Consider the following 115,343-nt stretch of genomic DNA (forward strand, 5'->3'; position numbering starts at 1 on the left):
TGTTGTCGATTTTTAAGTTCGACACAAAGGTAAAAGAGATTAGAGGTTGGGACAAGAGCCATACAGTGAGTGCTTACTATTTTATAGATGGATGACGCTTTTATAGGTAGATGATGCTCTGGTGATTTATCTTTCAATCCAGAGATTCAATTCATTATTCAAATTCCAAAGTACCGAAGAAATCAGGACGGTGAAAATCCGGCTGTTGAATCTCTATCGGATTCCATGAAAGGAAATGAGGAGTCTGCAATTCATCTCCACACTTATAGAAATTAGCTTTTATCTCCTTTTCATCAAGCGAATCGATCTGATGCTTAAAGAACACAGAATACGGAATAATAAGAGCCACTTCCCAATCCGTTTCACCGATACGTTCTGCAAAAGGCTGATTACCCAAACTAGACCAGCGTTGTACAAGAGCAGTCACTTCTTTCGGTGCATGTTCCCGGTTGTTACGGACAGGACCTGCACCCACCAAGATCGTTCCGATGCAATTGCATTCTATATTATAATAGATCCCGTCACCTGCTGGTATAGAAAAGAATTCCACGCAGGAGTCAGTCCATACAGAACCATTATCCTCCCCGTACTTGGCACGCACACTCTCCTCTTTCACTTTAAAATGTAGTAAAATTGAGTTCTGTGTGTGAGCAATTCGAAAATTCACTTTAGGTTTGTAAGGATATTCAGCCCAATTGACACACTGGATCGGCTGAAAATCTATTTTCTCTTCATCGAATAATTTAGGAAGCGAACAAGCCTCCACGTTAGCCGCACTAATTTTCTTTACTTTCATATATCTTTCGTTTGAATGATACAAATATAGTTACTTTCTTTGGTTTACACCTTATTTCCATGTTATTTTTAAACTGCAAATTATCCTATCATATTGCAATTATTAGTTAAATATACATCAAATATTATATAATGAGATATTTTTTTATATATTTGCCGTCACTTAACCGATTAAACAAATACTATTTATGAAAACATCCCTTAAAGACATAGCAGAAACCTTAAAATTATCCAAGACTACAGTCTCTTGGGTACTTTCTGGTAAAGGGGATGAAAAAGGCATTAGTCTCGCTACACAGGAAAAAGTCTTTCAATGTGCCAAGCAACTGAATTACCAACCAAACTTATTGGCCAGAAGTCTGAATACAGGCATATCAGGCACTATCGGACTAATTATACCAGACATTACAGACTCTTTCTATTCCAAAGTTGCCCGTTCTATAGAAATGGAAGCAGAAGCACAAGGCTATTCATTAATGATTTGTAGTTCTGAATCAGAAATAGAAAGAGAAAACAGGATGATTCGATTGTTCAAAGCGAAACAAGTGGACGGGATTATAGTAGCCCCCACAAAAGTTTCCAAAATTGAAATACAGAATCTAGTCAAAGAAGGCTATCCTCTAGTCTTATTCGACCGCTACTTTCCCGAAATGCAGACAAACTATATCATTATTGACAACGAAGGAAGCAGCTACGAACTGGTTAAAAGAATGATTGACAATGGAGCATCCAAGATAGCTATTATCACGACTAATCCCCATCTCCGCACAATGAATATGAGGCGAGAAGGATATGCCAGAGCTTTAATCGAGGCCAATCTACCCGTTGATCCTGATTTATACGGAGAAGTGACTTTTGTGGATTATGAAGAGAATGTTTTCAAGGCACTGGATCAGATCTTCGGCAAAGTACCTGATGTAGATGGTTTCTTTTTCACAACACACATTCTAGCTTTGGAAGCATTCCGCTACTTTTATGAAAAAGGAATCAATATAAATAATGGATATGAACTAGCTTGTATTCATGGAGTATCCGCATTCCGTGTCTTAGCCCCCAATATGAACATTGCAAGGATGCCAATAGAAGAGATTGGGAAAAATGCAGTAAGGATTCTACTTGGCGATATTAAGTATCGCCTTGAAAATTCCAATGGCAAGAAAGAAGTAGAAACACTTGTCCTGCCGTGTTCATTACCTTAATCGTCATTTTATATTTTTTCCCTGATTACTTAACCGGTTTAGTGAAAATAAATAATGATATTAAATTAACAGATGTAACAAAAGAGAAAAACACTCCTTGATTATTAACAAAAAGAAACAGGATTATGAAGTTCCAAACTAAAAATGAAAAATACATGCTGGCTTTATTAGGACTACTAGTATGGGCATGTAACAGCAACAATATTGATATTGAAAATATGCGATGTGAATACCAAGTCGCTCCGCTCGGTATTGATTCACCAGCCCCGCGTTTTACCTGGAATTACACAACCAATAATAAAAATGGAAAAGAGTTTTCTCAAGACAGTTATCAGCTATATATAGCCACTCGGGAACAAGACTTGGGAAAAACATCCGATAATAGCTGGCAATCTGACACAATTTACTCTAATACTCCTCATGCGATCTATCAAGGATCAGAAAAACTAAAAACCAGAACTCGTTATTATTGGCAAGTAATAGCATGGGATAAAACAAAGAGACATAAGATTACCTCTCCGATATCCAGTTTTGAAACAGCTCAACTCAATCAAAGTGACTGGACAGGAGCATGGATTACTGATAATCATGATAAAGATTATATGCCAGCACCCATGTTGCGCAAGTCATTTATCGCTCAAGATGAGATACAGCAAGCAAGATTATATGTAAGTGCCGCTGCATACTATAAAATGACATTGAATGGTGAATCAGTAACATCTTCACATCTCAATCCGGGTTTCACTCATTATGATAAAAGAAATCTGTATAACACATACGATGTAACTCCCCTACTGCTTAAAGGAGAAAACGTACTATCTGCAGTGCTTGGAAACGGATTTTATAATGAAGCAGCTCCTGTAGCAACATGGAGCTATGAGCAAGCCCGCTGGCGTAACCGCTCAAGAATGATCTGCGAAATGGAGATATTATATAAAAATGGAGAAAAGCAAACTATCCACTCAGATTCTACTTGGAAAGCGACTACCGGTCCTTATATACAAAACAATATTTATAGTGGCGATACGTATGATGCGCGTCTTGCAATTGCCGGATGGAATAAACCGGGTTTTGATGACTCTAAATGGACAAATGCAATTCAGGTAGCTGCCCCTTCTCCCCTACTAGTATCACAAAACATGCCTGCCATTGAAACGGAACAATTTATCACTCCAATCAATATGCGTTCTTTTGGTGATACAGTCTATGTATACGATTTTGGAGTTAATATGTCAGGCGTCTGTACTCTTTCTGTTAATGGCGAGAAAGGCACTAAAGTCAGTATGCAACACGGCGAATTGCTAAAAAATAACGGACGCTTGGAAATGCGCAACTTAGATATTTACTACAAACCACTACCTGGCCTCGCTTTTCAAACAGACACTTATATATTGGACGGAAAACAAGGTACATTCACTCCAGATTTTACATACCATGGATTTCAATATGTAGAAGTTCGTTCAGACCGTCCTGTGAAACTTACCAAAGAGAGCTTAACCGCACAATTCATACATACGGCTGTTCCTCCTGTTGGCAAATTCAGTTGTTCAAATGAACTATTAAATAAAATATGGAAAGCTGCTAATCAATCATACTTATCAAATCTGATGAGTATCCCGACTGACTGTCCCCAACGAGAGAAAAATGGATGGACTGCCGATGCACACATAACAATGGATTTAGGATTATTAAACTTCGATGGCATTACTTTCTATGAAAAATGGCTGGATGATATGATTGATAATCAAAATGAAGAAGGACGTATATCGGGAATCATTCCGAGTTCCGGATGGGGCTATGACGACTGGATAGGTCCTGTATGGGATGCTGCCATGTTTATCGTACCTATGGCAATTTACCACTATTATGGAGATACAAGAAGCATCGAGAAACTATGGCCTGTATGTACTAAATACCTTAATTACCTTGCAGGACGCGAAGATGTGGAAGGAACTGTAACTTACGGAATTGGTGACTGGGTATTCCATAAGACACAAACCCCTACAGAATTCACCACTACCTGTTATTATTATTTAGACAATCTGTATATGGCTAAATTTGCAGAGCTCATAGGAAAAGATGGCAGTAGTTATACAAAGAAAGCAGAAGAATTGAAATTGCTTATCAATCACAAATACTTCGATACATCCAAAGCTATTTATGCCAATGGATCGCAAGCGGCACAAGGAGTCGCCTTATACCTTGGAATCGTTCCTAAAGAATACGAACAGCAGGTTGCAGATAATCTTTCTACAATGATAAAAGCCAATAATAATCTGCTCGATTTTGGAGTTTTAGGCAGTAAAACAGTCCTGCGGATGCTTTCCAAATATGGATATGCTGACTTAGCATACCAGATGGCCACACAAGAAGAAGCTCCATCTTGGGGTAACTGGATAAAACAAGGTTTCACTACACTGGCAGAAACATGGATACTTTCACCGGAGTTTAGAGACGCCTCTGTAAATCACATGTTTCTTGGAGACATTAATGCATGGATGTACAATGTATTGGCAGGCATTAATTATGATGAACAGGAACCCGGATTCAAACATATTCTTATCCAACCTCATTTCGTAAAAGGTCTTGACTGGGTAAAAGCCGAATATAAATCTGTAAATGGAATCATCCGTTCTGAATGGGAACGTAAAGAAGAACAGGTGATTCTCAAAGTCACGATCCCAGTCAATACGAATGCAACAATAGAATGTAATGGTAGAAAGATAGATTTAGGGTCAGGAGAACATCAACTCACGTTTTAATGGAAATAAAAGAAAGGAGGTTTTAATACAGATATACACAAAGAAGTAAAAATGAGACCGTTATGTAATACTATAAAAATACAGCACTAGTTACTTTGTCACACCATCAATTAAATCTATTAACAATGAATAAAATCAGTACACTACTATTTTTGATATTTCTCACTTGTACAAGTGGTGTTTTTGCCGATTCCGGTAATTCCATCTCCTTAAATGGAACATGGGAACTCTCTTATTGGATGCAACCTGAAGAACCTATAACTTCGCCCAAGGACATGCAACTCGCTGAAGTAAAGCATCTACCAGCCCAAGTCCCCGGTAATGTAGAACTGGACCTAATGGCTGCCAACTTAATCAAAGATCCGATGATTGGCAGTAATGTAAATGAATTACGCAAATGGGAAGGCTATCAATGGTGTTATTCCAAATCATTCGTAGCGCCACAACTAAAATCAGGGCAACAATATCAACTCTTTTTTGCCGGAATAGACTGTCTGGCCGATATATGGCTGAATGGAAAGCACATTGGCAAAGCAGAAAATATGATGATTGAACATGCTTTTGATGTAACTAAGGAAATAAAAGCAGGAGAAAGTAATCAACTCCAAGTGATACTCCGTTCATCTGTTATCGAAGGACAAAAACATCTGTTAGGGACATTCAGTATTGGAAACTTCCCGTCTGAAGAATCCGTATTCATCAGAAAAGCTCCCCACACCTATGGATGGGACATTCTGCCACGATTAGTCAGTGCAGGTTTGTGGAGAGATGTAGAATTACGCGTATTGAATTCGGCACGTCTCACAGATGTTCACTATATGGTCGCCAATGTAGACACTGCTACCAGAAATGTACGCTTATATACTGATGTACAAGTAAAACTACCTTTCGAAAAGTTCGACAAAGTGAAAGCCGTATATACATTAAGTCGCCATGGGAAAGAAATATATAAAGGAAGCTCTGTTGTCGTTTCCCCAGCATTCCGATATATAATGGAAATCAAGAATGCTGATTTATGGTGGCCAAGAGGATATGGAGAACCGGCTTTATATGATGCAAAAGTAGAGTTAGTAGATTCTGACGGCACTATTTTATCAACAGATAATAAACAGGTAGGTCTCCGCACGATTCAACTAGAGATTACAGACATCAACCTCCCACCGGATCATCCGGGTAAGTTCTGTTTCATTGTCAATGGAGAACCTATTTTTATCCACGGAACCAATTGGGTGCCCATGGATGCACTCCATAGCCGGGATCATTCTTTCGTAGACGAATCTATCCGCATGGCTGTAGAATTAAACTGCAATATGATACGTTGTTGGGGTGGCAACGTGTATGAAGATCATCATTTCTTTGATTTATGCGATGAAAACGGCATTATGGTATGGCAGGATTTTACAATGGGATGCACTTTCTATCCTCAACGCAGCTCATTTACACAAGCATTGGAAAAAGAAGCCATTTCCGTTGTGTGCAAATTACGCAATCATCCATCACTCGTCTTATGGTCAGGAAATAATGAAGACGATTGTGCACTGCGCTGGTCTTTGCAACCATTTAATATTAATCCGAATCTGGATGTAGTGAGCCGTAAGGTCCTTCCGGCAGTTATTTATGAGTTTGATCCTACCCGCCCTTATCTTCCTAGCTCTCCTTACTACAGCCAAGCGGTATATGAAAGAGGAAGTGCTGACCAATATTTACCGGAAAACCATTTATGGGGTCCCAGAGGATATTACAAAGACAAATTCTATACGGATGCTACCTGCTGCTTTGTCAGTGAAATCGGCTATCACGGCTGCCCTAATTTAGAAAGTCTCCAGAAAATGATGACGAAAGATGCCGTATATCCCTGGACAAAAAATCATGAATGGAATGATGAATGGGTTACCAAATCTGTTCGTAGATTCCCAGAATGGGGAAAGACATTCGATCGCAATAATCTTATGATTAATCAGGTACGTTTACTTTTTGGTGAAGTTCCCTCCAAACTGGATGATTTTATATTCGCTTCTCAATCCGTACAGGCAGAAGCTATGAAATATTTTATAGAAATGTGGCGTGGAAAGAAGTTTGAGGACAAGACTGGTATTATCTGGTGGAACCTGCGGGATGGATGGCCGGTGATCTCTGATGCGATTGTTGACTACTACAATTCAAAGAAGATGGCATATTATTTCATCAAGAATGTTCAACAGGATGTTTGCGTACTAATCAATGATGCGGAAGGCGGAAATTACCCACTGATAGGAACGAATGACACACGCAACGTACAAAGTGGTAATGTAACGGTAACAGATGCATCCTCGGGACGTAAAATCTATGAGAGCACTTTCCGTATTCCAGCCAATCAAAAGGTCAGAATAGCCTCACTACCGGAAGAAAGCGGTCAGGGAATCTATCTGATCCAATACCAGATCGGTAATCAGAAATTCATGAATCATTACCTATACGGCAAGGCACCTTTCAACCTGAAAGAATACAAGCGACTGTTACAAAAAACCGGATTATACGCTAAAAAATAATATTTATGAAAGAGAACTTGTTAGGAATTGACGTAGGAGGCACCAAATGCGCCATCATCTACGGTATCAAAGAAAACGACGAGCTACATATCATCGACAAAAAGAAATTTGATACGACCACAGTCGACGAAACAATAGCCAGAATTCTCTGTGAAACCGAAAAGATGATGAACCTTCACCAGCTAACCCCTACTAACACAAAAGCGATTGGAATCTGTTGCGGAGGTCCTCTCAACAGTGAAACAGGCATTGTGATGTCTCCCCCTAACCTACCGGGATGGGACAACATCCCCATTGTGGCAATGGTGAAAAAAAAGACGGGCATTAAAACCAGTCTACACAATGATGCCAATGCCTGTGCTTTGGCCGAATGGAAGTTCGGGGCAGGAAAAGGAACTAAGAATATGGTCTTTCTCACATTCGGTACGGGACTGGGAGCAGGATTAATATTAAATGGCAAACTGTATACAGGCACCAATGACAATGCCGGAGAACTGGGACACATCCGCCTGTCGGATTTCGGTCCGGTAGGTTACGGTAAAAAGGGCTCTTTTGAGGGATTTGCCAGCGGTGGAGGTATTGCTCAACTCTCCAAAATGTATGTGATGGAGAAATTGCAGACCGGACAGAAAGTTGAATGGTGTACCTTACAGGAACTAGATCAGCTTACTGCCCGAAAAGTGGCTGAAGAAGCTGCCAAAGGTGATAAATTAGCCCAAAGCATATATGAGACGTCTGCCATTTATCTGGGAAAAGGATTATCCATAGTAATCGACATCTTGAATCCGGAAGTCATTGTGATAGGTGGCATCTATACTCGGAATAAAAATATGATGGAACCCATCATGCAAAAGATAATCGATCAGGAGGCATTATCCTGTGCAAACAGAGTATGTAAAGTGAAACCAGCCGCTTTGGGAGAGCAGATAGGAGATTATGCAGCTCTTTCTGTAGCCGCGAACTTAACCGATTAACTATTATGAAAGAGCTTATTGAAACAACACTGGAAGAGGCTCGGCAAACGTTGGAGAGCTTTCTTGAGGAAACAACAACAGTCGGGGTTATTTCACAGGCAGCCTCTACCTGCGCCGAAGCATTAAAAGCCGGAAATAAGATTATCAGCTGCGGTAATGGAGGTTCCTTATGTGACGCCACCCACTTTGCAGAAGAACTAACCGGACGTTACCGCAACAACCGCATCCCGCTACCGGCAATTGCAATCAATGACCCGGCTTACATGACCTGTGTGGGAAATGATTTTTCGTTCAACGAGATCTTCTCCCGCTATATAGAAGCTATGGGATGTAAGGGAGATGTATTATTGGCCATCAGCACAAGCGGGCATTCCAAGAACATACTGAAAGCTGCCGTACAAGCACACAACAATGGAATGAAAGTGATAGCGCTGACTTCAAAAGGAGAGAATGAACTGTCACGACTAGCAGACATTGCAGTCTGCGCCCCACGAGCAGCACATTCTGACAGAATACAAGAAATTCACATCAAAGTTATCCACATTCTGATTCAGGCAATTGAGGCAGAATTAGGCTTTGAATAATAACCTACTAAATTTAATCAATATGGCAATGAAAATGACACATATCAGTAAAACTCTATTGAGCATTGTTTGCACACTTTGGGGAATGTCCGCCTGCTCGGATGATTATAACAAATATGACGATTGTCCGGCTTGCAACTATTATCCTGTTGCAGTAGGGAATTCAACAGGAACTCCGGTTCATGCTATCGGTGTCGAGATGGATCCGCACTTCTTCTCACAAAACATCACCCGCAATGATGGTTCAAAGGCTGAAGATTGGGAAAATATAGTTGTACAACGGGTAAAGAAAATGAAAGTACAGCAATTCCGAATCATGATGCAGCCACAATGGTGGGAACCCTCCAATGACAACAACGATCCTAATGTCGCGGATATGAGCAAATTCACTTTTGATTCGGAAGAAATGCAGTCTGTATATAAAGTATTGGATCTGGCCCAGGAGAATAATATCGGAGTGACATTAGTCGTATGGGGAGCCATTACCAATATCGACTTACTATCAGGCATTAACAATGGTCAAAAGCATTTCTTGTGTGATGCACGAAGTTATAACGTTAATCCGGGTTGGATTGCCGGTATAGATAACTATGAAGAATTTGCAGAAAACTTCTCCACAATGGTGAAATACCTGATTGAAGAAAAGCATTATACCTGTATCAATCAAATTACCCCATTCAACGAGCCTGACAGTCATATACCAGGTTACGGCCGCATCATGTGGCAAGGTGATTTTGAAACCATGGGTTGGCAGGACACCTACGCCCCCATGGTGAAAGCACTGGATGCCAAGTTTAAAGCAGATGGAATACGCAGTAAGGTACACTTCAACCTTTCTGACAATACAGACGGTACACCCGGATATATCGCTGCCTGTGTTTCCGCTTTCACAAACGATGAAGCCGACCTGTATAACTCTCATGTATACAAGTTTGACTACAACACCCCTAATTCGACTCTCGTAAATTGGGAACGTCAAAATATAGCTTCTGCAGGAGGTAAAAGACATTTTGTTGGAGAATTCGGTTTCCCTGGATACGGAAGCGCCCGCCAATATGGTATAGACACATATACGCGAGGGGTACAGCTAATCCGCATTGCTCTGAACTACCTGAATGCCGGTGCTTGCGGAGTAAGCTACTGGAGTCTGATCGATCAATATTATAACCGCAATGCCTCCTATTCGGAAATGCAGCAACTCGGTTTATGGAAATATCTAAAATCCGCTTATACCGAAGATCCTGATGTATATGCCAAAATCAAGGAAGACTACGAGGTACGTCCTCAGTACTATGCATATAGTCTATTGACACGTTTTGTCCGTCAGGGCGACGAAGTATATCCATTGGATCTCGGCGACGAGTTGATAGTCGGAAGTGCTTTTCTCAACACAGAGGGAAAATGGACGTATGTACTTTCCAACGCTACAGACAAAGACAAGATGATACAGTTGGAAAATGATAAAGAAGGTGCCAATGGAGAATACAATGTCTACAAATATATGGAAGGACGCCTACCGGAAGGTGATAATCTTATAGAATCAACAGAAACGGTCAACACGCAAGAGAATAACCTAAAACTTAAATTATCTCGTTCATCAATCAGGGTATTAGTACAAAAATAGAAGTATATATACCCACCAACCAAGTAATTTATCATCAAAAGTACGCGAATGAAAAAAGAAATATCCATAGTAAAAATGCTCTCCGTCATGTTCGGATTCTTCGTTATGGGATTTGTTGACATTGTCGGAATAACCACGAGCTATGTGAAGAATGATTTCAGCCATCTCACCGATACGATGGTTAATCTCATCTCTCTATCCTGTTTCTTGTGGTTCCTGGTGCTTTCTATTCCCACCGGAATGTTAATGAATCGCATCGGACGCAAGAAAACCGTACTACTTAGCTTCGCATTCCATGTATTAGCCATGTGCCTTCCACTCGTTGCATACGACTTTACCGCCATATTAATCGCATTTGCCTTGATAGGTATCGGTAACACTCTATTGCAAGTTTCACTCAATCCATTAGTAACAGACGTCGTTGCAAACGATAAGTTGACAGGTACATTAACCCTAGGGCAATTTGTCAAAGCAGTCAGTTCATTCCTCGGTCCTATCCTGGCAGCTTGGGTGACTGGTAGTTTTTTCGGATGGAAAATGATATTCCCCATTTATGCCGGACTGTCACTGCTCGCTTTGATATGGCTATGGCTTACGCCTATACAAGAAAAACAACAGGAACGGAAGAACATTTCTTTCAAAGTCACTCTTGAATTATTCAAAGACAAATACATCCTTGCTTTCTTTATCGGTATTCTCGTGCTGGTAGGTGTAGACGTAGGTATCAATATGACTTTCCCTAAATTCCTGATGGAACGTTGCGATCTACCACTGACAGATGCAGGAATGGGAAATAGTGTGTATTTCTTCGCCCGCACTGTAGGAGCCTTTTTGGGTGGTCTCCTACTGATGAAATATTCAGAAAGTAAATTCTATATTTATAGCGTCTGGATAGCTCTCGCAGGATTGATACTGATGACCATTAGCACTAATCTCTGGTTTATCCTCGGATGTGTAGCAGTTTTCGGGATAGGATATGCCAATCTGTTTTCCATCATCTTCTCTCTGTCTTTGAAACGTGTTCCCGAGAAAGCGAACGAAGTATCTGCACTTCTTATCGTCGGTGTATCCGGCGGTGCCGTCCTCCCGCCTATTTTAGGAGTAATCACTGATTCATTCCACAGTCAGTTATCTGCAATTATAGTACTTGCCATTGTATGGTGCTATCTGATCGGAATAATGAGAAAAGTAAAAACCACATAAACCTATATTCTAATGAAACATTTCAAGAAAATCGAATCGAAATTCCTGTTCTCATTACTGATTATGAGTGTGTGGAGCATCATAGCCGTGGGTCAGACGACGGCTAAAATCTCCAAACACATTCCTGAAATCGAAAAATGGATTCAGAAACAATTCGCTAAAGGAAAGACACCTCCGTTCTCGTTTATATGTGACGGGAAACCTTCCGCAGAATTTATCCGCCAATGGGACTATTCCCAGCAAAAGATAGAATCCGAAGAAGCGGATGTGATAAAGTATCTCTTTACCTACTACAATCCTACCAACGGACTGAAAGTAGAATGTACCGTAAAAGGCTATCCCAGTTATCAGGCTGCCGAATGGGTATTGAACTTCACCAACAAAGGCACGAGCAACTCTCCCACTCTGGAACAAGTGAAAGTGGTGGACCTTGCCATGCAATACGCTTCTAAAGGAGAATTCAAGTTACACTATGCAGACGGAAACCATATCTCCAAATATGATTTCCATCCACGTTCAGTTACTCTGGCAACGGGTGAAACCAAACAGATGTCTCCACAAGGAGGACGCTCTTCAGAAGGGGACTATCTTCCTTTCTTCAACATTGAATCACCTGCCGGACAGGGAGTCATATTAGGAGTAGGCTGGTCGGGCACCTGGTATGCAGATGTATGCGCACAAGATAATCGTACAATATCCATGGCTTCGGGAATGAAAACCATGAAATTATACTTACGTCCACAGGAAACAATTCGTACCCCAAGTATCAGTCTGATGTTTTGGGAAAATATCGACCGGATGGCAGGACACAATAAATTCCGCCGTTTTGTCCTGGCACACAAGTCACGGAAAATCAACGGAAAATTTGCCGAATATCCTCTTTCCAGCGGATTCAACTATCGGGACCCCGCACCTTGTACGGAATACTCATGCCTGACAGCCGATTATGCCATTGCCATGGTGAAACGTTACATACAGTTCGGATTGAAGCCCGAAGTATTCTGGCTGGATGCTGGATGGAACACCGATGCTGCAGACTTCGAACATGGCAAGACCTGGGCCAACACAGCCGGTAACTGGACTGTAGATACATTGCGCTTCCCCAAAGGACTTCGTCCTGTAGCCGACGAAATACACAAAGTAGGAGCTAAATTCATGGTCTGGTTCGAACCCGAGCGTGTCATCCGTGGTACCCAATGGGCGGTAGAACATCCCGACTGGATGCTCGACATTCCCGAACACAACAATGACACCTACCTACTGTTCGATCTGGGAAATCCGGAAGCCTGCCGCTGGATGAGTAAATATATAGGCGATATGCTCGAAGAAAACGGCATAGACTATTACCGTCAGGATTTCAATATGCAGCCGGATATCTACTGGGCAGCCAACGATGAGCCCGGACGTACAGGAATGAAAGAGATACGCCATATCGAAGGACTATACTACTTCTGGGATTATCTGCTGAACCGATTCCCGAACCTGCTCATAGACAACTGTGCCAGTGGGGGACGACGTATTGACTGGGAAACAATCGGCCGAAGCGCACCACTATGGAGGAGTGATTATTATCATTACGACGATCCGGACGGCTACCAATGTCACACGTATGGCCTGAATTTCTTCCTGCCTTTACATGGAACAGGTAGTTTACAGACCGATCCGTATTCTTTCCGCTCAAGCATCAGCACTGCTTTGATTTATAACTGGAAAATAACCGATAAAAATGCCTCCGTTTACGAAATGCAACGTTGTCTGAAAGAATTCCACGAAATCAGACCTTACTATTACGAAGATTATTACCCACTGACGGGTACAGAAGACATGACGCGGGATGATATCTGGCTAGCCTATCAAATGCATCGTCCGTCGGACGACAGTGGTATTATCGTTGCTTTCCGCAGAACCGCCTCCAAAGATAAACAAATCACCGTCAGACTTTCAGGAGTGGATCCGGAAAAATACTATACAGTGACAGACATGGATAGCCGACAGAGCAAAATCTATCAGGGAAAAGAACTGACCAGTCAGTTGCCACTGATCCTCGAAAAGCCACATAGTTCCTTATTACTAAAATATAAAGTTACCAACGAAAAACCGAATAAAGAATGAAAAAAAGAATACTATATTATCTATTCATTCTGCTTCTGTTCCCTCATAATGGAACAGGACAGACGGTAACCCGCATGAGCGACCGCCCAGTAAACACCAGCCAATGGATAACCACCCACTTTGCCCGCGGTGTGGTCCCTCCTTTCTCTTTCGAATATGGAGGTAAACCTTCACAGGAATTTATCAAAAGCTGGTCTTATACGGCTACGCGTCAGAAAAGTGACGATCCTAAGGTTCTGAAATACCTTTATACTTATCGTGAACCATCCGGAGGATTAAAAGTAGAATGTGAAGTGAAAGGCTTTACCGACTTCAATACGGTGGAATGGGTACTCCGTTTCACCAACCAGGAAAAGAAAAATACGCCGGAGATTGCCAACGTAAAAGTGTCTGATATCACATTCCGCTACCAGCATCCGGGAGCATTCAACCTTCATCATTCCGAAGGCAGCCATGCATCCAAATCAGATTTCAGCCAGCAACTTACAATCTTGTCTCCGGGTGATAATCTTTATATGAGACCGGAAGGTGGACGCTCTTCACAAATGCGTATGCCATTCTTCAATATTGAATCTCCGGCCAATCAAGGAGTTATCGTAGCCATCGGATGGACAGGAACCTGGTTTGCCGATGTGCGTTGTGCAGACCAGCAAAGCGTAGCGCTTACCTCCGGAATTGAACGTTTGAAAACCTATCTGTATCCGGAAGAGAGCATCCGCACTTCCAGTGTATGCCTGTCATTCTGGAACGGTTCCGACCGAATGAAAGGACACAACCAGTTCCGCCGTTTCGTGCAAGCCCACCACACTTGGAAAGTAGATGGTAAACCGACCGTATATCCAATATCGACCAGTTTCAACTACGGTGATCCTACTCCCTGTAATGAATATACCTGCCTGACTACAGATTATGCCATTGCTATGGTGAAACGGTATGAACAATTCAAATTAGTACCCGAAGTATTCTGGCTGGATGCCGGATGGTACAATCACTCGGCAGATGTAGCCAATCATAAGAATTGGGCGAACACCGTAGGAAACTGGACCGTCGACTCTATTCGTTTCCCCGAAGGGTTACGCCCCATCGCCGACGAAGTACATAGAGTTGGTTCCAAGTTCATGGTATGGTTTGAACCGGAGCGTGTTATGAAAGGCTCAGCTTGGGCACTGCAACACCCTCAATGGATGTTGGATGCCAGAGGAAAAGCCAAACAGGAAGACTGGACAAAAGATGGTGAGCACGACTCTTATCTATTCAATCTCGGAAATCCGGAGGCATGTCGATGGATGAGTAAATATATCGGAGACTTCCTCGAGGAAAATGGCATAGACTACTACCGCCAGGATTTCAATATAGAGCCGGAGGGTTTCTGGGCTGCCAATGATGAACCTGGCAGACAAGGTATCTGCGAAATCCGATACATTGAAGGACTTTATTCTTTCTGGGAATATCTGCTGAACCGCTTTCCGGGCTTGCTGGTTGATAATTGTGCCAGTGGCGGACGCCGTATTGACCTCGAAAGTATCTCACGCAGTGCACCGATGTGGAGAACAGACTACAGTTATGGAGAACCAATCGGTTATCAATGTCATACCTACGGATTGAACTTATACCTTCCCCTGCATGGTACAGGAACTGTGAGTGCCGATAAATTCACTTTCCGTTCCAGCCTCGGAACCTCTATTATCTACAACTGGAAAATAACTGAAGCCGGACAATCCATCTATGATATGCGCGACCGCCAGGCAGAGTTCAAAGAACTCCGTCCCTATTTCTATGAAGATTACTATCCGTTGAGTGGAATAAACAACATTACCTCAGAAAATATCTGGCTAGCATACCAACTTTATCGCCCGTCGGATGACAGCGGATACATCGTAGCTTTCCGCCGCAAAGACAATCCGGACAAGAGCTATACTGTCAATTTATCAGGACTACACCCTGACCACACTTATATACTCACCAATAAAGATACAGGAGAGGCTATAAAGAAAACCGGTAAAGAACTGGCTAACGGCTTCACGCTGACACTGGATAACCCGCAAAGTAGTCTGATAATCAAATACCAAAGTTCAACAACTGCCATACAGAAACTTTCTGTAGGAAAGAAAACCGGTGTAAACCTCCGTGCTATAGGTGCAGAACTAGATCCCCACTTCCTCTCACAAAATGTGACCCGCAATGATGGAGCCAAAGCTGAAGACTGGGATCGCATCGTTGTGAAGCGTGTCAAAGAAATGGGACTGCAAAGCTTACGGGTGATGGTGATGCCACAATGGTATGAACCAAAGAATGACAATCCGGACGCATCCAAAATCGAGTGGCATAATTTCACATTCGACTCTTTAGAAATGCAATCACTCTACAAAGTATTGGATATGGCACAAGAACAGAAAATGGAAGTCACCCTTGTACTTTGGGGAGCCCCTCCGGGACATTTCCTGGCCGAAGGGAATTATGGTAACTGGGTAGTAGCCCCGACTAACTATGAAGAATGGAGCGAGAACTTTTCTGCACTTGTACAACACCTGCTCAACAACAAAAAATACACGTGCGTCAAAGAGATTACTCCGATCAACGAACCAGATTGGTCATATATCATCAAAGGTAAAGCTGCTCCCACCGCCGACTATATTGAAATGTGTAAAGTACTCGACAGACGTTTCAAAGAGGATGGAATACGAAATAAAGTACATTTCAGTCTTTCTGACAATTCGGACGGAGGTACAGGAACGCATAAATATCTGGCAGCCTGCACGAAAGGACTGGCGAACGTTGCTGACGTATTCAACTCCCACACCTATATCTTCGGCTACGAAACTCCGAACTCCACAATTCTGGATTGGGAAAAACAAAACTCTCAATTGGCCGCTTCAGTTGGAAAAGCCCATTTCATCGGTGAATTCGGAGGTAATCAATGCGTAGGTGCCACCAGACAAAAAGATATCGACTTGTATGAACGAGGAGTACTCATGACACGCATAGTCATCAATCTACTCAATGCAGGAGCAAGCGGTGTTAGTTATTGGAGCCTGATAGACCAATACTACGGTAAAGATGCAGACTACGGAGCAATGCAGCAACTGGGTTTATGGAAGTATGTAAAAAAGACATACGCTTCGGAGCCATACTACAACGATATCAAAAGTGATTACGAGGTACGCCCGCAGTACTATGCCTATTCTCTGTTGACACGTTTCATACGCCCGGGAGCTGAAATCTATCCGATAGCAACACCGGAGGAATGGTATGCAGGAACTGCCGTCCGGAACACAAACGGCAAATGGGTGTATGTCTTTGCTAACGGAATGGATCAGGAGAAAACAATAAGCCTCATCAACAAACATGCGCAAACCAATGGGAATTACAAGGTTTACCGGTATACCAAAGACAGTCTGCCTGTTACAGACCAAATGCTGCCTCCGGATGCCGAACCTCTAAAGGTAAAAGATGAAATTCAATGCTCTATACCACCTCATTCAGTGGTTGTCTTAAAACAAGAATAACGATGTACTCTATTTATTCATTAAACAAATAGTATTTATGAAAACACATTTCTACATTTTATTAATGCTTGGAATGGTATTCCTTTTGGGATGTGAAGACGAAAAGTTAGGCACAGACCTGGGAGTAACCAATGTAGTGCTTCCGGACATTTCGGAAGAATCCCTGGGCACAGAGATTACCATTCAGGGAAATGGCTTTATTGACTGTGATGTACTGGCACTTTCTCCTTTATCAGGAGGGACAGAACAGCCCATCTACATGGAAACCAGAGAAGTATCCTCCGACCATATTACGGTACTATACCCCTCTACTGCAAACAAAGATTCTTATGGACTTGTATTAGTACGTGGTAGTAAAATGCGAACATTGGGAGTCATCAACAGTACTGTAGGAGTAATGCCCGATGAGAACTTGCGCAATGCCCTCTCTGCTCTCTTCCCCGATATATTCAAAGGAGAGAAGATTTCTTCCAGTGCGAAGTATGTCACATTCACTGATGGCACACTGGATATCAGCGATAAGAATATCACTTCTTTGGAAGGACTCGAGTATTTCAGCAACATCCGTAAACTGATCTGCAACAACAATGATATAAGCGAAATTCCTGCTGAAGTTCTGTCCAGGCTGTCCGAATTGACTGCACAAAACACAGGATTGACTAAACTGGAACTGGCTACTGCAGAACATCCGAATAGCACATTGGTTTCTCTCAACATAGACGGAAGCATCCAACTAGAATCTATCGATCTGTATTACTGTTATACCATTGAAAGATTCTCTGCTCTAAACTGCAAACTGGTCTATTTGGATGTACGTAACTACCACAGCATCTATGGCGGATGTCTGAACTATAACAGTACAGACTTCAAATTTACTTTCAGTGACGATGCAAGCAAAGAACGACTTCTGAAAATGGAATCCTGGTGGATGGACTCATACTATAGCAATAGCGGTTCTATCGTAGATGCCATCAATAATGGAGTGACAGTGGAAGGGTACGATTGGATGCACGACTATCCGGATGGAAACAACAACTACTATTACAGTTACGGAAAATATCAGAAAACATTGAAAAAGTACGGGGAAATTCCTGATATAAACCTACGGAATGCCCTCAAAGCCTTGGTTCCGGATGTCTTCGAAGGGGATAAAGTTCTGACAGTGGCAGCTCTGAATACAGAATACTTCAAGAACAACACAACTCTTGATCTTAGCAACAAGGGAATCACCAATCTGGAAGGGTTGCAATACTTCTGCGGATATAAGAGCCTCATCTTGGACGGTAATAATCTGGGAGAGATCGACCTAAGTAAATATGCAATCAGCACCAGCTATACAGCAGGTCCGGTAGATGAGAAAGGCATTCAATCTTTCAGTGCTAAGAACGCAGGATTGACCAAGTTTATTTCCGGAGACCAGTATATGATAACCTCTATTGATGTAAGCAATAATCCGGGGCTGACATATCTGGATATAAACCGTTGCAAGTCCATCACAACATTAAATGCATCCGGTTGTCCGCTCGTTTATGTCGATCTGCGTAATTTGGCAGGCACTTATTCTGTTTTAGGTTATTCCGGAGGAACAATAGATCCTTCGAAAGTTCAGTTCTCATTTACTAACAACTCTTCAACTCAAAGAAAACTATTAGTAGAAGAGTGGTGGATGGATAGCTCATGGAATGGCACAAGTCCTTGTATTACCGCAAAAGACCAAGGTGTCCGGATAGAACGCTATGAATACATAGGATACGACAAGGACAAAATGTTGAGTTCATTTAATTAGACAGAAAATAATCTTAAACGTTATAGTTATGAAAAGAAGTTATTGGCTATACAAAATGTGCCTGTTGCTCGGGTTGGGAATCTGTATTCCCGTTACAGGAAATGCATCAGATATTGGAGATGCTACCCTGATACAGCAACAGTCCAAGATAACAGCCTCCGGAGTCGTCGTGGACGAGTCCGGTGAAAGCCTGATCGGAGCTTCCGTCATGGAAAAAGGAGCAGCAACGAATGGTACTATTACAGACATAGACGGTCGTTTCTCTTTATCGGTTGCTCCCAACGCAATACTGGAGATCAGTTATGTAGGTTATCAAAAACAAGATGTACCTGCAAAAAAAGACATGCGCATCATTATGCATCCGGACGTAGCGAATCTGGAAGAAGTTGTAGTAGTGGCTTACGGTACCCAGAAAAAAGTTTCTGTCATTGGCTCCGTTGCTTCCATCGACCGAAAAGAATTGATGAAGTCTTCATCGCCCAACTTAAGCTCTGCTTTATCCGGAAAGCTCCCCGGACTGACCACTATCCAGACTTCCGGTGAACCGGGACGTGACGAAGTGACCATGTTCCTTCGTGGTGCAGCCACCACAAACGGTACAAATCCATTAATCATGGTAGATGGAGTAGCTGTAGACGATATGCGTTCCATCGATCCGAACGAAATCGCTAATATTTCCGTATTGAAGGATGCTTCCGCAACGGCAGTATTCGGCGTACGAGGTGCCAATGGAGTTATAATGATCACCACCCGGAGAGGTGAAAAAGGAACTGCCCGTATCAGTGCCAATGTAGAATTCAGTATGCAGGAAATGGCCTTCAAACCCGAACGCCTGGACTCATGGGATTGGGTAAGACTTCGCAATGAAGCACTCACTAACGATGGGAACTCTGCCGAGTTCTTCGGACCGGACATCGACAAGTTCGACTCATGGAAAACAGGTAACCCCGTAGATCCTGATTTCTATCCGAATAATAACTGGCAAGATATCTTATTCAGAGATTATGCACCTATGACCAGAGCTAACATGAACGTTTCCGGAGGTTCGGACAAACTTCAGTATTTTGTAAGTGCAGGCTACCTGCATCAGGGAGGTATGTTCAACGTAGAACCTAAATCCAAGTTAGGTTACAATGCCCAGTCTTCATTAGACCGATACAACTTCCGTTCAAATATTGACTATAAAGTCAATAAGTCAGTGAAGATCAACTTAAATGCCTCCTCTTATCTGGAACGGATCAACGGGACTTCTGCAAGCATGACAAGTGTATTCAATAGTGCTCTGACTTCACGGCCTACTTCCATGTATCTGACTCCGGAAGGTGCATACGCCACCGACGCTATACGCACCTTCCCTATCGGAGCCGGATTATCTGTAGAAGATCCTGCCAACAATTCGTTGAGCGCATATCCTTTAATCAACCGTTCGGGTTATCAACTGGAGACCAGATCGGGAATCAATGTCATCGGAGGAGTGGAAATTGATTTGGGATTTATCACCAAAGGGCTCTCTGTCAAAGGACAAGTATCTTTCGACTCCAAAGGATTCGGCAAAACAATAGGAAAACGTTCCTACACCTGGTATACCTATCAGACGTTAGCTTCAGGAGAACATCTGTTTATCAACCGGCATCCTAGCCTGGAAGATGAAGATGGTCCAATCGAGCTGACCAAGTCTTCCGAGTCCTATTGGACAATGAACCTGCAAGCGCAAATCAACTACAACCGTAGTTTTGCTGAGAAACACAATATTACTGCCATGTTCCTGGCACAGCGGGATGTTAAAGAATCTAAAGAGACATCAGGTGATCTGCTACTGCCTTATAATGTAATCGGTATTGCAGGACGTGCAACCTATGATTATGACAGGCGTTATTTTGTAGAAGTAAATATGGGTTACAACGGTTCGGAGCAATTCTCTCCAGACAAACGATTCGGATTCTTCCCCGCCGCCTCTCTTGGTTGGTTAGTAACTAACGAAAGCTTTCTTCAGGATAATCCAGTCCTGACGAATCTGAAATTAAGAGCTTCTTGGGGAAAAGTAGGAAATGATGCATTTACAACCAGTGACGGAAAGCCTGCCCGCTTCCTTTATCTGGATAATATCAGTCAATATTCCGTAGTAACAGACAGTAAAGGAGACCACTGGTTATCTCCTAGTTTGGGATACGCTTCCAACGGTTCCGGCTGGGGACAAGGTTACAAAATCGCCGAAAACTACATAGGAAACAAAAGTATCACATGGGAAACAGCTGAAAAACAAAATTATGGTATAGACATATCTTTGTACCATGATCTTTCTTTCTCGTTCGACTACTTCGTTGAAAAAAGAAAGAACATCCTGATCATCCCTCAAACTACTCCTATGATTCAAGGTCTACCCTCCTCTGCCCTTCCATTGATGAACGATGGTGAAGTCAAGAACCAGGGATTTGAGATGGTACTCGGATATCAGAAGCAATTCAAGAACGGACTATCCGTTTCTGCCAATGCAAACTTCAGTTATGCCAGAAACAAAGTTTTGGAATATGACGAACCGCTATTAGGTAAGGATTATGCATACCGCACCCGCACCACCGGATTTTCATTAGGACAAAACTGGGGATATATTATCGACCACAGCTATGATCCCGAAAAAGGCCGTGACGGAACCGGTTTCTTCTACAGTGACGAAAGTATCGCCAAAAGCGGACTGACTTACGAAGGTGTAGGAACACCGGAACCCGGAGACTTTATTTATAAAGATCTCAACGGAGACGGTGTGATCAATGACCGTGACAAAGCTCCTATCGGCTATTCATCTCTGTTACCCCGCATCAACTACGGTTTCTCTTTATCTGCCAATTGGAAAGGATTCGACGTTTCCATCATGTTGCAAGGAGTAGGCCAATACAGCAAGACTTATTCGGGAGCCGGTATCTACGAAAGCAGTGGCAACTTTTACAAAATGCACATGGGACGTTGGAGCGAAGAACGCTATAATAATCATGAAAAGATTACGTATCCCCGTTTATCCAGCAGTGGCGGGCCAAGCTTACAGCCCAATGATTTCTTTATCATGGATGCCTCCTATATACGTCTGAAAAATGCAGAAGTAGGATATACATTACCGGAAAGCATCAGCAAGAAAATCGGTGCATCGAATGTACGTTTCTATTTAAGCGGTAACAATCTGTATACATGGACTCACCTCAAAACCGATAGCTTCGATCCGGAACAGAACGGTCCGGCAGCTTATCCGACAATGCGCACTTACAATGTAGGTTTAAATATTACATTTTAACGGCTAAAACAAACCCGATATGAAAAAAAGATTTATTTATATATGCATGTTTGCTTCTCTGCTCACATTCAGTTCTTGTAACGAAGCATTGGATGTAGCTCCTGACGGAAGATTATCGCTGGATGAAGTATTTCAGGATCCTGATCTGACCAAAGCTTATTTCAGCACTTGTTTTGACTACCTGCCCAAAAAGAGTTTGCGATATCACTTCTGGAGCAACTATCCTGTGGCACTTAGTGACGAAGCATGGGATTGCACAGATGGTTCCGGCGGTGGCTTTGCACATGCCGCATCAGGTAACTGTACTACTACAGACTTCTATCTTGATGTTCGTAGAGACATGGGTGATACCTACTCGGAAGGAGGATACTGGCAATTATACTGGGGACAAATCCGCACCATCAACACATTCCTCCAACGGGCAGCCACTGCTGCCATCCCGAGCGAAACAGATCGTGACCGCTGGGTAGCGGAAGCTCATGTACTCCGCGCTTATTTCTATATGGAACTGTTGAAATGGTATGGTCCTGTACCTATTGAAAAGGAGCCTTACGGGCTGGATTATGATTTTTCAACCTTATCACGCCCCAGCTTTGAGGACTGTGCCCGCTTCATTGTAGACGATTGCGAAACAGCCCTTAAATCAGCCAATCTTCCCTGGAGGCTGACAACGCTCAACGAAAAGATCAGAATGACCAAAGGCATCGCAATGGCTATCCGTTCCGAAGCATCTTTGTTTGCTGCCAGCACTTATAACAATGGTGGAAAGGATCTATGGGAATGGGCTTACACGATCAATAAAGACTGTTTGGAACAACTGAAAGCCAACGGCTACGAACTCTATACTAAATGTTCGGATACGGAAAAGTATTATAACAATGCTTATATGGAGTACTTCACGCTCAATAACTACATTGGAACAGATCCCAGTGACAAAGAAACAATCTGGCAAAGCACAGAAGGTTATTGGCCCGACCCGTATACAAATCCTTTGTATGATGTTATCGGAGCACCGGTATTAGGGAATGCCCAACTCACCATTGTGCCTTCTCAGGAGTTAGTAGACGCCTATGATATGTTAGCAACCGGAAAACCAATATTGAATTTGTCAAAACCTTATAATGATGAGAAGCATCTGTCTCCTAATTACAATCCCAATAGTGGTTATGATCCTGCAAATCCCTATAATGGACGCGATTTACGTTTACAGGCTACTGTTTTTTACAATAACAGTCCAGTTCTGTTAGGCAAAGAACCGGCAGTTGTAGAAACATATGTAGGAGGAAACAGCGAAATCCGTACCAGTGGAAATACCAACACACGTACCGGTTATTATTGGAGAAAGAGAATGGTGAACGGTAACTGTAAAGCAGCCGGAGTGGCTGGATATGACGGACGTTTCCGTTTCTACCGGTTAGGCAAAATCTATCTGAACGCAGCCGAAGCAGCCATTGAAAGCGGTCATCTCACCGAAGGTCTGGGATGGATCAATGAAATCCGCCATCGGGCAGGCTTTGATCCCTCGGTTGATTTGTCTACAAATGATAAGAACGAAGCACGCTTGTTAGTACGCCATGAACGTCAGGTAGAACTGGCTTGCGAAGAAGACAGATATTTCGACATCCGCCGCTGGACACCAGCAAATGAGAACATGGAAAACGAGAAGTTTACCACAGGTATGAAAATCACCAAGAATGGAAATTCATTCTCTTATGAAAGAATTATTTTAGGAACAGACGGCGGCAAGCCGAGTAAAATGAGTTACGAAAAGAAATGGCACGTATATCCTATCCCTGCCAGTGAAGCAGCCGTATTGGAAGGCACGACAGGACAGACGTGGCAAAATGCAGGATGGTAATCATAAAACAGAATGTATATGAAAAACAGAATAATCACACTTTTGTGCATCGTATGCCTGTTTGCGGGCAACGAAGTATGCCGGGCACAAGTGCAAGAAGTAATATCCGGTGTGGTGCGGAATGAGAGCAACAAACCCTTAGAGGGTGCAATCATTTCTGTTCCGGACAATCCCGAATACACCACAAGCAGTGACAAAGACGGAAAATTCATCATGGAGATTCCGTCGGGAGCCAGTATGGTCATTTGTAAGATTCCAGGATATCGGAACCAGACAATGAAATTCACTCTGAATAAACCGGTGGAGTTTCGTCTGATATCAGATATCGCCGGTCAGGATACATCTCTCGAAGTAGCCATGCTGCAAAAAGAGAGAAAAGGAGGTTATACAGGAGCAATCTCTACCGTTCAGGGAGAAGAGTTAGTTAAAACACCTAATAGCGGATTTTCAGCTACGCTGACCGGACGCTTGGCAGGATTGACTTCTATCCAATCCACCAGCACACCAGCCGATGATGCAACAACGATGTATATACGTGGTCTGAATTCCATAAATGGTAATTCACCTTTGGTTGTACTCGATGGAATTCCGGCTCCATTATTCGATATGAATACACTCGATGCCAACACTGTAGAATCTGTCAGTATTCTGAAAGATGCCGCAGCTAAAGCATTATATGGTCCGCGAGCTTCTTCCGGAGTAATTCTTATTACTACAAAAAGAGGCGAAATAGGACGTACTAAAGTAAATGTGAACATGGACTTCTCCATACAACAGGCTACCCAGCGTCCTAAAATAGTAAGTACCGGTGAATACGCACAAATGCGTAACCAGGCCTTACTCAATGACGGTGGCACTCCACTCTATTCTTTATATGAAATAGCCGGATTTACAGATGGAACTATGCCGGGACACGACTGGTATGACACTTTTATGAATGACGCAGCCAGTATGCAACGTTACAACGTCAATATCAGCGGAGGTAACAACCGGGTTAAATACCTTGTTAATGCCGGTTATCTTCACCAAAACAGCCTGATTGATGCAGAGAAGAATGATAATTATAATCCTGCACTCAAATTGCATCGCTTCAACATTTTAGCTAATGTGGACGTCACTCTGCATCGTTATCTAAACTGTTTCCTTAACACAAATGTCACTATCGACCGGATGAATCAAGGATACAACGGGACAGGAGATATCATGAATTCGATCTATCAGATGGCCCCCACCGTACCTGGACCTATCACCGAAGACGGAAAAGTGATTACTGCAGAATACAATGAATATCCCACTTACGGACTTATCAACCGTTCTGGATATAGCCATCAAACAGGTATCAATCTGAACGTCGCTTATGGAATGAATCTGGATCTGGGATTCCTGACTAAAGGATTGAGCGTAAAAGGAATAGTAGGTTATGAAGCAAACTATGACGGAACAATCTATGGTTCTACCGACTACGCACGTTATGCAGCCAATGGCAGCGGACTTTTCGGTACTCACACCACTCTTCCTCTAAGTTTAAGCAAGACCGCTAATATGCGCTACTTTATCAACTTCCAAGGATTCATCAACTATAATCGTATTTTTGGAGGCAGACATGAAGTAGATGCATTTGTCAGCTATTTCAATGAGAATATGATGAAAAACGGTGATCTCCCATACGATCGTTTGTCATTGATGGGACATGTGAAATACGGCTATAATTCACGATACTATATACAGGGAGACTTTACCTACGATGGTACAGAACAGTTCAGACCGGGTAACCGTTTTAAATTCTTCCCGACAGTATCTGCCGCTTGGGTGGTATCCAACGAAAGTTTCCTGAAAGACACAGATTGGCTGTCCTTCCTCAAAATACGCGCATCTGCCGGATGGCTGGGTAATGACCAGATATCTGACACCCGTTTCCTGTATGCTACGGATGTACGTTATAAAGATGCAGGTTACTTACTAAGCAACTACTATGGCTTTCACACTGTAGAAGGTATGCAAGGTAATCCATATATCCACTATGAAGAATCTTTCCAGCAAAATTATGGAATAGATGTTACCTTATTCAACTCACTAGGTATCACATTTGATTATTGGAACGTGAAACAGACCCAAATGGCTATCCAAGATAACAGTGTATCTTCTGCACAAGGTATCGCCAGTGAAAATCTGCCATTTGAAAATCTGGGTAAGATGAACAACAAAGGATTTGATATCGAATTATCTTATATCAAGAATCTGAAATGTGGATTAAGAATGACTATCAGAGGGAATATGGGATACAATAAAAATGAAGTAACTGACATAAAAGAGTTGAACCGTACCGCCAGCGGATATTACTATCCATATCGTAAAACCGGCTATTCTGCAGGACAACAGTTCGGATATCTGATTGACTATTCCAACGGAAACGGCTACTATAATAGCCAGGAGGAAATAGATAAAAGCGGTCTGCGATTCTCTGGTGCTTCTCCACGCCCAGGTGATTTCATTTACAAAGACTTAAATAACGACGGAAATATAGATGAGCGTGACCAGGCACCGATGGACAAAGCCCAGACACTACCTACACTTTCTTATGGTGGTTCTATTCAACTGGAATACAAAAACTTTGACTTGTATGTTCAGTTACAAGGTGTATCAGGTACAGCAGCCTATTACAGTGGATGCGGTACCTTCGATAATGCTTACCAAGGAGTGTACACAGACCTTCACCGTAATGCCTGGACAGCAGATCGCTATGCGGCAAATGAAAAAATCAGCTATCCGGCTTTGACCACAGGAAGCTCTTCAAGTCTCCAATCAAATGAATTCTTCTATTCCAAAAATAACTATATGAGATTGAAGAATGTAGTATTAGGTTATACACTTCCTAAACGTTGGAGCAGTAAGCTGAAACTGGAGAAAATGAGATTCTATATCAGCGGAGCCAATTTATTGACCACCTCATCTCTCAAGTTCGATAATCTGGACCCGGAACAATATTCCTACTCTGTATACCCCATTTACAGAACATTTAACATAGGACTTAACCTGAATTTCTAAAGACTGAAGTTATGAAAATAAATAAAATCATATCAGGAGTATTCTCCTTGCTCATATTATCCTCATTCATAGGATGTACTGAAATTGAAGATCATCCGGACGGCCGTACGGATTACAGCGATTTGTTTACCACGAACCGTAAAACGTATACTTATATGAATCAATGTTATGGATGGATTCTGAATTACGGAATGAACTATAACTATACCATGCTAGCTGGTTGTACGGATGAAGCCAAAGATTCCTGGGAACTACAGAACGGAGTTACCCGCAAATGGAATGAAGGACAATTATCTCCCTTCAGCAATCCGCTGGAGGGCATCGAAGGAAATCCGGAAAACTACAATTATTATTATCAAGGGATTCGTGCCTGCAACATCTTTCTTGCCAATATTCCTACTGCCAGTGTCTACTCAGAAGATATCCGTAACAGTTTCAAGGCACAGGTACTTACATTACGCGCTTTCTATTATCTTCAATTGGTGAAACGTTATGGAGGTGTTCCCATCATAACAACTCCCGACTACGATTATACCAAGGTTAAAAGAGGTACATTTGGCGAGTGCGCCCGCCAAATATTGGCTGATTGTCAGGCTGCTATTGATATTCCCACTGTTGAAGAATGGGGATGGCGTTCCTTAGATAAGGAGAACTACCGTCACGTTATGACAAAAGCCATCTGTGCAGCCATCCGTTCACAGATATCACTCTATGCAGCCAGTCCTCTGTACAATGACGGAACAATCACTTGGACAGAAGCCGCAGAAATTACTAAAAAGTCTCTGGATGACTGTCTGGCGAACAATTATGAACTTTATAAGAAACAGCCGAATGCTACAGCTGGTTATTCTCCTTATGATGTGTATTTCTATTCGCGCACTGACTTGCCGGTAGTTAATGACAAAGAAACCATTATGGAAGTTGGACAGATGTATATGTGGAATTATGCTGGCCTGCCAACTACCGACGGCCAGACAGATGCCGGTGCGTGTCCGTCGCAAGAGCTACTTGATGCCTATGAAGTTGTGAACGGTGACATGACAGAATCTTATCCTCTGCTCAATTTAGAGAGCCCTTATCTAGATGCCAATCATCTACAGCCTAACTTGAATTCGGCTGTTCAAGGTCTCTACAATCAAGCCAAACCGTATGAGAATCGTGATCCGCGTCTTAAAGCTTCTATTTATTATGATGGTTCCAAACTAAACCTGGAAACCGGTGCACTACTCTCAACCAAGACAGGAGGAAACTGTGCACTTGATCCCAGTAATGCACGTTACACCTGTACCGGCTATTATACACGTAAGTTCTCGCATTATAAATCTGGACGTTCCGGCAATCTGGATGGCTACTTCAAAGAGTTCCGCCTGGCTGAATTATATTTGAATTATGCAGAGGCAGCTAATGAAGCATCCACTACCGGAACTGTACCCAATGATGCGGTAGACGCAGTCAATGCAGTACGTTCCAGAGTAGGTATGCCAGGCATTCCTTACGGATTATCCTGTGATCAGTTTCGTCTGCGAATCAGGAACGAAAGACGCGTAGAACTTGCTTTTGAAGAACACCGCTTCTTTGATGTACGCCGTTGGAAGATACTGGATCAAACAGACAAAGTAATCACCGGAATGAAAGCAAACTCGGATGGAAGTTACTCCCGTTTTGTAGTAGATAATAACCGAAAAGCATATAGTGAAAAATTCCTATTATATCCAATACCGGGTGACGAAGCAATCCGGTTACAGAATGCTTCAGGAACTAACTGTCAGAATCCGGGCTGGTAATCAAATCTAAAAAATACAGATTATGCAAAAGTGGTTATTAACTATTATTATTGCCATACTTCCTGTTATCACTGCATGTTCCAAAACCGATACGGAAGTATCTGTACCGGAAGAAGAAACAGGAAAGAAAACAGAGATTAAGTTCCTTCAACTCAACTTATGGGTGGAGTGTACCAAGGTGGAGCATGCTCCGGAATATCTGATAGAACAGATTGCTGCCCTACAGCCAGACATTGCTACATTTTGCGAATTATATAAAGGTCCGCAAGACGATCCCGTGATGCCTAAACTAATGCAAGGGCTTAAAAATAAGGGACTCATCTATTACGATGCACGAATAGACGGAAGAGCGGTCATATCAAAATATCCGATCAAAGAGACAGAACGCATCAACAAATGGATGTTCAAAGCGATTCTGGATGTCAATGGGAAACGAGTGGCCGTTTACCCGGCACATTCGGAGTATCGTTACTACACCTGTTACTATCCCCGGGGATACAATGACGGTAGCGTTAATTGGGATAAACTTCCGGCTCCTATCACTGATGTAGACAAGATACTTGCTGTCTGCGAAGAATCAGACCGTATAGAATCCGCCCAAGCTTTTATCAACAACGCTGCCAAAGAGCTAGAGCAAGGAGCACTCGTGTTTTTTGCCGGAGATCTGAATGAGCCTTCTTATCTGGATTGGCAGGCCGATACAAAAGAACTATTCGATCATCGCGGATGTATCGTCAATTGGGGAACTTCCAAATTGTTGGTTCAACGGGGATATAAAGATGCCTACCGGGTAATTCATCCCGATCCGGTGAAATGTCCGGGATTCACTTTCCCTGCAGACAATAAATCTGTCATTCCAGAGAATCTCTCATGGGCACCGGAGGCAGATGAACGCGAACGAATTGATTTCGTTTACTATTATCCAAATAAAAATCTACAAATAAAAAATGCCCAGATAGTAGGTCCAACAGGCTCTATTGTACGCGGAAAAAGAATAGAAGAACAAACCAAAGATCCAATCATTCCGCCCGTAAACAATCAGTGGCCAAGCGATCATAAAGGAGTGCTGATTACGTTTTATATCAAAGAGTAATTACAATGATTAACAGGATGCAAAAGTGGATATACATCATTATACTCCTGACCGGATACTCAATAAAAAGTTATACACAGGAGACCATAAATCTCAATATTCCTGTTGAGCAAAACTGGATGTTCGATAACGAACATCCAGTACGCTTCATGCTGGAATTGACATCTGCACAGTCAGGTTTTTCGGATAGGATACGTATGGACATTGCAACAGATTTCGGCAATGCTGTATCGTCTACCTTTATAACCTACTCTTTCGGAACAGATTCGATAGCTCCCGGTGGAGGCTTTCGCAGTCGTGCATCAGTCACTCTCATGAATCTCACTCCCGGGTTTTACCAGGCTTGTTTCATTGCTGGCACCGACACTCTGAAACATTTCTTCTTTGGATACGAAGCCGAACAGATTTTATCCAAACCGGATGGTCTCCCTAACTTAAAAAGATTTTGGAATAAAACCATCACCGAACTTAAACGTGTACAACCTGCCTATAAAATGACACGTCTACCTGAATCTTCGAAGCCAGAGCGTGATGTTTACGAAGTAGAAATGTGCTCGCTTGAAGGAGAAATCTTACGAGGGTATTGGGCAGTCCCTACAGATGGTCAGAGTCATCCGGCCGTAGTGGTTTATCAAGGTTATGATGCCGTCACCTGGATTCCCGGTCCCGACGACTATCCCGGTTGGTGTATCTTGGTCATTCCACCCCGTGGACAAGGCCTCAACAAACCTTATAACCGCTTTGGTGAGTGGATTGCTTTCGGACTGGATTCACCCAAACATTATTATTACAGAGGTGCTTTTGCTGATACAGTCCGCAGTATTGATTTTATTTTTGCTCAGCCATGCTTTGACGGACAAAACCTTTTTGCTACAGGTATTTCGCAAGGTGGAGCGCTCACATTAGCAGCAGCGTCACTCGACCATCGTATTTCCGCAGCTGCGCCTATCGTACCCTTTCTGTCAGACTATCCCGATTATTTCCGTTTGGTTCACTGGCCTGCCAGCTTGGTATTCGAAGGAGCTGCCCGGCAGAATATTGACAAAGATAAAATATTCTCATTACTAACTTACTTTGACTTGAAAAATCTGACCGGATGGATCAAATGCCCAGTATTAATGGGATTCGGACTTCAGGACAACATTACACCACCACATACAAATTTTGCAGCATACAATCACATCCGTACACCTAAACGCTGGATATGTTACCCTACATCAGGACACTTTGCAGCTTATGAGAACATGGACTCATGGATTGCTGAAAGTACTCGTTTTTTCAATCAGTATGTAGTGTGGTAATAATCTGAACTGATAAAAACGAAACAGGCACAAACACTATAACAAGAGGTTAGTCAGGTTAGAAACCGGGAGAGTAATTCTGTTAAATAGGATTCTCTCCCGGTACTTTATAGTTACTTTCTTCTAATAAGGTTCACAGAAATCGAATAAAAACAATATATTTGCATAGATGTAAACACCTTAAAAAATAAATTAGTGAGAAAAGTAATTCTTTTATTTCTGCTATTTTTAAGCGTAGCTGGAGTCCGCACACAAGGTCAAAACATCACTTTTAGCCACTTGACCACGGACGACGGACTCTCCCAATTTTCTGTCAATAGCCTTTATATTGATGAACGGGGAATTATATGGATCGGCACGCGTGAAGGACTGAACCGGTATAACGGTAACGATATCAAAAGTTTCAAACTTAATAAAAACGATCCGAACAGCTTGTTCAGCAATACAGTGCTGCGCATCACCGGAAACAAAAACGGAAAGGTATACCTGCTCTGTACGGACGGAGTGGCAGAATTCGATCTGACCACACAAAGATTCAAAACGTTGCTGCAAGGCAATGTGGATGCTATTTATTTCAACGAGAAATTATATATCGGGAAAAGAGAAGAAGTATTTGTATATAATGAAAGTACGGGAAACTTCGATCTCTACTATCATCTTGCCGGAAAAGATATCACCCTCTCCTGCCTCCACCTGGACGAAAAGAAAAATCTGTGGATGGGAACTACCAGTAACGGACTTTACTGTTTATCGGGAGACAAGAAGATTTCCCAGCCTATCACAAGAGGTAATATCGCCAGTATTTACGAAAATTCGTCTAAAGAATTATGGATTTGTACTTGGGAAGAAGGACTCTACCGGATAAAAACAGACGGTACCATTGAGAACTTCCGTCATGATCCAAAAAATCCAAACAGTATTTGTGCCGACTTCGTAAGGAGTTGCTGTGAAGATAATGCAGGAAATCTGTGGATAGGAACCTTTCACGGGTTAAATCGCTATGAAAAGAGCACAGGCAAATTCCAACTTTACACTGCCAACGCGAACAAACCCGACGGTCTCACCCACTCCTCTATCTGGTGCATCGTCAAAGATGAACAAGGAACAATTTGGCTGGGCACTTATTTCGGAGGAGTCAACTATTTCAATCCGGAATATGAAATCTATACCCGCTACAAGACGGGAGATACAGAAAAAGAAGGTTTAAGTAGCCCGATTGTCGGCAGAATGACTGAGGACAAAGACGGAAACTTATGGATCTGTACAGAAGGCGGTGGCGTGAATGTGTACGACCGGAAAAATAATACCTATCGGTGGTATCGCCACGAAGAGGGCAAAAATAGTATTTCCCATAACAACGTCAAAGCAATCTATTACGACCGGACTAATGAAATTATGTGGATAGGTACACACTTGGGAGGATTGAACAAACTCGACCTGCGTACCAACCGTTTCACAGTCTACCGGATGAAAGCGGGAGACCCAACTTCGCTACCTTCGGATATTGTCCGAGACATTGTACCTTATAAGGACAAGCTGGTTGTCGCCACACAAAACGGTGTCTGTCTTTTCAATCCGGCAACAGGTGCTTGCCAACAACTCTTTAAAGAAACCAAAGAAGGAAGAGGCATTGGCATGGTAGCCAGTCTTTGCATCGACAAAGACGGTACATTGTGGATTGCGGCTACCGGGGAGGGTGTTTATTCTTACCGGTTCGACAGCGGTAAACTTACTAATTATCCGCACAATCCCGCTAATCCGAACAGTCTTAGCAACAATAATATCAACAGTATCATGCAGGACAGTAATGGTAATCTGTGGTTCTGCACCTCCGGAAGCGGTCTCGACCGTTACCGTAAGGCAAGTGATGACTTTGAAAACTTCGATGTACAAACAGATGGTTTATCCAGCGACTGCATCTACGAAGTATGCGAATCATCCATACAGAAAGGCGACTTATTGCTGATTACCAATCAAGGGTTCTCACAGTTTGACTATCCAAGCAAGAAATTCTATAATTACGGTACGGAAAACGGATTCCCGCTAACCGCCGTTAATGAAAACGCACTATTTGTGACACATGACGGAGAAGTGTTCCTTGGTGGTATTCAGGGAATGATTTCTTTCTGGGAAAAGAAGCTACACTTCACTCCCAAATCATATAATATCATTCTTTCCCGCCTGCTTGTCAACGGAAAAGAAGTAGTTCCGGGAGATGAAAGCGGCATCCTGGAACAGTCAATCTGTCACACTCCGGAAATCAGTCTGAAAGCGAATCAATCAATGTTTAGCATCGAATATGCCACTTCCAACTTCATCCCTGCCAACAGAGATGAGATTCTCTATCGCCTGGAGGGTTTCTCGGACGAATGGAACCATACTTACCGGAAGCAAACGCTGATTACTTATACAAACCTGAATCCGGGTAAATATACCCTTGTCATCAAATCACAAAAGGAAGGAATAAAAGAGGCCAGACTGCTGATTATCGTACTCCCTTCATGGTATGAGACATGGTGGGCTTACCTGATTTATACCATTGTCACTATCAGCCTGTTATGGTATCTTATTCAGAACTATAATTCGCGCATCAAACTCCGTGAGTCTTTGAAGTACGAGAAGAAGCATATTGAAGACCTTGAAGCATTGAACCAGTCGAAACTCCGTTTCTTCACTAACATCTCACACGAATTCCGCACACCGTTAACGCTGATCGTGGGACAAGTGGAAACTTTGTTGCAGGTGCAGACATTTACGCCTAATATATATAATAAGGTGTTGGGAATCTACAAGAACAGTCTCCAATTACGGGAACTGATTACGGAACTACTTGATTTCCGTAAACAGGAACAGGGTCACATGAAGATCAAAGTAAGCCAGCACAACCTGGTTAACTTCCTGTATGAGAATTATCTGCTCTTCCTCGAATACGCCAGCAGCAAACAAATCAACTTCAAGTTCAACAAACAGAAGGATGACATTGAAGTGTGGTATGACCAAAAACAGATGCAGAAAGTGATAAACAACCTGCTGTCTAATGCAGTAAAGCATACCAAGGCCGAAGATATGATTTCGATTAATGTATCGCAGGAAAAAGACCATGTCATCATTGAAATAAAAGATACCGGTACAGGTATCGCCGCTGCCGAAATTGATAAGATATTCGACCGCTTTTATCAGACCGAACATCTCAACTCGCTGAATACCGGAGCCGGTACAGGCATCGGACTGGCACTGACGAAAGGTATTGTGGAACTTCATCACGGCACAATCCGGGTGGAAAGCGAACCGGGCAAAGGAAGCAGTTTCATCATTACCCTCAAACTAGGCAAGGAACACTTTACAGAAGAGCAAATAGCAAAGGATGATACGGAAACCCTCCAACAGACAGAAACTATTGTTCCTTCAGTAGAAGTAATCCCTGATTCGGAATGGAAAGAAGAAGATAACAAGCGTATCGAAGACGCCAAAATGTTGATAGTGGAAGACAATGAGTCTATCAAGCAGATGTTAGTCGGTATTTTCGAAACATTCTATCAGGTCAGTACGGCTTCCGATGGAGTAGAAGCATTAGAGATGATACAGAAGGATATGCCAAGCATCATTTTAAGTGATGTCGTGATGCCACGTATGTCGGGTACGGAACTTTGCAAACAGATCAAGACGGACTTTAATACCTGCCATATTCCGGTGGTATTATTAACTGCGCGTACTGCCATAGAGCACAATATCGAAGGTTTGAAGATTGGTGCGGATGATTATATCACGAAACCGTTTAATACCAATCTTCTGATTTCCCGCTGCAATAATTTGGTTAACTCCCGCCGACTACTGCAAGAGAAGTTCAGTAAACAACCACAGGCTTTTGCCCAAATGTTGGCTACCAACCCGATGGATAAGGAGATGCTCGACCGTGCGATGGCTATTATCGAACGTCATCTGGACAATACGGATTTCAACGTCAATATCTTCGCTCGCGAAATGGGTATGGCACGTACGAACCTATTCACCAAACTGAAAGCTGTGACAGGTCAGACTCCGAATGATTTCATCCTAAGCATACGTCTCAAAAAGGGTGCTGTCATGTTAAGGAATAACCCGGAGCTGAATATCACGGAGATTTCCGACCGGATCGGGTTCTCCTCCTCCCGCTATTTCAGTAAATGTTTCAAGGAGATTTATCACGTCAGTCCGCTGGCTTACCGTAAAGGAGAAGAGAGCGGAGAAGAAGGAGACGGGGAAGAAACAGATTAGCAGGCAACTGTACAAGCACTCTTGCAAAATAATCTTATATTATTAGGCACGGATCACACGGATTTCACGGATTAAAAAAACGATGAGTATGAAAACAACAGCGTTCATCCGTGTGATCCGTGCCTAAATTTATGATATAAACGGTTTCTTAGTCCGGACATCTTCGCCCGAATAAAAAAGGTAACTTCTTAAGTGTACTATTTTGTACTTCACTTGTACATTCCTACTCATTCTTTTTCTTCCAATCGCTTATCTTTGTGTTCATTACATTATTTCCTAAAACACTCAGCATTATGAAAAACGTTTCGCGTCTACTTCCCCTGTTGTCCGGCATCGTCACGCTGTCAGGATGCAATCAAGCACCCCAAAAGAGCAATGGGCAGAATAACCAAAAGCCTAACATTATTTATATATTTGCAGATGATCTCGGCATTGGTGATTTAAGCTGTTATGGAGCAACGAAAGTGAGTACCCCCAACATCGATCGGCTGGCAGGACAAGGAGTACAATTTACCAATGCTTATGCAACTTCCGCCACCAGCACTCCTTCCCGTTTCGGACTCCTGACCGGTATGTATCCATGGAGACAAGAAAACACAGGGATTGCTCCCGGCAACTCTGAACTCATTATCGATACTACGTGCGTCACCATGGCAGATATGCTGAAAGATGCAGGATACGCAACCGGTGCAGTAGGCAAATGGCATCTGGGACTCGGTCCGAAAGGTGGAACCGACTTTAACAACCGGATTACCCCTAACGCACAAAGCATCGGTTTTGACTACGAATTTATTATTCCGGCTACCGTAGACCGTGTACCTTGTGTATTTGTAGAAAACGGACATGTCGTAGGACTTGACCCCAATGATCCTATCACCGTAAGTTATGACCACAAAGTCGGCGACTGGCCTACGGGAGAAGAGAACCCGGAGCTCGTCACTTTAAAACCCAGTCAGGGACACAATAATACAATTATCAACGGTATTCCCCGTATCGGCTGGATGACCGGAGGAAAATCCGCTCTTTGGAAAGATGAAGACATAGCTGATATCATCACCAACAAGGCTAAGAATTTCATTGCATCCCATCAGGAAGAACCCTTCTTCTTATATATGGGTACGCAAGACGTACATGTACCGCGCATCCCCCACCCACGTTTCGCAGGCAAAAGCGGACTCGGCACTCGTGGCGACGTCATCCTGCAACTGGACTGGACCATCGGTGAAATCATGCACACACTGGATAGCCTCCACATCGCAGACAACACCATCCTTATCTTTACCAGCGACAACGGTCCTGTTATCGACGACGGCTATCAAGACCAAGCTTACGAACTTCTCAACGGACATACTCCGATGGGGATCTACCGTGGCGGGAAATACAGTGCTTACGAAGCGGGTACACGCGTTCCGTTTATTGTCCGTTGGCCTGCCCGGGTGAAGCCGAACAAGCAACAAGCTCTCTTCTCTCAAATAGATGTGTATGCATCGCTCGCCTCACTTCTGGACCAACCTTTACGCAAGGGAGCTGCCCCCGACAGTCAGGAACATCTGAACGTTCTCCTCGGCAAAAATAATACAAACCGTGAGTATGTCGTTCAACAGAATCTCAATAACACACTTGCCATCATAAAAGGCCAATGGAAATACATCGAACCGAGTGACGGCCCCGCCATCGAACATTGGACGAAAATGGAGTTAGGCAACGACAAACAGCCTCAACTTTACGATTTATCCTCCGATCCATCGGAGAAAACGAATGTATCAAAACAACATCCCGACATAGTGAAAGAGTTATCCGAATTACTAGAATCCGTAAAAGAGAAATAGTTTATGAGAACAGAAAAATTGTATGATTTTGCACCAATCTTGAATAATTCTATCCATATTAGAATATTCAATCCGTCTATCTTTGCAAGCGTAGATTCAATAAAATCACTTAATTTTTAATATATGAAAAAACATTTATCCACTCAAACTAGAAAAAGGATGCTCTCCTCCATCGGACTGATCCTGTTTTCTGTTTCTTTTGTACTTGCACAGGTACTTGTTAAAGGTACAGTGAAGGACAACTTAGGAGAAGGAGTGCCGGGAGCCAGTGTTCAGGTACAAGGTACTTCACAAGGAACAATCACTGACCTTGATGGTAAATTTGCTTTTAACGTACCCAATAAGAATTCAATATTGGTTATTTCTTTCATTGGTTATGTCACTGTAGAAATAAAGGCGGACACTCAAAAGCCAATGGTTATCACATTGAAGGAAGATACAAAGACATTGGATGAAGTGGTAGTAGTCGGCTATCAGGAAATACGCAAGAGAGACCTGACGGGTTCTGTTGCCAAAGCCAGCATGGCAGAACTGCTTAGCACTCCGACCGCTTCTTTCGGCGAGACATTGGGCGGACGTATCGCCGGTGTCAACGTAAGTTCGGGCGAAGGTATGCCGGGCGGACAGATGAACATCGTTATCCGTGGTAACAACTCATTGACACAGGACAACTCTCCTCTTTATGTCATTGACGGTTTCCCGGTGGAAGACCCTTCCGTAGCCGCAGCCATCAATCAGAATGATATAGAATCTCTTGATTTTCTGAAAGACGCCTCTGCTACCGCTATCTACGGTGCCCGTGGCGCTAATGGCGTTGTGATGATTACCACCAAGAAAGGTACAATCGGACAACCTAAAATTAAATACGACGGAAGTTTCGGTATTCAGCATATCACTAAAACAATCCCGATGATGGATGCCTATGAGTTCGTCAAACTACAAGCAGAACGTAGTCCAAAAGATATGGAAACTACCTACTTCATGAATTATGACGGCAAGAAATGGGGATTGGAAGATTATAGGAATATCCCGCAATATAACTGGCAGGATGAAATCTTCCGCAGCGCATGGATGCAAAGCCACAATGTCAGCCTGACCGGTGGTTCGGAAGGAGTTCGTTACAACGCTTCTTTATCTTATTATGACCAGGACGGTATCTTGTTGGAATCGAACTACAAGCGTATACAAGGCCGTATGGGTACTACCATTCAAAAGAAGAAACTGAAAATCTATCTGACAACCAACTATTCAAGCACTACAACCACCGGTGGTTCTCCTTCGCAGAACTCATATAGTGGTATGAACAACCTGTTCTATAGCGTATGGGGATATCGCCCCGTGACGGAACCGGACAGACCTTTAAATTCATTGATGGATAACATCATGGACGATGCGATAAACAATACCAACGACTATCGTTTCAATCCTATCATGTCTTTGAAAAACGAATATCGCAAGACGTATGCCAACTATATCCAGTTCAACGGATTTGCAGAATATGAATTTATCAAAGGATTGAAGTTGAAAGTTTCCGGCGGTTACACGTTCGATACCCGCAAAGGGGAAACATTCAACAACTCGAAGACCCGTTATGGTAATCCGAAATCATCCGATAAGGTGAATGCAGAAATCTATCATTCTCAACGTGCAACATGGTTGAACGAAAATATTCTGACCTATCAGACCAATATCAAACGGAAGCATTTCTTCAATAGTATGGTAGGTGTAACCCTGCAAAATTCTGACTATGAATACTATTCATACAAGACAGTGCAAATTCCGAACGAAGCACTCGGGATGGCAGGAATGAGCGAAGGAATTCCCAGTACGACCAAATCACTAAAGAGTTCCTGGTCTATGCTTTCTTTCCTGGGACGTTTGAATTATAACTATAAATCATTGTATTACGCAACAGTTTCTTTCCGTTCCGACGGTTCTTCCAAGTTCCGTGGTGATAACCGTTTCGGTTACTTCCCTTCCGGTTCATTGGCTTGGGGATTCATGGAAGAGGATTTCATGAAACCATTGAAATCTGTTGTTTCTTCCGGTAAATTAAGAGCAAGCTGGGGATTAACCGGTAACAACCGCGTAGGTGAATATGACACATATGCTTTATATCAGATATTAAAAGATAAAGTTGGAGATTTTATTTCGATCGGTAGCCTACCAAGTGGTGTATATCCGTTCGAAAACAGTCTGACAAGTGTAGGTACAGTGCCTACTTCTTTAAGAAACAGAAAACTGAAATGGGAAACGACCGAGCAGTGGAATCTGGGTCTGGACTTGGGCTTCCTGGACGAACGTATCGGACTAACCGTAGACTGGTATCGTAAAACGACTCGTGATTTGTTGCTGAATACTGCACTTCCCACTTCTTCCGGCTATTTCAGTGCCATGAAGAATGTAGGAAAGGTACGCAACCAAGGTGTCGAATTTACCTTGAACACGACCAATATCAGGAACCGCCATTTCTCTTGGACTACCAACTTTAATATCGCATTCAACAAGAACAAAGTATTGGAATTGGCCGAAAACCAATCCTCTCTGTTGAGTGCAGCCAAATTTGACCAGAACTACAACTCACAATACAGCTACATTGCCAAAGTGGGTTATCCGATGGGAATGATGTACGGATTCATCTATGAAGGTACATACAAATATGAAGATTTTGATAAAGTGGGCGATACATATACACTGAAACGTAATGTTCCTTACTTCTCTTCCGAAAGCAATACACAACCGGGTATGCCGAAATACGCAGACTTGAATGGTGACGGCATTATCGACGATAACGACCGTACTATGATTGGTAACGGTATGCCGAAACATACAGGTGGATTTACCAACAATTTCGAATACAAAGGATTCGACTTGAGTATCTTCTTCCAATGGTCGTATGGAAACGATGTATTGAATGCCAACCGCCTGTTCTTCGAGAACAGCAATAAGACACGCGACTTGAACCAATACGCAAGTTACGCAAATCGTTGGACACCGGAAAACCCGGAAAGCAATATTCCGAGAGCTACCGACTCCGGCTCTAACAAAGTGTTCTCTACACGTATTATCGAAGACGGTTCTTTCCTTCGTCTGAAAACCGTATCTTTAGGATATACACTGCCGAAGCAACTGACCAAGAAATGGAAGATAGACAATGCGCGTGTATTCGTTGCAGGTCAGAATCTATGGACATGTACAGGATATTCCGGTTACGATCCGGAAGTATCTATCCGTGAAGGCGCACTGACTCCGGGACTGGACTTCTCCGCTTATCCGAGAGCCTACTCTATCAGTTTTGGTATAAACTTAGGTTTCTAATCAATCATCCTTCAAACAATTATGTATATGAAAACAATAAAAATAATCATCATATCACTTCTTGTCGGACTTAACCTGACTTCCTGCGATTTCCTGGAAAAAGACCCGACGTACACTACCCCTGAAAATTACTTCAAGAATGAAGCGGATGCTGCCTCTTGGCTAACAGGAACCTATGCTATTCTGGGGCAAAGTTCCTTCTACGGAAATGAATTCTTATACCTTGTAGGAGGTGACGATCTGGGACACTATGGAGGGGCTAACCGCGGACCTAACAAAAGTGGCTTGATCTGCAACAATGCCAATACGAGTGATCCGACTGTTGCAGCATTGTGGTATACCTTATACTCCGGTATCAACAGAGCCAATATTTTCCTGGAGAATATTGATGCAGTGCCCGATATAAACGATGATACCCGCAAGCAGTATAAAGCGGAAGCCCGCTTCTTACGCGCATTCTATTATTTCACTTTGGTAGAATGTTGGGGAGATGTACCTTTTAAGACTACTTCTACAGAAGATGCTTACAATCTCTCTATTCCACGTACGGACAAACAGACGATTTATGACTTTATCATCAAAGAGATGTATGGTTCTGCCGAGGATCTTAAATCTGCTCAAGAGTTGAACTATTTGCCGGGACGTGTTTCCAAATCGGCAGCTTGGGGAATGCTGGCACGTGTGTATATGTTCAGAGCCGGTGAGCCTAAACGTGACAAGGAAGTAGGTTTGGCCAACAGTACGACCAGCGCCGAGATTACAGAATATTTCAAGAAGGCAAGTTACTATGCGCAGTTAGTTAAAAACGAAGGCCATTCACTGACTGCCAAATATTGGGATTTCTTTATCGACATTTGTTCTGACAAGTATAACACAGCTCTCAATAAGGATGGTGCCAAAGCTAATGAGAGTATCTGGGAGGTAGAATTTGCTGGTAACCGTTCAACGGATGTACGCGCAGAAGGTAGAATTGGTAATATCATCGGTATTCAGGGAAAAGACCTTTCTTCCAAAGCCTCCATCACCGGTAAAGGTGACCCGGGTTATGCATACGCTTTTATCTGGAATACCCCTAAGCTACTGGAATTGTATGAAGCAAACGGTGACATTGACCGTTGCAACTGGAATATAGCTCCATTCACCTACACCCAATCAGCAGGAGAAGGCACTCCGGTAGACGGTCGTGAATTTGTGAAAGGAAAAAGAGATGAAGTGGAACAACAATATTGGGATCAATCCTTCAGCTATGGCAAAACAGATCCAGGTTCTACTTACGGTGATCGCGAATCGAAGAATGATGCTAATAAGAACCGTAACAGAGCTGCAGCCAAATATCGTAGAGAATACGAAGCAGACAAGAAGAGCAAGAACGATACTTCCATCAACTTTCCTCTTCTCCGCTACTCTGACATTCTGCTGATGATTGCAGAAGCTGAAAATGAAGTCAACCATGGTCCTAATGATCTTGCTTATGAGTGTATCAATGCAGTAAGAGAACGTGCAGGAATCAGCAAGCTTCAAGCAAATCTGGATGAAGAGAACTTCCGCAAAGCTATCAAAGACGAACGCGCTATGGAACTCTGCTTCGAATATACACGACGCTTCGACCTGATCCGTTGGGGAGACTATTACAAACTGATGCAGGAACAAGTGGACAAGGCACAGACTGACGAATCCTGGAAATTCGGAATCAATGTATACACTTACTTCAATATTCCGAAGTCTTACAACTATTTCCCGATTCCTGCCAATGAAATAGGATCGAACGGTGCTATTAAAACGAATAATCCGGGTTGGTAAATCTCTTATTAACTTTAAAAAGAAAAAGGATATGAAGACAATATATAAAAGTTTGATGACTATCGCTTTTGCCGGACTCTGTCTCGCTTCATGCGACAAGGAATTGAAAGAAGAGACAGCAATGGAAGTTGGCGTGGTGACAGACAGCAATGTCAGCTTCGACGGCAAAACTGTGACTGTAAAGAAAGGAAGCCCGGTAACGTTCAGCTTCGATGGTGATCCGGATTTTATAACATTCTTTAGTGGAGAAATTGACCATGAATATAGATTTCGGAACCGGACAGAAATGAAAATAGAGGATATCGAAAAATGTGAAATTAATTTCGATATGATTGCCCAATATGATGCGCCGCCTAAAAACACACCGCAGACTGCATTAGACATTTTCATTTCCGATAAATTTCCGGGAATGGCCAAGAATAATTTCGAAGCAGACAAGCAACTAGTGGAAGGATTTGACTGGACCTATTTAATACCGACAGATGAATTGCCGGTGAAAGTAGAAAATAACGACAAATCATATCCATACATTAAGAACTTGTCGTCTTATCTTGGAAAGCAAATCACCATTGCTTTCCATTACAAAGGCGGTCAGGATGGTGCTGTTAGACAACCTAAATTTTCCTTTAAAAATATACGCATAGAATTGGCTTTTAATAATAATAAATCAGAAACTGTCTATGCAAAAAATCTAGGTTTCACACCACTAAACATTGTAAATAATGAAAGTGACCAGCAATCGGACAAAGTTAAAGACAGAGAGTATGGAGCAGTTGATGGCGGTGTCCCCGGATTCTGGAAAACAAATTTACCGACGGAAATAATTGTATCTAGCTCTGCGGCTGGAGCTACACTAAAAAATAGTTGGCTAATCTCTGAACCACTTTTACTCAACGGTTCCTGCGATCCTGACGCTGGTGTAGCGATTAAGAATATCTCGCAATCGTTGGAGATATACTCACATACCTATGAAGAGACCGGTACATATACCGCTACCTTCGTAGCCAACAATGCAAACTACGTCCATCAAGGTGGTCAAGTAGTACGTGAACTGACTATAAACGTTGTAGAATAAAAATATATCCCCCAATTTTTCTAACCTTCAATCATAGAAAACGTTTATAAAAATCAGACTTTAATCAATTTAACATCAGAAAGAGAGGGACCGCGAGGCTCCTCTCTTTTACTTTTTCTGTATCTTTGCACAAAAATAAAAACAATGCCAAAGACTCTTCCTATTCATTTTGCCCCATTACAAGGTTACACCGAAGTGTTTTACCGTAATGCTCATGCTGCCTGCTTCGGAGGTATAGATACTTATTACACCCCATTTGTACGACTCGAAAAAGGAGGATTCCGCCATAGAGATGTCCGGGGAATCGAACCCGGGAACAATCAAGTACCCCACCTGATTCCCCAACTGATAGCCCCCTCTTTTGAGAAAGCAGAAAAAATCTTATCCCTATTCATTGAAAAGGGATATAAAGAAGTCGATATCAATATGGGATGTCCTTTTCCTATGCTGGCTAAACGTCACAATGGTTCCGGTATTCTTCCTTATCCTGAAGAAGTTCAGGCATTACTTAACCTGATTACAGAATATCCACAAATAAGTTTCTCTATCAAAATGAGGTTGGGTTGGGAAGATTCGGAAGAATGCCTGAAACTGGCTCCGATTATCAATGAGCTACCCTTGCGACAAGTGGCAATGCATCCCCGCTTGGGAAAACAGCAATATAAAGGAGAAGTTGACCTTAAAGCGTTTGAAGCTTTTCAGGGAGTCTGCAAACATCCGCTCATCTATAATGGGGATATCAATGGCGTAGAAGATATTCACCGCATTCAGGAACAGTTTCCCGGATTAGCCGGAATTATGATAGGACGGGGATTGCTTGCCAACCCGGCATTAGCATTGGAATATAGACAAAACCGTGCACTTGAGTCCGATGAAATGAGGGAGAAATTGCAATCTATGCATAAATGCGTATACAGTCAATACGCAGAACAGTTGGAAGGAGGAGACGAGCAGCTTTTGAATAAAATGAAAACTTTCTGGGAATATTTAATGCCGCAAGCAGACAGAAAATCACTGAAAGCAATTCATAAAAGCACAAGCCTCAACAAATATAATCAGGCAATCCTTGCCTTTTTTAATCAACGATAAACTAATAACCAGTAATTTTTCGTAATTTTGCGCCCGTTTATAAACAAGCACATTATGAAAAAATACATTCTAATCTTTCTTTGTCTGATAACCGTATCAGGCAGCTTCGCACAAATGCAGGATTTCAAGTTTAAGTTCTACGGACAGATTCGTACTGACTTCTATTATAATAGTCGTGCTAACGAGGAAACCGTAGATGGATTGTTTTATATGTATCCGAAAGACAAAGTGCGCGATCCGGACGGGAACGATCTGAATTCAACACCCAACAGTAACTTCTATACTTTATACTCACGTCTCGGAGTAGACGTTGCCGGTCCCAAACTGGGAACAGCCAAGACGTCTGCCAAAGTAGAAGTTGACTTCCGCGGCACAGGTACTTCTTATTCAGTCATTCGTCTCCGTCATGCTTATTTGAATCTGGATTGGGGAAAATCAGCTTTATTGCTCGGGCAAAACTGGCATCCGTTATTCGGAGATGTGTCTCCGCAGATTCTTAATCTCTCTGTAGGAGCACCGTTCCAACCCTTCAGCCGTGCGCCACAAATTCGTTATCGCTATACAAACAAGAATTTCCAACTTACCGGAGCCGCAGTGTGGCAATCACAATATACTTCACAAGGACCGGAAGGGAAAACACATAAGTATCTGAAGCAAAGCTGTATTCCCGAATTTTATGTCGGAGCTGATTATAAGAATGACGGTTTACTGGCCGGCGTAGGCATTGAGTTGTTATCATTGAAACCACGTACGGAGTCCACTGTAAATAAAGATACATATAAGGTAGACGAACGCATCACAACTCTTTCATACGAAGCTCATGTGAAATACACCAACAAAGACTGGTTCATCGCTGCGAAGAGTGTATTAGGATCCAATCTGACACAAGCTTCCGGCTTGGGCGGATTCGGGATCAAGTCTGTCAACGAACAAACGGGAGAACAAAAATATACTCCGATACGTTTCTCCAGCTCTTGGTTCAACGTTGTCTACGGAAAAAAATGGAAGCCGGGAATCTTCGTAGGCTATGCCAAGAATCTGGGAACAAGTGATGCACTATATGCTCCCAAAGGAAATGATGCAAAACTTTATGGAACAGGAACAGACCTTAACCAATTAGTTACGGCAGGAGCAGAACTGACCTACAATGTCCCCCACTGGAAATTCGGGTTGGAATATACATTAAGTTCTGCATGGTATGGTTCGCTTAATACGTCCAATGGGAAAATTCAAGATACCCATGCCGTATGTAACAACCGTATTGTTGCCGTTGCCATGTTTATGTTCTAACCTCTCTATACAATTATTTTAATTATATATCTGTCACCTGTCACCGATTGCTGCTTAACGATTTGATTATTAACAATTAACACCGTGACAGCAATCGGTGACAGCAGTGTGACAACAATAATGCTGTCACCAGAAACAGATAAACTACATTTCACAACGCGGAGGTATTCACTCTGGAAGCTCCAAGCAATCCTATTTATTTCATGAATGCATTACCTTTGTTTCTCGTGGGGAAACTTTTAGTTTCAAGGCTTGAAACCAAAGGTTTCGTACCGGGAAACTAAAGTTTCAGCACCGAGAAACAACAGTTTCAACGGCATGGAAACTATAGTTTCTCCAAGAGAAACTACTGTTCCCCTATCAGGGAAAGCAAATGATCTCCTGTTGTCTGACTTTTATCTCCTTAACTCCACTTCAAAGCTAGCGCCATCTTTGCAACTGAACTGCAAAACTGTTTGCTTCTTATCAGAAGAAATCACCTTGCAAAACGGAGTTTCTTCTACATTCCATTGCCCTTTTATCGTTACAGTCACAGGTATTTCACCACTGGCATTTTCAATCCATGGTCGGGAATAGATACTACGTTCGATGCGTTTCCCATCTTTATCAAACGCTTCATCGCTTGGACCGCGATACAAAGCCAAATCCGGTTGTGCCACCGTCAACTTAATCTTATCAGCAGATTCTTTATGAGTCATAACCAGACAGGAAGTATCCACACGTTGTAATAAACCACCCGGCAATGTCGTTTCAGGAGTTTCAAACAACACATAAGAAATGATCTGTTCGGAAACGGACTCTACAATATGTGCATTCCGGTCTTGCCGTAATACCTTATAAGTGGGCTTCTTTGCAAATTTCTTCATGAGAGCTTCATTCGTCTGAGGCAAAACAGCGTATTCGTAACTTCCGTTTTTCGGTGCCTTTCCATGATCTACAACCAAAGAAACCCAATCACCCTTTGTTTCTTTTCCTGTATTTTGCATTCGCGAGTATTGAGGAAAGTTCTTCTCAAACCGAATGGGAGTCGGAACATAATAACCCGTTCCCAAATGATCTACCCATACGTTCTTATCCCTTTGATAATTTTTCCAATAATCATGCCCTGCTTTATCAGTAACCGCTAATTGGAAGATAGTCGTTTCTGTCGGGAACTCCGTATTTGTATTTTCAATATCCGAACCAAGACAGACAATCATTCCATCGATGAAATGGTAAGATTTACGTGCCCGATGTGATCCGTTGTACTTATCATGCTCATGCAACTTCATTCCGAAATTACCATTCATCTTCTGTTGAGACAAACCACCGGCAAAAGCCTCGTCGGAGTAAAGCATCTCTTCCATTCCGGAGTAACTATCTACATTGAGCACCTTAGCCTGCAGTTGCTCCAATGGCAAATGAATAGATGTCACTCCCGGAATACGGTTCCAGTCAAAACCTTCCTGCTGCCAGCCACTAGTGGTGGGAGTTACTGTCTGTCCCGGCGCAGCAGTCAATATCTGTAAACTGCCGTGTGCCAGATAACGACCGTATAGATTTGCCCCCAGATAATGCTCTGCCGCCCATAAATAACGGGAATGTCCGCGTGCCACAGCCGACCAGTTACTACGACGTTGAACAGAGATGCAACCATATCCCATTGCTATATTTCCCTGCGGGTCCGTCTCCGGACGGAAACCTTTCTCTATAAGAAGTTTTGCCACCTTACGCTCTTCAGCATTTGAAACCTTAGGCATATATTCGGGAGAGTCATTTTCAATACTTGGGTCTGAAATCAGACGGAGGTAAGAAGAAGCCATTTCACTATCATATTCCTCCTTTCCATCGGGAGAACCGGCTAAAGCCATCATAGCAAAATGCATAGGAACCAGTTTACCTTTTCCATCCGGATGACGACCGGACATGGAAAGAGGGAAGTTCAGCTTATTGCAGTAAAAACGCATGGTCAACAGTACATTTTTCACGGTTTCATGAGCTAACTCGGAAATAGCAAATTCCGTCCGGCTGAAAAGATAGATCATATTGGTTGCTCCATCGAGTCCGCCCACAGCATAAGCCGGATAGTTGTTTCGATGATGGAAAGCACCTCCGTCTACTTTAAACGAACCGGACAATCCCAATGCAGGACGGCAACCAAAATCAATCCAACGGGAGAAAGACCGGAGATATTGTAGTTTTTCCGGTGTATCTTCCATCATTAAAATGCTGGCAATGCGTCCGGTGGTCTGTGTATTGAAAGAGTCCATATCAATTCCGTTGACTTCCGGTTTAGGGTATACTTCGTTAGTAATCGCATACCAGCGCAATGTCCGTTCGGCTTCCTGAAGTTTACCAGCTTCCCTAAGCACATCTTTCATCAGAAAATATGCCAGGTACAGACCGCGGACACTATAACCGTAATGATGGATGTTTCCCCAACAACTACCATAAGCTACTCCCTGATCGGTTATATGATCGTACATTGCCAAGAACTTCTTCTTCATTTCTTCCCGAATCACCGGATTTGCCGCATTATTATATGCAACGGCAATTCTTTTCATCAGGTCGAAATAAGCACGCATTTCCACTTCCATTTTAGTCAGCATATCTTTGTCCCAGTTCGGTATGATCCGTTCATAAGCTTCTGAAGCACGTACCATATAAACAGGTACTCCCGATACTTGACCGTTCTTGTAGGTTATCTGATAGAAATCATATTTCTTGCGGATAGTTTCCACTTCTTTATCTGTAGTTTTCCCTTTCGTGTAGATCATATCACGAAAACGCTTTTCCAACAGTTGCATTTCTGCTCTTTGCTTATCGTTCACAGAAGTCAATTCAATATCCGGTTTCAAAAGCGAGTGTTGATAGACAACCAGCCAATGGTTGGTGGTTCCGGCATTGACAAAAGGGACTTGCAGATCGGCTGTCTGTTGACGTGCATCAACCTTAGTAGCCGTAATCAGATGATCGATGAAAAGGCTTCCTTTTGAATTTGGAGCAATCATCCGAAGTTCATTCATGCCTTCCTCCGGTGTGCCTTGCATATCACGTTCATAGCAGACCCATGCAGCACGCCAACCACTGAAATTAATGCCAAAAGGGAAAGATGTGCATTGTTTGCCATCTTTCAGAAACTGAAACTCAATGGTCGCATTCTGGGGAACTTCATTATAAACCCACACAATAAAAGCGGAAAGGTATAAATCCTTGCCGGTCGGATCTTTCTTCTCAAACTTCAAATCTTTCTTGAATTCCAATATACCACCCGGTTCAAATGTCCATTCCAACGAATGTTTTCCATCTTTATAATGCAGGTCAGATACCGACAGGCGGGATTGGGTAGCGGTGATACAATCCGGGATTTGCGGTTCTTCAAAAGAAAACATCCGCTCATCTGTTACGACTTGTGCATGAAGGAATGCTGAGCACAAAAGAGAAAACAGAGTTGTCACTCCAAATTTAGTAAAAGGTTGTTTCATCATGGAAATATTGTCTTATCAGGTTTTCAGTATATCAGTCAAAGTATGGTCGCTTTAAAATCTGTAAAGAGTATATGATTCTGCAAAAGACGTAAACCGAAGTGTCCGTCACCTTCACCACCCGCAAGGGTATAGCGGAACAACTCTTCATCATTCACAGAATAAGTTGTGATTCCCTTTTCCACTCGAATCCGAATCTCATACCACTGATTGGGAACAAGTAAGTGGGAGGTATCAGTATATTCTTTCAATAACGGTTTCACCTTATCATCTGCCACTCCATAGTACTCTCCTCTGTATCGACGAAAACGGGTCGTTGAGTTATCATTTCCTCCGTATCCAACGTAGAAAAGGTTTAATGTATTGTAGTTTTTAAAGATGCCGTCACGCCACTGACTACGGGCAAAAAGATCATTAGGGTATTTAGGATCATTGGCAGCCCAAAAGCAGTTCAGATCACTCAAGCGGTCATACTTTCCACCTTGCATCACCATACAGATACGATAACTAATTTCATAATCACCTGCCAATCGTTGCCGATACCACATAGTCAGTCCGTCCGGAACTATCAATTCTAATGTATCTGCACGTTCTATTATCTGCAAAGCATGGGATGCATCTTCTATTTTCCACTGTTGCACAAAAGAAGCTTTGTGTTGTGCCAAAAGCATCACACTATCTAAGAGAAAAAAAGTAATCAAACTGTAGCCTATAAAAAATCGCTTCGTCATTACGGTATTAGTTTAAAGATTATTCTTCCGGATACAAAGAAACCCCTCTTTTTTCGAAAAGAGAGGTTCAAATTGTACAAAATATCTCAAATAATGTATTAACTGGTGATTTGTATTACCAATATCTTACGGTTTTTTCAGGATCAAAGCCCTCATACCAATTCTTATTTGAAGCACCTTTAGTATCCACCCAATTAGCAAATCCTGTATATGCTTCTCTAAAAGGTACACTTTCATAAGCATGACGTGCGCCAACCGGCATCTTCACTCCCCAAGTAGAACCTTTAGTGTTTGAATAATAAACATCTTTATCTAATGTAGCATCATTTGCAACCAATTCATCATATGCAGCTTTATAAGCAGAAGTCGGTGCATAACCTCTCATGTGTATTTCTTTACTACCGTTCACCTTAATAAAGAAATTCTGTCTATTAGTATCTAAAATCAACTCTCTAAATGCTGCAAGTTGAGCATCTCTTTCAGCTCCGGTTAATCCTTCTTTACCAATCAGTCTAACTTCAGCACGCAACATAGGTAGTCCTTCTCTTACTTTTCCTTGCGTTACCTGGAACATATCTTGGTTATTATCTTTCAAAGAGCTTAAACCATCCAATGTGATAACAGTGCCTTCAGTTTGCACTTTATCCACCGTTAATATTGCAAAACGTGGTTCAGTACGAGTATCATTGCTCCAATTCCAGTTTTTATTTTCAATCTTCACTACATCTTTTGTTGAAAGTTGTTCTTTAACTAAGTCTGTCATCGTTCCCTGACCACCTTTTAATACAAGGCTTGCAGTAATCTGATCAACATACTCGCTTTTCAAACCATCCAGTACAACACCCAATGCAGTAGGATAGATACCACCCATCGCACGAACGTCCAAAGTCAACAATAGTTCTTCTTTACCTCCTACAGTCTCCATCATCTGTTGACTATGACATTCAGTCACCTTCAAGTCATACTCGAATACAACATCGTTGAAATCTTCATCATACCATGAATCCAATTGAGTAGGCCAGCCATCTTCGAACATCACCACACCTGTGTTGTGATAGAAAAGATAGCCTTGGTCTGTTTCATTTGTCGGCTGCACTGCATCTTCAGGAAGCGCAAAAGTTACCGATGCCAGACGGTTTGTTTCAAAATTGAAACCAGTACCCTGATCTACACCACGACTAACAGGAGACAAAGCAAATTCTTTTGTAGCTTCTGTTCCCGAAACTGTATTGTATTTCATATACACTTTCTCGCAAGCAGCAGGAACATTCAACGTAAGAGTACGGGAATCTTTCACTAATACCTTTCCCACAAGCAGACTCGCTTCAGAACCACTTTTATCGGAATATACATTCACGAGTGCAGAAGCATTTACCGGATCAACAGTTCCCGGACCATCATTACCTTTTTCCAACTCATTATCAGAGCAGGAAGTAGTAATCAACATTGTCCCCATAAGGACATACACCAAACTTTTAATTTTCATCTTAATCTAATTTTTAAATTTATTGTTTGTTTCTGTTTCGCATGAGAACCTGGCTTATCACACTTATTTTCAGGCTCCATTTGTTAACTTATCAAAAATATATTTAACGCTTAACAGCTTTCCACCCTCCTTTATTTGTAATTTCAATCCTTTCCATCGAAAATAATCACAAGAGCTAAAATATGCCTCAAAAGAGCTGTTCATAAACAATGGATAATATATACAAGTTATTTCGTATATTTGCATTAGACAGAACATTCAATACAACAAATATAGAACTTTTATTCTGAATATACAAGTTTTATATCTAAATATATCAAGGGAAATGGATCAAGTACTGTATGGTATAGATTACATAGAATATTATTTCTATTGGATATATTACAAGTTTATTGGCTATCCTTTAATCATAAGAATATGCTCAATTGCTGTAATGTTTTGTATTATTGCGTACTTATTTCTCCTATTCCATATTATATATGGTATATTTAAAAGGCGAAAAGAGAAGCGAAGATACAATAAAGCGTTTGATAAATATTACGAAGAAATGAAAACTATCTCACTAGATTCCAACACATTGAGTGAAGAAGAGATAGCTGACAGATTAGAATATGATACGAAAAAGCGCCCAAAACCCAACGAGTTACGCATTATCACCCAACTGTTAACAGAAATCAAGAGTGTGCATGAAGATGAGATCAATGAACTAAACTACCAAACGATTCAAACTGTATTCCAAATCACACGTTTCCTTGAACGCGAACTTCAATTCGGTTCCAAAAGATCAAAGATACAAGCTCTGAAACTTATTCAGTCCATCAATGGTTATGCCTCTGAAGCGGTATTGGTGCGTTTCCTCTATCATCGTGAACTAGAACTAAGAAACTCGGCACGCTATACTTATATGTGGTTAAGTCAGGGTGATCCGTTCCGCTTCTTCGACGAAGATATCGGCATGAAGTTAAGGCAATGGGACATGATGGAGTTACACGCCATCTTGGAACACCGTAAAAAAGTGGGATATAACACACCCACCTTTATCAAATGGGTGAATACTTCAGCTGAAGAAAACGTTAAGATATTCTTTATCAACGAAATCCGGCTATATCATGAAACCGAAAGTGCCCCAATTCTCGCGAAGCAACTCAATGCCCGTTCTGTGGAAATACGGGGTGAAGCAATCAAGACTTTAGGTAAGCTAAAATACAAAGAGGTTGAACCTAAGCTGATTGAAATGTATAATGTACAACCGGAAGAAGTCAAACGACAAATCATTTCGGCTATTGCAGATCTGAAGACCGACAAGGCTTTAGGATTTCTTTACAACGCTTATGATGAAGCAGATAACTGGGGAACCAAGAGAGTCATACTCAAAGCCCTCTATGAGTATAGTGCAATGGGAAGGAAAACATTCGATCAATTGGAGAGAAAAGCAGATTCCCACACAGCTATATTGTTTGCCCACACCAAGCATCCGTTAATCAACCAGTTAAATTAGAGAATATGAGAGATATAATATTTACATTCTTCAATTATTTCGTATTCTTTTATACGAGCATGCTGGCGATATTCTTCGTCACATTCGCCTTCCTCTCTTTCATTTCTCTGAAACGGAGAAAGGATTACTATGTGGAAAGCTATATGCGGAAAACAATCAAGGAATCCCCCTATACACCGGGTATTTCGGTAATTGCTCCTGCCTTCAATGAAGAAAAGACAATCATTGATAATGTGAACTCCATGCTTGCATTGGAATATCCGCTTTTCGAGGTGGTTATTGTAAATGATGGAAGTACGGACAGCACATTGGAAAAGATGACCGAATATTATGAACTGGTAGAAGTGCCCTATGCTTATATCGAGCGAATCAAAACCAGACCGTTCCGAAGACTCCTCAAATCCTCCAACCCGAAATACAGCCGACTTATTGTTGTAGACAAAGAAAATGGAGGAACCAAAGCGGATGCATCCAATGCAGGAATCAACGTTGCTTCTTATCCGTATTTCATCTGCACGGATGTGGACTGCATTCTGGAAAAATATGCTCTTTATCGCTGCATCTCGCCCATTATATCTTCAGAAAAACAAGTAATTGCAGTCAGCGGAACGATGTTGATGGCTAACGGATGCGTCGTGAAAGACGGACAAATCATAGACGTTAGAACTCCCCGTACACCGATTCCACTTTTCCAGAATCTGGAGTATATGCGCTCCTATCTGATTGGTAAGATGGGGTGGTCCGCAATCAATGGAATGCCGAATGTCTCCGGTGGATTCGGTCTTTTCGACCGTTCGGTAGCGATTGCAGCCGGAGGATACGATGCTCCCTCTTTTGCTGAAGACATGGACCTCATCACCCGTATGGTAGGATATATGTGCGACTTCTCCCGTCCTTATAAAATCATACAGATTCCTGATACTTGCTGCTGGACGGAAGGGCCTCCCAACCTGGCAATGCTCTACCGCCAACGTACCCGTTGGGCACGGGGATTGTTCCAGACACTTAATATCCATCGCAAGATGATTTTCAAAAAGACATATAAGCAAATGGGAATGTTAACTCTCCCTTATATGTTCGTTTTTGAGTTTCTGGCGCCAATCATCGAGTTCGTCGGTTTGATAGTATTTATCTATCTGGCCTTTACAGGAGCGGTCAACTGGAACACGGCATGGATGATTTACCTGACGATATATACGTTCTGCCAGTTCCTTTCCATCGTCGTTATTACCTACGACTACTATGTCGGGATGCTATATAAAAGAGGATATGAATACCTATGGATTATCATTGCGTCCATATTGGAACCTATCTTCTATCATCCCATCATCACTTTCTGCTCATTGAGAGGATACCTTAGTTATCTGACCAATAGAGACTTCAAGTGGAAGAACATGGAACGTAAGGGATTCAAGCAGAAAGAAGAAAGTGCAGACGATACTGATATAAAGACAATGAAGCCTGAACCGGCTACGATTTAAACAAGAAAGATTAAAGACAAGATAGAATGAACAGAGAGTTTCTCCATAAAATCACCATATTAGGTTGTCTGTTTTTACTGATAACCTCTTCCTCCGGGACCGACAACGGATTCCAGACACCGGAGCAATATGCCCAGATTGTACAAGAGCATTTTGCGAACGAGGAATGGGAAGCAGGGAAAGAGCTATTGGAGGAGGGCCTTCAGAAATATCCGAATGTTTCTGACCTTGAATGGCTCATGGGAAAATACTGGTTCCACGAAAAGAACTACGACCAATCGCGTTATCATCTTGTCAAAGCGATAGACGACAACTACAACAACGTCAATGCCAAACATCTGCTGGTAGATGTAGAAGACATCACCGAGAATTATTCCAGTGCCATTTGCTACGTTAATGAGTTGCTGGAAGTGAATCCGTATTGGAGAGGTTTATGGCGAAGAAAGATTGAACTGTACCGCAAGCAGAACAACGATGTGGAAGCAGACCGTCTGTTGAAACGTATCAATCAAATTTACCCGAACGATACAATTCTAAGGAAGGATTATATCTACAGCATGGAGGTAGGCTACCAGCAAATGAAAAAAGGTGGTAACCGGAAAGAGGCCATCGAAAAGCTGACGGAGCTCATCAAAGTATCTCCCCAAAACGAAGAATATTATCTGGACATCATTAACCTGCATTTGCAGGAAGGAAACCGGGAAGCCGCTCTAGGCTGGTCATCCAACGGTTTGGCTGCCATACCGGGAGGCGGTGCGCTTATCGTCAAAAGGGCAAGTATTCTCAGCGAATTGGCACGTTATCCGGAAGCACTGGTGTTTATACGCGAGCAAATGCGAAGGAACAACAGCCCTGCCATACGGCGCATGTATAACGACCTGTTAATGGAGGCTGCCCGTGCAGAAAAGCAACGGGATCCTTATGTATTATATGGCATGGCCTATGAAGGAGGCAATAAGAACAAGGAAGCATTGGACTACCTGCTGAACACTTCCGTCACCCGAGGATATACCGACGATGCTCTCTTCTATATCAGAGAAGCTAAAAAACAATATGGCAACAATGATAAAGGAATTCTTTATAAAGAATATATGCTTTATCGCCAGATGAATGAGGATGATCTTGCCTATTCAACGCTGAAAAAGATGTATGAGATGTATCCTGATGATTATGATATTACGCTTGCCATGAGCGCACAGCACATGAAAAAAGCAGAAAAGCTGATGGAACTCGGTCTGTACGCAGAAGCATTGCCGCACGTATTGTTCGTTTCTCAAAAACATATAGACAATGATATGAACGGTGCCGCATGGGAAAAAGCCTTGAGTTGCTATATCAATATGAAACGTTACAATGAAGCACTTGCAACATTGGACACCATCACTCTTCACTTCCCTGATTACGAAAACGGCACGTTGAAAAGGGCATTTATTCTCGATAAAATGGATAAAACCGAAGAGGCTTTGCAACTGTATCTATCTGCCATCGAGCAGAGTGATGAGGATATGCGCATTTTCTATGTTATCGGATACGAGGAACTAGCAGTGCCGTACATCAAGAAATGTATGGAAGCCGGAGCTACGAAAAAAGCATACGAGGAATCTGTTAAGCTAATTAGCCTGAATCCATCAAGCGATCTCGGATTACAGTATGCCATCAATTCGTCCGGTTTACTCGGAAAATACGATGAATTCGAGAAATATACAGCACAAGGAATCAATTATTATCCTGAAGAACCATTCTATCAGGCTAAAAGAGCTACCGTGCTTGAACGTGACAAGAGATACGAAGCTTCTTTGGAATTTCTGAAGCCGATACTCAATAAATACCCGAGCAACAAAGAGATTATAGGTGCATTCTCACAGAGCAGTGAATACCGTGCCCTGCAACTGACAAAAGCCAAAGAACCGGAAAAGGCTCTCGCTGTTCTTGATACAGCTTTGCTTTATGACAGTCAGAACAAATCATTGAAGTACACCAAGGGAGTGGTATATGAAGCCAACCGTCAAGCGGATTCAGCCTATTATTACCAAAAGTACTACGAGCCATCCATCATGGAATATCGCTCTTTCCAACGACATTTATCGGGCCTTAGAAGCATGATGCTCAAGAATGAGATTGCTTTGACCTATCTCCGTGCACGCTACGGAGAAGAAGATATCATTACCTCTGTTGCAACAGCCGAATATACCCGAAAAGGCCAGAAGAACAGCTACACAGGACGCCTCAACTATGCAGGGCGAAGTGGCTCGGCAAGCGACAGCATGGAGGCTGAAGAACAGACACCAGGAGGGGTTGGCATTCAGGTACAAGGTGAGTGGACGCATCACTTCTCACCGAAGTGGAGCCTCACGGCCAATGCAGCCTTTGCGACCAAATACTTCCCGGACATTACCGCCGATGTTGCCGTTCGGCATTATCTCAAGAATGATTGGGAAATAGGCGCACACGTAGGCTATAGACGCGTAGCCGCTTACACAAAGCGTTATGAATGGAACGATGAATTCTTTGCAGGGGGCACCGGAGATAACGGTTATCTATTTACCGGTTGGAATGAATCAAAGACCAATCTGCTCACTGTAGGCGGAGAATTAGCCAAAACCATCGAAGTCGTTCGCCTCAACACGAAGCTGGACATGCATTTCTTCAACTCCAACTTCTATTACAATGCTCAGATTGGCGCCAAATACTTCCCGGCTAATGACGGAAAGACGAATATCAACGCTATGGCAAGCATCGGATCGGCACCGGAAACGGCCGTACTGGACTATGCGCTACCCGGCTCTTTCTCCCACACCAATACCATGGTAGGATTGGGAGGCCAGTATATGGTCAGTCCTAACATTACCATAGGCTTGATGGGTACCTGGAACACCTATTATAACCAAACCAATACGGTGCGAGGGACAAGTCCGTCCAACCAGATAGAATCCATATCGACACGCTATAAAAACTTATATAACATTTATGCACAAGTTTATATTTCATTCTGATACGCTTGGCCCTGTATTGGCAGGAATGATATGTATTTGCTGCCTTTTATCCGGTTGCCGTATGCAGGCACGCACGGAGATGTTCCCATCTAAAGAAGGGTATCTCGTCACCATTGGTGAGGATCCGACCGACAGAGACACCCGGTGGGCGAAATACCTGTACGAGCATCTCAAGAAGCGTGCAAACGACGATGAAATAGTAGCTTTTGGCGTTTCCGAAATGGACATGTGGCGCATCATCATACAGATAGACCCAACATTGCAGAGAGGATTCAAAGTAGCCTGCAAAGGCTCTGATATCAGACTGACCGCAAGTGACGACAAACAAATGTTATGGCTGCAATACCAACTGATAAAGAAGATCAGCAAAGAAGACCCGCGTATAGACGGTTCGGATCTTCCTCCCGCCCTTATCAATCTCAACGATACTTGCGGAGCTTTTGCATTTGACTATCAAAGTATTTATTCTCCATACGGCCTGAACGCCGATCATACAGGTGTTATCGGCCTGAACAACTTTGATGACAGCTGGGGAATATGGGGACACAACCTGCGAAAAGTCTTGGGAAAAGATGCAGAGAAAGTATATGCCACCATTCACGGGAAGACAGATGACTCACAACTGTGTTTCTCTTCCGAGGATATGTATCGCCAGATAGAAAGTTACATCGTAGATAACTTCGGTGAAAAGGGGAATTTCCGTTTTGTAATCGCACCGGATGATACTCCGTACGCCTGTACGTGTGCCACCTGTACCGCATTGGGAAATACAGAGAAGAACGCAACTCCCGCCATTACGGAACTGATCCTCCGCCTGTCGCAGCGTTTTCCCAAACACACGTTCTTTACGACTTCCTACCTGACTACGCAACAAGTCACAGACAAGCAGCTCCCGCCTAACGTCGGGGTAATTGTCAGCGCTATCGACTACCCACTTCGCCGGACAGACGGCAAGGATGAGCAAGACAAGAAATTTGCCGACCAACTCGACAACTGGAAGAAAGTAACGAACAACATCTATATATGGGACTATATCAACAACTTCGACGACTACCTCACTCCTTTTCCCATATTAAAGATAGCTCAACAAAGACTCCAATTCTTCAAACAACATGGAGCCAGCGGCATATTCTTCAACGGAAGTGGATATAGCTATTCTTCTTTCGATGAAATGAGGACTTTTGTACTATCCTCCCTCCTTATCAACCCGGAACTCCCGGTCGATGACTTAATCAGAAGTTACTTTAATCAGGAATATCCAGTATCAAAAAAATGGCTATACGATTACTACACTGAATTGGAGAACAATGCCCAATCCGGAAAACGACTCGGACTTTATGCCGGTATCAGAGAATCAGAAAAAGCATTCCTCTATCCGGATCAATTCATCAAATTCTATGATGAAATGGGAGATTTTGTTTCCGAAGCAAAAGGGAAAGAGCGTAAAAAGCTGCACGAACTTCAGACCGCATTGTCTTTCACACGCCTGGAATTAGGACGTGACCACGGCTTTGATGCTTACGGATATGCCAAACGGAATGGAAAGGAGGTCCAACCGGTTCCCCAAGCCCAGAAATGGATCACCCAGCTCAAAGAACACAAAGCATTTACCGGAATGGAATATTATAATGAGTCAGCCTATGAGATCGACTATTATATAAAGGAATGGGAACAATACCTACTTGCTTCCGACATCAAGAAAAACTTGTTTTTAGGACTCAATCCTTCAGCAACTCCTAAACTGAATAAAATTGATTCCAAGAAACTGACTGATGGCACTCACGGTTTACCCGGAGACTATCATTGCGGTTGGGTAATCATTCCGGGAGAAGAATGTACCATCAACCTGCCGGTGAAAGGTATCAACGCATCAGGAACATTCTATATCAGCTTTCTGAATCTTCCCCGGCATCACATCTATGCGCCACAACAAATTCAACTGTTGAAAGACGGAATAGCCTATAAAACAATAGACCTGAAACCGGAAGACGCCCCGGAAAAAGGGGAAATGATAAAAGCCACCGTTCCGGCAGACCTGAACGGAGCAGAACAACTAAGCATCAAAATCAGTTGTTTAAAGAAACCGGAAGCGCAAATAGGTATCGATGAAATTGCATTCATCCCTTAGATGCTGAAAAAGTGATATAATAAAAATAAATGGCAACAATGAATAAATCTATATTCTATATTTTCCTACTGACGGCACTTCCGCTCTGCTTTACAGGGTGCAGGAAGGAAGTACGTCCCACAAGCATGACGATAAAGGATTCGGTCAGGCACTATTACCCCATCAAGCAAGGTCAGCAGCTCGATATCATGTTTACTATCACCAATACAGGAGATGCTCCGTTAATCATTTCAGAAATGCAACCTTCCTGTGGCTGTATCATTCTGGATAAAAGTTCGCATATCATCATTCCCGAAGACGGAATCAGACAATTCAAGGCAACCTACAATAGTATTAAGAATGTAGGCGAGGTGGTTCACCGCATCCGGATTTTCGGTAATATGCTCCCCGACGGAAGAGCCGAACTCAAATTTGATGTTAACGTAGTCCCCGATGCAGACTATACACGTGATTATGAGGAACTCTATCAGGATTTCAACACCAAGAACGGTATTGTCAGAGAGATGGTGGATGGAAAAGAATCCGAACTGGGATATTATGTCGGAGAACCCTAATCAATATCATGTATTAAGTATCAAGTATTAACATCAAATGACTGGCTAATACTTGATACTTAATACTTATTTCTCCTTTCTAAGGATGTATTTCTTTGAATGCGGCATTTTCTTCTTTCACATTCTGAATAGTCTGCTTTAACTCTCCAATCGGCAAGTCATATCCATACCAACCTGTATAGCAATCTACCACATACCATTTCCCGTCCGACTGCAACTCGAACTCGACACGCAAATCAACCTCGGATTCTTCATAGCCTGCCTCAAAGATTTTATGCTTCGGTTCATTCAACGTAAACTTGGAAACATAAATACCTCCCTCTTCCTGGGTGATACGTTCTTCCTTCATTGTTTCGCTATCCAGCAACGGCCACTTTTCCCGAGTGAAAGGGAATGTTTTCTCGGTTTCTCCGTCATCTGCCAACAAAGTGATCGGAGTCTTTAATGGGAACTTGATACGAGTATACTGGAAGGCTGCACTGGAAGTAAATTTATCCAAAAAGGATTTGAAATCTTCACCGTCTTGTGTAGTCAGTTCATTATCGGCTTTTGCCTTAGAACTATTACCGCAGGAGATAAACGAAACGCCTGCGAGCAGCATCATAGCCAGCAAGCAGCATACAAACTTTTTAGCTCTCATAACACTATATAAATTAAGAGTTTAATTGACGACGCAAAGATAATGACAAGTTTGGCATCTTGGTTATTTTAAGAACTAAATCTTTGTATGCTTTAAATACTCATAACCGAAGCGGCAGTACAAACATTTCCGCTTGTCACAATACTCTTTTTGTAACTGTATCAGTGCCTGACTATCCGCCGCACTGACTACCGGAAGTCCGGCATCGCTCCACGAACGAATGATGTGATTACTCTCCGCCTTCAATTCTTCCAAAAAACGTGCGGCACGTTCACACATTCGTTCATCCGTCTTGTGCAAACCATAGGTATAAAGAAAAGGAACCAGCGTATTAATGATAATCAAATCCTTGGAACGCTCTCCCATCGTCTTTTCCTTTTGTGAAGAAAGTCGCCCGAATAAATAATGATTCTCCCAATAGGAAGACGTACGTGTATCCAGTAAAGCTCTCACATCCGTCAGAGTATCCGCTTCCAGTAAACGTGAAAACAGCTTATCTCCTTTCTGATAGAGATAGGCCAACTGCGCCAAGCGAATATGCGGAAAGTTTTCCGGACGAAGCCGTAGAAAACGCCATAAAGTAGCATCCATCCCCTGCCCGATTTCAAATTTTCGCTGCAAATAACGAAACTCTTTGCAAAGACGAATACTATACTCGTCCTCCTGTTCCTTTTTCAGAAATGTGTCTTCCAACAACCCTGCCAAACCATAGAAGAAAGCTTCTATCTGAAACAAATTATTCCGGTGCTTATCCATCGCACGAAATGGCAACAATTCCGCCCACGTTTCAAAAGCATCTCCGTTCAATCCAAAACCGAAATTACGGGCAAGGGTGATAAAGAAAGCATCTTCCCAATTACTGTTGCAAAGTTCGAGACGATGCATGATTAACTGTGCTTTCTGTTCCAAACGCTCTGTTTGCAAAGCGGTCAGCCAGGAATGGATAGTGAGTTTGGGAAGAGAGGCAAGGATGGGATAGCAAGCCGGATAATGATCGGCTACGCAAAGTTCATGATAATGGGATTGCACATTTTCCGGACAAGTCAGCAATAGTTGTGGTATCTGTTCACCGTTGGTACGGGTTATTTCCGTATCCACCTCGCTCACCACATGGAGAATTACAGAATCGTAGGCTTTGTCGCAATTATGCCCGTGGCGAAACCAATCAGAAGAATGTGTATGTATTTCTATATTCCCTACCCATAAGGTGCCATCAATCTTTAGTTTCGCGTTAAAAAAGTCGGGACCGGCATTCGGGTTTTGCAGACCGGAATCAATCACTTCTACCGGTAAGCCGTTGGTGGTTTGCAGTACTTTCAGAGGAAATAATTTATGTTTCCACACGTAGTGGAGAAGATGTTCCATGTTAACAAGACGTTAATGTGCGCTGCAAATGTAATAAAAATCTTATCTTTGCGACTATTATTTTGAATATAAGTCAGAAAACAATGAAAATAGCACTGATCGGTTACGGAAAGATGGGCAAAGAGATAGAAAAGGTTGCCCGTAGTCGCGGACATGAAATCGTCTGCATCATTGACATCAATAATCAGGATGACTTCGAATCCGAAGCGTTCAAATCGGCCGATGTGGCCATTGAGTTTACCAATCCGATGGTAGCTTACAGCAATTATATAAAAACTTTCAAAGCCGGTGTGAAACTGGTATCCGGCAGCACCGGATGGATGGCCGAGCATGGCGAAGAAATCAAAAAGCTCTGCACTGAAGGAGGCAAAACACTGTTCTGGTCGTCCAACTTCAGTCTGGGAGTCAGCATTTTCTCTGCCGTCAACAAGTATCTGGCTAAAATTATGAACCAGTTCCCCACTTATGATGTCACCATGAGCGAGACACATCATATTCATAAACTGGATGCTCCTAGCGGAACAGCCATCACTCTGGCAGAAGGTATTCTGGAAAAGATGGACCGTAAGGACAAATGGGTGGAAGGAACTTTCCTTGCACCGGACGGAACCATTAGCGGAACCAACGATTGCGCGCCTAATGAACTTCCTATCGCCTCTATCCGCGAAGGAGAAGTGTTCGGTCTGCATACCATTCGCTATGAATCTGATGTAGACAGCATAACTATCACGCATGATGCTAAAAGCCGTGGCGGATTTGTATTGGGAGCCGTACTGGCAGCCGAATATACTGCCACACACGAAGGTTTTTTGGGCATGAGTGATTTATTCCCATTCTTGAAATCAACAAAATAAAGATATGCTAAAAAGATTATTTTCTTTCAAAGGAAGAATCGGACGGTTAGAATATTTTCTAACAGCTCTTTTCACAGGGGTGATAACACTTCCCATAACATATGCAGAAGAAGAGGCCCCCCCCTTTCTTATTATGCTTATTTTAATTCCTATAATATGGATCAATGTCGCACAGGGTGCTAAAAGATGTCATGATTTGGGAATAAACGGGTTTTGGCAATTAATACCTTGCTTTCCTTTTGTCCTGATTTTCAGAAAAGGAGAAGATAAAGACAATCAATACGGATCAACTTTACAGTTAAATCTACCAAAAGAAACAACAAAAGTGGAGCATGTACAATGGATCAAATGTGCCATTGCTATTCTACTTTACCTCGCTTTCCTTCTCTGGGTACGGAGTTGGTGGGGATTGATTATTGTTCCTTTCATTTTCGATATTTATATCACAAAGAAAATACCTTGGTCTTTTTGGAAGAAGTCGAAGAATCCGGCTGTCCGCAGTGTGATGAGTTGGGTGGATGCCATCGTATTTGCGTTGGTTGCCGTCTACTTCGTCAATATCTACATCTTCCAGAATTACCAGATCCCTTCCTCTTCGCTGGAAAAATCATTGCTGGTAGGCGATTTCCTGTATGTAAGCAAGATGAGCTACGGTCCCCGCGTACCGAACACTCCGCTTTCTATGCCGTTGGCACAACATACGCTGCCTGTCTTCAATACTAAATCGTATATCGAGTGGCCACAATGGAAATACAAACGGGTACCGGGCTTCGGCAAAGTGAAGCTGAATGACATTGTTGTCTTCAACTTCCCGGCAGGAGACACGGTAGCAGTGAACTACCAACAGACAACGGACTTCTATACGCTGGCTTACGGTGAAGGACAACGCATCTACTCCAAACAGATTGAAATGGATAGCCTGACACGTTCACAGCAACGTGCGATCTATGATCTCTACTACGCCGCCGGACGTAAACAGATTCTAAACAATCCGCGTACTTACGGTGAAGTACTGTGGCGTCCGGTAGACCGTCGCGAGAATTATGTGAAACGTTGTGTCGGCTTGCCCGGTGATACATTGCAAATTGTAGACGGACAGGTGATGATTGACGGTAAGGCGATTGAGAACCCCGAAAACCTGCAATTCAACTACTTCGTGCAGACTACCGGTCCGTACATTCCGGAAGATATGCTGCGCGAATTAGGCATCAGCAAGGATGACACCATGCTGATAGAAGACTCTGGCTGGGAAGGCGGATTATTGGAAATGGGACTGGACAACCGGAATGCGCAAGGCAAACTGAATCCGGTATATCATCTTCCATTGACTAAAAAGATGTATGACACTCTCCTTGGCAATAAAAAGCTAATCAGCAAAATAGTAATGGAACCGGAAGAATACGCCGGACAGATGTATCCGCTAAACCTTTATACCAAATGGAACCGCAACAATTACGGTCCGATCTGGATTCCTGCCAAAGGAGCTACCATTACCCTCACAGAAGACAACCTGCCTATCTATGAGCGTTGCATCGTAGCCTACGAAGGCAACAAGCTGGAAGTGAAACCGGACGGTATCTACATCAACGGTGAAAAGACCAATGAATATACCTTCAAAATGGATTATTACTGGATGATGGGTGACAACCGTCACAACTCTGCCGACTCCCGTTATTGGGGTTTTGTACCCGAAGATCATGTAGTGGGCAAACCGATTGTCGTATGGCTGTCGCTTGACAAAGACCGTGGATGGTTTGACGGTAAAATCCGTTGGAACCGCCTCTTCAAGTGGGTAGACTGATAAGTGTACGGATAGAATAGAGTGATAAGGTGATAAATATTAATGAACATTCGTAAATTCAAATGGATACTAGCATTTGCCGGAGCAGTAGTCGTAGTGCTTCTACTCCGGGGATTTGCTTTTACGTCCTGCCTTATCCCTTCCACCGGTATGGAAAACTCCATTTTCCAGGGTGAACGTATCTTAGTGAATAAATGGAGTTACGGGTTGCGAATTCCTTTCATGTCGCTCTTTTCTTATCATCGTTGGTGCGAAAGTCCTGTACGGCGACAAGATATCGTAGTGTTCAATAATCCGGCCGGAATCCGGGAACCTATCATCGACCGCCGGGAAATCTATATCAGCCGTTGCCTCGGAATGCCGGGTGACACCTTATTTGTTGATTCCCTTTTCTCCGTTATTTCTCCCGAGGCACAGTTCAACCCGGATAAGAAAAGACTTTATTCGTACCCCGCTTCAAAAGAAAATCTGATAACCTCACTGATGCATACTCTTTCCATCACCAACGACGGATTGATGGGAAGCAATGACAGTACCCACGTGCGCAGTTTCAGCCGTTATGAATACTATCTGCTGGAACAGGCGATGAATGGAAAAGAGTGCTTCGTTCAACCTCTGTCGAACAAGGAAAACACTGATCCGAATCCGCTGATTGTTCCCGGAAAGGGGCAATTTATACGTGTCTATCCCTGGAACATAACCCTGCTACGAAATACGCTCGTGATGCACGAAGGCAAACAGGCAGAGATAAAAAACGATACCCTCTACGTGGACGGAAAGCCCACGAAACACTGTTATTTCACAAAAGATTATTATTGGATGGGGTCTAACAATACCGTCAACTTCTCCGACTCGCGTCTTTTCGGATTTGTCCCGCAAGACCATGTCATCGGAAAAGCCTCCGTCATCTGGTTCTCCAAAGAAAAAGACACGGGACTGTTTGACGGATACCGATGGAACCGTTTTTTCAGAACAGTGGAATAATCTTCTGATTTCCGATTCATAAAAGAAACAACTCCTTAATAATATCCTCAACTATAGAGTTCCCTAAACGAATTAAAATGAAAGAAATGAAAATAGCCTATTTATCTTCAGCTTATCTCGCTCCCGTCGAATATTATACCAAACTTCTGACTTATGACAAAGTGTTTGTAGAACAACATGACCACTACATCAAACAAACCTACCGTAACCGGTGTACCATTGCCGGACCATCCGGCGAATTAGCTCTTTCCATCCCAACCGTAAAACCCGACACATTGAAGTGTCCAATGAAGGATATCCGCATTTCCGACCACGGCAACTGGAGACATCTGCACTGGAACGCCATCGAATCGGCCTACAACAGTACTCCTTTCTTTGAATATTACAAGGACGACTTCCGTCCCTTCTACGAAAAGAAATACGAGTTTTTAATCGATTTCAACGAAGAACTATGCCGGATGGTCTGTGAATTGATAGATATTCACCCCACTATGGAGCGTACTAGTGAATATAAGATGGAGTTTGCTCCCGGAGAATCCGATTTTCGGGAAGTCATCCATCCCAAAAAGGATTTCCGGGAAGTAGATACAGAGTTTGTTCCACAACCTTACTATCAGGTTTTCGAATCCAAACTGAGTTTTCTACCTAATTTGAGTATCATAGACTTGTTGTTCAATATGGGACCGGAAAGTCTGTTGACATTAGGTAAACGATAACCTCACTTTTCTATTAGAATGTAAAAAGAGTATATAGCATCGCGCTCCAAAAGACGGAGAAAGATGTTTACCGCTTCAATCTATCATTATCTATACATCAACTTTCTGATACAAGGAATGTATATGTTCTACGGAAATAGGTACATGCATTAAATGTCAAATTCTCTACAACTAATAAATAAATGCTCGAATGTAATTGATTATCAGTGAGAAATTGTTATTTTTTTGCAGAAAGCAAAGAAAGTATATGATGAAAGCAAAGAAAACAAGAGAGATAGCTTTCAGGATTCATAAAACAATTGAGGGTCAGATAAAAAGACATCATTTCATCATCGGATGAAAAGATAGCGTGCATGAGTTGCGTCGTGTCCCCCGGACGAGCCTGCTGGTTGCTTAAAACTTCTTCCATAAGAATTTTAATTAAATGGTGAATAAATTAAGTTCAACGGGGCGATACAGAAAGGTAGTTTTAAGGAATAAAAGAAGCGGTTCCGCCTGTCCCATTGCATTCCACTATCCACGACAGCAGTAGGTGCACTAACATCCTACATGGGGGTGCGAAACCGCCATATAGGATTAATGGGACGGGCATAAAAAAAGCCCGCCACACTGATACGGCAGGTTCTCCGCCGTGGTTTAAAATGGAATGCACTACAAAGATAGAATATAAAATCAGAAAAGAGAAAAGAAAATCAGTATAAATTGAAGTTTACAGCAATAAGCTTAAGGCAGAACTTCCTAAAGCCTACTTGTTACTATAAGATTCATATGGAAGGTTCACCGGTTTCACCTTTAGCTGAATAGTTCTAAATCAAATGTTTATGGTGAAAGAGGTACATAAAAAAAATAAAGAACCATCCTTCACCTCCTTCACAAAGATAAAATGCAGAGAAATAAATAGCAATATAGCATCGTGGAAATGCTTATATCGTATAGATTAAGTGTCTATACATCCAATTTGTTGGGTATATATAGCCAATGTATTGGGCATATATAGCCAGCATGTTGGATATATATCCTGCGTCTTGGGTATATATGTCCAACAACTCAAGTATTAATAACCTAGATACAAAGTATTAATGGCCTATAACTCAAGTGTTAATACTTGATGGAGCGTTTGCTATGAGCTTATTAATTTTAGCTTATAGCATATTCGTTTTTGCTTATAGCATATTTACTTTAGCTTATAGCATATAAAAAGAACGGTGAAGAGTGTGAAGGATGAATATTTCTATATTTTGCGTTTCCTTTCACCATAAATATCTGGTCTATAACTATTCAGCTAACGGTGAAACTGGTGAAACTTTATTTAAAACTATTAGAGAATTACATAAGTTCGATATTAATAAATGCAACAGCCGTTACTGTAACGGTGATTTCGTTAATGAAAAACAACACAATATACAATGGGTGGAAGTCTTATCAAAAGAAGCCCTACAAGATTAAAACATAAAACTAAATCCTTTATTGTGAGAAGCTTTATATTTTTGAATTTCCAAAGACAGTGTTTTTTTCAACTGCACTGCCATGAAATCCAAAAAAGGCTGGTTGGTTTCATCATCTTGCGCCTGTTGTAAAGAAAGGATATAATCTGCCCTATCCTCCTTAAAAATCTTAGCGGGGAAAAGATGATAGCAGAATTGAATATAGTTCATCAATAAACGAGCTGCTCTCCCGTTACCATCCACCCAAGGATGAATAGTCACTAAATTGAGGTGAGCATTAAAACTTAATTCGTATTGTTCACGGAACGTTTCCACATTCTTTTGCCGTTCCTGCAACAAGAAACAAAGTTCTTCTACTTTAACAGATACTTTTTGATAACCCATATAAGAACGCCCACCTACACCAGCCGTAACGTCACACAAACGGAACTCACCTCTGGAAGAATCGAAAGAGCCGCCTATTGTATTATGCCTTCCCCCTGTTGTCCGCATCAAAGTAGCGTTTAACTTCTGCAAGAAAGCAGGAGTTATAACAGTATTGCGTTCCGCTTCCTTTTTAGCAAGCTCATATGCTTTCTTACTATTTTTTTGCAAGCGTAGGGAAAATGAGGCAATAAAAAAACGCTAAGTCGATTTGTTGCAATCACTTAGCGTTTTCCGAGTACCCAGACTCTCTGTCATCTCCTTAAAAAAATCTCTAACCAAACATCTACCTATTTCAACTCAAATGGTACAGTACCTTTAATATCCCTGGATGAACTACCGATCATTGCCTCAAACTTGCCCGATTCGGCCACCCATTCGTGTTTAGCATCATCGAAGAAGCTCAATGCTTTCTTATCAATCGTCAGCGTTACCGCTTTCTCTTCGCCCGGAGCCAGTTTCACTTTCCGGAAACCTTTCAACTCTTTGATCGGACGAGGAAGAGAGGATTTCTTATCACTGATATAAAGCTGAACAACTTCCTGACCTTCACGAGTGCCTGTATTCTTCACATTAACTGTGAAAGAGATGGTATCATCTGCTGTCATTGTTTTCTTGTCAGCCGAGGGTTTTCCATAAGCGAAAGTAGTGTAGCTCAATCCGTGTCCGAACGGGAACAACGGTTTGATCTTTTCTTTATCCGCCCAGCGATAACCTACAAAAATATCCTCCCGATAGATTTCATTAATCGTATCTCCTCTATGTTTAGACTGTGCCAGTTCTTCCTTATTACCCGGATATTCGCCCAATTTATGCGCCCCTACATCTTCCAGTTTTGCCGGGAAGGTGAAAGGAAGTTTTCCCGAAGGATTGGCGTCTCCTACCAACACGGAAGCGAGAGCTGTTCCGGCTTCCGAACCCAGGAACCAGCCTTGTACAATGGCCGGCACTTCATTTACCCAAGGCATGGCCACAGCATTGCCGGAGATATTGACCACAATCAGGTTTTTATTCACCTTTGCCAGTTCACTTATCACTCTATCTTGTGCGTATGGTAAACCTAAAGAAGCACGGTCCGAATCTTCACAATCCTGATGATTACTCTTGTTCAAGCCACCGAAGAAGATAACATAATCAGCATCTTTAGCCACTTGCAAAGCCTCTGCAAGCAGCTCATCTTCCGAACGGTTGTCTTTCAAGTCCTGGCCGGTTTTCACACCGTTATACTCTCCTGTCGGATCGCCTACATACCCACGGGCATATACCACTTCCGCTTGTGAGCCCACACGACTTTTCAGTCCATCCAACGGAGAAATCTCATATTTCACTTTCAAAGAAGAACTACCACCGCCCACAGTCATCATCTTAATGGCATTTTCACCGATAACGGCTATTTTCTTAGCTTTATTCAAATCGATAGGCAGTACGTTACCATTATTTTGCAACAATACAATACCTTCTTCACCAATCTTGCGTCCGGCTTGCCCGTGCTCAGGAGAGCCTAAAGAGCCAAATGGTTTGTGCGGGTCCATTGAAGTACGGAAAATCAGACGAAGGACATTACTAACCTTTTCATCCAGTTCTTTTGTTCCTACTTTACCTTCCTTGATTAATTTCAGGTAAGGGAAAGCAAGGAAATAATTATCATAGGCATTTCTCGTTCCGGCAGACAGTCCGTTCGTCCATGAACCAAACTCGAGGTCCATGCCATTGTGAATCGCTTGCTCGGTATTGTGCACACCTCCCCAGTCGGACACTACGACGCCGTCAAAGCCCCATTCATCGCGAAGAATATCCTTAAGCAGGCGTTTGTTATGACAGGCGTGCTCTCCCTGATAGAGATTATAGGAGCCCATAATCGACCATGCGCCACCTTCCTGAACAGCTGCTTTAAAAGCAGGCAGGTATATCTCATAAAGGGCACGATCACTTAATTCCACATTCGTGGTATGGCGGTTAAACTCCTGATTGTTCAATGCATAATGCTTCACGCAAGCAGCCACTCCATTCTCTTGCACACCTTTGATGTAAGGAACCACCATTGTGGCAGAGAGGTACGGATCTTCTCCCATATATTCGAAGTTACGTCCGTTCAAGGGTGTACGGTAAATATTCACACCGGGGCCCAACAGAATGTCTTTTTTGCGATAACGCGCCTCTTCACCGATACTTTTCCCGTAAAGATGAGACATTTCGGGATTCCATGTAGCAGCAAGGCACGTCAGTGCCGGATAGGCAATACAGGAATCGTTTGTCCATCCTGCCTGATCCCATTCATCCCATAAGACTTCCGGACGGATACCGTGAGGACCATCAGTAGCCCATACTTCCGGGATGCCAAGACGGGGAACGCCTGCCGAACTAAATTTAGACTGTGCATGAATCATCTTTACCTTTTCTTCAAGGGTCATCCGGTTCAACGCATCTTTCACTCGCTCTTCGATAGGCTTACCTGTGTCCAAGTACACCGGCTTCTGCGCAAAAGCAGGCAGTGCAGTCATCACAGACAGGCCAAGTAACATTGCTTTGAATTTCATGTTCATTTATGATATAAGAAATAAGTTAATACTTTATTTATATAGACTCCCAAACAGGGGATATTTCCTAGTTGCGGACGGGTTTATTAATGTTTTTTACATTATTCCGACCAAAGATGAATCCTGAAAGGATACAAATCATTATACCCTTTCAGGAGAGTTTCAATAAAAATCCGGCATCAATCTTCAGATCAATTTATTTTCTCAACCTTCAGATCAGCATTTGCATTACCATTCGTTACATCAATGGTAAATCGATAGACACCTCCTTCTTCAAATGCTTTATTATCCTGCATTTCCAAATTTCCGGAATCTGCAAGTTTAAGCTGTTCCACTAAAGAATTGCTTGCATAATTTTTGAATTCATCTCCCCAATCATTCTGATAGAAGAACTTAAAACTAATCACTTCCCAGTCACCACTAGTTTTCAGTGTTTCCCCGGCTTTCAAGGTTAACTGATACTTTTTAGGAGCAACTTGTGCCAGACAGATCGCTTTACCTGGCTCCCAACCTACTTCGGAAGACGCAACAGAAGGCTTACCGATTCCTTTCCCGATAGCCCAGATTGCACCTGTTCCGTCATCTTGCAATTTGGCCGGTTTACCATCTTTCAAAGCCATTACGGAAAAATACTTCAAAACAGCATTAGCTGTCACCCGATAATCTCCGTTAATCGGCAGGAACTTCAATGCACCATCACTTTGTTTCTCAAAGAAGTCAGGATCAATCCACCATTCATTCAAATTATCAATACCTGTGACAGTTATCATTTGTCCTTGTGTGAACGCCTGATCCGACTTATATACATCAGTATCTGTCACCTCCATCTTATCATTACCAAAGAAGATATCGGGTGCAGGTAAATCTACCTTCCCCACTTTTTCCACTGTCAACACAGCCTTGGTATTACCCTTTGTTACATCAACAGTAAACCTGTAAATACCTCCTCTTTCGAACTTCTGACCTTCTTCCAGTCCCAGATTACCATCCGATGAGATTTTAACCAGTTCACTCGTTGTAGAAATAGCATCCCCTTTAAACTCACCATTGTCCCATTTATTGATATGGAAGAATTTAAAGTTTATATCATCCACTTTGATGGTAACTCCAGCTATAAATGTCAGTTGATACTTCTTCGCAGTAAGCTGTGGCATACACAAACCGTTTTCCGGCGTCCACCCTACTTCAGAAAGTGCCACCGACGGTTTACCGATTCCTGTTCCAATAGCCCAGATAGCCCCTGTTCCGTCATCTTGCAACTTAGCAGCCTCACCATTCTTTAAAGCAATGACAGAAAAATACTTCAGTTTACCATTAGCTGTTATCTTGTAACTTCCGTCAATCGGAAGGAATTTCAATGTTCCATCTTCCTGTTTCTCAAAATAATCCTGGTCTATCCACCAATTATCATAATCAGGTACCCCTTCAAACGCTAGAATGTCATTCTTCTTCAAAGTCAGCTTGATTGCATAGATATCATTCTCTACCAACTCCATATCTTCACCGTTCACCTTTAACTTGGCAAATGGTTCTGCCTCGTAAGTCAACGTATTAAACTTGATAGCATAATTTCCCGGTTCCGTATTAGAAAATGAAATAGAATTAGTAGAACCAGCTTCAATCGTTCCATTCTCCCAACCAAAAGTCAATTCGTTACCATTCTCTCCCACTTTCGGAGTCTTGATATACGCCTTCATTTTTTGTGAGAAGTCTCCTGTCACACTATACTCATACATGGATTGACGGTCCATCCGGTACTCTTTTCCCTCCTCATCCACTAATGTCAGATAGGGGAAATCCGGTCGTGCCAGAGCGAGTTCTTTCGTCATTTCCGTGGTAGTAAAATGAATGTTCTGAAGAATATATCTCAAAGTTGCCTTTCCATTAGGAATATTAGCATAATAAGGAACAAAGATTTTACCAGTATAGTCATTTCCGCTTGTCTTTGTACGGATGACTGTTTCGGACACTTGCTCTTCTCCATAAAAAAGCTGTGCTTTCAACGTAGAAAGAGGCACATCCACATCTGAGGCTTTAATCGTAAACGGAAGACTGTCACCAAAAAGAGCATCTGCATTCTCTGCTTTGATTTCCATACTCGGATTACCGGGCAAGAATTCGTCATCATTACAGGAATTCATGGATAACATTCCTGCTAGAGCCAATATAATATAACTGTTTTTTTTCATTGTCTTGATCATTTTAAGGTTCTTATTCCGACTTTGCCCAACGATAGGAAGTTACAGATTTGCCCGGAACATCATAAGCAAAATGACGCTTACCATCACTTAAGGTTATCTTTTTAGTTTTTTCATTATTATTCATCAGAACAAAAGCATAAGTTCCATCCGGATTCTCGAAAGCAGAATACATAATATTGCTATCAGCATAGCCGGATACACCGATACGTACCGCTCCCGGTTTCACTACACTTGAAAGATGAGCGATGATATAATAATGTGAGTTGCGGATAATTGTCTTATAGTCACTATTACTAATATCCACCGCTCCGTAGCAGGTCTGGCAACCGCCTTCACGGTTAGGAGCACGGTCATTATCAAGCATCAGGTTCCACACTATCACTCCCCTACACCAGTTGTTGATCGTACCCAATGCGACTTCTTTCATATCTTCCAGCAATCGTTTCGACAAATCACGTCCGCTATTCCATGTTCCGATAGAAGTCTCCGTGAAAAGAAGCTCCTTTTCAGGATAAGCTTTATGTATATTTAAAAGCTCTTCACGGTTCCCGCCATAGTTATGATAAGCAGCTCCGGCCAGATATTGGGAAGCACTTGCATCTTCATACATCTTACCGGGGTAATTCTTTTCTGTTTCAATATCACTATAATCATAGTTATGATCGTATGCATAAATCTTCGTAACCAGTCCAGCTGTTTTGAATTTAGGTCCGAGTGCTGTTTTCACGAAGTCTCTCTGTTCTTCCCAACTCATATAAAGTGAAGCAGAATTACCACGGTTCAACGGTTCGTTCTGGGGAGTCACAGCATAAATATTAATACCTTCAGCCTTAAATGCTTGTACCCATTTCACAAAATAAGTAGCATAATCCTGATAATAGACCGGATTCAGCTGACCGTTTGTCCATGAATCTAGCGGAGTAAGGTCTGTGAGACTCTTTACTTTCATCCATTTTGGACAAGTCCAAGGAGCGGCAATAACTTTAATAGAAGGATTAATGTTCAGAATCTCTTTCAGAATCGGAAGAATATAGTCTTTCTCTTCACTCTGCAAAGCAAAATGTTCAATACCTTTTGTATCGCAACAGGTATATTCGCTCAATGAAAAATCCGAGCAGCCGATGGAAATACGGATATAGCTAAATCCGAATCCTTTGTCATCAGAGAACGTTTCCGAAAGGAAAGCATGACGGTCTTCCGGTTTCATTTGCAGAAGATTAAAACAAGTAGCACCAGTGATAGCTACTCCGAAGCCATCCATTGTCTGATATTGTTCAGTCGGGTCCAACGTAATTGAAGTAGGTGCCAAATTATCTTTCGAGCTGAAATTCACAGCATCACGAGTCAAATCGCGAGTCAGACTGCTAGTGGTCGCATAAATGGTCACATCTCCGGTTGGAACAGGTGCAACCGGTTTTTCCGCATCGTCACTGTTGCTGCATGCAGCTAATATGGTGAAGCATCCAAGAAAGGTTAATGCTATATTTCTCATGTCTATCATAATCTTAAGTTTTCTATGTTTTTAGTTGAATTAATAACCCGGATTTTGGTGAATCTTATCATTCGCGTCAATTACCGACTGCGGAATTGGCAAACGATAAGAGTTCCTATCAAAAGTGTAAATCTGCGCTTTGCGCCCCGAATCCTTAGAATACACAGCATTCATCACCTCTTCTACCTTGTCCAGACGGACCAAATCAAACCATCGTTGCCCCTCAAAAGCCAGTTCTAACCGGCGTTCCTTAAGCAAGGCATTCAACAGGACGTTCTTATTTGAACGGACAGAGGCGGGAAGTGCTCCCAATTTGGCACGTTCGCGAACTTCATCTATTATACGGGCTGCTCCTTCCAAATCCGGGGTATCCTGCATAATCAACGCTTCTGCTTTCAGCAACAGAACATCGGCATAACGGTACTTGATGATACTGCTGTTGGCAGAGCGGCATTTATACATGAACGGATAATTATCAGACGGATAATAGTTGCTCCAATTACAATCATAGTATACTACCGATTCTTTGAAACGGACTTCATCCCCTTCCTGTTTGAAAGCACTAATCAGGTCACGTGACGGAGTCACCCATTTCGCCCACGTGAAATTGTTATTCCAGTTCACGAGATCACGCCCAAACATCCATGTACACCAGTTACCTGCTCCGGAAGTAAATTGTGCCTCAAGAATCGACTCTTTCGTATTGCGCATCTTCGCATCTGTTCCCGCAGCATTCATTCCAAACAAATCACTGAAATCATCCACCAGATCAAAACCGTCAGCTTTCACCTCATCACAATATTGGATAACTTTGGTATAATCACGCAAAGGTTTCTCGGCATAAATTTTAGCCAATAAGGTACGAGCTACAGACTTGGTAAACAACGTCTTATTCCCCGGAGTATTATCCGGAGCATACAGCACTGCATCCAACAAATCTCTTTCAATCTGTTGATAAGCTTCAAGTTCCGTATTTTGTTTGGGGAAATATTGCGGATATACCTCATCAATGTTTTCAGAAGTAATATCATCAGCTACCGTTGTAATCACCGGAAAATCTCCCCACAGACGTACCATGTCAAACATTACCATGGCACGGAATATCTTCGCTTCTGCTTTGTATTGCGCCCGTTCGGCAGTAGTCAACGAATTATCTGTCACCAGGTCAATGTTACAAATGAGTTTATTAGCACGGGCCACATCTTCCAGATAACGGTTCCAGTCACGTTCCAACACTGAATTGGAACCTTCAATCGAATTATTCTCAAACGGAACAACTTCCGCCCCGGTAGTACCGGCATAAGCATTATCCGAATGGGAGTCTGAAATCAAAAGTAAATCCACATACCAATGTTCCTGACGATCACGCATCTGATTATAAAGCGTTGTCAGATGACTTTCGACTGCAGCTTTATCCTTGAATACGATTTTTGTACCATCACTTGTCACTCCTTCCGTCACATCCGAATAGGTGTCTAATGGCTCATAATTCAGCGAGCAGGAAGAAAGTCCCAATAGCAAACCGGAGGTTAATCCGTAAAATATAGTTCTTAGTTTCATAATCTTTCCTTTCATTAGAATTCAACATTAATACCAAACACGTATGATCTGCAATGCGGATAAGTACCCCAATCGATACCTTGTACCGTACCACTGTTACCCCATTGGTTTACTTCCGGATCCATTCCCGAATAGCTGGTCCATGTCAGCAGGTTAGTAGCCGTGAAGTAAGGTTGCAAACGGGTGATTCCCCATTTCTTCAATAGTTTACCTTTAAAGTTGTAGGACAAGGAAACATCTTTCAATCTTAGATAACTGCCATCTTCTACAAAATAGGTAGAATTAAGCAATTTGAAATTGGCCTTAGGCACATCTGTTATCTGTCCGGGGATTTTCCAACGGTTCAATACACGATCCGATTGATTCTTACCATCATACATCCCTTCCGTTTCGATACGTGAAGCGTTATAAATATCATTTCCATAAGAGCCTTGGATAAAGATGCTCAAATTAAAGCCTTTCCAAGAGAATGTATTGGTCATACCATAAATGAAGTCCGGATTCGGATCGCCGATATAGGTACGGTCGGAAGATGAAATCTTACCGTCATTATTCAAATCACGATACATCAATTCACCGGTTTCAGGGTCTACCCCATCACTTATGTAGCCGTAGAAACCTCCCAAAGCACGTCCCGGTTCATTACGCACCACATAGTCATTCACTACATCCGCTGTTTTAGCATCGTAATAAACTTTCTGTAATTCCAGTTTTGTCAATTTATTCCGGTTAAAAGAAATATTGAAATCTGTATCCCATGTAAATGCTCCTCCACGGAGATTTTTCGAACTAATAGAAAGCTCAAAACCCTTATTTACCATTTCACCCTCGTTACGGGCAATAGACGTAGCTGCTGCGGCACCGGCTGGTAATGACACATTCATCAACATGTTTTTGGTCTTCTTATAATAATAGTCGGCATTAAACGTCAACCGTCCATTCAATATGGTCAGATCCAGACCTATATTGGTCTGTGTCGTGGTTTCCCATGTTAAATCAGATGTACGTAAGTTTGCCTGGCTAATGGTAGGAACAGCATTTGCGTAATCAGTCGAATCACCTTCGCCACCTTTCTTAAACCATTCAATACGACCGATATTGTAACGCTGCAAATATGCATAGTCACCAATACCCGACTGGTTACCGGTCTGTCCCCAGCCACCGCGCAATTTTAAATCGTCAATCCATGTCAGGTTCTCCATGAACTTCTCCGAAGAAATACGCCAGGCAGCAGAGAATGAGGGAAATACGCCCCAACGATGATCAGGATGTAATTTAGAAGAGCCATCGGCACGAAGATTAGCTGTTACCAGGTATTTACTGTCGAAGTTATAAGCTACACGTCCGAAAAATGACATAATTCCCCATTGGGACGCACCTGTACCTGTATTATCCCAAGATATTTTATTGGCAGCATTCAGTGTTTGAATCAGATCGCTACGATAGTGAGAGCCGTTGATCCAGCTATTGGAATAGTCTGAATCCGTCCATGACGAACCGGCCATTACTTCCAAGCCATGTTTCTTGAAGTTTTTATTATAAGTCAGCACATTATCAAATGTCAGAACCGTGTTCATATTTCGATTGTCCGAAGCCTCACCGTACTGATTGCGTCCCCAAGCAGTAGAAATCGGATCAAGAAAAGTAGTATTAACGGCATTACGACGGTCAAGAGTAAGAGTAGACTTGAACTTCAGTTCCGGGAATGGAGTCAGCAATATATTACCCGATGCCAACAAGCGGTTTTCTTTGTCTTTATTATTTTTTGCGCGGGCCATATTTTCTAATGGATTTGTGATATTACCCACTCCATAGAAGTTATTATAATACTGATTAGGGTTCAAAGCATCCCACACCGGCGCATAGGTCGGTGTATTGATAACAGCCAGAATAACACCACCACGATTCGAACCTGTTCCCATTGCCCCACCTCCATTGCTTGTATAGTCTGAATATGAGATATTAGCACTTACTGTCAGCCATTTACGAACCTGGTTTTCCAGATTTACCCGGAAATTGTAACGCTTGTAATAAGAGATGTCCAACACTCCCTGTTCTTTGAGGTAACCCGCAGAGAGATAATATTTCATCTTCTCATTACCATTGGATACAGCTACCTGATAATTTTGAGTCTTTCCTGTTGTATACGTTTCATCAAACCAGTCAGTACGATCGGGTAATCCGTCCGGTAAAGACACTAGCCCGATTTCATCCTGCAACTCTTTATATTGTGCTGCATTCAAGGATTCTACTTTATCGGCTACTTTGTTCAGACCGAATTGGGCTGTCAAAGATACTTTGGCATTACCGGCTGCACCAGCCTTCGTAGTAATCAGAATGACTCCGTTAGCGGCACGTGAACCGTAGATAGATGCCGATGAAGCGTCTTTCAATATCTGCATACTCTCAATATCATTCGGAGAAAGGAACTTGATATTGTCTACAGGTACTCCGTCCACTACATACAACGGATCATTACTACCATTCATTGAAGTAGTACCACGTACACGAATAGACATCTCACCGCCCGGCGTACCATTAGGCTGAATCACCGAGACACCGGCCGCTTTACCTTGAATGGCCTGTCCTGCCGAAACGATAGGCCGCATATCCAAATCCTTGGTAGATACGGAGGAGATAGCGGTAGTCACATCTTTCCGTTTCACCGAACCATAACCGATGACCACCACTTCATCAAGTACTTCATTATCTTCCTGAAGTGTGATCTTCATCTGGTGGGCTGCCTTTACCTCCTGCGACTTATAACCCACATAAGAGAATATCAAAATGGCGTTTTGTTTAACGTTTAATGTGAAGTTGCCATCCAAATCGGTAATTGCTCCATTAGACGTACCTTTCTCTTGTACACTAACACCGATTAGCGGTTCTTTTTGAGCATCCAGGACCTGACCGGATGCAGTAATTTGCTGTGCGGATGCACTCAAAGATAAAAACATTGCCAAGATAGCAAAGAAAATCTTGCGACTCCCCGAAAGGATTTTTCGCCTGTTTTTTTTCATGCGTACTAAGTTTTAAAGTTAATAATAAGACGCTCGTCAGCAATGAGCTACTCTCATTACTTTCGAAGCACAGGTCAAAAGTATAAAGAAATTAAAGTGAGCTAACAAGGAGGGGACAATAAGTGGATTACACAAAACAACAATCCACTTATTATCACCTATTTACGCTCGTTACACATATCTAAAAAAGTGGTTAGTTTACAGTCTGAATTAGCGAATTTTTCGTACTAAATCTTCAAAATCTTCTCTCGAACCACGGGCTTTATTTCTTACTTTCGCCCGATAATTATAAATTGTATTCACCGAATAACGAAGAAACTCTGCAATTTGTGAACTGTCTTCAATACCCAGACGTATCAAAGCAAAGATTCGCAGTTCAGTATTCAATAACTCGCCTTTCTTCGGCAAAATCTGTTCATTCTCCTGTAATAAGTCATTGAATTTCCCCACAAAGTTAGGGAAGAGATGCAAGAAGGCTGTATCAAAGTTTGCATATAATTCTTCCAGTTCTTCGTCAAGAGCATCCTGCGAACGCGTTATCTTTAATAATTCTGCAATCTGTCCGGCAGATACTTTCTTATTCACCATACGCCGGTAAGCATCCAGCCGATTGATATAGGTAGAACATAACTTTATAAAACGGGCAATATATTCTTCTTTAATCTGATTAGACTCCGAAAGTTCTATATTGGTAGAAGACAGGCAACTATTCATTTGCCTCAATTCTTCATTCAATCCGTTTAGCTGCTTGTTAGCTACCTGAAGATGATTTCTTGCATCTGCCAGTTTTTTCATCTGACGGTAGATATAACCTAAAGCTACGATCAATAGCACCAATAATGCGGTGATAAGCAGCAGATTCTGTTGCAAACGGTCATTCTGCTTTTCAATCATAGCCTGATAGGTCTTATCAATCAATGAAAGTACATTGGCACTCTGCCAGCTACGCAAGCGGGCATTGTAGAATTTCGTCGCATTCCAGGAAAAGCGCATATATTGGTACGCACGTTCCATATCACCATCTTCGTAAAGTAGCTGGGCAAGCATCCACAACGAGGCATGGTCTTTAATGGCAGAACGGATATCCGATATAGCAGAAAGGCAAAGATTCCGTTTCTCTCCCAAGCTATCATTACTATACTTGTAAATCAAAGAACGATGGTAAGTGACCAATGCATACTGTGGAGTGTTCGCTTCTATTTCTGCCAGCCGAAGGTCATTCACTTTCAGGGCTTCCTCATATTGGCGTTGATCGCGAAGTGATGCTTCATGCATCAGTAGGTATTCTTCCGATTCTGGAGGCAATATGGCATATAAAGAATCTCTATATGCCTGCGAGATACTCCAGTAATGTCCTGAAAGAGTTTTATCCTGGGTATAAACGCTCAATTCGCCATACACATGGTCAAAGCAAGTGTAATAATCAGCTATTAAACGGGATACGACTTTCTGCCGGTCTACCGATTCTAAAACATCAATAGATTCCGTGTACATTCCCGTTGAAGATAATAATAATGAAAGCTGCAACTGACTTTCTATCTTCCGGTCTATATCATGCAAGCGCTCCGCAATCCGTATATTTTCATTCAAATAATGGATTGCAGAGTCGCAAATAAAGGCTTTATATTCTTTGTATATCTGACTGTTCAGGTTATAATGTTCCACAGAATTAACTTCTATTCCGTGTGTCAGTTCTTTAAGATGTCTGATACGCGATTCACGTTGAACCACATAAGTCTCATGCTCCCGAATCGTCAAATCAAGCACATTCAACAGCGAGTCCAGGGTTTTATCGGCCCAGGTATATAGTGGAAAAGAGAGAAGCAAAAGAAACAACAGGTACTTTTTTTTCATCGGAGTATTAAACTTTAATAGAAGATTACAAGACTAATAAAGACAAATGTAGAGAAAATCTTCGTATTTTAAAGAATAAAACAGATAGAAATTAAAAGTACATCTATTATACTATTCCACTAATTACTGTAAATAACAGCTGGTTACACTTTGCTTGTCCCTATAAAAAAGTTTTGCTTTTACAACAGCAGACTGACAGGTTACAGGGGCCTCCCATAGCATCGAATCAATCGTCGGTTCAGTTCCATCCGTCGTATAACATATCTGTGCTCCTTCGATAGGAGTATTCGCATACAGAAGTCCATCTCTCACGAAGAGTCCGGGATGCGGTAAACGGAAGTTTACCCCCATCCGGCTCCAATAAGGCATTTCCTTTACACTGATTTTCTCATAAAATAGTGCCAGATCCCGGTCAAAAGCCTGTTGCTCTGCTGCTCCGGAAAGAGTTTCCCAGTCCGGATGTGCATTCCAACCACGCTCTACCAGTCCCATCACTTTAGGGAACATATAATATTCTACCCATTGAAATCCTCGAATTGTTTCGGCAAACAGTTGGGCTTGTACGCCTTTTATCTGTTTCCTGCCGGATGCGGTCAAAGCCGTTTTTCCTTTTCCTGCGGAACTGATCTCAACCGGATTTCCCGCCATATCCGTACGGGAAGAACGATAGACATCGAATGGAAGCATGGAAAAGGCTTTGGATTCATCCACATATCCGCCCCAGAAATGTCCCGGTTCATCGGGATGAGCATCATAAGCCAAATCCAGATAGAAATTATTCACATTGCAGAGAATAACCGGATAACCGTTGTTGGCTATCTGATAAGGAATTTCATCCTCTTTCCATTCGGGAACAGTCTTCCATGAATTGATACCGGATGCGTGTTGAGCCAAATAAGTATGAGTATCTTTCTTATGCCCTAAAGCTACTTCTTGCCAGCCATTAAAGGATAAATTATGCTGTTGCAAACAATCAACCACCCGGGTAATGAAATATTCGGCCAAATCATGTGCCTTTTCCATTCCCTGTTCTTCCATGAGCGTTCTGCATAAGGGTGATCCCATCCATGCCCCTTTAGCCACCTCATCACCGCCTAAATGAATGGTAGTCAGTGGCGCATCCGCTTCCTTATACATGCTCACAATTTCCTGAATCACCTTCTCCATAAAACGGAAAGTGGAAGGTAAGGCTACATTCATAACATTATCCGTATAGGCCTGTGCGGAAACATATCGGGAAGTATCCTGCAAGTCACTCAAAAGATATTCCTTCGCTTTCTCCGGGTCTGTATCGATGTATTTCCGATAACGCGCATTCATTGCTACAATTGCCGCACGCGCATGGCCGGGAGATTCTATTTCCGGAATGACCTGCACATGTCTTTCGGTTGCATATCGCAATAAATCAATGAATTCCTCCCGGGTATAATAACCATTTCCCGATGTAGCGGCACACGGATCATATCCACCATCATAAGCCGGATACAACCAATCTTTTTCATCGGTAGTATGTCCCCGTCGTGATCCGATGGCAGTCAGTTCTTCCAACCCCGGAATTTCCAGCCGCCAACCTTCATCATCCGAGAAATGGAACTGAAGCACATTCAGTTTGTAAGAAGATAGAATATCAATCAGTTTCTTCAAGTGATCCACCGTTGTATAATTCCGGGCAATATCCAACATCTGTCCCCGATATAATAAATCCGGATAATCCTTTATAGACATTGCTTCCAACCGAAACGGACTCTCCTGTCCTTTCAGCAACCCCAACAGGGTCTGCGTTCCGTTAAAAATACCATGCGGAGTAGTAGCGCTAATCCTGATCTGCTGACCGTCGATACTCAATTCATAATATTCCTCATTAACTGCTTTCTTCTTGTCAGAAAGGTAATCCAGAGTAATGGTTACCGGAGCTTCCGGCACTACTTCCAAACCATACCATCCGGAAAGTTTCTCTTTTAGCAGTTTTCCCTCATTGGCAAAATCCTCATGGAAAGTCAAAGCTAGTTGTTTTTCTAACAAGATATTACCTCCGGTAGTAATCACCTTTTTTATGGAAGGTATTATATCCGTCAAGCGAAACTCCGGAGTAATAGCATTGTTCAAACGAAGGTTTGTTTCGTACGTTTTCCGGGCAATCGTTCTTTGCCATTCCGTCATAGGTAATGGTATGTTATTCAATGTTACAGGAAGTGGCTTACCTTTCGATGCTCCCGACTGGCTCACCCAGTAGCTTCCTTCGGGCGCATGCGAATTCTTTGGCACTTCCCCATCACACTGGAAAATCACTTTCAATGAATCTCCCGGAGCTAATGAGATAAAGCCCTCTCCCGGATACATTTTAAAAAGGGTTGCATTCACCTGCTCCACTCTAACCGGTGACGAAGCATCTTGGCGGATAGTACGGGGAAACTGCGAATAATAAATCTCCCATTCTTTTCCTACAGGAGTATCTGATATATTCTTCAGCAGAAATGAATTTTCATAATATTTACCCTTTTCATCGTAGTTTCCCATTTCCCAAGTTAAAGAAACCGGAGCTCCCGAATCATTCGTCGATTTACAACCGCCTGCAAAAAATAGGATGTACAGCCACCCTACTGTCCATAAAGAAAATTTTATATCATTCATAAATGTAGTCTTAGTGATTAGTCATGCCACCCTTTACTTCTCAAATAATTGAGCATAAAAGCCGGACTGTCTGTTTGAAGGATTCGTGCTCCCAACTTGTTTATCAGATACCCATAACTAGCATCCGGGTCTTTCTTTGCAGCCTCATCATCATGCCCGCCTGCCAGAGAAGCCCACAAAGTATTATACCAGATCAGACTTTTCCCTGCCAGCCTGCGCTCCATTTTGGCAGGTACCGGACTAGAAGCATTTCTGTAACAAAGCTCAAACGCAACCGGATGCAACTGTTCCATATAATCTTCAACAACCTTCATTGATTTTTCCTCATCAATCGTTACGACAGGCATATAAATCACCTTATCCAGATAAGAACCGAACTCCCGCTTCACCGTCTCCACCGGTTGAGCACCTTTCATTATAACTAAATCAGCAGTATCGGTTTTCTTCAATATAATATATACATCATCAAAAATGCTGTAGGCCTTATCCAGATTAACCATAATCTTACCTTTGGCTGCCAACAATGCTTCTTCCAAAGTAGGAACAGTATGTTCCGTTAACTGGCCATCCTTATCCTTCAATCGGAGTTGCTTTATTTCAGCCAACGTTTTATCTTTTACTTTTCCTGTACCATTGGTAGTGCGATCTACCGTATCGTCATGCATGAGAACCAGCTCGCCGTCTTTCGTCTTACGGATATCTATCTCTACAATATCCACCTTCATCTGAATAGCACTATCGATAGCCGCCAAAGAGTTTTCGGGAGCAATACTCCAATTTCCGCGATGCGCCACCACTAAAACCTTATCCAAGTGCGGATTCAATACATCTTTGCGAATGAGCTCCGCCCGTTGTGCAGCCAGGAAACCTGACTGCAAACAGAACAGCAACAAAAGCACTATAAACTTGCTTTTCTTCATATCTTTCATTTGTTATTTAATCTTCTTACTTAATTCAATATCTACTATATTTTGGTCACAGTTACAATCCTGCATCATAAGCACCAGCCTGCATCTTGTTGACATTACGGGTTGCTCCACGCTGGTCCACTCCAAAGCCGGCTTCACCAACCCAGTCTACAAATTGCTGCCCCACAGTTGCATCAAAGGATTTCACTGCATTTATCACAGCCTGCCTGGTTGCAAATTCATCAATAACACTGGTCACAGTCCATTGATAAACGCCATCCGTTAAAGTAGCAATAGGAAGAGTTTGAGATGAATAATCCGTATCCGTAGCAACTGCTCCCCAACCGGCATCTGCCGCCTGATATACATTGTATCCACCGGAAGTGATATTACCTACATAAATAGTTCTATTTCCGGCTCCTTTGGCAAATAAAGAGTTGACCACAAGAGAAGCATTTTTCCCTGCACGGAAAACACCATTCGGATTTCCTGAATTGCCGACAATCGTAGTATTAGCAAGCATAAAGTAAGCATCTCCATTGACAGTAACACTATTATTACTTGTGCCTGTCGTACCAAGTACAGTCGTATTATTCATACAAACATACCCGTTTCCGGCATGTATAGCGGTTCCCCAAGCTGCTGGTGCATAATTCTCATGCAACAAACAATTATTCATGAATAATGAAGGAGCATTATTATTACCTACCAAAATGGCTCCTCCTCGATTAGCACCTCTATTATTCACAAGTTCTACATGCTCCAAGAAAACATTTCCTTTGGCTATTTTAATAGCTGGACCAGCATCTGAAGCACTTTCACGATTAAAGTTTTTCACGACACAATTTTTCAGTTGCAGAATAGCATTGCCCGATTGACCTGCCGCTACATAGAATCCATTCACATTTCCTTTATCACCTTGCTTATATTGTCCATCAAAAACACAATCTTTGAAAGTTATATTTATTTGATTTCCAAGGCAAAACATTCCGTCATTTGTAGCAGATGCATTACTACCCGTATTTCTGACGAAAGCAGTCGTATATTTAGCAACGTCACGTTTCGTTAAATCCGTTCCCGTACTTAAAGGATTATATCCGCCTTCAATCGTTATTTCCACTTGCTTACTATAACCGCTATATTCTATCTTCACTCCGGAGTTTTCTTTCGCAATCTCATAAGAGCCCGCAGCTACATAAATCTTTTTACCATCCAGTTTGGCTGCATTAGCATTGGAAATTTCACTGTTACTATTCGTTTGCAACAAGTTGCGTAACGCATCTACTCCCATTGCATTATCCCAATCCATACCGGTTGCATTTCCGGCAGGTTGCTCTTTCACATAGTAAGCCGCCAGTTGCAGTTCTTCCGCATCTCCGCCCGGCAAAGTACCGCTATCCCACGGAGAAACAATCGGTTCACTGATAGTTATGATCGAGCCTTCCACTTTTAATGTGAATTCATAACACCTTCCGGGTTTCAGTTCCGGTATACCGGGCAACACCAGATCTTCGCCCAAATAGTTTAAGGAGACAAAGGTAGCAGTTGTCCCGGCTTTTCCGGGAGCCACAATGGCAGTATACATACAACCATCCTGCCCTGCCTTACCACCTTCGGGAACTGTAATGAAAGGGGATATTAAAGAAGTACCCGATACCACTTCCCCGTTTGTATATCCCTGATAGGAACCAATCTTTACTCCCTGAACCTTGGCTTGTCCGCCTACATCTGCAAGCGTCATAATCACTTTTGCCATTTTCCGGTTCATACCCAGACGGAGAATACGGGAACCATCGTCCGTTGCATTCTCTACGGTACACGTCATATAATCAGCCATAGCCAGGTTTTCCAAACGTTGCTGGTTTGTGGGAAGCGTAAAATTAGCCGTACTGGCTCCGTTCACTACCGGATAAAAAGCCGAATAAGTTACCGGTTCCTCCCCCCATCTTAAATAATAATTATCGGTCGGCACCCATTTTCCTTCCGAAAGTACATAATTCAGATATCCATCCTCACAACTTAACTGAATTTCATCACCCTCATTAAATTGTTTCTGCAGATCTCCCGTTGCATCGGGATTACTACGTGTAAAGACGGTATTAATTACAGCTTCAATCTGAATAGCACCGGAATCTTCACTGTACACAGCTATATCCTTATCTGTATCACAAGCCGCCATACCCATCAACAAATAGGCAGCCAATATCAGTTTTGTAATCTTCATAGTTTATATCTCCTCCTTCTTTAGTTCCGGTCGATAAGTTGTCCGGTTGCCCAATTTCTGGCCATCTTACTAGCCAATCGGACAGTTGTGTTTACATTCAGAGTCAAAGTATGTTCCACTCCTTTTTCCAATTCAATGGCTTCCTTTGCAGTCCAGATATACAGTTTCCCGTCATAGCTGAAGTTCACAGAGAAGCCCTCTGCTATTTTTTGTGGAGGCAGAATACATTCGCAAGATTCCGTCCCTTTATAGGGAGCCACAGTAGCCACCACGGCATCTGGCGCAGGAACAACCATCGGAACCGTTGCCGACAAATCACAAATGCCATTAACAACAGCCCCATTGATAGACATATCCCCTAACTTATTCATCGCAGCATCTGTCGTTCCATTGACTGTGATTTTTATAATCAGCTTGCTCATGGCATGACTCAAAGAGATTTTCAGCTTTCCATCCGCAGTTAAATCCTGCTCCGGATCGACTGTTGCTTTCATCAACAAAAAATCGGAGGACTTCACATTCTCCTCAGTAGCCTGATTGGTAAGAGCATTGACTGCCAAAGAGGCATCTGGAGCGGCTTCACTCATATAAGGCGCATACGCTATCATCGTCACCGGCGTTCTTTCCGCATCCCAAAGCATCTGCTGACCGTCGGACGTACTCCAGGCACTTCCGGAACCAACCATTTGCTTATGATAGTTATAAGCAGCATTCTCGCTGTTCCGGATCATCAATCCGAAACGTTCCAGATTCGTTGCGTCATACCCTGCACGCGACAAAGGTTCATTTACTTCTGTAATGATACGGATTACATGGTCTTCGGGGAAACTACCCGTTGACAGTAATTCATCCTCATTATTTGAGCATCCGGCTAGTCCGACGCCCAAAGCTATTATATAAAATATCTTCTTCATGTTACAGTCGTTTTAGAGTTTAATTGGCCAGAACAGCATCATAAGCACCGGCCTGCATCTTATTGGCATTACGAGTCACTCCCCGCTGGTCTATTCCGAAAGCATCTTCACCGATCCATTCCACAAACACTTCTCCCAAATTAGTAATAGGCGAAGCCACCGGGTTAAAGCTTTTCGCAACTTCTATCACCGCCTGCCTGGTAGCATATCCTTTTACCGAACCAATCTGATTAAGATCCCACACATACACTCCCTCCTCATTCAGCGCACCGTTCACCTGATTTGGATAAGCCGTATCGGACGCACTCATCGTTATTCCCGTCACACGCTGATACACATTATATCCCTTCGAGAAAGCCTCAAAGTTACTACCATTCAGATTAAAACTCGGAGCCGAAGGATTTTCAGAAATCAACAGATTATTAATAAACTTCGTATCACCGCCAACTCCCGTCTCACAGCGTACAGCCCCATGACTATCATTCGCATTTCCAATGATTGTGTTATTAGTCAGCAGTATACTACCTCCTCCGTTCAAAGCGGCACCTGTCCCCATATTCTCTATCAGCGTGGTATTGTTTATACAAATATGTCCTTCCGACATCTGAATACCATTTCCCCACGAACCGTTATGAGAATTACCTTTCAGCAGACAGCCATTCATAAATACCACTGCCGTCTTGCTACTACAACGAACAGCTCCTCCACGACCTGCAGCCGTATTGTCCAACAAGCTTACCTTATTCAATCGTACCTGTCCTGACAAGACAAAAACAGCCGGGCCACCCTGCTTGGCAGAAGTTGTTACTCCCGACTTACAATCTCTAATCACGCAATCGGTCAACTCAATAGAAGTATCGCCGGCACCGCCGCTCACGTAAATGCCACTACCACATTCGGTAGTACTCGCATCCGCTTCAGACACATACCCATATTGAAAAGTAACCCCTTCAATAGCTATATGCCCTTTCTTGACAAGCAACAAACCACAATCACCGGCATCCGCCTGCTTATTTCCGTTCACATCACCACTGATGACTGTCACATACGCATCTATATCACGTGCCGAAACATCCGTTCCTTCACTAAACTGGCTATATCCGCCCTTAATCGCTTTGACATCCTTGCGGACGATTACACCAAGCCCACTCTCTTCGGACATTATATATTTTCCCTGACTCATATAAATCGTACTCTTGGAGAGATCGATTGAACCGCTCAACAACTTACGGAAGCCAGCCGCATCCAGCGCCTGTTCCCAAGAACTGCCATCCATCTCACCTTCACCGAATTGAGTCACAAAGTAACTCTCCAATCCTTTCTGCATAATCACTTCTTCGTCCAGATCGTCATCGTAATCCGTCATTATAGGCGGATCTATCATCTCATAATCTTCCTGGCATCCCTGTGCCAACAGAATCATGAAAGCCAGCATACATAGCTTCGATATTATGAATAATCTATTTTTCATTTTCTTTCTTTTTTAACTTGTACATTAGATAAGAATAATCGCAAATTCACCGATTTCACCGGGAAATATCCGGATAACCGGGATTCTGTTTCAGATATTCATTCTGTTCCAGTTGCGTCTGCGACAAGGGGAACAATTCATAATGATCGTCTGCATCCCGTGGTTTATCCCACCATGCTTCCTGATACCTGTCAAAGCGGATCAGATCTGTACGCCGACGACTCTCCGCCAGAAATTCCCGTCCCCACTCATCCAACATTTCTTTCAGATCGAGCACAACGTTACCTTCCGGCTGATAAGCGATATTCGCTGTAAAGTTTTCATAGTTGCGTTTACGCACACTGTTCAGCAACTTGCCAGCCTCACCCGCCTGTCCGAGACGGAGAAGACATTCAGCCTGCGAATAAATAATCTCGGCCAAACGAATCTCCGTGTAGTCAGACTCGATATAATAACCTCCGGTAAATGGATAGAAAGGATACTTCACACAGTAAAGCCCGGAGTTGAAGTCACCATTGCCCAACTTGGATTCCTTATAAGCCGGATTGGAGATATAGCCTGATTCTGCATTTCCCTCAAATCGTCCGACCTGGTCACGCAAATAAATCACATACTGATTATCCGGGTTCTTGGCATATCCTCCACTGACAGCGGAGTTGGCAATCTTACCTTCAAGAAAGAACATACCTTCACGTGTGTTATTACCCGTGTTCACATATTGCTTATATCGTATATCTCCCTGATATTTAGCAAACTTCCGCGTAACCATTCCCAAACCATAGTCAAACAGTTCGCGTGGTTGCTGGTTGTCATAGCTCGGTGAAAGTGCATATTTCGGATTCCGTTCGCCATTTCCTTCTATCTTCAGGTAATACGCACTGCCATAAGGCAAACCACGGCCGTAAACCGTTCTTCTGTCATTTTGCAGATGCCAGCTGGTCAGTCCATAAGAACCGGGGAAACCAAAGATTACCTCATTACACATTTCATTATTCCAATCGAAAGGTGCATACCAATTATCAGCAATTGCATAATATCCGAACTCTCCCCCAGTGATACGTTTACACATATCGATACATTCCTGCCATTTGGCCTGGCCGATCCATACTTCTGCATTCAGATAGAGACGTACCAATAAAGATGCCGCAGCAGCTTTGGTAAACTGTCCCTGCTGGCTGCCATTGCCGGATTGTCCACTCTTGGAGGGTAAAGCTGTCAGACAGTAGTCTTTCAATTCACTTTCGATGAAATCGAACATCACCTGCGGAGAAACTTGTTTCCGGTTTTCCGGTAGTTCGTTCACTGCCTGATCCGACGTGGTCGTTAAAATGCAGTTGCGATGTGTATTCAACAGACGGAGATAACCCCAGGCACGCATACAACGCAGCTGTGCTTTAAAACTTTCAAATTCACTGTCGCTTAAACCAAAATTAGACGGGTTCAACTGTGCCAAGTCATCCAATACCATATTGCATTGACCAATGCCTACATAAAAGTTGTCCCATTCACTCAACCAGTCCCCCTGATTGATATCATCATATTGATGACGATGATACATTTCCCACAGTCCTCCATCGTACCACCAAGTACCACGAGTAGGAGTAATCAGTTGGTCTGCCGGTAGTTCTTCATTCTCATGACGTATCCAGATGCAGCAGTACATGTGTTCAAAAGGACGGAAGACAGCGTTGATAACATCCTGTTTCGTGTTATAATAGTTCTTGGACATCACCTGGTCATACACCGTTTCCGACAGATCAGTACAAGACGGTAGGCCTAACACTGTACCTGCCATCATACTCAATCCTATAATATATTTTGTTATTCTCATAATTGTTTTTCTTTTAAAAACTTACTTGTAAACCTAAAATAAACTGGAAAGCAGATGGATAATAGTTGTATCCTCCTCCGAAAGTACCCGGTGTCAGTCCATTCACTTCGTATGTAGAAGGATCTACACCCGTAAATTTCGTAAACGTATAAAGATTGTTAGCTGTACCGAACAGGCGTATCTTTTCGATGTACTTCTTATTCAGGTTCATCGTATATCCTAAAGTAATGTTGTCTATCTTCAGGTAATCACCCGGTTCGATGAAATAGTCGGTAATCACATTCTTACCTGTTGTGATATGGGCATTCTTCGAATAAGCGGTGGTCAACTGATTGGTACTCATACTCTGTAATCCGAAATAGAAATCGTGCACGTTAAAGATGTCAAATCCGGCAGCACCACGGAGAGCAACAGTCAAATCAAAGTTCTTGTAAGTGAAGTTGTGCGTCATAGAACCGGTGAATTTCGGCAAACCGTTTCCGGTTACTGCTTTGTCTTCTTCCGTACCTTGGGATACAGGGATTACATTTCCCTTCTTGTCATAAATCAACCAGTCACCCTTTTTATCCACTCCCGCATAACGGTATGTGAAGTAGTTACCGATACGCTCTCCCTCTTCAATCCGCTGCAAATATCCCGGATTATTGGGGTTTGCCATGCTACAGGTGGAGTAATATTTCTGTCCCTTGTACACATCATTGGAGAAGCTGACAAACTTGTTATTATTAGTAGCGCCCACTAATGTGAAACTATAAGTGAAGTCTTTTGTCCGGACAGCATTGACTGTTATATCAAGCTCGAAACCGGTATTGCGCAATGTACCTACATTGGCATAGATTGTAGAGAACAAATTAGGTGGAACCGATACGGAATAGCTACCGAGTAAGTCGCTTTGCTTACGGTGAAAATAGTTAAATGAACCGGTCACCTTGTGTTTGAGGAGCGAGAAGTCCAAACCGATGTTCTGGTTGTGTCCCTTCTCCCAACGAAGTTCCGAATTGACATTCTTACTCGGCCCCCATACATGGAAGTTGTTACCGCCATACTGATACCAGCCATAAGCCTTATAAGTAGCCAAAGACTGGTAGTTACCAATTTCCTGATTACCGGTTACACCATAGTCATAACGCACTTTCAAGTCATCAATCCATGAAAATCCTTTCATAAATTTTTCATCCGAGATACGCCAACCGACAGATACAGCCGGGAAATTACCCCATTTATGATTCTCACCGAAGCGGGAAGAGCCCTCGTGACGTAAAGAGAAAGTAAACAGATAGCGCTCTTTCCAGTCATAATTAACACGTCCGAAGAAACTGATTAGTTTATGGTCATTCTTATAAGAACTCATCATGGTCTTTCCCTCTTTGGCTGCTTCCAGACCGGAGCCCAGATTATTATACGTCAAGCCGTCGGAAGAGAAATCCCAGTTTTCGGCTCCCATACCCGAACTTACACCGTAATTATAACTATAACCCACCATTGCACGGATTTGGTGATCCTTCATACGTGTAGAGAAGTTGGTCACCCATTCCAGATTGTTATTGGTGTTTTTATCAAAGTCTCGGCTCGCTTTTCCGGCAACGCCCGAATTCACATTAGGACCGTAAGTAGATGGTATGAACCATCCGTTGAACTTATCCACCTGATACTGTGAAACAGTAACCTGCGATTTCAAGACCATATTCGGGTTTGCAGGATTAAACAATGGCAGCAAATTAACGGCAGCAGTAGCATTCCATTCCAACAATTTAATCTCCGTACCATTTTCTTCCTCATTCAATTGCTCAACAATATTCGAACTATCTCCTCCGGACGGAAAACGATAGTACCCATTAGCTGATTCGGGATCATAAACCGGCATCGTCGGATTATTCTTAATAACGCTGCCATACACACTGGCTGACTTGTTCCGGTCGATGACACGGGGAGTCATATTGGCTGCGAACGTAAACAAGCCATCTTTCGTTGTATGGCTGATGGTGGCACGTGCACCATATTCCCGACGGTCGGAACGCAGGTCGATTCCCTGCGCTTTACGATAATCGGCTGTTACGCGATAATTGGTCCTCGCATTACCTCCGGAGAAGGTTAACGTGTGCATGTGTGTCACTCCCAAACGGGTAACGGCATCAAACCAGTCTGTACTGGCTCCCATATCAGAAAGTGGATTAGACACCGTACGATAAGCACGATATTCCTCCGCATTCATAATGTCCAGCTCTTTCTTTGCTTTATTGAAAGTGACGGCAGCACTGTAAGTAGTATGCACTTCCCCGTCACGGGTTCCCTTTTTCAGATTAACAAGAATAACACCGTTGCTACCCCGTGTACCATAAATAGCAGAAGCGGCACCATCTTTCAATACATCGATAGATTCAATATCCGCAGGATTAATATTCGTCATATCACCTCCCGGCACTCCATCTACAACAATCAACGGACCCAGCCCGGCATTACGTGATGATATACCACGAATCTGAATACTTCCCGTACTATTCGGATCGGCCAAAGCCGTATTGGAAACAGAGACACTGGATACCTTTCCCTGCAACAACATGGAAGCATCGAGACTGGATATTTGATTCAGGTCTTTCGCACCGACATGCGAAATAGCCGAAGTCATTTCTTTCCGTTTCATCGTACCATAACCCACCACTACCACTTCATTCAAAGCAGTGGATTCTTCTTTCAACACAATTTTTAGTAATTGCCGGTCCTTGATAGCCACTTCTTGTGTTTCATAACCGATATAAGAGATTTTTAAATGTCCGTTCTGCGGAGCACTCACCTGGAATTTACCGTCCATATTGGTGATGCTACCTTGCTTTGTCTCTACAACCACCACCGAAGCTCCGATGACAGGTTCCCCCTTTTCATCGATCACCGTACCGGATATTTTACGTTCCTGCTGCACTTCCCAAGAAGCTCCTCTTGCCTGGATGCCGGAAAACAGCATCAGCACTATACCTAACAGACAGGTACACGTTCTACAATAAATATTTCTCATAAATAGATGATTTTTATATTAGATGATAAAGTTAACGAAGCCCTCTTGCCTGTAATGCCGGAATCAACAAGTCCGGTAAATCCGTCTGTATCATACATACCATCGGATAGATTTGCAAGAGTTCATCCAGATAAGTCTCGTTCAACGTCCATTCGGACACACTACTGCCACTGGCAGGAAGCATATTCACCGTAGCAAGCATTCCATCATTGATTGAACTTCCCAAAGGAGTGCTTTTCCCATTCGTCAGGTAGCTGTATTGCACGAAGTAATTACCCGGTAGTCCTATCATCGGTTTATGACTTCCTGTCCATGTATACACATGTGCCTTGGAAGTAATGCCCAATACTTCTTCCGCCTTCTGCGCACTGTTACAATAGAAAAATACAGATTCCATCATATCCAGTTTCATCACGATATCCACCACTTGTTGCGAAGTTGCTGTACGCGGAGAGTAGTCGAGATTGTAATAGATTCTACCGCGTCCTGCTTTCAGAAACTCTTCCAGAGTAGGCATCTTTTCATCAGTCACCCGACCGTTCCGGTCTTTCAAGTTGTACTTCTGTATTTCCGCATAGGTCATTTTCGTGATGTCCCCCGTGCCATTCGTTGTAGCATTGATCGTCTGGTCATGGCAAACCACTACTACTCCGTCACTTGTCACATGAGTATCACACTCGATCACTTCAGCTCCAGAATCAATGGCATCCTCTACGGAAGAGACTGAATTTTCGGGAACTGTCCTGTCGGACGTATGTGCCCGGTGTGTCATGACCCATACTTTTTTGTTATCCGGCTCTCTGAATTGCTTCATCGCCTCCGTCAACGCCAATAGATTATAGATGCGGATTCTCTTCTGCACCTCATACTGACCTGCCGTAACGTGTAGCGTGTAGTCACCACTCTGAGTATAGGCATAAGTGATAGGGGTGGCAGCTTTCCCCTCCTTGACCGTCCCGTCACCAAAATCGACAGTAATATCGGTATTTCCATCAATGTTGTTGAATTTGACCTCTACCACCTCTTTCAGCATGGCACGAGTACTTACTTGCAGGTAAGGATTCTTTTTCACAGGATCATCGTCAGAGCAAGCGTTGCAAACTATCCCCAATAGAATAGCCCAACAGCAGATCCAGCTTATAGGCCGGCGTTTTGTTCTTCCTTTTTCCGGAACAAAAAAATGCAGTAATTCATTTTTCATTTGTATTTCTATAAAGGTTAATAAAAAAAGAACTCCCGAAAGCGGAATCAGTTCGTTCCGTTCGGTTATGACAAAAATAGAGGGAAATGCCCCGATAAAAAATAGCAAAGGGAATATAAGTGGAAATGCATAATCCACTCAAAGAAATAACTATCTGATAATAAACATATTAATACTTAACAAGCTCACATTAAAAGGTAGATTCGGCACAGATTTTATTAACGGATTTTTGCCACCAAATCTTCAAAATCATCTCGTGAAACACGTGCTTTGGTCTTCACTCTTGAACGATAATTATAGATCGTATTCACCGAGTAATGCAGAAGCTCTGCAATCTGCGAACTGTCTTTTATTCCCAAACGTATCAAAGCAAAAATACGCAATTCGGTATTCAGTAATTCATCCGGCTTCAAGACAATCTGTTCTTCGGGCAACAATAATTCGTTGAGCGATTCCACAAAGTTAGGGAAGAGATGCAGGAAAGCAGAATCAAAGTTCGCATACAATTCTTGCACTTCAACGGTTACAATATCATTGCTAAGATGTGTCATTTTCAACAATTCTGCCACTTGCCCACGTTGCAGTTTCTTGTTTACCAGCTTTCTGTATGCTTGCAAACGGTCTACATATACAGAACATAATTTAAAGAAACGGGCGATATAGGCTTCTTTAATGAGATTGGACTCTGAAAGTTCCAGATTGGTGGAACGAAGGTGGCGGTTCACTTCTTCGAGTTCTTCATTCAAAGAGAACAGCCGTTCGTTTACTTCCTGCAATCCTTTTTTGGCGATGGAAAGGGCTTTCATCTGACGATAAATATAGATTAACGCTACCACCAACAGTAGTGCCAACAAGGCTACACACGTAATATAAATCAGCAGTTCCCGATTCTGTTGCTTGATAATATCCTGATAATTCCCATTAATCATGGAAAGCGGAGTGATATTCATCCAACTCCGCAACCTCGTTTTATAAAATTGTGATATCTCCCATGAGAAATTGATATAGTCATAGGCACGTTTCAAATCTCCTTTGCCATGCAGTTCTTGTGCCAGTACCATCAAAGAAGATTGTTCTTTAATGGCGGAACGTACATCTGATATAGCTGAAAGTACTAAATAATATAAGTGTTCGTCTTTCTTGCCCATGCTCTCAAAAAGACGGAAACGTTGATAAGCCACCAATGCATATTGGGGAGTGCCAAAAGAAGCTTCTGCGAGTCGGCGGTCACTGAATTCCATAGCCTCATCATATTTTCCGGCCTCTCTTAGCTGTGTCTCACGCAACCACAGGTAAGTAGCCGAAGACGAATCTAATGTAACCTCCATAGAATCCCGATATACATGACTCAACTTTACATAGCGGGAAGCAAACATTTTATATCGTGGTTGTGCGGCTCCCGCTTCAGAATATACATGTTCATAACATGTATAATAATGGCCCAAAAGAGATGTTGGAAGGGTCTGGCGATCAATGGAATTTAATATATCTGCCGCTTCCATATACATTCCGATGGAAGATAACAAATAAGATAACTCCAATTGAATTTTAAGTTCTCTCTCTTTATCATTCAACTGTCTTGCCAGTAGCAAGTTTTCATTCAGATAATGGAGTGCGGAATCAGAACTGTATGCTTTATATTCAAGATAGATATCATTATTCAAATGATAGCGTTCAATAGAAAGAGGAGCTGTCTTTCGGGCTTCTCTTTTCAACTCATGGAGTTTGTTTTCTTTAATCTGCACATAAGTATCGGCTTCCTTAATCGTTTTATCAAGTACGTTTAACAGTGAGTCCAAGCGTTCATCAGCAAAAGCTGAATGACAAGAAAAGAAGAGCAAAAGGCAAAATAGACAGTTCTTTTTCATGGGGCGGATAGACTTTAATGAGTATGAGATAACAGAGATTAACCAGACAAATGTAGAGAAAATCTTCGTAATCCTACTATAAACAACTCATAAATTAAAGAGATCAATAGGCTATTACAAGGAAAAAACAGGCTAAAATATAGTCTATGTTACAATTTCTATAAAAAAGAGCTCCAATTATATTCAGCAAGACTTTCAAATTACAAAGAATAAAATGTAACTTTGTAGTCTTAAGATTCTTATCTAGCTTTAATAATCAAAATTTGATTAACATGATAAAAAAAAGATCGATTACTAGTGCTAAGCACTTTGCTGATATTTACATATACAACTATGAATGCTCAAAAGGTCGTAAAACTGTGGGAAACAAACCCACCGACGAATAATGAAATAACAGAAACCGAGAAATGTGAAAGAAATGGTAACTGGATAACAAATGTATCTTCACCCGAATTGACTATCTATCAGGCTAACAAAGCTACAAATACAGGAATGGCAGTTGTGATATGCCCTGGCGGTGGATATGCAGGATTGGCTATTCAGCACGAAGGATCGGAGTTTGCAAAATGGCTGAACGGACAGGGAATAACAGCCTTCGTGCTCAAATACCGAATGCCAAACAAACATAAAGAAGTGCCATTAGATGATGCACAACAAGCAATGCGTTATGTACGCAAGCATGCCAACGAATTTGGCATAGATGCCAATAAAGTGGGTATCGCCGGTTTTTCGGCAGGTGGACATTTGGCAGCCACTACTTCCACTCACTATACAACAGAAGGAACAAGCACAAAGCCTGATTTCTCCATCCTTTTTTATCCAGTCATTACAATGGAAATGGCTACACATGGTGGTTCCCGTTCTAATTTATTGGGTGACAAACCGCTACCTGAAGACATTCAGTTTTTTTCTAATGAGAAACAGATCAATGCGAATACCCCACCTGCAATCTTGCTATTGAGTGATGACGACAAATCCGTGTCTCCAGTCAATAGTATATTCTATTATGAAGCATTAAAGAAAAACAATATCCCCGCAACCATGTACATATTCCCCAAAGGAGGTCATGGTTGGGGAATGAATACAGATTTTGAATACCATTCGCAGATGCTTCACTTATTAGGTATGTGGCTGAAGTCTACTGATACCCAAATAGGGAAGAGCCAGACGAAATAATAAATTGAATATACTACATAATCTCGTATTGATACATCACAAAATCATTCTTTTGGGGAAGAGAAACTTTTATTATCCCTTTTCTACCAACAGTAACTGTCATAGCCTCTCCATTACCAAGAATTGGAGTACATACCACACGGGCACCCTCAGGTAACCATGTCTCTATCCATTCCTTATCGTGTATGTTATCTTCCCTGTAAATCAGAAGATAACCTCTTGTCCCATTACAACCGAGCAAGTCATCAGCCTGTTGGTCACATATAGACTGAAATCCAGTCCAGGAACGTCCGGAAGGCTCATCACCAATGGGAAGAATAGTTCCCTGGTGAAAATCATATTGTATCTTCTTATACTTCTCCATCATTTCTTTGATGGAGAAAGCTTCTTCAGGTAAATTAGCAGCTTCCATCCAAACCAGTGGCTGCCCTGCCATAGTTGTTGCAAACAGATATTCAAACGAATACCGGTTTGGTGCAAATGACTCGTCACCGTACTTCTCCGTATTTCTCCATTTATTCAGAAATTCAATCTGCAACCTTTCTGCCGGAACATATTTAGACAACATCCATAAATTACGAAGCGTCCAATACGGGTAATAGTTCTGCCAATCGGTATAACGATTTTCCAAGAAGATATTTCCATATTCGTTGAACATATGATAACCGCCACGATGACTAGCAGTTGCATCCAAGTTAAACATTACTTTATTATCTGTCTGTACCAACACCTTATCAAACAAATTGCGAAGATTGATCTCCGCTTTCTTAGTAGGTATATTTAATCCGTCTATTTTAAAAATACGGATCCCATAGGTACGATAAAGTCCAACCAAAGTTTCAGCATCTCTCTCCCAGTCGGCAAAGTCATTCTGTACACTCGGGTTAAACCATAAGCCTATCTCAATACCCAGTTCCTTTCCTTTTTTTACAATAGGGGACAGTCCACGAGGGTATTTTTTCTTATCTGGCTTCCAATAGTCTTTATTATCCCAAATATTCTTGAATGAGCCTTTAGCTACTGCCGAATTCGGACTTTTGCCAGTCTGCCATCCGTCATCTATTTGAAAGTGGGTCACCCCTAGTCTGGACATACGTTCAAGTTCCTGCAAACAAAATGCTTCGTTTACTTTAGAATCCTGGCTACGGTCACCCCAGGTATTCATCATAATCATTTCGTCACGGTCACGGAAATGGCGACGGGTATTCTTTTGATAGTTACGAAGGGCAGTCAATGCCTGCAATTTACCTCCACCATATACACCTGTTACACAACCATATGTTCGTATCCATTCATCCTGTTGAATATCCTTCTCCGTAAGACCTAGTCCGGTAACCATAAACTTTCCGAACTCTGCCATGAAATCGACACCATTATAGGCTAGTTGTACGCTAGAACAAGGCGCTTCTTTCAGGAAGAAAAAGCCACTGTTATCTTCACCGTTTCGTACAAAGAAAAGATTTCCACGATAGTTGTTTTTGCGATAAGTAATAATATCCCGTTCTGCTACCAAATTATTGTTCCAGTCCGTTACATCCCAAAACTCTACGGCTTTGGCATGCCAATGTTGACCTTTAAAGTTCAACTGATCCAAAACAGCAGTCACAGATTTAGATTTCATATCTTCGGCAAACTCAATATTCTTACGATCGGCAGCGTTCTCATCCCGTCCACCAAAAACACTGTTAACCGTACCTTTCAGGTAAGTGTCGCATGCTATTGCCGGACAATCATCATAAATGCGATATATCCGCCGAATGTCCAAAGAACCCAAAGAAAAAGTAACAACCGTTCTCAAATAGGCCGGATGAATGTCAGTAGCCATCACCTTTTCCACCTGGCAAGTTCCATCCATTCCTGATTTTGCATCCTTCAAAATGACGAAATCCGGCATCAACGATGCCGTTAAATTTGTTTTCCCGTTCACTTTATCACATAGACTATATGTCATCAGGTTTCCGCCATTCCATACGAACTTACGTTCAACCAATCTGTTAGCAATAGTCAGTGTATCTCCTTTCAGTTCACTATAACAGGAACTTTGGGCATAAGAGAATGTTACGAGACAGATCATTGCCCACACAAATAGTATTCTTTTCATGTTTAAATAAAACGGTCATTTATTTCATTAAAGCACGTGGAACCGGCAATAATTTATTTGCCTCATTAAACCGTTGATTATCCGGTAATTCATTTCCATCTTTACCCATCCCCTTCTGCATATATGTTTTAAGTTCCTCCAAATGATGCTGGTAAACTTCACGAGGAGAAGCTCGATACTTCTTACACAGAGAAGCTGCTATACCGACAACTTCTCCCATCATACCTGTAGTACGCATTACGCGGACTGTTCCCAACGCCACGTGAGTCACACTAATATTACGTCCTGCCATAAACAGGTTCTCTACATTTCGGGAGTACAGGCAGCGATAGGGTACTGCATAAGGATATATATAGATGTGGTTGGTTGCTGCTTTGAATTCCGCATTCGGGAACTTCTTCGAATTATCAGGATCGGGAAAATGCAAGTCAATACTCCATGTAGCCGTGAAAGAGGCATCTTCGTGAAAAACGTTCTTATCAATATCATCCTGTTTCAGAATATAGTCTCCCAACAGTCTGCGGGATTCTCTTTTTCCGGCAACATAGGCCACCCATCCCAGTGAACGATCTTTATATTTATCATTTGCCTTCAGGTGATTCTTCAGGAAACTCCAGTTGGAGTAAACAACCTGCAAACCATAGTCCCGGATACGTTCGGCATCATTCACCTGGTCAAAATTCATGCCTGTCTCCCACTTCCATTCTCCCATAGTCACTTTCTCACAATTATTTTCATTGAATTCTACTCCATAAGAGAATTCCGGAAAAGATGTTTTTTTCTTCTTATCCACTGAGTACCATTGGACAGAAGCTCCCATCGTCATCTTGTCAGCGACTTCCGGTGCCAGTGCTTCCCCAAACTCACTGCGTGCTTCACGCCCCATCCTATAGTCGGCTCCCGCCAAATAACCAATGGTCCCATCTCCCGTACAATCTGAAAACAAGGGAGCTTTCAGACATTGTTCCTCTCCGGTTTCAATATGTTTGATGATAATAGATTCTATACACTCTCCATTCATCTTCACAGATACTGCCCGATAGTTAGCAAATAATGTAACGTTCTCTTCTGCGGCAATAAACTCATTCTTCTTTTCATCTTCGTAATAATCTTCGGGTTGTGCGTTTCCTTTACGTGAATGTCCGAATTCACGAATCATACGCCCCAACCCTTTGTTAGGACCAACTTCGATATGCCCACCTAAGTGCACACGCACTTCAGCACTGTTATTACCTCCTAATACAGGACGGTCATTAATCAACGCCACCTTACATCCCAAGCGAGAAGCAGATGCCGCAGCACACATTCCGGCGATACCGCCACCAACAACAACCAAATCGTATTGTTGCTGTATGGCAGGAGCCTGCAGGTTCATCATTCTCCGGCGAAACAGATTCAGTTCGGCTGATTCCTCAGAAGGTATATCCTCTTTATCTGTCGTCAGATAGATAGCATCACAACGTCCATTAAAGCCTGTAAGGTCATGTAAGGTCAGAATCGCCTCCCCCTGTTTTAAATCGGTTTTTCCAGCATATTGCCACAACCATTTATCTCCTTTCGCACCCAGTACAGTTGATAGTTTCTTTCCGTTTATCCCCAGTTGGAACTTCCCCGGACCTTCTCCCTGATGCCAGGGGGAAGTCCAGTTGAAAGTACGGACATAAATATGATATGTCCCTTTCTCTGGTATTTCTATCGGAGTAGACGCATCTGCTACGGGAATACCCATACCGTGAGCCATCAGATAAGGAGAACCCATCAAGTCCATAAATTGCTGATCTGTTACCCAACCACCTTTATTTCTGAAACTTTCAGTTTCCACCCACACTTTCGCCGCATGTAAAGAGATACAACAAAGAGACAGGAAGAGGTATGCTAATACTTTTTTTGTCATAAGGCAAATTACATTTATAAATTACATGAAACAGTTCGACTATTCCTTATCTACTTTGACTTCGGCAATAGATGCTTTTCCCGAAGTAATCAGAATACGTATATCACTTACAGTCGTTTTATTAAACTTATAACTCTGCATACGCCCCTCATCAGTGATCTTTCCAGAGAATATAGTCAAAAACTGTCCGCCACCACTCGATACTTGTATATCGAAATGTGTCGGTTCTTTCTGCAAATTTGTCCAACGAATCGAAACACGGTCGATCGTATCGGCATCTTTCACCGGCAAAGTTAGATAATCTCCCTTACCGCCTGTCCATTTCGTCCCATTCTTCTTGTTAATATCCGGTACACGACTGTCTTGATAGGATACCACTGTAAGGGTATCAAATAAACGAATATCTGCAGAAGATGATCCGATCATGATTCTAAAGTCACCAGGTTCTACTACCCATTTTTCTTCTTCATTATACAAGGACAAATCTTCGGGCGTAATGGTAAACATCACCTCTTTAGTCTCTCCCGGTTGCAGGTTGACACGTTCAAATCCACGGAGATTTTTCTCATACGTAGTCACCGAGCCGATAATATCACGAATATACATCTGTACAACTTCATCCCCTTCTCTATCTCCTGTATTTGTCACATTAAGACGCACTGCTACATCTTGTTTAGGAGTGATAACAGAAGGTGATATAACAAGATCGGAATATTTGAAACTAGTGTAACTCAATCCATATCCAAACGGATACAATGCACCATTCACCCGACTCATATTTCCCTTTAATCCTGATACACGACCGCCATCTACCTGTGAAGCCGGTTTTGAGGGGAAATTAAATGGAATCTGCCCCACTGTCTTAGGGAATGTCACCGTAAGTTTACCTCCGGGATTATAATCACCAAAGATCACATCTGCTATAGCCGTTCCACCTTGCGAACCAGGATACCATGCTTCTAAAATTGCCGGTATATGTTTGTCTGCCCAATTGATAGAGTTGGGACGACCGCTAATAACAACCAGTATTGTCGGTTTTCCGGTAGCGTATACCGCCTTTAGCAAATCGAGCTGATGACCAGGCAGATCAAGACTTGACCGTGACTTATTTTCTCCACATGTCCGTCCGTTCTCACCTAAAACGACAATGGCTACATCACTTTTCAACGCATTGGTCACAGCTTTATCTATTTCAGCCTGTTCCACGTCGGTTAATTCTGTCGGCAGAATCTCCGAGTCGGGCCAGTTGGAGTCTACAACGTCGCATCCTTTTGTATAGAATATTTCTGCCTTCCCTTTCATCTTCTCTTTTATACCTTGTAATACCGAAATAGTCTCAACCGCCAACGGACCGTAATGAGAGAGAGCGTAAGATACGTCATCAGCATTGGGACCACATACGCTAATCTTCTTGATTCGTTCTTTAGCCAGTGGCAATGTTTGATTCTCGTTCTTTAGCAATACAACAGACTCCCGTGAAGCTTGTAATGCTATCATCTGGTTTTCCATGCTGTTTACTTCTTCATCGGCAGCTTTCAAATCCATCTGATAAGGAGTGTCGAATAACCCGACCATAAATTTAACACGCAGTATATCACGCACCCTATCATCTATTGTTTTCATCGAGAGACCTCCTTCAGCTATCAACTCACGCAAAGGCAATACATACGAATCAGGAGAGCGGAATGTACAACGCACGTTCAATCCGGCCTCAACCGATTGCCTGACGGACTCTTTCATATTTTGAGAAGTCCCGTGTTTAGAATGAAGATATTCCACCGCATCACTATCAGAAACAACATACCCTTTGAAACCTAAATCCTTGCGTAATCGTGTCATCAACCAATAATAACTACTTTGAATAGGAAAACCGTCATAATCGTTATATGAACTCATCGCTCCCAATAGTCCTCCTTTCTTTATAACTTTTTTCCAGGGATAAATATGTATATTTTCAATTTCGCGTGGAGACATTTGCGGGTCTACCCGAGACAATCCTTCACGTCCTCCCTTATTGTTACTGTATGCTACAAAATGCTTTGCAGTAGAGGCAACCTGATAATCTGTTTGCATTCCCTGTGTCATTGCCACTCCAAGTTCGGACACCAGGTAAGGACATTCACCATATATCTCTTCGTAGCGACCCCAACGTTGGTCACGCCCGACATCAAGAATAGGAGCATAGATATTGGTATATCCCAATAGTCTCCCTTCACGTCCCGTGATATACCCCACTTTCTTTATCAGTTCCCTATTCCATGTATGCCCCAATCCTAGTTGAGTGGGAAAGTTGGTAGCGATATAACTTTCTACACCTCTGATACCCTCATTTGTAAAATCAACAGGAATACCAAGTCGTGTATCTTCCACAAAGAAGCGTTGCACTTCGTTCAAGGCCCAAGCATGTCTCGACGCTGGCCAAACAAATGCGTTGTCTGACGGAGGTAATCCCCATTGGCGGAATCCATTGAGATGTTCGTCGATGGCCCCCATACCATCTTTCCATAGTTTATTCTTCCATTCGGCAGTGGGTAGTTCATCATCAAGTACACGCTGATAGCCATACAACGTTACCATTTGGCAAGTTTTCTCCTCTACCGTCATTTGGCTTAAAAGATCCTCCACTCTATCACAAATAAGAGCATTGGGATCCTCATAAATGTCTTTCTTACCATTTTTATTAAAGTCTATCCATCCATCTTTATAAATTGTTTTTTTAGATAATTTGTATGTTACCAAATCTTTTTTGCTTGGTATACGTGGGTCGTCTTGTTTTTGCTGAGCACACACCACAAAGGTTGCACCTAACATTACCATGGAAAAGAATATTTTTTTCATCATAAATAATATTTTAGTCGAGATACATCAGAACTTCCAGTCATCTTTCCAATATATCAGCGGATTATCATTTTCAAAAGTAATAGGTAACCATATATAACGTCCGTCAATTGCATCGTCAGGGCGCCATTCGTCTGCCATAAAAAGATAAGAGTCTTGCATACCTTGCACTTTAAGTATATAAGTACTCTGCCCACCAAAGGTAAGCTCACTATTGATTCCTCTGCAAGGATTACCCAATTCTTTCCATGGCCCCCATATTGATTCGGCCACAGCGGAACGTGCAGCATTAGGTTTCCAACCGGTGCATCCCGAACCTATGAAATAGTATTTACCGTTCCTTTTGAAAATAGTGGGAGCTTCCATATATCTGTTTACAAATATGCGCACATATCGACCTGTATGCGAAAGATAGTCGTCGGACAGTTCAGCAATATGCATAGTGCTATTTTCTTCGGATGAATAAATATGATAAGCCTTACCATCATCATCAACAAAGAGGGTCATATCACGCGCCATCTGTCCACCTTGAAAATCACGTCCCAGAATATTAAGTGAATCGGTATGCGTCGGCATCCCCGAACCTGTATAACTTTTACCCTGAGAGGGAATATTGCTCGACTTATGTAAAGGGAGCACATTCATCGGCCAGTGTCCGGCATTTGGACGCATACTTTTGACGAATTTGTATGGACCGGTGATATTATTACTCACAGCCACCCCTGATCGGGCTGCCTTGTATCCTTCAGACTTCAGTTCAAGATGGAACCACATCACGTACTTCTTCGTCTGAGCATTGTAGATTACTTTGGGGCGTTCAAGTATACATCCTTTCTCAATATCACTACCGGACCCTACAGAATCAACAGCAAGGGCAACTCCTTCATCGATCCAGTTATATAGGTCTTTTGAAGAATAGCAACTTACACCTACCTGGGCTTTATTCCCTTCACTGCCGGCTATCTTATGTTCTCCAAACCAGTAATAGGTTCCCTTATCATAGAGCATTCCACCCCCATGAGCATTGATATGCATACCGTTGTTGTCATACCATAACTGTTTGGGGACAAACGATTGATACAATTGTTTTCTTACCACTGTCCCTTCACATTGCGCCAATGGCTTCTTCACTGGATTTTCTCCAAATTCTTCCTGCTGATTCTCTACTGCACGCAAGCGATACTGATTCAATTCTCTTTTAAGAAGTTCGTTTTCTCGCAACAGTTTTTCGTTATTTTGAGGATTAAAGTCCTGATTCTTGACTTCTGTTTTCTTTTCCCCTTCCATCAATTCTTTCTCATTCCAAAGCATTGGTATGGATTCTTTATGCGACTCGATAACAAGTTCTGCCCTCAACGGCATTTCCAGTCCTTCTTTTAACACAGAAGCTGTAACCTTTATCTTTCCGGAACGGGTAGTAGAACGGAGCAAGACAGGTGCGGTTCCCCATACCACCGGACGAGGATTTGCCATTACATCCTCACCTCCCACTATTGTCGCTTCACCTTCTACATCAAACTTCACAAAGTAATTGTTCAGTCGTTTGATGTTTCCTTCTTTATCGGCTATACCAGCCACCACTGTGACCAAATCGGCTCCATTAGCCGTGACCCCTGTGCCTTCATCATCAACCCACAACACTATTTTTTCGGGACGCAATGCCGGAGAGCGTCGATGAGTAGCTACAAGCTTACCGTCAATATAGCCTTCGGCCAACATAAAGACTTCTTCCTGTCGGTGAGCCCGGGAAAGTTTTTTGTAATCCATGAAATGGAATACATCTGGGAATGTAATAATCGGCGAGGCCATACCTACCGAGCGATTTTCTTTTCTATATGTATATTGTTTCCCATCTTTAAATACTGTCAGACGAATCTCATCACAATTAGAATAAACGGTGACATCTTTAGAAGAGAACGGTGACATCTCATGAGCTATAAATATCATCGGTCCAGTTTGTGCCAGTATATTCGATTGAAGTGGCGAACGTTGAGACATAAACATCCAGTACGAATATTTGGGTTGTCTGAACACATCCATCATACCGCCATAGAAAGGGTCTGGATGATAACCACGCTGATGATCAAACGAATGCCAAAAAGATCCTCCCACATGTTGCCGCGAAGTGCTATTCAACTTCTCCAAACAAGTGAAATCATAAGGGGGATTGGCATAATGTGCCGCCTGTACTAATTGAGGAATCTCCCCCCATGACAAATGCACCCGGCTTGTAGAATTGTGTGCATTCCAATCGTCCACATTGTCACCCCATTCACGTGTGAAATAACATTTTGAAGGGTTCATATTATCAGTAGGATGAGAAAACAACACATCAAAGTATTCATTCCCATGTGCTCCACTATCACACCCTGCATAGCAATATGAATAAGGATATTCTTCTTTTACTACTCGATATGAGTTTCCGGCAAAATCTGCAGGATAGTGGGTTTCATTCAGAACGGGCTCCCACATCCATACCGAAGGATGATTACGATCGCGTCTCACGATATTGCGTATGTCGTTATATACTCTTTGGGCAAATACCGGATCATTATTCCAGAATTGCCAACCTGGAGTATTTACTATCACAAATAACCCCAGTTCATCGCATGCATCCATAAAGGCCGGATCTTGCGGATAATGCGCATTACGTACTACTTTTAGCCCTGCATCACGTATCTTCTTCGCATCGCGCCAATGGAGAGAATTTGATAGTGCATTACCCACCACAGCAAAATCCTGATGGCGGTTAGTGCCTATCAATTTCCCTTCATACGGTTCTCCATTTAACCAAAATCCATCTTTTCCCTTAAATTCTACACTTCGCACGCCTATGCGACGCATGTAACCGTCTATTACCTTTCCTTTATTATCTTTGATATATACATTAAGATGATACAAATAGGGAGATTCAGGCGACCACAGCCGGGGTGACCAAATGGTCATTTCCGTAGCTGTACTTCCCGCTTTATTTTTATTCAAACGAATGTTATTTGTTGCTGTCGCCACAATCTTCCCATCCGGCAATGCAAGTTCGTAAACTACCTTTCCTAAAAAAACAGAAGTGCCTTCATTTCTAACGTGAGTTTTCAGTTTTATCGTGGCCTGCTGTTTCGAGACATAATCATAGGCCACAAACAATCCTCCTCCCGCTACTTCATTTTCATAATTAGGATCGGTGATGTATGTGCAATTATGTGTGACCAGCCAGCAATCTCTATAAATACCACCAAAATAAGAAAAATCCAGCAGTTCCTGTGCCTTACCGTGAGGATATAAAGGGTCATTGCTATTATCAACTTTTACAGCTATAACATTGTCTTCCCCGTAGATAAGATCGTCTGTAAGATCAACGATAACAGGTAGATATCCTCCATAATGCTCAGTCTTCAACTTCCCATTTATCCATATCTTACACTTTCCCATGATCGCTTCGAAATGAAGGAACACTTTCTTTCCAGTCCATTCTTCTGCCGGATTGAAATGCTTGCGATACCAGACCACACCTTGATAATTTACGCATCCACTAGCCTCAGTAGGAAGATACTCTATCCCATGAGGAACAGATACTACCTGCCATTTAGTGTCATCATATTCTTTATCTTCAGCCTTAACCTCATCTCCTTTAAAGAATCGCCATGCTACATTCATAGAATAAGCCTGCCTTCCGGTATGCTCCAATGGATAAAACCCGGCAGTAGAGAATTTGGGCGAATACGGATATACAAAGGATACCACAAACAGGGAAAACAATAAGAACAACAATCTGTATTTTCTCATCACGAATCAATTTTCTTTATTAATAGAGCTTATATTCTTCTTGATGTTAGCTGGAAAGGGCTGGCTTTACAGCCAGCCTTAATTCCTATCCTGCGTAACCCGGATTCTGTTTCACTACACCTGCTGATTCATTAATGTATTTTGCCGGAATGGGGAAACGTACTTTATACCAATCGCTTTGACTGTCCTGAAATAATTCTTGTGAGTTAGAGACAAACACTCCGTGACGAACCCGGTCTTGGCGTGAAAGTCCTTCACAATAGAATTCATGCAAACGCTCGCTCAAGATTGCTTTATTGAAAGCCTCCTTATTGGCTGTTTGAGCGGCAGTCAATGGTTCCAAGTTTACTCGGTTACGTACCCTGTTCACCAATTCAATAGCTTCGGTAGTCGGACTACCATTGTTCTCATTAATGCATTCAGCCAGCGAAAGTAAAACATCAGCATAACGAAACACAATGCAGTCGGTAGTTCCGGCAGAACCAGTCTGTTCAGAATCTGCGCCGAGTTTTCGTGGAATACAACCACGAGTAAGATTACCCGAGCCACGTTTCACTACTCCACCATCTTTCCTTGTGTACTCTGTAATAATAGTATTCAAGCGGTCATCGCCTACTTCAAAGGAGTCGTAAAACTTCCATTGCATCAGGAAAGTGCCCCATGCCGATGCCTCAAATCCTCCCAAATCACTAGGTATTACCTGTGTCAGCCAATAATTAGGATTTCCCGAACCACAAGGAATGGCATGAATAATCTCTTTATTTTTTGCATTAGCCTTATCGAACACCGAGGCATAATTGCCCAAAAGAGTGTATACGCCACTGTTTTCCATAGCATACAATTGACGAGCTACCTTCTCCGCTTCCACAAAATTCTTATTTATCATATGGAATTTAAGCATCAACATCAGAGCCATTCCTTTGGAAGTACGACCCCAGTCGGTTTGTACATCGGGCAATACCCGGCTGGCCTCGTCGAGAGTCTCAATCATAATAGCAGTATATTCTTCGTCCGAAAGGCGAGGAATAAAAATCTCCGCTTCAGGATCTTCCAGTGCCTCATCAGTGATGAGAGGGACAGGACCAAAGAGGTCATACATAATATATCCTACCCATCCATACAGACATTGTGCCTCGGCAATCGCCTTTTTCTTTATCGCATCACTCACCGAACTGTTGTTGATGTTGCGTATCGCATTCTTTATTCGAGACAATTCATTGTATTGCGGATATATCTTTCCAGCAAACTGTGTACCAAGGTCGCTACCGTTCTCACGCCACCAATGTTCATAGAAGTGGTTGTATCCCTCATTGGCATATTTACCTTCCAACATGCCGGTTGTGAAATCCGAAATAACAGCATACCCCCACTGGTCAGCGCAATAGAACTTACCCCATCCTGTTCGGAAAGGAACATACAGAGCTGTAAGCGCCTTGCTCACATCCTCTTCGTTCCGGTAAAAGTTCTCCGGATAAATCTCGTTATAAGACGTTCGTTCCAAGGTGCAACTGCCTAACATTAACAGGACAAGAACCAACGCAAAAATATTTTTCACTATTTTCATATCTATTAAAATTTAATATCAACACCAAATGTGAATGAACTCGTACTCGGATAAAGGTATATATCATACTCCGGATCCGCCCCTTTGTAAGGAGTAATAGTAGCAATGTTTTTCATAGAAGCATAGAAACGCACTGAACTAAGCACTCCTCTTATCCACTTCTTGGGTAACGTGTATCCTAAAGTTATATTATCGATTCGAATATACCAGGCTTTTTCGACAAAGAAGTCACCATATCCCACACCACCATGTTGCCAAAAGCGGAACGACGGCACTTGAGAATCGAGGTTATCATAACTATACTGATCTTTCACGTACACCAATGTGTTACCACCTGAAAGCAGAGTCTCCGGATTTGCACCGGTCTTCTTATCGTTCCCTTTCCATTGATGAAACTTACCATACATCGTGATACCCAAGTCAAAATCTTTCCAACGGAAATTATTATTCCAACTGAACGGGATTGGAGTATTATTGTATTTCATCACAAGGTCGGCATTATCAATAATTCCATCGGGCATATTGGAATACATAGGTCTGCCGTTTTCATCGTATATCTTATTACCCATCTTATCACGCAGATAGCCATTGACGTCTTTGATCTTCACCTCACCGGCTCGACGATCGGTTTCTAACTGTCCGGGATTGACTTCTCCGGGTTGTAACAAGCCGTCAGAAAGATGAATCCACTTATCGTTCCATGTATATTTCGGTGCATCCTGGATATCCAACACTTGAGACGGATCGCGCTTGGTTGTCTTATCACGGTAATAAGTCAAGGTAAACCGGGTGTTCCACTCAAAATCAGCAGTACTGATAGGTACAGCATACAAAGTAAGGTCCACCCCCGTCGTTTTATCAATACGTTTTGTATTATAGTTCAACTCCCTTACCTCCTGAAATGACATTAGCGATTTATTGCCAATACGATTTTTAATGGTACGCTCGTACACATCGATACTACCGCCGAAACGATTATCGAATAAACCAAAATCAAGTCCGACATTCTTATCATATTGTGATTCCCACGACAAATTTGGATTTCCGATAACTGCCAGACGAACGCCACTGTTTGGCTTATTGTTGAAATAGTAACTATAGGCAGATTCTGACTTATAATAGGTCAAAGTACCTGTCAGGCTACCGGCATTACCAGTCACACCATATCCTGCACGTAACTTAAGATTATAAATCCAATTTATATTTTTAAGCCACTCTTCATCGCTTATACGCCATGCAAGAGCTACACCACCGAAGTTACCCCACTGTTTATTGGGCGCAAAGTTGGATGAACCATCGCGACGGAAATTAGCCGTAAGGAGGTAGCGTCCCTTATAAGAGTAGTTCAAACGTCCAAGGAATGAGGCCGATTGGCTTGTATTTTTAGATGAGCCAACTTTGGGACGTTCATTAGTACCCAGTCCGAGATTATGCCACAGCACACCATCGTAAGGAAATCCCGTATTCCAGCCCAACAGACTCTCGGAATTTTGATGCTGATATTCCCATCCTAACATCACCGACAGAGAATGGTCTTCGGCAAACACTTTATTGTAAGTGGCCCTCATGTTAACATACATATTGGATAGGTCCGTGCGATTTATCTGTGCAATTCCGTCGTAATCGGCACCCTGAATGGTAGTAGATGCAAAATGGCTTCCTGTTTTGGCAAACTTACGATCATATCCCAACGTTCCTAAAACAGTAAGGTCTTTGACAGGTTTCAATTCCAAGTATCCAGTAGTAAGCAAACTTTCTTTTTGAGTATCCATCGTCACATCCAGAATAGACAGCGGGCTAATACCCTTTACTCCTTTCATCATCACCGGATTAGACCAGTTACCGTCAATATCGCGTGCAGGCACCGTAGGATCATACCCTCTTGCTGCCTGAAACAGCACGGTAGTACCCGACGATCCTTCAAGAGCTACATCCGAAGAATTAACTGATGAATACGAAGCCGACACACCTCCCTTAATCCAGTTATTGAATGTATGGTCAATATTCATGCTCCCCGAAGTACGCGCATAGGTGTTGTTAATAGCAATACCTTTGTTACTCATATGACTCAACGACACACGGAAAACCGTCTTTTCAGATCCTCCTGATACAGAAAGATCATACTTCTGTATTTGCCCCTTACGGGTCACTTCATCATACCAATCTGTTCCACCGGGAAAATTATCAATACCCGCAGGGTCGAATATAAACCCTTTATTGGGTTCACTTGCATATTTCTGCTGGAATTCAGCCAACAAGTCAGCTTCAGATGGCAACGGTTTATTTCCCCATGGATAATAGTTCTGCTCGTAAACATACTGTTGAAGCTGGTAACGGTTCACCTGTCGCATATAATCTTTCGCACCAAACACCTCCGGTTTCTTATCTATCCATTGCCCGGTGTATGAAGCCTTGAATGATACGTTAGTTCTGCCTGCCATCCCTCTTTTGGTAGTAATCAAAATCACTCCACCAGCCGCACGCGAACCGTAGATAGATGTGGCACTGGCATCTTTAAGTACCTGGATGTCCTGTATATCGTCGGGATTGATATTATCAAGTACACTCTCTTTTTCACCCTTGCGATAGTCCAGTTCGGAACTCGCATCCGGTTCCCACATGGTTTGCACGGGTATTCCATCAATTACAATCAATGGTTCTGCTTTTGTAGCCGCTCCACGTATCTGTATAGATACCTTTGCACCGGGTTGGTCACTTGTCTGACTGAAACTCATACCGGCAATCTGGCCCTTCAACGCTTGTGCCACTGTAGTAGTGGCCGTTGAAGGAATCTCTTCTCCGCGTATAGATGCAATGGAGCCGGTAAGATCTCCCCTACGTTGCGTACCGTAGCCAACTACTACCACTTCGTCCAAATCGTTAATATCTTCTTTAAGTACGATTTGCAGAAAATTTTTCACGCCGGTTTTTGCCTCCGCCTGCCTATAGCCAATATAAGTTACTACCAGCGTTGATTTCACAGGCGCTTTCAATAAAAACTTACCATCCATATCAGTAGTAGTCCCTATGGTCTCATTTTTCACTTTGACTGTAGCTCCAATGATAGGAACCCCTGCCTCATCTACCACTATCCCGTCGACAGTGGCAGTTTGCTGCGCATATACCATACCCGTCTGAAGCAACAGGCATAGTAGTGAAAATAGAATCGTAAACAGGTAAGGCTTGCTATGTACACAGCCATTCCTTTTATCTGAATTGATATTATTCATATTCTAACTATTTTTTATATTGTGTTTATTCGAGTACAAAGCCCAACGCATGGAACCATATACCTTTATCACTCCCTCGCGTAGCACGGAGTCCTATGGAGACTTTACCACCAGTGATAGTAAGCGAACGAGTGATAGTTCTCCATCCGCCACGAGCTTCTGCAAAGATGCTCTCTACCGTCTCACTCCCCTCGCTATCGATAATCACGAGCCACAGGTTACTTCCATCGGTGCTCGAACCACCAGCTTGTGCAATGAATGTCAATGTGTAAACACCATCAAGAATTCCATTTACAGTCTGGAATATGGAACCTTGGCTAGCCCCGCCCGTATCAACTTTAATAGCCCGATAACGACCTTTTTCAGGATCAGTGATTGAACTTGGAATCCAGGTACCTGCAACGAAGACATTTTCGGCAGAGCGTTCAATTACCCACGGTTCAAAATTACCATCAAGGAAGTAAGAATTCTTCAAAAGCGGCTCACCGTTCTGCTTCACCAAAATCCCGATATCCTCCATTCCTTGAGCACGTACCAATAACGTTTCCTCACGACGAAAGTCTGAATTGGCTTCTGCCGTTATCTTAAAGCCCTCATTTGTCTTTTCGGAAATGGTACACCATGCAGGTGCCACCACCTCATAACTTTCCAAATTGGTTTGAAGTGCAACGATCTGTGTGCCACCCTCCTGTGCAAACTGTTTGGTCTTTTCGCTATCGTCCATTCGGAAGAAAAGTTCACCTGCTTCCTGTTTCACAGTCAAGACCACAGGAGCGCCAATATTCGACTCTATAGTTATTTTATTTTCCCTTTCTCTTACCGTTGTGTTTTCATCGACCTGTATCTTAAATCCGATAGGTTGTTTGGCAAGAATAATACACCAATTGTTTTCAGAAGTGACCCGGTAATCTTGAGTAGTTCTCAATATCACCGATATCATATCACCTTCTTTAGTGATGGAAAAATTCCTTTCACCTTCCACAATAAACATGTCTTTATCTTCTTTCTCGCATGCCGACAGTCCAAGCAGCATGGTTACGAATAAAAAAACGTTTAATAATTGCTTCATATTATATTAGAATAAAGTTTATTAATTACTCTGCGAATGCGCCCATATAGCCAATTCCAATAGCAGAATTACCAGCAAAGTCAGTGTTCAACATACCGTCAAACAACAAGCCGTCAAGAAAGACCTTGGCTTCGGTAGGGCGGCAGAAAGCTCCTTTATCGTAGCCATCCATATCACTGGGTACGGTAATGCCCGGATTGTACAGAAGAGCAGCGGCATCCATTCCATTAGCCTGAAAATTACCTAAGTTGTAGTACAGATTATTCAGGAAAACACAGTTGTCTATGTATGAATCATCGAAAATGCCTATAGTG

Annotated in this window: 63 protein-coding genes and 2 pseudogenes (1 of these 65 running past the window's edge); 33 read left to right on the forward strand and 32 right to left on the reverse strand. The window is 42.5% G+C overall.

Features of this window, described 5'->3' with window-relative positions; all coding sequences use genetic code 11:
* Window positions 1-154 precede the first annotated feature (154 nt).
* Window positions 155-796, reverse strand: coding sequence for a carbohydrate-binding family 9-like protein (locus I2I13_RS14455; RefSeq protein WP_148365494.1), 642 nt, complete (start codon window positions 794-796; stop codon window positions 155-157).
* Between the two features lie 187 nt (window positions 797-983).
* On the opposite strand from I2I13_RS14455, the gene I2I13_RS14460 reads away from it, so the two are divergent.
* The 23 genes from I2I13_RS14460 (at window position 984) to I2I13_RS14570 (ending at window position 46,092) form a co-directional block, all read left to right on the forward strand.
* Entirely contained in the window at window positions 984-1,994 is a 1,011-nt protein-coding gene (locus tag I2I13_RS14460) for a LacI family DNA-binding transcriptional regulator (RefSeq protein WP_148365493.1), read from the forward strand.
* 125 nt (window positions 1,995-2,119) lie between these two features.
* Window positions 2,120-4,756, forward strand: a complete 2,637-nt coding sequence (locus I2I13_RS14465; RefSeq protein ID WP_195649791.1) for a family 78 glycoside hydrolase catalytic domain — start codon at window positions 2,120-2,122, stop codon at window positions 4,754-4,756.
* A gap of 125 nt (window positions 4,757-4,881) precedes the next feature.
* On the forward strand, window positions 4,882-7,284 hold the full coding sequence (locus I2I13_RS14470) for a glycoside hydrolase family 2 protein (RefSeq protein ID WP_195649792.1): 2,403 nt from the start codon (window positions 4,882-4,884) through the stop codon (window positions 7,282-7,284).
* Between the two features lie 5 nt (window positions 7,285-7,289).
* Entirely contained in the window at window positions 7,290-8,258 is a 969-nt protein-coding gene (locus I2I13_RS14475; protein ID WP_195649793.1) for an ROK family protein, read from the forward strand.
* Between the two features lie 5 nt (window positions 8,259-8,263).
* Entirely contained in the window at window positions 8,264-8,842 is a 579-nt protein-coding gene (locus I2I13_RS14480) for an SIS domain-containing protein (protein WP_195649794.1), read from the forward strand.
* 22 nt (window positions 8,843-8,864) lie between these two features.
* Window positions 8,865-10,466, forward strand: coding sequence for a hypothetical protein (locus I2I13_RS14485; RefSeq protein WP_195649795.1), 1,602 nt, complete (start codon window positions 8,865-8,867; stop codon window positions 10,464-10,466).
* A 48-nt stretch (window positions 10,467-10,514) separates the two neighbouring features.
* Window positions 10,515-11,669 (forward strand): sugar MFS transporter, encoded by a 1,155-nt coding sequence (locus I2I13_RS14490; protein WP_148365487.1) that lies wholly within the window; start codon window positions 10,515-10,517, stop codon window positions 11,667-11,669.
* Window positions 11,670-11,681: 12 nt separating this feature from the next.
* Complete coding sequence (locus I2I13_RS14495) at window positions 11,682-13,781, forward strand: glycoside hydrolase family 36 protein (RefSeq protein ID WP_195649796.1); 2,100 nt, start codon at window positions 11,682-11,684, stop codon at window positions 13,779-13,781.
* Window positions 13,778-17,287, forward strand: a complete 3,510-nt coding sequence (locus I2I13_RS14500) for an alpha-galactosidase (protein WP_195649797.1) — start codon at window positions 13,778-13,780, stop codon at window positions 17,285-17,287. The genes I2I13_RS14495 and I2I13_RS14500 overlap by 4 nt, the downstream gene beginning before the upstream one ends.
* A 37-nt stretch (window positions 17,288-17,324) precedes the next feature.
* On the forward strand, window positions 17,325-19,073 hold the full coding sequence (locus I2I13_RS14505) for a hypothetical protein (RefSeq protein WP_195649798.1): 1,749 nt from the start codon (window positions 17,325-17,327) through the stop codon (window positions 19,071-19,073).
* Between the two features lie 28 nt (window positions 19,074-19,101).
* Complete coding sequence (locus tag I2I13_RS14510; RefSeq protein ID WP_148365483.1) at window positions 19,102-22,356, forward strand: TonB-dependent receptor; 3,255 nt, start codon at window positions 19,102-19,104, stop codon at window positions 22,354-22,356.
* A gap of 19 nt (window positions 22,357-22,375) precedes the next feature.
* Entirely contained in the window at window positions 22,376-24,214 is a 1,839-nt protein-coding gene (locus tag I2I13_RS14515) for a RagB/SusD family nutrient uptake outer membrane protein (RefSeq protein ID WP_195649799.1), read from the forward strand.
* 12 nt (window positions 24,215-24,226) lie between these two features.
* Window positions 24,227-27,259, forward strand: a complete 3,033-nt coding sequence (locus tag I2I13_RS14520; RefSeq protein WP_195649800.1) for a SusC/RagA family TonB-linked outer membrane protein — start codon at window positions 24,227-24,229, stop codon at window positions 27,257-27,259.
* Between the two features lie 11 nt (window positions 27,260-27,270).
* Complete coding sequence (locus I2I13_RS14525; protein WP_008776112.1) at window positions 27,271-29,043, forward strand: RagB/SusD family nutrient uptake outer membrane protein; 1,773 nt, start codon at window positions 27,271-27,273, stop codon at window positions 29,041-29,043.
* Between the two features lie 22 nt (window positions 29,044-29,065).
* On the forward strand, window positions 29,066-30,136 hold the full coding sequence (locus I2I13_RS14530; RefSeq protein ID WP_195649801.1) for an endonuclease/exonuclease/phosphatase family protein: 1,071 nt from the start codon (window positions 29,066-29,068) through the stop codon (window positions 30,134-30,136).
* A 5-nt stretch (window positions 30,137-30,141) separates the two neighbouring features.
* Window positions 30,142-31,437: an acetylxylan esterase gene (locus I2I13_RS14535; protein ID WP_195649802.1), complete on the forward strand. Its 1,296-nt coding sequence runs from the start codon at window positions 30,142-30,144 to the stop codon at window positions 31,435-31,437.
* 195 nt (window positions 31,438-31,632) lie between these two features.
* On the forward strand, window positions 31,633-35,691 hold the full coding sequence (locus I2I13_RS14540; protein WP_195649803.1) for a two-component regulator propeller domain-containing protein: 4,059 nt from the start codon (window positions 31,633-31,635) through the stop codon (window positions 35,689-35,691).
* 293 nt (window positions 35,692-35,984) lie between these two features.
* Entirely contained in the window at window positions 35,985-37,520 is a 1,536-nt protein-coding gene (locus tag I2I13_RS14545) for a sulfatase-like hydrolase/transferase (protein WP_148365477.1), read from the forward strand.
* A 159-nt stretch (window positions 37,521-37,679) separates the two neighbouring features.
* Complete coding sequence (locus tag I2I13_RS14550) at window positions 37,680-40,838, forward strand: TonB-dependent receptor (protein ID WP_074558201.1); 3,159 nt, start codon at window positions 37,680-37,682, stop codon at window positions 40,836-40,838.
* 27 nt (window positions 40,839-40,865) lie between these two features.
* On the forward strand, window positions 40,866-42,638 hold the full coding sequence (locus I2I13_RS14555) for a RagB/SusD family nutrient uptake outer membrane protein (RefSeq protein WP_099147532.1): 1,773 nt from the start codon (window positions 40,866-40,868) through the stop codon (window positions 42,636-42,638).
* A 31-nt stretch (window positions 42,639-42,669) separates the two neighbouring features.
* Complete coding sequence (locus I2I13_RS14560; RefSeq protein ID WP_148365475.1) at window positions 42,670-43,713, forward strand: DUF5017 domain-containing protein; 1,044 nt, start codon at window positions 42,670-42,672, stop codon at window positions 43,711-43,713.
* Between the two features lie 144 nt (window positions 43,714-43,857).
* Window positions 43,858-44,802 (forward strand): tRNA-dihydrouridine synthase family protein, encoded by a 945-nt coding sequence (locus tag I2I13_RS14565; protein ID WP_148365474.1) that lies wholly within the window; start codon window positions 43,858-43,860, stop codon window positions 44,800-44,802.
* A gap of 54 nt (window positions 44,803-44,856) precedes the next feature.
* On the forward strand, window positions 44,857-46,092 hold the full coding sequence (locus I2I13_RS14570; protein ID WP_195649804.1) for a DcaP family trimeric outer membrane transporter: 1,236 nt from the start codon (window positions 44,857-44,859) through the stop codon (window positions 46,090-46,092).
* Between the two features lie 395 nt (window positions 46,093-46,487).
* Here the strand turns inward: I2I13_RS14570 and I2I13_RS14575 are convergent, their stop codons facing one another.
* The 3 genes from I2I13_RS14575 to I2I13_RS14585 all read right to left on the reverse strand — a co-directional run bounded on the left by I2I13_RS14575 (window position 46,488) and on the right by I2I13_RS14585 (window position 51,773).
* Window positions 46,488-49,559: a chondroitinase family polysaccharide lyase gene (locus I2I13_RS14575; RefSeq protein WP_195649805.1), complete on the reverse strand. Its 3,072-nt coding sequence runs from the start codon at window positions 49,557-49,559 to the stop codon at window positions 46,488-46,490.
* Between the two features lie 35 nt (window positions 49,560-49,594).
* Window positions 49,595-50,287: a DUF6250 domain-containing protein gene (locus tag I2I13_RS14580; RefSeq protein WP_148365471.1), complete on the reverse strand. Its 693-nt coding sequence runs from the start codon at window positions 50,285-50,287 to the stop codon at window positions 49,595-49,597.
* A 115-nt stretch (window positions 50,288-50,402) separates the two neighbouring features.
* Window positions 50,403-51,773, reverse strand: a complete 1,371-nt coding sequence (locus I2I13_RS14585) for an LruC domain-containing protein (protein ID WP_195649806.1) — start codon at window positions 51,771-51,773, stop codon at window positions 50,403-50,405.
* A gap of 325 nt (window positions 51,774-52,098) precedes the next feature.
* Between I2I13_RS14585 and I2I13_RS14590 the strand changes: the two genes are divergently transcribed.
* The 5 genes from I2I13_RS14590 to I2I13_RS14610 are packed head-to-tail and all read left to right on the forward strand — an operon-like array spanning window position 52,099 to window position 60,427.
* On the forward strand, window positions 52,099-53,271 hold the full coding sequence (locus I2I13_RS14590; protein WP_148365469.1) for a HEAT repeat domain-containing protein: 1,173 nt from the start codon (window positions 52,099-52,101) through the stop codon (window positions 53,269-53,271).
* Between the two features lie 5 nt (window positions 53,272-53,276).
* Entirely contained in the window at window positions 53,277-54,752 is a 1,476-nt protein-coding gene (locus I2I13_RS14595; RefSeq protein WP_148365468.1) for a glycosyltransferase family 2 protein, read from the forward strand.
* Window positions 54,753-54,778: 26 nt separating this feature from the next.
* Entirely contained in the window at window positions 54,779-57,745 is a 2,967-nt protein-coding gene (locus I2I13_RS14600; protein ID WP_195649807.1) for a hypothetical protein, read from the forward strand.
* Complete coding sequence (locus I2I13_RS14605; protein WP_195649808.1) at window positions 57,720-59,873, forward strand: DUF4838 domain-containing protein; 2,154 nt, start codon at window positions 57,720-57,722, stop codon at window positions 59,871-59,873. Before I2I13_RS14600 ends, I2I13_RS14605 begins: the two co-directional genes overlap by 26 nt.
* 38 nt (window positions 59,874-59,911) lie before the next feature.
* Complete coding sequence (locus tag I2I13_RS14610; RefSeq protein ID WP_195649809.1) at window positions 59,912-60,427, forward strand: DUF1573 domain-containing protein; 516 nt, start codon at window positions 59,912-59,914, stop codon at window positions 60,425-60,427.
* Window positions 60,428-60,506: 79 nt separating this feature from the next.
* Here the strand turns inward: I2I13_RS14610 and I2I13_RS14615 are convergent, their stop codons facing one another.
* Window positions 60,507-61,067 (reverse strand): DUF4348 domain-containing protein, encoded by a 561-nt coding sequence (locus tag I2I13_RS14615; protein WP_167511794.1) that lies wholly within the window; start codon window positions 61,065-61,067, stop codon window positions 60,507-60,509.
* A 75-nt stretch (window positions 61,068-61,142) separates the two neighbouring features.
* Window positions 61,143-62,432: a DUF2851 family protein gene (locus I2I13_RS14620; protein ID WP_195649810.1), complete on the reverse strand. Its 1,290-nt coding sequence runs from the start codon at window positions 62,430-62,432 to the stop codon at window positions 61,143-61,145.
* An 83-nt stretch (window positions 62,433-62,515) separates the two neighbouring features.
* On the opposite strand from I2I13_RS14620, the gene dapB reads away from it, so the two are divergent.
* The 4 genes from dapB (at window position 62,516) to I2I13_RS14640 (ending at window position 66,787) form a co-directional block, all read left to right on the forward strand.
* Window positions 62,516-63,286, forward strand: a complete 771-nt coding sequence (gene dapB / locus I2I13_RS14625; RefSeq protein WP_148365463.1) for a 4-hydroxy-tetrahydrodipicolinate reductase — start codon at window positions 62,516-62,518, stop codon at window positions 63,284-63,286.
* 4 nt (window positions 63,287-63,290) lie between these two features.
* Window positions 63,291-65,087: a signal peptidase I gene (lepB, locus tag I2I13_RS14630; RefSeq protein ID WP_148365462.1), complete on the forward strand. Its 1,797-nt coding sequence runs from the start codon at window positions 63,291-63,293 to the stop codon at window positions 65,085-65,087.
* A 42-nt stretch (window positions 65,088-65,129) separates the two neighbouring features.
* Window positions 65,130-66,071 carry a signal peptidase I gene (gene lepB / locus I2I13_RS14635; protein WP_148365461.1) on the forward strand — a complete coding sequence of 314 codons (942 nt, stop codon included), beginning with the start codon at window positions 65,130-65,132 and terminating at the stop codon, window positions 66,069-66,071.
* A gap of 77 nt (window positions 66,072-66,148) precedes the next feature.
* Window positions 66,149-66,787 (forward strand): WbqC family protein, encoded by a 639-nt coding sequence (locus tag I2I13_RS14640; RefSeq protein ID WP_148365460.1) that lies wholly within the window; start codon window positions 66,149-66,151, stop codon window positions 66,785-66,787.
* A 217-nt stretch (window positions 66,788-67,004) separates the two neighbouring features.
* Here I2I13_RS14640 and I2I13_RS14645 read toward each other — a convergent pair whose 3' ends face one another.
* From I2I13_RS14645 to I2I13_RS14725, 17 genes and pseudogenes are all read right to left on the reverse strand, one after another.
* A complete protein-coding gene (locus I2I13_RS14645; RefSeq protein WP_195649839.1) occupies window positions 67,005-67,196 on the reverse strand; it encodes a hypothetical protein in 192 nt (63 codons plus the stop codon).
* Window positions 67,197-68,229: 1,033 nt separating this feature from the next.
* Window positions 68,230-68,814: pseudogene (locus I2I13_RS14650) on the reverse strand (Fic family protein); the annotation flags it as partial.
* A gap of 131 nt (window positions 68,815-68,945) precedes the next feature.
* Entirely contained in the window at window positions 68,946-71,198 is a 2,253-nt protein-coding gene (locus I2I13_RS14655) for a glycoside hydrolase family 3 C-terminal domain-containing protein (RefSeq protein WP_195649811.1), read from the reverse strand.
* 185 nt (window positions 71,199-71,383) lie between these two features.
* On the reverse strand, window positions 71,384-73,381 hold the full coding sequence (locus tag I2I13_RS14660) for a DUF5125 domain-containing protein (RefSeq protein WP_195649812.1): 1,998 nt from the start codon (window positions 73,379-73,381) through the stop codon (window positions 71,384-71,386).
* Window positions 73,382-73,403: 22 nt separating this feature from the next.
* A complete protein-coding gene (locus tag I2I13_RS14665; protein ID WP_195649813.1) occupies window positions 73,404-74,894 on the reverse strand; it encodes a glycoside hydrolase family 30 beta sandwich domain-containing protein in 1,491 nt (496 codons plus the stop codon).
* A gap of 30 nt (window positions 74,895-74,924) precedes the next feature.
* A complete protein-coding gene (locus I2I13_RS14670) occupies window positions 74,925-76,460 on the reverse strand; it encodes a RagB/SusD family nutrient uptake outer membrane protein (protein WP_195649814.1) in 1,536 nt (511 codons plus the stop codon).
* Entirely contained in the window at window positions 76,460-79,465 is a 3,006-nt protein-coding gene (locus tag I2I13_RS14675) for a TonB-dependent receptor (RefSeq protein WP_195649815.1), read from the reverse strand. Before I2I13_RS14675 ends, I2I13_RS14670 begins: the two co-directional genes overlap by 1 nt.
* Before the next feature lie 210 nt (window positions 79,466-79,675).
* Window positions 79,676-81,319 carry a DUF6377 domain-containing protein gene (locus I2I13_RS14680; protein WP_195649816.1) on the reverse strand — a complete coding sequence of 548 codons (1,644 nt, stop codon included), beginning with the start codon at window positions 81,317-81,319 and terminating at the stop codon, window positions 79,676-79,678.
* Window positions 81,320-81,442: 123 nt separating this feature from the next.
* Window positions 81,443-83,950: a family 20 glycosylhydrolase gene (locus I2I13_RS14685; RefSeq protein ID WP_195649817.1), complete on the reverse strand. Its 2,508-nt coding sequence runs from the start codon at window positions 83,948-83,950 to the stop codon at window positions 81,443-81,445.
* 17 nt (window positions 83,951-83,967) lie between these two features.
* A complete protein-coding gene (locus I2I13_RS14690; RefSeq protein WP_167511791.1) occupies window positions 83,968-84,870 on the reverse strand; it encodes a glycerophosphodiester phosphodiesterase family protein in 903 nt (300 codons plus the stop codon).
* A gap of 61 nt (window positions 84,871-84,931) precedes the next feature.
* On the reverse strand, window positions 84,932-87,082 hold the full coding sequence (locus tag I2I13_RS14695; protein WP_195649818.1) for a fimbrillin family protein: 2,151 nt from the start codon (window positions 87,080-87,082) through the stop codon (window positions 84,932-84,934).
* A gap of 20 nt (window positions 87,083-87,102) precedes the next feature.
* Window positions 87,103-87,996, reverse strand: coding sequence for a fimbrillin family protein (locus I2I13_RS14700; RefSeq protein ID WP_195649819.1), 894 nt, complete (start codon window positions 87,994-87,996; stop codon window positions 87,103-87,105).
* A gap of 19 nt (window positions 87,997-88,015) precedes the next feature.
* The gene (locus I2I13_RS14705) at window positions 88,016-89,467 is read right to left on the reverse strand and encodes a right-handed parallel beta-helix repeat-containing protein (RefSeq protein WP_195649820.1); all 1,452 of its coding nucleotides are present in this window, start codon (window positions 89,465-89,467) and stop codon (window positions 88,016-88,018) included.
* Between the two features lie 55 nt (window positions 89,468-89,522).
* Window positions 89,523-91,298 (reverse strand): RagB/SusD family nutrient uptake outer membrane protein, encoded by a 1,776-nt coding sequence (locus I2I13_RS14710; RefSeq protein WP_195649821.1) that lies wholly within the window; start codon window positions 91,296-91,298, stop codon window positions 89,523-89,525.
* Between the two features lie 13 nt (window positions 91,299-91,311).
* Complete coding sequence (locus I2I13_RS14715; RefSeq protein WP_195649822.1) at window positions 91,312-94,308, reverse strand: SusC/RagA family TonB-linked outer membrane protein; 2,997 nt, start codon at window positions 94,306-94,308, stop codon at window positions 91,312-91,314.
* Between the two features lie 31 nt (window positions 94,309-94,339).
* On the reverse strand, window positions 94,340-95,509 hold the full coding sequence (locus I2I13_RS14720; RefSeq protein ID WP_195649823.1) for a glycerophosphodiester phosphodiesterase family protein: 1,170 nt from the start codon (window positions 95,507-95,509) through the stop codon (window positions 94,340-94,342).
* A gap of 218 nt (window positions 95,510-95,727) precedes the next feature.
* Window positions 95,728-97,377, reverse strand: a complete 1,650-nt coding sequence (locus I2I13_RS14725) for a DUF6377 domain-containing protein (RefSeq protein ID WP_195649824.1) — start codon at window positions 97,375-97,377, stop codon at window positions 95,728-95,730.
* 333 nt (window positions 97,378-97,710) lie between these two features.
* Here I2I13_RS14725 and I2I13_RS14730 point away from each other — a divergent pair, with 333 nt between their 5' ends.
* On the forward strand, window positions 97,711-98,553 hold the full coding sequence (locus I2I13_RS14730; protein WP_195649825.1) for an alpha/beta hydrolase: 843 nt from the start codon (window positions 97,711-97,713) through the stop codon (window positions 98,551-98,553).
* 13 nt (window positions 98,554-98,566) lie between these two features.
* On the opposite strand, the gene I2I13_RS14735 is transcribed toward I2I13_RS14730, so the two are convergent.
* From I2I13_RS14735 to I2I13_RS14775, 9 genes and pseudogenes are all read right to left on the reverse strand, one after another.
* Window positions 98,567-100,654, reverse strand: coding sequence for an alpha-galactosidase (locus I2I13_RS14735; protein WP_195649826.1), 2,088 nt, complete (start codon window positions 100,652-100,654; stop codon window positions 98,567-98,569).
* A 19-nt stretch (window positions 100,655-100,673) separates the two neighbouring features.
* Window positions 100,674-102,548, reverse strand: a complete 1,875-nt coding sequence (locus tag I2I13_RS14740; RefSeq protein ID WP_195649827.1) for an FAD-dependent oxidoreductase — start codon at window positions 102,546-102,548, stop codon at window positions 100,674-100,676.
* Between the two features lie 39 nt (window positions 102,549-102,587).
* Complete coding sequence (locus I2I13_RS14745) at window positions 102,588-105,386, reverse strand: glycoside hydrolase family 3 C-terminal domain-containing protein (RefSeq protein WP_195649836.1); 2,799 nt, start codon at window positions 105,384-105,386, stop codon at window positions 102,588-102,590.
* Window positions 105,387-105,413: 27 nt separating this feature from the next.
* On the reverse strand, window positions 105,414-106,421 hold the full coding sequence (locus I2I13_RS24720) for a glycoside hydrolase family 43 protein (RefSeq protein ID WP_195649837.1): 1,008 nt from the start codon (window positions 106,419-106,421) through the stop codon (window positions 105,414-105,416).
* Between the two features lie 102 nt (window positions 106,422-106,523).
* Window positions 106,524-109,166, reverse strand: a pseudogene (locus tag I2I13_RS14755) (glycoside hydrolase family 2 TIM barrel-domain containing protein); the annotation flags it as partial.
* An 85-nt stretch (window positions 109,167-109,251) separates the two neighbouring features.
* Window positions 109,252-110,730, reverse strand: coding sequence for a RagB/SusD family nutrient uptake outer membrane protein (locus I2I13_RS14760; protein ID WP_195649828.1), 1,479 nt, complete (start codon window positions 110,728-110,730; stop codon window positions 109,252-109,254).
* A 5-nt stretch (window positions 110,731-110,735) separates the two neighbouring features.
* Window positions 110,736-113,960 (reverse strand): TonB-dependent receptor, encoded by a 3,225-nt coding sequence (locus tag I2I13_RS14765; RefSeq protein WP_195649829.1) that lies wholly within the window; start codon window positions 113,958-113,960, stop codon window positions 110,736-110,738.
* A gap of 25 nt (window positions 113,961-113,985) precedes the next feature.
* Complete coding sequence (locus tag I2I13_RS14770; protein ID WP_195649830.1) at window positions 113,986-115,029, reverse strand: BACON domain-containing protein; 1,044 nt, start codon at window positions 115,027-115,029, stop codon at window positions 113,986-113,988.
* 25 nt (window positions 115,030-115,054) lie between these two features.
* Window positions 115,055-115,343 carry the 3' end of a right-handed parallel beta-helix repeat-containing protein gene (locus I2I13_RS14775; protein WP_195649831.1) on the reverse strand. Its footprint extends 1,412 nt past the window's final position, so only the last 289 of its 1,701 coding nucleotides appear in the window; its start codon lies beyond the right edge, outside the window; it ends in the stop codon at window positions 115,055-115,057.

Origin of the sequence: Bacteroides sp. D55t1_190419_B8, from assembly GCF_015558905.1 — a bacterium.
Taxonomy (GTDB): Bacteria; Bacteroidota; Bacteroidia; order Bacteroidales; family Bacteroidaceae; genus Bacteroides; species Bacteroides vicugnae.

Excerpts from the sequence above, each read along its gene's own strand:
- I2I13_RS14455 (WP_148365494.1), bottom strand. The coding sequence starts at position 796 with ATGAAAGTAAAGAAAATTAGTGCGGCTAACGTGGAGGCTTGTTCGCTT.
- I2I13_RS14460 (WP_148365493.1), top strand. The coding sequence starts at position 984 with ATGAAAACATCCCTTAAAGACATAGCAGAAACCTTAAAATTATCCAAG.
- I2I13_RS14465 (WP_195649791.1), top strand. The coding sequence starts at position 2,120 with ATGAAGTTCCAAACTAAAAATGAAAAATACATGCTGGCTTTATTAGGA.
- I2I13_RS14470 (WP_195649792.1), top strand. The coding sequence starts at position 4,882 with ATGAATAAAATCAGTACACTACTATTTTTGATATTTCTCACTTGTACA.
- I2I13_RS14475 (WP_195649793.1), top strand. The coding sequence starts at position 7,290 with ATGAAAGAGAACTTGTTAGGAATTGACGTAGGAGGCACCAAATGCGCC.
- I2I13_RS14480 (WP_195649794.1), top strand. The coding sequence starts at position 8,264 with ATGAAAGAGCTTATTGAAACAACACTGGAAGAGGCTCGGCAAACGTTG.
- I2I13_RS14485 (WP_195649795.1), top strand. The coding sequence starts at position 8,865 with ATGGCAATGAAAATGACACATATCAGTAAAACTCTATTGAGCATTGTT.
- I2I13_RS14490 (WP_148365487.1), top strand. The coding sequence starts at position 10,515 with ATGAAAAAAGAAATATCCATAGTAAAAATGCTCTCCGTCATGTTCGGA.
- I2I13_RS14495 (WP_195649796.1), top strand. The coding sequence starts at position 11,682 with ATGAAACATTTCAAGAAAATCGAATCGAAATTCCTGTTCTCATTACTG.
- I2I13_RS14500 (WP_195649797.1), top strand. The coding sequence starts at position 13,778 with ATGAAAAAAAGAATACTATATTATCTATTCATTCTGCTTCTGTTCCCT.
- I2I13_RS14505 (WP_195649798.1), top strand. The coding sequence starts at position 17,325 with ATGAAAACACATTTCTACATTTTATTAATGCTTGGAATGGTATTCCTT.
- I2I13_RS14510 (WP_148365483.1), top strand. The coding sequence starts at position 19,102 with ATGAAAAGAAGTTATTGGCTATACAAAATGTGCCTGTTGCTCGGGTTG.
- I2I13_RS14515 (WP_195649799.1), top strand. The coding sequence starts at position 22,376 with ATGAAAAAAAGATTTATTTATATATGCATGTTTGCTTCTCTGCTCACA.
- I2I13_RS14520 (WP_195649800.1), top strand. The coding sequence starts at position 24,227 with ATGTATATGAAAAACAGAATAATCACACTTTTGTGCATCGTATGCCTG.
- I2I13_RS14525 (WP_008776112.1), top strand. The coding sequence starts at position 27,271 with ATGAAAATAAATAAAATCATATCAGGAGTATTCTCCTTGCTCATATTA.
- I2I13_RS14530 (WP_195649801.1), top strand. The coding sequence starts at position 29,066 with ATGCAAAAGTGGTTATTAACTATTATTATTGCCATACTTCCTGTTATC.
- I2I13_RS14535 (WP_195649802.1), top strand. The coding sequence starts at position 30,142 with ATGATTAACAGGATGCAAAAGTGGATATACATCATTATACTCCTGACC.
- I2I13_RS14545 (WP_148365477.1), top strand. The coding sequence starts at position 35,985 with ATGAAAAACGTTTCGCGTCTACTTCCCCTGTTGTCCGGCATCGTCACG.
- I2I13_RS14550 (WP_074558201.1), top strand. The coding sequence starts at position 37,680 with ATGCTCTCCTCCATCGGACTGATCCTGTTTTCTGTTTCTTTTGTACTT.
- I2I13_RS14555 (WP_099147532.1), top strand. The coding sequence starts at position 40,866 with ATGAAAACAATAAAAATAATCATCATATCACTTCTTGTCGGACTTAAC.
- I2I13_RS14560 (WP_148365475.1), top strand. The coding sequence starts at position 42,670 with ATGAAGACAATATATAAAAGTTTGATGACTATCGCTTTTGCCGGACTC.
- I2I13_RS14565 (WP_148365474.1), top strand. The coding sequence starts at position 43,858 with ATGCCAAAGACTCTTCCTATTCATTTTGCCCCATTACAAGGTTACACC.
- I2I13_RS14570 (WP_195649804.1), top strand. The coding sequence starts at position 44,857 with ATGAAAAAATACATTCTAATCTTTCTTTGTCTGATAACCGTATCAGGC.
- I2I13_RS14575 (WP_195649805.1), bottom strand. The coding sequence starts at position 49,559 with ATGATGAAACAACCTTTTACTAAATTTGGAGTGACAACTCTGTTTTCT.
- I2I13_RS14580 (WP_148365471.1), bottom strand. The coding sequence starts at position 50,287 with ATGACGAAGCGATTTTTTATAGGCTACAGTTTGATTACTTTTTTTCTC.
- I2I13_RS14585 (WP_195649806.1), bottom strand. The coding sequence starts at position 51,773 with ATGAAAATTAAAAGTTTGGTGTATGTCCTTATGGGGACAATGTTGATT.
- I2I13_RS14590 (WP_148365469.1), top strand. The coding sequence starts at position 52,099 with ATGGATCAAGTACTGTATGGTATAGATTACATAGAATATTATTTCTAT.
- I2I13_RS14595 (WP_148365468.1), top strand. The coding sequence starts at position 53,277 with ATGAGAGATATAATATTTACATTCTTCAATTATTTCGTATTCTTTTAT.
- I2I13_RS14600 (WP_195649807.1), top strand. The coding sequence starts at position 54,779 with ATGAACAGAGAGTTTCTCCATAAAATCACCATATTAGGTTGTCTGTTT.
- I2I13_RS14605 (WP_195649808.1), top strand. The coding sequence starts at position 57,720 with ATGCACAAGTTTATATTTCATTCTGATACGCTTGGCCCTGTATTGGCA.
- I2I13_RS14610 (WP_195649809.1), top strand. The coding sequence starts at position 59,912 with ATGAATAAATCTATATTCTATATTTTCCTACTGACGGCACTTCCGCTC.
- I2I13_RS14615 (WP_167511794.1), bottom strand. The coding sequence starts at position 61,067 with ATGAGAGCTAAAAAGTTTGTATGCTGCTTGCTGGCTATGATGCTGCTC.
- I2I13_RS14620 (WP_195649810.1), bottom strand. The coding sequence starts at position 62,432 with ATGGAACATCTTCTCCACTACGTGTGGAAACATAAATTATTTCCTCTG.
- dapB (WP_148365463.1), top strand. The coding sequence starts at position 62,516 with ATGAAAATAGCACTGATCGGTTACGGAAAGATGGGCAAAGAGATAGAA.
- lepB (WP_148365462.1), top strand. The coding sequence starts at position 63,291 with ATGCTAAAAAGATTATTTTCTTTCAAAGGAAGAATCGGACGGTTAGAA.
- lepB (WP_148365461.1), top strand. The coding sequence starts at position 65,130 with ATGAACATTCGTAAATTCAAATGGATACTAGCATTTGCCGGAGCAGTA.
- I2I13_RS14640 (WP_148365460.1), top strand. The coding sequence starts at position 66,149 with ATGAAAGAAATGAAAATAGCCTATTTATCTTCAGCTTATCTCGCTCCC.
- I2I13_RS14645 (WP_195649839.1), bottom strand. The coding sequence starts at position 67,196 with ATGGAAGAAGTTTTAAGCAACCAGCAGGCTCGTCCGGGGGACACGACG.
- I2I13_RS14655 (WP_195649811.1), bottom strand. The coding sequence starts at position 71,198 with ATGAACATGAAATTCAAAGCAATGTTACTTGGCCTGTCTGTGATGACT.
- I2I13_RS14660 (WP_195649812.1), bottom strand. The coding sequence starts at position 73,381 with ATGAAAAAAAACAGTTATATTATATTGGCTCTAGCAGGAATGTTATCC.
- I2I13_RS14665 (WP_195649813.1), bottom strand. The coding sequence starts at position 74,894 with ATGATAGACATGAGAAATATAGCATTAACCTTTCTTGGATGCTTCACC.
- I2I13_RS14670 (WP_195649814.1), bottom strand. The coding sequence starts at position 76,460 with ATGAAAGGAAAGATTATGAAACTAAGAACTATATTTTACGGATTAACC.
- I2I13_RS14675 (WP_195649815.1), bottom strand. The coding sequence starts at position 79,465 with ATGAAAAAAAACAGGCGAAAAATCCTTTCGGGGAGTCGCAAGATTTTC.
- I2I13_RS14680 (WP_195649816.1), bottom strand. The coding sequence starts at position 81,319 with ATGAAAAAAAAGTACCTGTTGTTTCTTTTGCTTCTCTCTTTTCCACTA.
- I2I13_RS14685 (WP_195649817.1), bottom strand. The coding sequence starts at position 83,950 with ATGAATGATATAAAATTTTCTTTATGGACAGTAGGGTGGCTGTACATC.
- I2I13_RS14690 (WP_167511791.1), bottom strand. The coding sequence starts at position 84,870 with ATGAAGAAAAGCAAGTTTATAGTGCTTTTGTTGCTGTTCTGTTTGCAG.
- I2I13_RS14695 (WP_195649818.1), bottom strand. The coding sequence starts at position 87,082 with ATGAAGATTACAAAACTGATATTGGCTGCCTATTTGTTGATGGGTATG.
- I2I13_RS14700 (WP_195649819.1), bottom strand. The coding sequence starts at position 87,996 with ATGAAGAAGATATTTTATATAATAGCTTTGGGCGTCGGACTAGCCGGA.
- I2I13_RS14705 (WP_195649820.1), bottom strand. The coding sequence starts at position 89,467 with ATGAAAAATAGATTATTCATAATATCGAAGCTATGTATGCTGGCTTTC.
- I2I13_RS14710 (WP_195649821.1), bottom strand. The coding sequence starts at position 91,298 with ATGAGAATAACAAAATATATTATAGGATTGAGTATGATGGCAGGTACA.
- I2I13_RS14715 (WP_195649822.1), bottom strand. The coding sequence starts at position 94,308 with ATGAGAAATATTTATTGTAGAACGTGTACCTGTCTGTTAGGTATAGTG.
- I2I13_RS14720 (WP_195649823.1), bottom strand. The coding sequence starts at position 95,509 with ATGAAAAATGAATTACTGCATTTTTTTGTTCCGGAAAAAGGAAGAACA.
- I2I13_RS14725 (WP_195649824.1), bottom strand. The coding sequence starts at position 97,377 with ATGAAAAAGAACTGTCTATTTTGCCTTTTGCTCTTCTTTTCTTGTCAT.
- I2I13_RS14730 (WP_195649825.1), top strand. The coding sequence starts at position 97,711 with ATGAATGCTCAAAAGGTCGTAAAACTGTGGGAAACAAACCCACCGACG.
- I2I13_RS14735 (WP_195649826.1), bottom strand. The coding sequence starts at position 100,654 with ATGAAAAGAATACTATTTGTGTGGGCAATGATCTGTCTCGTAACATTC.
- I2I13_RS14740 (WP_195649827.1), bottom strand. The coding sequence starts at position 102,548 with ATGACAAAAAAAGTATTAGCATACCTCTTCCTGTCTCTTTGTTGTATC.
- I2I13_RS14745 (WP_195649836.1), bottom strand. The coding sequence starts at position 105,386 with ATGAAAAAAATATTCTTTTCCATGGTAATGTTAGGTGCAACCTTTGTG.
- I2I13_RS24720 (WP_195649837.1), bottom strand. The coding sequence starts at position 106,421 with ATGCATATCAATGCTCATGGGGGTGGAATGCTCTATGATAAGGGAACC.
- I2I13_RS14760 (WP_195649828.1), bottom strand. The coding sequence starts at position 110,730 with ATGAAAATAGTGAAAAATATTTTTGCGTTGGTTCTTGTCCTGTTAATG.
- I2I13_RS14765 (WP_195649829.1), bottom strand. The coding sequence starts at position 113,960 with ATGAATAATATCAATTCAGATAAAAGGAATGGCTGTGTACATAGCAAG.
- I2I13_RS14770 (WP_195649830.1), bottom strand. The coding sequence starts at position 115,029 with ATGAAGCAATTATTAAACGTTTTTTTATTCGTAACCATGCTGCTTGGA.